This is a genomic window from Ancylobacter sp. IITR112 (genome assembly GCF_041415945.1).
Classification (GTDB): domain Bacteria; phylum Pseudomonadota; class Alphaproteobacteria; order Rhizobiales; family Xanthobacteraceae; genus Ancylobacter.
In genome coordinates this window covers 1518321-1627978 of sequence record NZ_JBGCUS010000001.1, presented here as the reverse complement: position 1 = coordinate 1627978, position 109658 = coordinate 1518321, and the positions used below count along the sequence as shown (strand labels likewise).

The 109658-nt window shown below is 67.8% G+C and carries 114 protein-coding genes, 3 tRNA genes and 1 pseudogene (2 of these 118 cut by a window edge); 64 read left to right on the top strand and 54 right to left on the bottom strand.

What is annotated here, in order from left to right:
• The 36 genes from AAC979_RS07785 to AAC979_RS07610 form a co-directional block, all read left to right on the top strand.
• On the top strand, positions 1-20 hold the end of the coding sequence (locus tag AAC979_RS07785) for a hypothetical protein (protein WP_371346242.1). It extends 208 nt beyond the left edge of the window; 20 of the gene's 228 nt are visible here — the last part of the coding sequence; the start codon falls outside the window, past its left edge; the stop codon is at positions 18-20.
• Positions 17-619, top strand: a complete 603-nt coding sequence (locus AAC979_RS07780) for an MT-A70 family methyltransferase (protein ID WP_371346241.1) — start codon at positions 17-19, stop codon at positions 617-619. Before AAC979_RS07785 ends, AAC979_RS07780 begins: the two co-directional genes overlap by 4 nt.
• The gene (locus AAC979_RS07775) at positions 616-1389 is read left to right on the top strand and encodes a hypothetical protein (protein WP_371346240.1); all 774 of its coding nucleotides are present in this window, start codon (positions 616-618) and stop codon (positions 1387-1389) included. Before AAC979_RS07780 ends, AAC979_RS07775 begins: the two co-directional genes overlap by 4 nt.
• Entirely contained in the window at positions 1386-2075 is a 690-nt protein-coding gene (locus AAC979_RS07770) for a hypothetical protein (protein WP_371346239.1), read from the top strand. Before AAC979_RS07775 ends, AAC979_RS07770 begins: the two co-directional genes overlap by 4 nt.
• Positions 2072-3238, top strand: coding sequence for a CHC2 zinc finger domain-containing protein (locus AAC979_RS07765; RefSeq protein WP_371346238.1), 1167 nt, complete (start codon positions 2072-2074; stop codon positions 3236-3238). Before AAC979_RS07770 ends, AAC979_RS07765 begins: the two co-directional genes overlap by 4 nt.
• Complete coding sequence (locus AAC979_RS07760) at positions 3238-4902, top strand: phage/plasmid primase, P4 family (protein ID WP_371346237.1); 1665 nt, start codon at positions 3238-3240, stop codon at positions 4900-4902. Before AAC979_RS07765 ends, AAC979_RS07760 begins: the two co-directional genes overlap by 1 nt.
• A gap of 240 nt (positions 4903-5142) precedes the next feature.
• The gene (locus AAC979_RS07755) at positions 5143-6000 is read left to right on the top strand and encodes a hypothetical protein (RefSeq protein WP_371346236.1); all 858 of its coding nucleotides are present in this window, start codon (positions 5143-5145) and stop codon (positions 5998-6000) included.
• Between the two features lie 87 nt (positions 6001-6087).
• The gene (locus AAC979_RS07750; protein WP_244376583.1) at positions 6088-6378 is read left to right on the top strand and encodes an HNH endonuclease; all 291 of its coding nucleotides are present in this window, start codon (positions 6088-6090) and stop codon (positions 6376-6378) included.
• A gap of 236 nt (positions 6379-6614) precedes the next feature.
• Positions 6615-6989, top strand: coding sequence for a hypothetical protein (locus AAC979_RS07745; protein ID WP_371346235.1), 375 nt, complete (start codon positions 6615-6617; stop codon positions 6987-6989).
• A gap of 4 nt (positions 6990-6993) precedes the next feature.
• Positions 6994-8691 carry a terminase TerL endonuclease subunit gene (locus AAC979_RS07740; RefSeq protein ID WP_371346234.1) on the top strand — a complete coding sequence of 566 codons (1698 nt, stop codon included), beginning with the start codon at positions 6994-6996 and terminating at the stop codon, positions 8689-8691.
• Entirely contained in the window at positions 8688-9974 is a 1287-nt protein-coding gene (locus tag AAC979_RS07735) for a phage portal protein (protein WP_371346233.1), read from the top strand. The genes AAC979_RS07740 and AAC979_RS07735 overlap by 4 nt, the downstream gene beginning before the upstream one ends.
• Positions 9971-10663 carry an HK97 family phage prohead protease gene (locus AAC979_RS07730; RefSeq protein WP_371346232.1) on the top strand — a complete coding sequence of 231 codons (693 nt, stop codon included), beginning with the start codon at positions 9971-9973 and terminating at the stop codon, positions 10661-10663. The genes AAC979_RS07735 and AAC979_RS07730 overlap by 4 nt, the downstream gene beginning before the upstream one ends.
• Before the next feature lie 29 nt (positions 10664-10692).
• Positions 10693-11988, top strand: a complete 1296-nt coding sequence (locus AAC979_RS07725; protein WP_371346231.1) for a phage major capsid protein — start codon at positions 10693-10695, stop codon at positions 11986-11988.
• A gap of 57 nt (positions 11989-12045) precedes the next feature.
• The gene (locus AAC979_RS07720; protein WP_371346230.1) at positions 12046-12264 is read left to right on the top strand and encodes a hypothetical protein; all 219 of its coding nucleotides are present in this window, start codon (positions 12046-12048) and stop codon (positions 12262-12264) included.
• Positions 12261-12809 (top strand): head-tail connector protein, encoded by a 549-nt coding sequence (locus AAC979_RS07715; RefSeq protein WP_371346229.1) that lies wholly within the window; start codon positions 12261-12263, stop codon positions 12807-12809. The genes AAC979_RS07720 and AAC979_RS07715 overlap by 4 nt, the downstream gene beginning before the upstream one ends.
• Complete coding sequence (locus AAC979_RS07710) at positions 12806-13162, top strand: phage head closure protein (protein WP_371346228.1); 357 nt, start codon at positions 12806-12808, stop codon at positions 13160-13162. Before AAC979_RS07715 ends, AAC979_RS07710 begins: the two co-directional genes overlap by 4 nt.
• Entirely contained in the window at positions 13162-13638 is a 477-nt protein-coding gene (locus AAC979_RS07705; protein ID WP_371346227.1) for an HK97-gp10 family putative phage morphogenesis protein, read from the top strand. Before AAC979_RS07710 ends, AAC979_RS07705 begins: the two co-directional genes overlap by 1 nt.
• Positions 13635-14036, top strand: a complete 402-nt coding sequence (locus AAC979_RS07700; RefSeq protein ID WP_371346226.1) for a DUF3168 domain-containing protein — start codon at positions 13635-13637, stop codon at positions 14034-14036. Before AAC979_RS07705 ends, AAC979_RS07700 begins: the two co-directional genes overlap by 4 nt.
• An 11-nt stretch (positions 14037-14047) precedes the next feature.
• Positions 14048-14482, top strand: a complete 435-nt coding sequence (locus AAC979_RS07695) for a phage tail tube protein (RefSeq protein ID WP_371346225.1) — start codon at positions 14048-14050, stop codon at positions 14480-14482.
• Positions 14482-14883 (top strand): gene transfer agent family protein, encoded by a 402-nt coding sequence (locus AAC979_RS07690; protein ID WP_371346224.1) that lies wholly within the window; start codon positions 14482-14484, stop codon positions 14881-14883. Before AAC979_RS07695 ends, AAC979_RS07690 begins: the two co-directional genes overlap by 1 nt.
• On the top strand, positions 14883-15047 hold the full coding sequence (locus AAC979_RS07685; RefSeq protein WP_371346223.1) for a hypothetical protein: 165 nt from the start codon (positions 14883-14885) through the stop codon (positions 15045-15047). Before AAC979_RS07690 ends, AAC979_RS07685 begins: the two co-directional genes overlap by 1 nt.
• Positions 15048-15376: 329 nt before the next feature.
• Positions 15377-18079 carry a tape measure protein gene (locus tag AAC979_RS07680; RefSeq protein ID WP_371346222.1) on the top strand — a complete coding sequence of 901 codons (2703 nt, stop codon included), beginning with the start codon at positions 15377-15379 and terminating at the stop codon, positions 18077-18079.
• A gap of 1 nt (position 18080) precedes the next feature.
• On the top strand, positions 18081-18737 hold the full coding sequence (locus AAC979_RS07675; protein ID WP_371346221.1) for a hypothetical protein: 657 nt from the start codon (positions 18081-18083) through the stop codon (positions 18735-18737).
• Between the two features lie 3 nt (positions 18738-18740).
• Positions 18741-19376, top strand: a complete 636-nt coding sequence (locus tag AAC979_RS07670) for a DUF2163 domain-containing protein (RefSeq protein ID WP_371346220.1) — start codon at positions 18741-18743, stop codon at positions 19374-19376.
• A gap of 25 nt (positions 19377-19401) precedes the next feature.
• On the top strand, positions 19402-19806 hold the full coding sequence (locus AAC979_RS07665; protein WP_371346219.1) for a hypothetical protein: 405 nt from the start codon (positions 19402-19404) through the stop codon (positions 19804-19806).
• Positions 19806-22310: a phage tail protein gene (locus AAC979_RS07660; RefSeq protein WP_371346218.1), complete on the top strand. Its 2505-nt coding sequence runs from the start codon at positions 19806-19808 to the stop codon at positions 22308-22310. The genes AAC979_RS07665 and AAC979_RS07660 overlap by 1 nt, the downstream gene beginning before the upstream one ends.
• 2 nt (positions 22311-22312) lie before the next feature.
• A complete protein-coding gene (locus AAC979_RS07655; RefSeq protein WP_371346217.1) occupies positions 22313-23635 on the top strand; it encodes a hypothetical protein in 1323 nt (440 codons plus the stop codon).
• 17 nt (positions 23636-23652) lie between these two features.
• Positions 23653-24126 carry a hypothetical protein gene (locus AAC979_RS07650; RefSeq protein ID WP_371346216.1) on the top strand — a complete coding sequence of 158 codons (474 nt, stop codon included), beginning with the start codon at positions 23653-23655 and terminating at the stop codon, positions 24124-24126.
• A gap of 21 nt (positions 24127-24147) precedes the next feature.
• Entirely contained in the window at positions 24148-24900 is a 753-nt protein-coding gene (locus tag AAC979_RS07645) for a hypothetical protein (RefSeq protein WP_371346215.1), read from the top strand.
• Positions 24900-25772 (top strand): arabinofuranosidase catalytic domain-containing protein, encoded by an 873-nt coding sequence (locus AAC979_RS07640; RefSeq protein WP_371346214.1) that lies wholly within the window; start codon positions 24900-24902, stop codon positions 25770-25772. Before AAC979_RS07645 ends, AAC979_RS07640 begins: the two co-directional genes overlap by 1 nt.
• Positions 25769-26041, top strand: a complete 273-nt coding sequence (locus tag AAC979_RS07635) for a hypothetical protein (RefSeq protein ID WP_371346213.1) — start codon at positions 25769-25771, stop codon at positions 26039-26041. Before AAC979_RS07640 ends, AAC979_RS07635 begins: the two co-directional genes overlap by 4 nt.
• A gap of 77 nt (positions 26042-26118) precedes the next feature.
• A complete protein-coding gene (locus tag AAC979_RS07630; RefSeq protein WP_371346212.1) occupies positions 26119-26304 on the top strand; it encodes a hypothetical protein in 186 nt (61 codons plus the stop codon).
• A gap of 59 nt (positions 26305-26363) precedes the next feature.
• Positions 26364-27515: a glycoside hydrolase family protein gene (locus tag AAC979_RS07625; protein ID WP_371346211.1), complete on the top strand. Its 1152-nt coding sequence runs from the start codon at positions 26364-26366 to the stop codon at positions 27513-27515.
• Positions 27516-27518: 3 nt separating this feature from the next.
• Positions 27519-27941, top strand: coding sequence for a hypothetical protein (locus AAC979_RS07620; RefSeq protein WP_371346210.1), 423 nt, complete (start codon positions 27519-27521; stop codon positions 27939-27941).
• A complete protein-coding gene (locus tag AAC979_RS07615) occupies positions 27941-28294 on the top strand; it encodes a hypothetical protein (RefSeq protein ID WP_371346209.1) in 354 nt (117 codons plus the stop codon). The genes AAC979_RS07620 and AAC979_RS07615 overlap by 1 nt, the downstream gene beginning before the upstream one ends.
• Positions 28282-28500 carry a hypothetical protein gene (locus AAC979_RS07610; RefSeq protein ID WP_371346208.1) on the top strand — a complete coding sequence of 73 codons (219 nt, stop codon included), beginning with the start codon at positions 28282-28284 and terminating at the stop codon, positions 28498-28500. The genes AAC979_RS07615 and AAC979_RS07610 overlap by 13 nt, the downstream gene beginning before the upstream one ends.
• A gap of 123 nt (positions 28501-28623) precedes the next feature.
• Here AAC979_RS07610 and AAC979_RS07605 read toward each other — a convergent pair whose 3' ends face one another.
• The 4 genes from AAC979_RS07605 to AAC979_RS07590 form a co-directional block, all read right to left on the bottom strand.
• Positions 28624-28890, bottom strand: a complete 267-nt coding sequence (locus tag AAC979_RS07605; protein ID WP_371346207.1) for a hypothetical protein — start codon at positions 28888-28890, stop codon at positions 28624-28626.
• 655 nt (positions 28891-29545) lie between these two features.
• Positions 29546-29635, bottom strand: a tRNA-Ser gene (locus AAC979_RS07600).
• Between the two features lie 279 nt (positions 29636-29914).
• Positions 29915-30346, bottom strand: coding sequence for an Atu4866 domain-containing protein (locus AAC979_RS07595; protein ID WP_371346206.1), 432 nt, complete (start codon positions 30344-30346; stop codon positions 29915-29917).
• Positions 30347-30355: 9 nt separating this feature from the next.
• Positions 30356-31072 carry an SDR family oxidoreductase gene (locus tag AAC979_RS07590; RefSeq protein ID WP_371346205.1) on the bottom strand — a complete coding sequence of 239 codons (717 nt, stop codon included), beginning with the start codon at positions 31070-31072 and terminating at the stop codon, positions 30356-30358.
• A gap of 106 nt (positions 31073-31178) precedes the next feature.
• On the opposite strand from AAC979_RS07590, the gene AAC979_RS07585 reads away from it, so the two are divergent.
• A complete protein-coding gene (locus AAC979_RS07585; protein WP_371346204.1) occupies positions 31179-32072 on the top strand; it encodes a LysR family transcriptional regulator in 894 nt (297 codons plus the stop codon).
• A gap of 17 nt (positions 32073-32089) precedes the next feature.
• Here the strand turns inward: AAC979_RS07585 and AAC979_RS07580 are convergent, their stop codons facing one another.
• Both AAC979_RS07580 and AAC979_RS07575 read right to left on the bottom strand, forming a co-directional pair.
• Positions 32090-32878, bottom strand: a complete 789-nt coding sequence (locus tag AAC979_RS07580; protein WP_371346203.1) for a hypothetical protein — start codon at positions 32876-32878, stop codon at positions 32090-32092.
• 144 nt (positions 32879-33022) lie between these two features.
• Positions 33023-33298 carry a hypothetical protein gene (locus AAC979_RS07575; protein ID WP_371346202.1) on the bottom strand — a complete coding sequence of 92 codons (276 nt, stop codon included), beginning with the start codon at positions 33296-33298 and terminating at the stop codon, positions 33023-33025.
• Between the two features lie 562 nt (positions 33299-33860).
• On the opposite strand from AAC979_RS07575, the gene AAC979_RS07570 reads away from it, so the two are divergent.
• The 3 genes from AAC979_RS07570 to rimO all read left to right on the top strand — a co-directional run bounded on the left by AAC979_RS07570 (position 33861) and on the right by rimO (position 36413).
• Positions 33861-34430, top strand: coding sequence for a hypothetical protein (locus AAC979_RS07570; RefSeq protein WP_371346201.1), 570 nt, complete (start codon positions 33861-33863; stop codon positions 34428-34430).
• Positions 34431-34580: 150 nt separating this feature from the next.
• Positions 34581-34910 carry an antibiotic biosynthesis monooxygenase gene (locus AAC979_RS07565; protein ID WP_371346200.1) on the top strand — a complete coding sequence of 110 codons (330 nt, stop codon included), beginning with the start codon at positions 34581-34583 and terminating at the stop codon, positions 34908-34910.
• Positions 34911-35051: 141 nt separating this feature from the next.
• Positions 35052-36413: a 30S ribosomal protein S12 methylthiotransferase RimO gene (rimO, locus tag AAC979_RS07560; RefSeq protein ID WP_371349019.1), complete on the top strand. Its 1362-nt coding sequence runs from the start codon at positions 35052-35054 to the stop codon at positions 36411-36413.
• A 27-nt stretch (positions 36414-36440) separates the two neighbouring features.
• On the opposite strand, the gene AAC979_RS07555 is transcribed toward rimO, so the two are convergent.
• From AAC979_RS07555 to AAC979_RS07520, 8 genes are all read right to left on the bottom strand, one after another.
• The gene (locus AAC979_RS07555) at positions 36441-37205 is read right to left on the bottom strand and encodes a hypothetical protein (protein WP_371346199.1); all 765 of its coding nucleotides are present in this window, start codon (positions 37203-37205) and stop codon (positions 36441-36443) included.
• A gap of 13 nt (positions 37206-37218) precedes the next feature.
• Complete coding sequence (locus AAC979_RS07550; RefSeq protein WP_371346198.1) at positions 37219-38436, bottom strand: ArgE/DapE family deacylase; 1218 nt, start codon at positions 38434-38436, stop codon at positions 37219-37221.
• Between the two features lie 325 nt (positions 38437-38761).
• On the bottom strand, positions 38762-39847 hold the full coding sequence (locus AAC979_RS07545) for a BMP family ABC transporter substrate-binding protein (protein ID WP_371346197.1): 1086 nt from the start codon (positions 39845-39847) through the stop codon (positions 38762-38764).
• Positions 39848-39949: 102 nt separating this feature from the next.
• The gene (locus AAC979_RS07540) at positions 39950-40873 is read right to left on the bottom strand and encodes an ABC transporter permease (RefSeq protein WP_371346196.1); all 924 of its coding nucleotides are present in this window, start codon (positions 40871-40873) and stop codon (positions 39950-39952) included.
• On the bottom strand, positions 40866-41942 hold the full coding sequence (locus AAC979_RS07535) for an ABC transporter permease (protein WP_371346195.1): 1077 nt from the start codon (positions 41940-41942) through the stop codon (positions 40866-40868). Before AAC979_RS07535 ends, AAC979_RS07540 begins: the two co-directional genes overlap by 8 nt.
• Positions 41932-43497, bottom strand: coding sequence for an ABC transporter ATP-binding protein (locus tag AAC979_RS07530; protein ID WP_371346194.1), 1566 nt, complete (start codon positions 43495-43497; stop codon positions 41932-41934). The genes AAC979_RS07535 and AAC979_RS07530 overlap by 11 nt, the downstream gene beginning before the upstream one ends.
• A gap of 216 nt (positions 43498-43713) precedes the next feature.
• On the bottom strand, positions 43714-44691 hold the full coding sequence (locus tag AAC979_RS07525) for a quinone oxidoreductase (RefSeq protein WP_371346193.1): 978 nt from the start codon (positions 44689-44691) through the stop codon (positions 43714-43716).
• Between the two features lie 40 nt (positions 44692-44731).
• A complete protein-coding gene (locus AAC979_RS07520; RefSeq protein ID WP_371349018.1) occupies positions 44732-45463 on the bottom strand; it encodes a phosphatidylcholine/phosphatidylserine synthase in 732 nt (243 codons plus the stop codon).
• A gap of 171 nt (positions 45464-45634) precedes the next feature.
• Here AAC979_RS07520 and AAC979_RS07515 point away from each other — a divergent pair, with 171 nt between their 5' ends.
• Positions 45635-46846: a UbiH/UbiF family hydroxylase gene (locus tag AAC979_RS07515; RefSeq protein ID WP_371346192.1), complete on the top strand. Its 1212-nt coding sequence runs from the start codon at positions 45635-45637 to the stop codon at positions 46844-46846.
• 1 nt (position 46847) lies between these two features.
• Here the strand turns inward: AAC979_RS07515 and AAC979_RS07510 are convergent, their stop codons facing one another.
• Positions 46848-47810: an AEC family transporter gene (locus AAC979_RS07510; protein ID WP_371346191.1), complete on the bottom strand. Its 963-nt coding sequence runs from the start codon at positions 47808-47810 to the stop codon at positions 46848-46850.
• A 171-nt stretch (positions 47811-47981) separates the two neighbouring features.
• On the opposite strand from AAC979_RS07510, the gene hspQ reads away from it, so the two are divergent.
• Positions 47982-48329 (top strand): heat shock protein HspQ, encoded by a 348-nt coding sequence (hspQ, locus tag AAC979_RS07505; protein ID WP_371346190.1) that lies wholly within the window; start codon positions 47982-47984, stop codon positions 48327-48329.
• Between the two features lie 81 nt (positions 48330-48410).
• Here the strand turns inward: hspQ and AAC979_RS07500 are convergent, their stop codons facing one another.
• Positions 48411-49160 carry an invasion associated locus B family protein gene (locus tag AAC979_RS07500; protein ID WP_371346189.1) on the bottom strand — a complete coding sequence of 250 codons (750 nt, stop codon included), beginning with the start codon at positions 49158-49160 and terminating at the stop codon, positions 48411-48413.
• Between the two features lie 319 nt (positions 49161-49479).
• Here AAC979_RS07500 and AAC979_RS07495 point away from each other — a divergent pair, with 319 nt between their 5' ends.
• Together AAC979_RS07495 and AAC979_RS07490 are read left to right on the top strand one after the other, a co-directional pair.
• The gene (locus AAC979_RS07495) at positions 49480-51180 is read left to right on the top strand and encodes an extracellular solute-binding protein (RefSeq protein ID WP_371349017.1); all 1701 of its coding nucleotides are present in this window, start codon (positions 49480-49482) and stop codon (positions 51178-51180) included.
• A 186-nt stretch (positions 51181-51366) separates the two neighbouring features.
• Positions 51367-51672 carry a hypothetical protein gene (locus AAC979_RS07490; RefSeq protein WP_371346188.1) on the top strand — a complete coding sequence of 102 codons (306 nt, stop codon included), beginning with the start codon at positions 51367-51369 and terminating at the stop codon, positions 51670-51672.
• Between the two features lie 251 nt (positions 51673-51923).
• Here the strand turns inward: AAC979_RS07490 and mfd are convergent, their stop codons facing one another.
• Positions 51924-55436: a transcription-repair coupling factor gene (gene mfd, locus AAC979_RS07485; RefSeq protein WP_371346187.1), complete on the bottom strand. Its 3513-nt coding sequence runs from the start codon at positions 55434-55436 to the stop codon at positions 51924-51926.
• Complete coding sequence (locus tag AAC979_RS07480) at positions 55433-55729, bottom strand: succinate dehydrogenase assembly factor 2 (protein ID WP_371346186.1); 297 nt, start codon at positions 55727-55729, stop codon at positions 55433-55435. Before AAC979_RS07480 ends, mfd begins: the two co-directional genes overlap by 4 nt.
• A gap of 150 nt (positions 55730-55879) precedes the next feature.
• On the opposite strand from AAC979_RS07480, the gene recG reads away from it, so the two are divergent.
• From recG to mobA, 3 genes are read left to right on the top strand one after another with little or no spacing between them, the layout of a single operon-like run.
• Positions 55880-57961 carry an ATP-dependent DNA helicase RecG gene (gene recG, locus AAC979_RS07475; RefSeq protein WP_371349016.1) on the top strand — a complete coding sequence of 694 codons (2082 nt, stop codon included), beginning with the start codon at positions 55880-55882 and terminating at the stop codon, positions 57959-57961.
• 32 nt (positions 57962-57993) lie between these two features.
• Positions 57994-58401 carry a YbaN family protein gene (locus AAC979_RS07470; RefSeq protein WP_371346185.1) on the top strand — a complete coding sequence of 136 codons (408 nt, stop codon included), beginning with the start codon at positions 57994-57996 and terminating at the stop codon, positions 58399-58401.
• On the top strand, positions 58398-59018 hold the full coding sequence (gene mobA / locus AAC979_RS07465) for a molybdenum cofactor guanylyltransferase MobA (RefSeq protein WP_371346184.1): 621 nt from the start codon (positions 58398-58400) through the stop codon (positions 59016-59018). The genes AAC979_RS07470 and mobA overlap by 4 nt, the downstream gene beginning before the upstream one ends.
• Here mobA and mobB read toward each other — a convergent pair.
• Entirely contained in the window at positions 59003-59539 is a 537-nt protein-coding gene (gene mobB, locus AAC979_RS07460) for a molybdopterin-guanine dinucleotide biosynthesis protein B (protein WP_371346183.1), read from the bottom strand. The genes mobA and mobB overlap by 16 nt on opposite strands.
• 144 nt (positions 59540-59683) lie before the next feature.
• On the opposite strand from mobB, the gene AAC979_RS07455 reads away from it, so the two are divergent.
• Positions 59684-59968 carry a sulfurtransferase TusA family protein gene (locus AAC979_RS07455; RefSeq protein WP_371346182.1) on the top strand — a complete coding sequence of 95 codons (285 nt, stop codon included), beginning with the start codon at positions 59684-59686 and terminating at the stop codon, positions 59966-59968.
• 31 nt (positions 59969-59999) lie between these two features.
• On the top strand, positions 60000-60638 hold the full coding sequence (locus tag AAC979_RS07450) for an alpha/beta hydrolase (protein ID WP_371346181.1): 639 nt from the start codon (positions 60000-60002) through the stop codon (positions 60636-60638).
• Positions 60639-60674: 36 nt separating this feature from the next.
• On the opposite strand, the gene AAC979_RS07445 is transcribed toward AAC979_RS07450, so the two are convergent.
• Both AAC979_RS07445 and AAC979_RS07440 read right to left on the bottom strand, forming a co-directional pair.
• The gene (locus AAC979_RS07445) at positions 60675-61160 is read right to left on the bottom strand and encodes a hypothetical protein (RefSeq protein WP_371346180.1); all 486 of its coding nucleotides are present in this window, start codon (positions 61158-61160) and stop codon (positions 60675-60677) included.
• A 47-nt stretch (positions 61161-61207) separates the two neighbouring features.
• Positions 61208-61283: transfer RNA gene (locus tag AAC979_RS07440), tRNA-Lys, on the bottom strand.
• A 226-nt stretch (positions 61284-61509) separates the two neighbouring features.
• Between AAC979_RS07440 and wrbA the strand changes: the two genes are divergently transcribed.
• Positions 61510-62109: an NAD(P)H:quinone oxidoreductase gene (gene wrbA, locus AAC979_RS07435; RefSeq protein WP_371346179.1), complete on the top strand. Its 600-nt coding sequence runs from the start codon at positions 61510-61512 to the stop codon at positions 62107-62109.
• 135 nt (positions 62110-62244) lie between these two features.
• Here the strand turns inward: wrbA and tgt are convergent, their stop codons facing one another.
• From tgt to gyrA, 7 genes are all read right to left on the bottom strand, one after another.
• The gene (tgt, locus tag AAC979_RS07430) at positions 62245-63399 is read right to left on the bottom strand and encodes a tRNA guanosine(34) transglycosylase Tgt (RefSeq protein ID WP_371346178.1); all 1155 of its coding nucleotides are present in this window, start codon (positions 63397-63399) and stop codon (positions 62245-62247) included.
• Positions 63396-64481 (bottom strand): tRNA preQ1(34) S-adenosylmethionine ribosyltransferase-isomerase QueA, encoded by a 1086-nt coding sequence (gene queA, locus AAC979_RS07425; RefSeq protein WP_371346177.1) that lies wholly within the window; start codon positions 64479-64481, stop codon positions 63396-63398. Before queA ends, tgt begins: the two co-directional genes overlap by 4 nt.
• Positions 64482-64599: 118 nt before the next feature.
• On the bottom strand, positions 64600-65058 hold the full coding sequence (locus tag AAC979_RS07420; RefSeq protein ID WP_244376647.1) for a peptidylprolyl isomerase: 459 nt from the start codon (positions 65056-65058) through the stop codon (positions 64600-64602).
• 32 nt (positions 65059-65090) lie between these two features.
• Positions 65091-65657 (bottom strand): peptidylprolyl isomerase, encoded by a 567-nt coding sequence (locus AAC979_RS07415; protein ID WP_371346176.1) that lies wholly within the window; start codon positions 65655-65657, stop codon positions 65091-65093.
• A 42-nt stretch (positions 65658-65699) separates the two neighbouring features.
• Entirely contained in the window at positions 65700-66200 is a 501-nt protein-coding gene (coaD, locus tag AAC979_RS07410; protein WP_371349015.1) for a pantetheine-phosphate adenylyltransferase, read from the bottom strand.
• Positions 66201-66309: 109 nt separating this feature from the next.
• A complete protein-coding gene (locus tag AAC979_RS07405; RefSeq protein ID WP_371346175.1) occupies positions 66310-67347 on the bottom strand; it encodes an alpha/beta hydrolase family protein in 1038 nt (345 codons plus the stop codon).
• Positions 67348-67439: 92 nt separating this feature from the next.
• Positions 67440-70223, bottom strand: coding sequence for a DNA gyrase subunit A (gene gyrA / locus AAC979_RS07400; RefSeq protein WP_371346174.1), 2784 nt, complete (start codon positions 70221-70223; stop codon positions 67440-67442).
• 340 nt (positions 70224-70563) lie between these two features.
• On the opposite strand from gyrA, the gene AAC979_RS07395 reads away from it, so the two are divergent.
• Complete coding sequence (locus AAC979_RS07395; protein WP_371346173.1) at positions 70564-71190, top strand: MarC family protein; 627 nt, start codon at positions 70564-70566, stop codon at positions 71188-71190.
• Between the two features lie 444 nt (positions 71191-71634).
• Here AAC979_RS07395 and ssb read toward each other — a convergent pair whose 3' ends face one another.
• Complete coding sequence (gene ssb, locus AAC979_RS07390) at positions 71635-72198, bottom strand: single-stranded DNA-binding protein (RefSeq protein ID WP_371346172.1); 564 nt, start codon at positions 72196-72198, stop codon at positions 71635-71637.
• 270 nt (positions 72199-72468) lie between these two features.
• Here ssb and AAC979_RS07385 point away from each other — a divergent pair, with 270 nt between their 5' ends.
• Both AAC979_RS07385 and uvrA read left to right on the top strand, forming a co-directional pair.
• The gene (locus AAC979_RS07385; protein ID WP_371346171.1) at positions 72469-72621 is read left to right on the top strand and encodes a hypothetical protein; all 153 of its coding nucleotides are present in this window, start codon (positions 72469-72471) and stop codon (positions 72619-72621) included.
• A gap of 96 nt (positions 72622-72717) precedes the next feature.
• Entirely contained in the window at positions 72718-75621 is a 2904-nt protein-coding gene (gene uvrA / locus AAC979_RS07380) for an excinuclease ABC subunit UvrA (protein ID WP_371346170.1), read from the top strand.
• A gap of 78 nt (positions 75622-75699) precedes the next feature.
• Here uvrA and AAC979_RS07375 read toward each other — a convergent pair whose 3' ends face one another.
• A complete protein-coding gene (locus AAC979_RS07375) occupies positions 75700-76788 on the bottom strand; it encodes a COX15/CtaA family protein (RefSeq protein WP_371346169.1) in 1089 nt (362 codons plus the stop codon).
• A gap of 150 nt (positions 76789-76938) precedes the next feature.
• Between AAC979_RS07375 and AAC979_RS07370 the strand changes: the two genes are divergently transcribed.
• Positions 76939-77181: a DUF2842 domain-containing protein gene (locus tag AAC979_RS07370; protein ID WP_371346168.1), complete on the top strand. Its 243-nt coding sequence runs from the start codon at positions 76939-76941 to the stop codon at positions 77179-77181.
• A gap of 8 nt (positions 77182-77189) precedes the next feature.
• Here AAC979_RS07370 and AAC979_RS07365 read toward each other — a convergent pair whose 3' ends face one another.
• Both AAC979_RS07365 and AAC979_RS07360 read right to left on the bottom strand, forming a co-directional pair.
• The gene (locus AAC979_RS07365) at positions 77190-78560 is read right to left on the bottom strand and encodes a lipopolysaccharide biosynthesis protein (RefSeq protein WP_371346167.1); all 1371 of its coding nucleotides are present in this window, start codon (positions 78558-78560) and stop codon (positions 77190-77192) included.
• Between the two features lie 220 nt (positions 78561-78780).
• Positions 78781-78858: transfer RNA gene (locus AAC979_RS07360), tRNA-Pro, on the bottom strand.
• A 126-nt stretch (positions 78859-78984) separates the two neighbouring features.
• Between AAC979_RS07360 and AAC979_RS07355 the strand changes: the two genes are divergently transcribed.
• Entirely contained in the window at positions 78985-79656 is a 672-nt protein-coding gene (locus AAC979_RS07355) for a nitroreductase (RefSeq protein WP_371346166.1), read from the top strand.
• Here the strand turns inward: AAC979_RS07355 and AAC979_RS07350 are convergent.
• The gene (locus AAC979_RS07350; RefSeq protein ID WP_371346165.1) at positions 79629-81170 is read right to left on the bottom strand and encodes an aldehyde dehydrogenase family protein; all 1542 of its coding nucleotides are present in this window, start codon (positions 81168-81170) and stop codon (positions 79629-79631) included. The genes AAC979_RS07355 and AAC979_RS07350 overlap by 28 nt on opposite strands.
• A 394-nt stretch (positions 81171-81564) precedes the next feature.
• Between AAC979_RS07350 and AAC979_RS07345 the strand changes: the two genes are divergently transcribed.
• Positions 81565-81939: a septal ring lytic transglycosylase RlpA family protein gene (locus AAC979_RS07345; protein ID WP_371349014.1), complete on the top strand. Its 375-nt coding sequence runs from the start codon at positions 81565-81567 to the stop codon at positions 81937-81939.
• An 809-nt stretch (positions 81940-82748) separates the two neighbouring features.
• Here AAC979_RS07345 and AAC979_RS07340 read toward each other — a convergent pair.
• From AAC979_RS07340 to AAC979_RS07315, 6 genes and pseudogenes are all read right to left on the bottom strand, one after another.
• A pseudogene (locus AAC979_RS07340) lies at positions 82749-83028 on the bottom strand (MerR family transcriptional regulator); the annotation flags it as partial.
• Entirely contained in the window at positions 83025-83330 is a 306-nt protein-coding gene (locus AAC979_RS07335; RefSeq protein WP_244376685.1) for an integration host factor subunit alpha, read from the bottom strand. The pseudogene AAC979_RS07340 and the gene AAC979_RS07335, both read right to left, overlap by 4 nt.
• Positions 83331-83428: 98 nt before the next feature.
• A complete protein-coding gene (locus AAC979_RS07330) occupies positions 83429-84400 on the bottom strand; it encodes a beta-ketoacyl-ACP synthase III (protein ID WP_371346164.1) in 972 nt (323 codons plus the stop codon).
• The gene (gene plsX, locus AAC979_RS07325) at positions 84397-85476 is read right to left on the bottom strand and encodes a phosphate acyltransferase PlsX (RefSeq protein ID WP_371346163.1); all 1080 of its coding nucleotides are present in this window, start codon (positions 85474-85476) and stop codon (positions 84397-84399) included. Before plsX ends, AAC979_RS07330 begins: the two co-directional genes overlap by 4 nt.
• Positions 85477-85597: 121 nt before the next feature.
• A complete protein-coding gene (locus tag AAC979_RS07320) occupies positions 85598-86137 on the bottom strand; it encodes a DUF177 domain-containing protein (protein ID WP_371346162.1) in 540 nt (179 codons plus the stop codon).
• Positions 86134-86697, bottom strand: coding sequence for a ubiquinol-cytochrome C chaperone family protein (locus tag AAC979_RS07315; RefSeq protein ID WP_371346161.1), 564 nt, complete (start codon positions 86695-86697; stop codon positions 86134-86136). Before AAC979_RS07315 ends, AAC979_RS07320 begins: the two co-directional genes overlap by 4 nt.
• A 206-nt stretch (positions 86698-86903) precedes the next feature.
• Here AAC979_RS07315 and AAC979_RS07310 point away from each other — a divergent pair, with 206 nt between their 5' ends.
• On the top strand, positions 86904-87440 hold the full coding sequence (locus tag AAC979_RS07310; protein WP_371346160.1) for an outer membrane protein assembly factor BamE: 537 nt from the start codon (positions 86904-86906) through the stop codon (positions 87438-87440).
• Between the two features lie 22 nt (positions 87441-87462).
• Here AAC979_RS07310 and AAC979_RS07305 read toward each other — a convergent pair whose 3' ends face one another.
• The 9 genes from AAC979_RS07305 to glyA form a co-directional block, all read right to left on the bottom strand.
• Entirely contained in the window at positions 87463-88704 is a 1242-nt protein-coding gene (locus AAC979_RS07305) for an NAD(P)/FAD-dependent oxidoreductase (RefSeq protein WP_371346159.1), read from the bottom strand.
• Between the two features lie 74 nt (positions 88705-88778).
• On the bottom strand, positions 88779-89543 hold the full coding sequence (locus AAC979_RS07300) for an ABC transporter substrate-binding protein (RefSeq protein ID WP_371346158.1): 765 nt from the start codon (positions 89541-89543) through the stop codon (positions 88779-88781).
• A gap of 109 nt (positions 89544-89652) precedes the next feature.
• Positions 89653-90663 carry a thiamine-phosphate kinase gene (gene thiL, locus AAC979_RS07295; RefSeq protein ID WP_371346157.1) on the bottom strand — a complete coding sequence of 337 codons (1011 nt, stop codon included), beginning with the start codon at positions 90661-90663 and terminating at the stop codon, positions 89653-89655.
• A gap of 11 nt (positions 90664-90674) precedes the next feature.
• Entirely contained in the window at positions 90675-91169 is a 495-nt protein-coding gene (gene nusB, locus AAC979_RS07290) for a transcription antitermination factor NusB (protein WP_371346156.1), read from the bottom strand.
• Between the two features lie 5 nt (positions 91170-91174).
• On the bottom strand, positions 91175-91669 hold the full coding sequence (gene ribH / locus AAC979_RS07285) for a 6,7-dimethyl-8-ribityllumazine synthase (protein WP_371346155.1): 495 nt from the start codon (positions 91667-91669) through the stop codon (positions 91175-91177).
• Between the two features lie 42 nt (positions 91670-91711).
• Entirely contained in the window at positions 91712-92302 is a 591-nt protein-coding gene (locus AAC979_RS07280) for a riboflavin synthase (RefSeq protein WP_371346154.1), read from the bottom strand.
• 1 nt (position 92303) lies between these two features.
• Positions 92304-93416, bottom strand: coding sequence for a bifunctional diaminohydroxyphosphoribosylaminopyrimidine deaminase/5-amino-6-(5-phosphoribosylamino)uracil reductase RibD (gene ribD / locus AAC979_RS07275; protein ID WP_371346153.1), 1113 nt, complete (start codon positions 93414-93416; stop codon positions 92304-92306).
• Positions 93417-93447: 31 nt separating this feature from the next.
• On the bottom strand, positions 93448-93966 hold the full coding sequence (gene nrdR / locus AAC979_RS07270; RefSeq protein ID WP_371346152.1) for a transcriptional regulator NrdR: 519 nt from the start codon (positions 93964-93966) through the stop codon (positions 93448-93450).
• Positions 93967-93975: 9 nt separating this feature from the next.
• Positions 93976-95283, bottom strand: a complete 1308-nt coding sequence (gene glyA, locus AAC979_RS07265; RefSeq protein ID WP_371346151.1) for a serine hydroxymethyltransferase — start codon at positions 95281-95283, stop codon at positions 93976-93978.
• Positions 95284-95536: 253 nt separating this feature from the next.
• On the opposite strand from glyA, the gene AAC979_RS07260 reads away from it, so the two are divergent.
• Positions 95537-96568 carry a histone deacetylase family protein gene (locus AAC979_RS07260; RefSeq protein ID WP_371346150.1) on the top strand — a complete coding sequence of 344 codons (1032 nt, stop codon included), beginning with the start codon at positions 95537-95539 and terminating at the stop codon, positions 96566-96568.
• A 15-nt stretch (positions 96569-96583) separates the two neighbouring features.
• Here the strand turns inward: AAC979_RS07260 and ldtR are convergent, their stop codons facing one another.
• The 3 genes from ldtR to AAC979_RS07245 all read right to left on the bottom strand — a co-directional run bounded on the left by ldtR (position 96584) and on the right by AAC979_RS07245 (position 98759).
• On the bottom strand, positions 96584-97105 hold the full coding sequence (ldtR, locus tag AAC979_RS07255; RefSeq protein ID WP_371346149.1) for a transcriptional regulator LdtR: 522 nt from the start codon (positions 97103-97105) through the stop codon (positions 96584-96586).
• Between the two features lie 135 nt (positions 97106-97240).
• Entirely contained in the window at positions 97241-97672 is a 432-nt protein-coding gene (locus tag AAC979_RS07250) for a DUF6163 family protein (protein ID WP_371346148.1), read from the bottom strand.
• A gap of 25 nt (positions 97673-97697) precedes the next feature.
• Positions 97698-98759 carry an enoyl-CoA hydratase/isomerase family protein gene (locus AAC979_RS07245; RefSeq protein ID WP_371346147.1) on the bottom strand — a complete coding sequence of 354 codons (1062 nt, stop codon included), beginning with the start codon at positions 98757-98759 and terminating at the stop codon, positions 97698-97700.
• A gap of 283 nt (positions 98760-99042) precedes the next feature.
• Here AAC979_RS07245 and hemB point away from each other — a divergent pair, with 283 nt between their 5' ends.
• The 6 genes from hemB (at position 99043) to AAC979_RS07215 (ending at position 106265) form a co-directional block, all read left to right on the top strand.
• A complete protein-coding gene (hemB, locus tag AAC979_RS07240) occupies positions 99043-100104 on the top strand; it encodes a porphobilinogen synthase (protein ID WP_371346146.1) in 1062 nt (353 codons plus the stop codon).
• A gap of 20 nt (positions 100105-100124) precedes the next feature.
• Entirely contained in the window at positions 100125-101468 is a 1344-nt protein-coding gene (locus AAC979_RS07235; RefSeq protein WP_371346145.1) for a branched-chain amino acid ABC transporter permease, read from the top strand.
• An 8-nt stretch (positions 101469-101476) separates the two neighbouring features.
• Positions 101477-102703, top strand: a complete 1227-nt coding sequence (locus AAC979_RS07230; protein ID WP_371346144.1) for a threonine ammonia-lyase — start codon at positions 101477-101479, stop codon at positions 102701-102703.
• Positions 102704-102773: 70 nt separating this feature from the next.
• The gene (locus tag AAC979_RS07225; RefSeq protein WP_371346143.1) at positions 102774-103289 is read left to right on the top strand and encodes an RDD family protein; all 516 of its coding nucleotides are present in this window, start codon (positions 102774-102776) and stop codon (positions 103287-103289) included.
• 82 nt (positions 103290-103371) lie between these two features.
• Positions 103372-104121, top strand: a complete 750-nt coding sequence (locus tag AAC979_RS07220; RefSeq protein WP_371346142.1) for an arginyltransferase — start codon at positions 103372-103374, stop codon at positions 104119-104121.
• 125 nt (positions 104122-104246) lie between these two features.
• Entirely contained in the window at positions 104247-106265 is a 2019-nt protein-coding gene (locus tag AAC979_RS07215) for a PhoX family phosphatase (RefSeq protein WP_371346141.1), read from the top strand.
• A gap of 46 nt (positions 106266-106311) precedes the next feature.
• Here the strand turns inward: AAC979_RS07215 and parC are convergent, their stop codons facing one another.
• The 3 genes in view from parC to era are tightly spaced (at most 57 nt apart) and all read right to left on the bottom strand, a layout consistent with a single transcriptional unit that may run on beyond the window.
• On the bottom strand, positions 106312-108546 hold the full coding sequence (parC, locus tag AAC979_RS07210) for a DNA topoisomerase IV subunit A (RefSeq protein ID WP_371346140.1): 2235 nt from the start codon (positions 108544-108546) through the stop codon (positions 106312-106314).
• 57 nt (positions 108547-108603) lie between these two features.
• Positions 108604-109332: a DNA repair protein RecO gene (recO, locus tag AAC979_RS07205; RefSeq protein ID WP_371346139.1), complete on the bottom strand. Its 729-nt coding sequence runs from the start codon at positions 109330-109332 to the stop codon at positions 108604-108606.
• Between the two features lie 9 nt (positions 109333-109341).
• On the bottom strand, positions 109342-109658 hold the final stretch of the coding sequence (gene era / locus AAC979_RS07200) for a GTPase Era (protein ID WP_371346138.1). Its footprint extends 619 nt past the window's final position; 317 of the gene's 936 nt are visible here — the last part of the coding sequence; the start codon falls outside the window, past its right edge; it ends in the stop codon at positions 109342-109344.

The window sequence follows — 109658 nt, the reverse complement described above, 5'->3', positions numbered from 1 at the left end:
TGCGGGAGATGGGGCAGTGACCTGGCCTTTCGCACCCTTGCGCATGTTCGCCTATGACGTCGTCGAGCTCGATCCGCCGTGGAACTTCGACCTGTATTCGGCGAAGGGCGAGGCGAAGTCGCCGCAGGCGCAGTACGCCACCATGTCGCTGGCCGACATCGCCGCGCTGCCGGTGGGCAATTTGCTGGCGCCGGGCGGTGTGTGCGTGATGTGGACGACATGGCCGCTGGTCGCCATCGGCGCGCATGTCGATGTCATCCGCGGGTGGGGGCTGAAGCCGGTGACCGGCGGCGGCTGGGCCAAGCGCACGGTGAACGGCAAGCTGCAATGGGGGCCGGGCTATGTCGCCCGCTCGCTGCACGAGCCTTACATCATCGCCCGCCTGCCCGGCGGCGACTGGAGCGGGGCGAGCTTTCCCAACCTCGTCGAGACGCTGGAAGCGGATTCGCTCGACGGGCTCGCGCGCGAGCATTCCCGTAAGCCCGATGAATTCTATGCCCGCTGCGAAGCGGCGTGGCCGCAGGCAAGGCGCGCCAGCCTGTTCTCCCGCCAGAGCCGGCCCGGCTGGGATGTGTGGGGGAATGAGGCGGGCAAGTTCGATCAGGTGGGGGGCTCATGATGGAGCGCTTTCACGCTATCGGCAATTTCGCGACTGATCAGTGCCTCAACGTGAGCGTACGTTGCGATGCGCTCGCTGCTCAATCCAGAAAAATACTTGTGTTCAGACGCGACCTCTCTGAGAAGTTCTCTCCGCCGATCTTCACGCTCGCGTTCGGCCTCTTCTGGCAACACAAACAGATCAGCGAGACTTCGACGATTGGATGCATTCGCAAACACTCGATCAACGATGTGTATTATTCTTTCTCTATACATCGGCTGCGTTCTTCGAAGAAACTCTTCGACCAATTTGCGAGCGTCAGCGTTAGCGAAATCGTCGTCGCCCAGCGCGCTCCGGCCAACAAGAGTATAATACGCGTACTTCGACACCGTATCAAAATCCTCCACTGTCACTGGCGCGATTATTTTCATGAACTTTATAGCATCAAGTATGCCGGGGAGTTCATCGCGCAGAATATCCCGCTCTCGGGAAAGGATAGTGATGTATACGGCTCTCTGCTGCGCCTTCAGTTGCCGTTGCGCCGCATGCCAAGCCATGTAACCGGCGGCGACTGTCAAAATCCCCCCTACCAGTCCGCCGGCTATCGCCCCGCCGAAAGCGATCCAGTCTCCAGCGACCTCAAGAAGAAGAAAGGGCACCAGCGACATGCCCACCGGCACGCCGAGAAGCGTGCCTGCAAGCAAAAGACCGAACGGCCCATTGAGAACTCGCAATTCCATTGCGTGACGCTGCCTGCGCGCCTCCCGGTTGTCGAGAGGGCGGCGGCATGACTGCACCATTTTCCCCGACCGACCATCCTGCCCCGATGCGCATCCTGATCGGCTGCGAAACCTCTGGTGTCGTGCGCCGGGCTTTTGCCGCCTACGGACACGATGTGTGGTCCGTTGACGTGCTGCCGGCTGAAGACGGCAGCAACCGGCACATTATCGGCGATGTGCGGGACCACCTCGGCGGGGGATGGGACCTCCTCGCCGTGATGCACCCGCCCTGCACCCGCCTGTGCAATAGCGGGGTGCGCTGGCTGCGCAAGGCGCCGCCCGGCCGGACGCTGGAGGAGATGTGGGCCGAACTCGACGCAGGCGCGGCGCTGTTCTCCGACTGCTGGAATGCCCCAGTGGAGCGGGTGTGCGTCGAGAACCCGGTGATGCACCGCTATGCGCGCGAGCGGATTCGCAACTGGTCGAAGCCGCAGACCGTGCAGCCTTGGTGGTTTGGCGACCCAGCCTTCAAGGCGACAGGGCTCTATCTGCGCGGATTGCCGCCGCTGGTGCCGACCAAGAAGCTGACGCCGCCTGCGCGCGGCACGGAAGAGCACAAAGCGTGGTCGAAGGTGCATCGGGCTTCGCCCGGCCCTGACCGCTGGAAGGACCGCAGCCGGACCTATGAGGGCCTTGCTGCCGCCATGGCGGCGCAGTGGAGCACCGTTGCCGCACGGCAGATGGAGGCGGCGGAATGATCTCCGAAAGCTCCCTCGCGGATCTGCGCGCCCGGAACTCCTGCTGCGACGTGGCCGGCAAGTGGGTGAGCCTGCGCCGTGGCGGCCGGAAGGGGCGTATGGTCGGCCCCTGCCCTATCCACTCGCTCGACCGGGCGGCCAAGGATTCCACCTCTTTCGAGTGCTGGGACGATGGCTGGGTGTGCGCGCGCTGCCAGGACGGCGGCGACGTGATCCGCCTTGTGCAGCAGGCGGAAAAGCTGGGCTTCCGCGAGGCTATCGACTGGCTGGGCGGGGCGCAGGAAACCGACCCGGCGGAGGATGAGCGGCGGGCGCGCGCGGCGGCGGAAAAGAAGGCGGCCGATGAGGCCAAGAATGCCGCCTATCGCGAGGCGGAGCGCAAGCGGTGCTGGGAGTTCTGGCAGGCGGCGGGGCCGCTGCCGGGCACGCCGGTAGAAACCTATCTGCGCGACATTCGCCATGTGGACTGGCCCGCCGGCGCCGCGCTGCGGGCGCACCCGGCCATGCCCTATCTCGAGCACGGGCAGGATGGGGCCGGGCGGAAGAACTGGCGCCGGCTGCATGAAGGGCCGGCGATGCTGGCGGCCATTACCGGCGCCGATGGGCGGCTGGCCGGGCTGCATATCACGTGGATCGACCTCGACGCGCCCAAGGGAAAGCTGGCGTTGGTGCACCCCGACACGGGGGAGAAGCTGCCGGCCAAGAAGGTGCGCGGCAGCAAGGCGGGCGGGCGGATCGAACTGCTGCGCCATGCGGCGCCGGGGCGCCTGATCATCGGCGAGGGGATCGAGACGGTGCTGACCGTCTTCACCGCGCTGGCGCGCACAGGGCGGGCGCTGGACGGGCTCGCCATGTGGACCTCGGTCGACCTCGGCAATCTTGCCGGGCGGGCGGCGGCGCATTCCCGCGTGCCTCACCCTGCGGAGACGACGCCTGCCGGCCGGGTGAAGCAGGTGCCCGGGCCGGAACCGGACATGGATTCGGCCGCGGTGCCGGTGCCCGGCAGCGTGATGGATCTGCGCCTTCTCGGCGACGGGGACAGCGACCCGTTCACCACCCGCCTGACGATGGCGCGGGCGGAGCGCCGGCACCTGGTGCCGGGGCGCCACGTGGCGACCCTGTGGCCCCCGGCGGGCCATGACTTCAACAGCATGGTGATGTGATGGGCGAACAGCCGAAGCACGAGGCTTTCGAGGCCATCGCCCGCATGGTGGACCCGGTGGCGGAGGCTCCCTTCCCCGCACCCCATTCCTCCCCCGCCCGGCCTGCCCCGTCATCTTCCCATTCGGGCGGTTCGGCGGCGGCGGAAACGGGGGGTGCGGGGGGCGGCGGCGATGCCGGGGAGGATGCCCTGCATGCGGAACTGGCGCGCCTGCCCTGCACCGACCTCGGCAATGCGGAGCGCTTTCTGCGCCGGTTCGGCGACGAATTCCTTTTCGTGCGTGATTGGGGCTGGCTTGCCTGGGACGGGCGGCGCTGGTCGCGCCGCGAGGCGGAGCGCGCGCTGGAAGGGCGGATAAAGGAAGCCATCCGGCTGATCGAGGATGAAGCGGACTGGCTGGCGGCGAGCGGGGAAGACCCCGAAATCCAGAAGCCGGGCAAGCGCCGGCCGGTGAACCTTTCCGACGAGTTGCGGGACTGGGCGATGACCAGCCAGGCGGCCGGGCATGTGAACTGCCTGCGCGGGCTGGTGCAGAGCGACCGGGAACGCTCCCCCGACGTGTTCGACGCCGACCCGATGGTGATCAACGTGCGCAACGGCACGCTCGAGGTGCGCAAGCGCCCCGGCGATGAGCCCTATGTGCAGCTGCGCCCGCACCGGCGGGAAGACTGCATCACCAAGATGGCGGAGGTGGATTATGACCCCGAAGCCGCCTGCCCGATGTTCGATGCGTTCTTCGCCGAGGTGCAGCCGACGACGGCGGTGCGGCGCTTCCTCGACCAGTGGGGCGGGCTCTCGCTTACCGGCGATATCGGCGAGCAGAAGCTCGTGTTCTTCTACGGCAAGGGCCGCAACGGCAAGGGCGTGTATGTCGAGACGCTGAAATACATCGCCGGCAGCTATACCGAGACCGTGCCTGTCGAGACCTTCCTCGACAGCGGGCGGGCGCGGCGGGGCGGCGAGGCGAACCCCGACATCGCCATTCTGCCGGGCGTTCGCTACCTCACCACCTCGGAGCCCGAGAAGGGCGCCAAGCTGGCCGAAGGGCTGATCAAGCTCGCCACCGGCGGCGACACGATGAAGGCGCGGCATCTCAACCGTGACTTCTTCAGCTTCGTGCCGCAGTTCAAGCTGACGATGCAGGGCAACTACCGCCCCAAGATCACCGGCACGGATGACGGCATATGGGGGCGGTTGCTGCTGATCCCCTGGCCGGTGTTCATTCCGCCCGAACGGCGCGATCCGCGCCTGACGCTGAAGCTGCGCGCCGAGGCGAGCGGCATTCTCAACCGGCTGCTGGGCGGGCTGTGCGACTGGCTCGACCATGGGCTGGTGCTGCCCGAAGTGGTGATCGAGGCCACGCAACAATACCGCGAGGATTCCGACCCGCTGGGCCGCTTCCTCGCCGAATGCACGGTGTCCGCCCTCGGCCAGCGCGTGCAGTCAACGGCGCTGCACCGGGTGTTCTGCGCCTGGGCGGGGCAGGCGGATGAGAAGGCGTGGTCGGCGAAGGGGCTGGCGAGCGCGATGAAGGACCGGGGCATGAGCCAGACCAAGTCCAGCAACAGCTATTGGCTCGATATCGCGCTGATCAAGTCCGAGCACGACTTCGAGCCGGTGTCATCGCCGCCGGAGAAGGATGACGACAACCCCTATGAGCGGTGATCCTCCCATCCTCCCAAAAATGGGAGGATGGGCGCTCCGCTAACTCATTGAAACTGCGTGCATTGGGAGGATTTGGGAGGATAGGGAAGGTTTTGTAGCGCCGCCATGTAAGGCGCGCATGCATGCAGGCATGAGGGTTAAGGCACAATAATCCTCCCTATCCTCCCAAATCCTCCCAAGCCCAATGACATCAACACCTTAGCGCCGGGAAGATGCCGGGAATTCCGGGAGGATGGGAGGATGGCCGTGATTGTGAGCATGGATATCGAGGATCTGCTCATCTGGGCCTATCGGGCGGAGCTTCCGAAGGTGCCAGCGGAGCCGGTGGGTCCGGAGCGGCACGGGGCTGGCTGGGCTTCAATGTCCCTGTGGGCAACGCTCGGGACGGTGATCGACGGCCGGGACGTGCGGAACGTCTATGGCGTGACGCCGGACATGACCGCGCTGGACGGCCCGCACCCCGACGCGCTGGTGGTGGACCGCGTCGTCGCCGAACTCGACGGGCTGCACCTCGATGTGCCGGCGGGCTGGTGGCCCTTCGCCGACATGGCGCCGGCGGATGGCTGGGGCGAGGCTGGGGCGAAGGCGGTGAGCGACGCGCTGGACCGGCTGGCCGTGCGGGGCGAGGATGGCGGACTTCGGTTCAAGTTTTCGCCGGCGTGGCTGGTGCGCAAGCACGCGATGATGGGCACGGTGCCGGACTGGGAGGCGGAGCCGATCGAGTATCGGCAGGTGCGAGGCGGCGACCGTGGCCACGCCAAATGGTTCATGAAGCGGAAGGTGGCGCAGACGGTGAACGGGGAGATCATCGGCTATGTCGAGCACGAGGTGGATGGCTGGTGCCCTCGCCGGCGGCGGCCCTTCGCTGGCGCCTATCACAAGATGGAACTGGTGCCCTCGCCCGTATACGCCGCCTGCGACCGTGCCGAATATGAGGTGTGGCATGCCGCGCTGGTGGCGCTGGTGGGTCTGCTGACCGAATCGCTCGTCGCTCACCGCGTCACCGGGCCGAAGCGCGCGGCCCGCCCATGGGAGCCGGATGCCCCGCAAAGGCGCATTCTCCCGTCATTGCGCGGGATGGCGGTGACGAGGGCTTGACTTGCGCCTTACATTTGGTGCTCACTGTGCACGGATAAAAGGCCCGGGCGGAAACGCTTCGGGCCTTTCGCATGTCTGGGGGTGCTGATGGGGCGAGCAAGGGCGGCGCCCTGGCGCGCCTGGTACAACACCGCCCGGTGGCGGGCGCTGCGGCTCAAGGTGCTGCTGCGCGACCTCTACACCTGCCAGCGTCGGGAATGCGGGCGGATCGAGGCGGACACGTCTCGGCTCGTGTGCGACCACGTCAAGGCGCATCGCGGCGACGCGGCGTTGTTCTGGGATGAGAGCAACCTGCAGACACTGTGCAAGCCCTGCCACGACAAGCTCAAGCAGCGCGAGGAACAGGCCTCGCTGCAACAGCGCGGCGTCTGGCACTAGGCGCGCCTAAGCCCACAAGGCGGGCACAACCCTACTAATTCTAAGCGCGGCGACGGGAGGGGGGGGCCAGAAAGTCTGGAGCCCCCCTCGCCCGCGTACCCGCGTCCCACTCATTCGCAGGTTTTTTTTCGATGGCTGGGAATTTCGACCTCTTCGGCGACCCGGTGCCGGAAGGCCGGGGTGGTCGGGGCCGGCCGCAGCATGTCCCGACCAACGAAAACCGTAGGCGCGTCAGTATGTTACTGGCGCTTGGTTGGAGTAATGAGCGGATCGCGGGCGCTCTGCGCATCACCCTGCCGACCTTTCGCCGGCATTATTTTTCCGAGCTCAAGTATCGGGAGGTGGCGCGTGACCGGCTGGACATGCGGCGCGTCGAACTGCTCTGGGCCGAAGTCGAGAAGGGCAACGTCGCGGCGATGAAGCATCTCGATCGCTTCCTCGAACGGAACGACATGATGCTCTACGGGCGCTCCAGCGGCGCCCCGCCCAAGGCGGCCCCGAAGCCTCCTAAGCTCGGCAAGAAGGAGGCCGCCGCCGCCGCTGCCCAACGCCCCGACACCGGGTCCACCCTCGGCCAGCTGATCGCCCAGCGTCAGGGCAAGGTCAACTAGCGCCATGTGGGACCTGTCCTGCCCCGATTGGGAAGACCGTATCCGCAGCGGGCGCTCGCTCATCCCTGATCTACCGCTGATGAGCGAAGAGGCCGAACTGGCGCTTGCCATGTTCGACGAATTGGAATTGCCGGACGTGCCGGGCACGCCGCCGATGCGTGACGCCTGTGGACTGTGGTTCCGCGAGATCGTCCGCGCGGCCTTCGGTTCATGGGACCCTGTTGCCCGCGTTCGGTACATCCGCGACATCTTCGCGATGCTCCCGAAGGGGCAGTCGAAAACGACGTATAGCGCCGGGCTGTTGCTCATCATCATGCTGATGAACATCCGGCCCCGGGCGGAGGCCCTCTTCGTCGCGCCGACGCAGGCGATCTCGGAAAACGCCTATGACAAAGCGGTCGGCATGATCGACCGCAAGCCCGAGCTCAAGCGGCGCTTTCTGCCGCGCGACCACATCAAGACGATTGTGGATCAGGCCAACGGCACAGAGCTTCGGGTCAAGACGTTCGACGTGAACATCCTGACGGGCAGCATCCTTATCGCTGCCCTGGTCGACGAGTTGCATCTGCTGGGACGGAACGCCCACACGACGAAGGTCATGCGCCAGATCCGGGGCGGTCTTGAGAAGACGCCGGAAGGGCTGCTGATCATCACCACCACGCAGAGCGACGCTGCTCCCGTCGGTGCTTTCAAGGACGAGCTGAAGTTCGCCCGGAAGATGCGCGACGGCGAGTACCGCGGGCGCGATGTCCGGCAGATGCTGCCGATCCTTTACGAGTTCCCGCGCGACATCGCTGCGGACCCGGCGAAGTGGAAGGACCCTGACAATTGGGGTCTTGTCATGCCGAACCTCGGCCGCTCGGTGCAGCTGCCGAGCCTGATAGCCGACTGGAACTCGGAGCAAGAGAAGGGCGACCACGCCATCAAGGTGTGGGCCTCGCAACATCTCAATATCGAGATCGGCGTCGGCATCGCCGACGATGGCTGGCGCGGAGCGGACTATTGGGAGCTTCGGGCCGATACCGGGTTGACGCTTGAATCCCTCATCGCCCGGAGCGAAGTGGCCGTCGTCGGGCTCGATGGCGGCGGCCTTGATGACCTCTTCGGGCTGTGCGTCATCGGTCGCGAGAAGGTCACCAGGCGCTGGCTTGTCTGGAGCCATGCCTATGCGCACCCGAATGTTCGCGAGGTGCGCAAGGATATCGCGGCGACGCTGGACGATTTCGAGGCCGAGGGTTCGCTGACCTTTGCCGAAGTCAGCGAGTATCTCGCCGAGATCGCAGCGATCGTTGCGCTGCTGAAGAGCGAGGGCCTGCTGCCGGCGAAGGACGCGGTTGGGTTCGACCCGAACAATATCGCCGCGCTGATCGATGCGCTGGCCGCCTGCGGGATCGAAGGCCCGATGCTGAGGCGGCTGCTGCAAGGCCCCGCTCTTTCGCCTGCCCTCTGGGGGCTTGAGCACAAACTGAGCGACGACACGGTGAGCCATGCCGGCCTGGCGCTCATGAACTGGTGCGTGGGGAACGTGAAGGTTGAGGTGAAGGCGAACGGCAACATGGCCACCAAGCAGGCGGCCGGCCGCGCTAAGATTGACCCGTTCATCGCCATGCTCTGCGCCGCCATCCTCATGAGTTGGAATCCGACGGCGGCGGGGGCCGGGATGGCCGGGTTCTTCAAGTCACTCAAGGGTGCGGCGGCATGAGCATGATGACGAAGATGCTCGGCGCCGTGGGGCTCGCTCGCAAGTCCGAGGTGACGCGGCTGATGACGACGCTGCGGCCGGACGGGTGGTATCCGTCCGGGCACACGGGCTTTTCCGACGAGGTGGTGACCTGGCGCGGTACGCTGGCCCTGTCGACGGCGTGGGCCTGCGTCAACCTGCTGGCCGGCACCGTAGCCTCGCTGCAGTTCCTGGTCTATCGCGGCAGCGCCTCCGGGGTGGCGGATGAGGCGCCCGATCACCCACTGTACCGCCTGCTGCATGACAGCCCCAATGCCGACCAGACCGCCGTCGACTTCTGGGAGTTCGTGTGCGTCAGCCTCGAGCTTTGGGGTAACGCCTATGTGCGAATCGTTCGCTCGGGAGCGCGCATCGTCGCCCTGATCCCGGTCATGCCCGACCTCGTCGCGGTGCGTCGCGAACGTAACGGGGGCCTCTGGTATCGTTGGACGGATGAATTCGGCAGCTTCGATCTGCCGGCGGCGGAGGTGCTGCATATTCGCGGCTTCGGTGGCTCACCGCTCGGGGGCATGTCCACGCTGAGCTTCGGCCGGAACGTGTTTGGCCTGGCGCAGGCTATCGACCGATCGGCCGGCGGCTTCTTCAAGAACGGCATGCGCCCGACGGTGCAACTCGTCTTCCCCGAGTGGCTCACGGAAGAGCAGCGCACGCTCGCCAACGACATTCTCGTCGAGAAATACATGGGCGCGGCCAATGCCGGCCGGCCCTATGTGGCCGAGGGCGGGGTCAAGGCCGAAGCCATCCAGATGAAGCCGGACGATGCGCAGATGCTGCAATCCGGCGCGCGCTCGGTCGAGGAAGTGTGTCGGCTCTTCGGCGTGCCGCCCTTCATGGTCGGGCACACCGAGAAGTCGACAAGCTGGGGCACGGGAATCGAGCAGCAGACGCTCGGCTTCCAGCGCTTCGCGCTGCGGCGCCGCGCCAAGCGGATCGAGGCGGCGATCGAGAAGCAGCTGCTGACACCGGCTGACCGCGCTGCCGGGATCACGGTCGGGTTCAATTTCGAGAGCCTGTTGCGCGGGGATTCGAAGGCGCGGGCCGCCTATTACGTCGCGATGCTGAACGCCGGCGTGTTCACCATCAACTATGTGCGTCGGCTGGAAGGCCTGCCGCCGGTGGAAGGTGGCGACGTGCCGCGCATGCAGGCCCAGAACATACCCATCACCGAGGCGCGCGGCATCGGCGACAACGGTGGGCCACCGATGGACGACGAGGACCGGCCGCCGCGGGAGGACCCGGAATGAAGATCAAGGACTCAGGCCAGCATAGGACCAAGAGCTTCGCGCTGCAGGTCAAGGCGCTCGGCGATGACGGCACCTTCGAGGGCTATGGCTCGGTGTTCGGCAATGTCGACAGCTATGGCGAAAAGGTCATGCCGGGCGCCTTTGTCGAGAGCCTGGCCCGCCACAAGCGCGAGGGCTCCAACGTCCTGATGCTGTGGCAGCATGACCCGTACCAGCCCATCGGCGTGTGGGAAGACCTCGCCGAGGACGCCAAGGGGCTGTGGGGCAAGGGCCGGCTTGTGCTCGATGTCGAGAAGGCGCGCGAGGCGCACGCGCTGCTGAAGGCATCGGCCATTGGCGGCCTGTCCATCGGTTATCGCGAGGAAGATACCGATCAGGACGGCGCCGTGCGCCTGCTGAAGAAGCTGTATCTGCACGAGATCAGTCTCGTGTCGTTCCCGGCCAACCGCCGCGCGCGGGTGGAGTCGGTGAAGTCCGCCGACCGCATGGAGGATTTCGCCCGGCGACTGCGCGATGGCGACCCCATGCCGATCAAGGAATTCGAGGACATCCTGCGTGATGCAGGGGTCCCGAAGGCCATGGCCGTACAGATCGCCTCTGTCGGCTATGCGAAGGCCATTCGGAGCGAGTCCGAGGGCGAGAAGGCGAATGAACCGGCCGCCTTCCTGAAGGCGCTTCTGGGCGGCTGACCCCGACCACCTCCCCTGAGGATATCATCATGACGACTACCCTTCGCGGTGCGGGCTCCGTGGCCCGCCTCGGCGCAGCCCTGTGGCGTGGCGCCCCCATCATCTGCTTCGACCCGCCGAACGATCAGGGCAACAAGACGGCAGCCCAGCTGGCGGATGAGGTGAAGGCGGCCTTCAAGACCTCGGTCGACGCCGTCAAGGCGATCGCAGAGGAAGCCCTCGGTAAGGCCAAGGCCGGCGAGACGGCCAGCGCTTCGCTGAAGGAGAAGGCCGACGAGGCCCTGATCAAGATGAACACGCTGGGCGAGCAGGTGGCCCAGATCGAGCAGAAGCTCGCGCAGGGCGACACGCGCCCCGCCGCCGAGAAGTCGATCGGTGAGCAGTTCATCGAACAGGAGGGCGTGAAGAGCCTTGCCTCCGCGCCCTCCGGCGGCCGGCGCGCCGACATGCGGATCAAGGCCACGATCACCTCTGCCACTTCGAACGCCGCGGGTTCGGCGGGGGCCGGCGTGCAGACGACCCGACTGCCCGGCATTCTCGAACTTCCCCAGCGCCGCCTCACCGTTCGCGACCTGATCACCCCCGGCCGGATGGACGGCTCCTCGCTGGAGTACGTCAAGGAGACGGGCTTCACGAACAATGCGGCGCCGGTTGCGGAGGGCGCGGCTAAGCCGTCGTCCGACCTGAAGTTCGGCCTCGTCACCACCAGCGCAAAGGTCATCGCGCACTGGATGAAGGCGTCGCGCCAGATCCTCGACGACTTCTCGCAGTTGCGCTCGATCATCGATCAGCGCCTGCTCTACGGTCTCGCCTACAAGGAAGAGGCGCAGCTTCTGAACGGCGACGGAACGGGCCAGAACCTGCACGGCATCGTTCCGCAGGCCTCGGCATATTCGGCGCCCTTCGCGCCGGATGGTGAGACGGCGATCGACACGCTTCGCCTTGCCATGCTGCAGGCGGCGCTGGCCGAATATCCCGCCACGGGCCATGTGCTCCACCCTATCGACTGGGCCGCGATCGAGCTCACCAAAGACACGCTCGGCCGCTACATCGTCGGCAATCCGCAGGGCACGCTGGCGCCCACTCTCTGGAACCTGCCTGTCGTCGCCACCCAGGCCATGGCGCAGGGCGACTTCCTGACCGGCGCCTTCCGGCTCGGTGCCCAGGTCTTCGACCGCTGGGACGCGCGCGTTGAAGTCGGTTTCGAGAATGACGACTTCACCAAGAATCTGGTGACCGTGCTCGGCGAGGAGCGGCTGGCGCTGGCGGTGTATCGCCCGGAAGCCTTCATTTACGGCGATCTGCCGACCCCCACTGCGCCCTGATCTCAATAGCAACGGAGGCGGCGCAGGCCGCCCCCGTTCATCCTTCAGGAGAGGCCCATGGCGAAGCTCACTTACACGGTTGCCCGCCGGCACATGGCCGAGCGGCTCTATGAGCGCGGCGAGACGCGGACGGCCGAGGCGAATGAAGTGGCCCATCTGGTCCGCGCCGGCGTGCTGACGCCGCCGGAAGATGGTGAGCGCGAGGCCAAGGCCGAGGCCCCCTTGCAAAACAAGGCCGAAGGTGCGGCGCCGCGCAACAAGCGGGTGCGGGCGTGATCATCACCCGCATCGGGGACCTTTCGCCGCTGGTGTCGTTGGCGGAGGCGCGCGAGTGGCTGCATGTCGATCACGGGGACGAAGACGACACTATCAGGGCGCTGATTGCCGCAGCACAGGCCCATATTGACGGCCCCCCGAACATTTACGGCCGGTCGATTTCCCGGCAGACATTGCGGCTCGACCTGCCGGGGTTCCCACGGCAGGTCCGCCTGCCCTATGGGCCGGTGCGTGCCGTCACCGCCGTGAAGTATCGCGATCCGGCCGGGGAGCAGACGACGCTTCCCGAGGCCGGCTATGTCGTCGCTGGCACGATCCTCGTGCCGACCGGATCATGTCCCGCGACGGCCTGCCGGCCGGACGCCGTCAGCGTCACCTATTCCGCCGGCTATGAAGACGCCGAGGTGCCTGAGGTTTTCCGCCTCGCCATCCGCATGATGGTCGCCGAGTGGTTCAACAACCGAGAGGAAGGCACCGACGCACAGCGCTTTGAGGTTCCCTTCAGCGTGCGGCGTCTGCTCGGCCCCTATCGGGTGCTCGGATGAGCCGGCAGACGGGTGCCGGGCGCCTGCGGGAGCGGGTGCATTTCCAGTCGCGCACCGTGGTCGATGATGGCTATGGCAACACGCGCGGGGCCTGGGTCACCCGCTTCACCGTCGCCGCCGGCTTGAGGCCGCTGCGGGGCGGCGAGCAGGTGATGGCTTCGCGCCTGCAGGGTGTGCAGCCCTATGTGCTGACGGTGCGCCAGAGCAGCCAGACGCGGGAGGTGGCGAGCGACTGGCGCGTGGTGGACGCGCGGGACGCCTCGCGGGTGTTTGCCATCACCGCGCCGCCGACCGACCCGGACGCGCTGGGGCTGTGGCTGGACATCCTTGTCACGCAGGGTGAGCCGGGCTGATGGCGCGCCGCACGACGATCCTCGGGCTGGCGAAGCTGGAGCGGAAGCTCAAGCGCCTGCCCAAGGTGGCGGAGGCCGAGATCCGCGCGGCGATGGAAGCCGTGGCGGATGAGATCGTGCGCCTCGCGCGCTCCCTGGCGCCGGAAGATGACGGCGCGCTGCGCGCCAGCATCGGGTGGACGTGGGGGGCGCCGCCTCGCGGCTCCATCACTCTCGGCAAGGTGGCCCGCTCCTCGCTCGGCAAGGGACTGACGATCACGGTCTATGCCGGCAACAGCGAAGCCTTCTATGCCCGGTGGGTGGAGTTCGGCACCGCACCGCATGTGATTGGCGGGTTGTTCGCCGGCTCACAGCATCCCGGGACGCGGGCGCAGCCATTCTTCTACCCGGCCTTCCGGGTCAACCGCCGGGCAGCGAAAGCGGCCATTCGCAAGGCGAATCGTTCGGCCGCCCGGAAAGTCGCGAGGGGAGGATGAACGTGACCGATCCGACCCTTGCCGTGCAGGGCGCGCTCGTCGCCCGCCTGAAAGCGCTCGACACCGAGGCCGGCGTGCGGGTCTACGACCAGCCGCCGGGCAACCCGGTGCTGCCTTACATCACCATCGGGCCGGGCCAGACGGTGCCGATCGATGAAACCTGCTGGGACGCCTCAGAGGTGTTCGCGCAGATCGATGTCTGGTCGGTGGAAGACGGCTATCCGCAGGTCAAGCGCATCGCGGGCGCCCTGCGCGAAGCCTTGCACGACCAGCCTTTCGCCCTCCTCGGCCATGTCTGCGACCGGGTCGAGGTGCGCAGCGTGACCTATTCCCGCGAACGCGACGGGATCACGAGCCGTGCCCGCATCGAGCTTCTTTTCACCACACAGCCGGACTGAGGAGCCTTCCAATGGCCAAGACGCAGAAACTGCTTATCGAATTCGGTGACGGCGAGGCCCCTGAAGAATTCGCCTTCAACTGCTCGATCAACACCACCCGCGAGTTCACGCTCGAGGCTTCCACCGTCGAGGCCACCGAACCGAACTGCGTTGACCCCGACGCCCCCGCCTGGGTCGCCCGCGTGGTCGATACGCTGTCCGCCGGCATCACCGGCGAAGGTACGATGGACCCGATCTCGTGGGGTGCGCTGCGTGATCGCATGCTGGCGGCCGTGGCCTTCAACTGTCGCATCACGCTCGATCTGCCGGGCGCGCAGGGTGGTGGTCACTTCCAGGGCGCTTTCATCATGACCAATCTCGGCGTTGCGAAGGAAGGGCGCGGCTTCGTGTCGTGCTCGGTCTCGCTGGCCAGCGATGGCGCCATCGTGTGGACGGATGCCGCGTGATGGACGGCTCGGCAAAGGTGAGTTTCGACTGGGGCGACGGCGAGCACGCTTTCCGCCTCCCCATCGGTGGGCTGCGTAGCCTTCAGACCAAGTGCGAGGCGGGGCCGGCGCAAATCCATGCGCGGCTGGTGGATGGCTCGTGGCGGGTGGATGATATCCGCGAGACGATCCTTCTCGGCCTCATCGGTGGCGGCAAGACGCCGACCGATGCCCTCGTGCTCGTGCGGCGCTTTGTCGACGAGCGCCCGCTGGTGGAAAACGTGCTGCCGGCGACCGTGATCCTCGGCGCCGCCCTCACCGGCGCGGCGCGCGACGCGGTGGGGGAACGGGCGGCCGGGAAGACCTCGACGAAGGCGAAACGCGCCTCGTCTTCTCGGCGCTCTACGGCACTGGCGCGGTGATGGGATTCACGCCGCGTGAGGTGGACGACATGAGTCTGTGGGAACTCGCCGCTTGCGCGGCCGGCTATGCCAAAGCCCACGGCGCCGAGGACAAGCCGCCGGCGCCGACGGCGGAAGAGCATCTGGCGCTGGTGGAGAAGGTCAGGTCGCGGCGGCTGAACTGAGTGGCGCGTTCTCTCTATCGGCGCCGCGCCAAGGCGGATGGGTCATCAAGCGGGATCTGCGGACGCACCGGCGCATCCGACATGTGCACACTCCGGCTCTCACCTTTCGTCCGCGCCGCCTCTCTTGCGATATCCCTGATGTCGGCAACGTACTTCATCAACATGGCGAGCGGAACGCATAGTATTCCAAAGCCAAACGATATGGAGCCAAGTATTTCGTGCACTGCCGACTTGGCGATGGCCCAAACCAGTATCCCGCCAAGGATCTGAATTATTCCAACCAGCAATAACAAACTGCTCACTTTGCGCCTCCCGACGGGACCAATATAATGGCGACCGACCTCGAAAAACTCGTTGTGCAGATGAGCGCGGACATGAAGTCCTACGAGCGCGAACTGCAGCGCATGAATGGTGTCACAAACCGTCAAGCCCGTGCCATCGAAAACCGCTTTTTCCAGATGAACCGTCGGCTCGACGGCATTGGCCGCAATGTGGCCAAGGGGCTGATCGCGCCGCTGTCAGGGATCGGGGCGGCACTGTCCGTTCGCGAGGTTCTGGCCTATGCGGATGCGTGGACCAGCGCGAAGAACAGCCTTGCCGTGGCGGGCGTGACCGGGCGGGCTCAAGCCGAGACGCTCGACCGGCTTTTCGAGAGTGCCCAGCGCAACGCGACGCCGATCGGCGCTCTGTCCGACCTTTACGGCAAGGCGGCACAGGCCTCAGACAACCTTGCCGCCAGCCAGGACGACCTCCTGCAATTCAGCGACGGCGTGGCGGTGGCGCTGCGCGTGGCGGGCACCTCTGCTAGCGCGGCCTCCGGGGCTCTCACGCAGCTGGGGCAGATTCTGGGGTCGGCCCGCGTGCAGGCGGAAGAGTTCAACAGCGTGAATGAGGGCGCGCGGCCGATCCTGATTGCGGTGGCGAACGGCCTCGATGCGGCCGGAGGCTCGGTCAACAAGCTGAAGCAGCTGGTGAATGACGGCGAGGTGTCGGGGCAGGCGTTCTTCCGCGCCTTCCTGCGCGGTCTTCCGGCGATTCAGTCGATGGCGGCGAACGCCACGCAGACGATCGACCAGGGTATGACGAAGGTGAATAACGCCTTCACGCGGTACATAGGCGAGACTGACGCGAGCCTCGGCGCCTCGCAGCGCTTGGTGCAGGGGCTCAACCTGCTGGCGGATAACTTCAACAACACCGCCGATGTCGCCCTTAAGCTCGCGGGCGTCATAGCTGCCGCGCTCGTGGGGCGATCCATCGGTGGGATGATCGCCAGCCTTGGGCTCGCTGTGACGGCGGTCGGAAAGTTGACCCTCGCGCTTCGTACCGCTGCTACGGCAGGCGGTGTGGCCGCCGCCATCGGCGGGTTCACCTCTGTGGCGGGGCCTATCGGCCTCGTGCTCGCCAGCCTGACGGCGGCCCTTTATCTTTTCGCCGATGGGCAGAGCGCGGGCGAAGAGCAGACCAGCAAAGTCAATGCGGTGCTGCGCGAGTTGGGGCTTATCGCGCCCGACGCAGCCAGCGGAATCGACGCGCTGGGCGCGTCGATGGATCAGCAGGCCAAGAAAGCCGACGATCTGCGCACCAAGCTGGAGCTGTTGCGTCGGGAGCGGATGCGGCAGGAAGCGCCGAGCGATCCGAGCGTCTATGTCGCCACCAGCGGCGAGGATATCGAGGATTATCTGACGTGGCTCGGTGATGTCTCCCGCTACATGGACGCGATCGCGGAGAGGGCGCCCAAGGAGGTGGTCGACACCTTCATCGCTCTCGGCCGCCAAGCGCAGGTGGCCGGCAGCGATACTGAGGCGATCCTGAAGCAGATGAATGCCATCAGCGACTTCAAGGGCCTCGACGCGCCGACCCTCAAGCTGGTCGAGGCTCTGAAGGACGCAGTGGCGCAGTTGGCATTGGTGCGCGAAGGCGAGCGCCAGCTGGCGGCGCAGGTGGGCGCCATGGACTATGCCGCGCAGAACCCCGGCGAGGCCGACCGCGAGACCCGCAGGGGCTATGCCCGTTCGCCCCTCGCAGAGTTCGCCCGCAACGCGCCGCGCCCGCCGGACATGCCCGACGATATCGCCTATGCCCGTAACACCGGGAAGGCGCTGAAAGGCACTGGCGGGCGGACCAAGGTCGACCGCAACGCGGACGACTACAAGCAGATGACGGCGGCCATTGCCGACCGTACCGCCGCCATCGAGGCGGAGACGGCGGCGCAGGCCGGGCTCAACCCGCTGATCAATGACTATGGTTTCGCGGTTGAGAAGGCGCGGGCGGAGTATGACCTGCTTTCCTCCGCCCAGCGCGCCGGCCTGACGATCACCCCCGAGCTTCGGGAGCAGATCGACCAACTGGCGACGGCCTATGCCTCGGCCTCGGTGTCGGCGGCGCAGCTGGCGGAACAGCAGGGAAAGACCCAGCAGGCGGCGGAGAATTTCTCCTACGCAAGCCGCGACGTGCTCGGCGGGTTCGTCTCGGATCTGAAAGCCGGCGTCGACGGGGCGGTGGCCCTCGCCAACGCCCTCGACAATGTCGCCGACAAGCTGCTCGACATGGCGTTGAACGCGCTGTTCGACCCGACCGGCGGCGGGTTCCTGGCCAAGCTGTTCGGTGGCATGGCGCAGGGCGGGCCGGTGAGCGGCGGCATCGGCCGCGCCGCCACGGGCGGGCGTATCCGTGGGCCGGGCACCGGCACCAGCGACAGCATCCCGATGATGCTGTCGGATGGCGAGTATGTGGTGCGGGCGGCGCAGGCGAAGAAATTCGCCCCGCTGCTGGAAGCCATCAATTCCGGCCGGATTGGCAAGATGGCCGCCGGCGGCCTGGTGGGCGGGGCGCCGCGCATTCCTACGCTGGCGGGCATGGGGCGGGGCGGTGACCGGTTGAGCCTCTCCATGCCGATTTCGATCGATGCGCGCGGCGCCACCCCTGACGCCGTGGAACTGCTGACCAAGAGGTTCGACAAGTTCGAGAAGACCCTACCACGGCAGGTGGTTCAAACGATCCAGCAGGCTCGCCTGCGCAATACGAAGATCTGATATGGCGCTCACCTTCCCCCGTCCGCTGCCGGAATGCGGCCTGCGCAGCGGCACGCTCACGCTGGCCGAGAATGTCGCCATGTCGCCCTCCGGCAAGGGCGCCTTCGCCAACCTGACGCAGGTGAACGATCCGGTGTGGCTGTTCGCCGGCGAAACCTACACCCTGCGCCCGGCGCTGCGAGCGGAATGGGGAGCGTGGAAGCTGAGCCTGCAGGGCGGGCTGCGCAGCTTCCTCGCCTCCGACAGCCGGCGCCGTACGCCGCTGGCCTATGCCGGTGCGCGGGCGCCATCGGACATCAAGGCCGGCTGGGCGGGCACGGCGGTGGTGGTGACGCTCGGCACGGCGGGGGTGCTCACCCTCTCCGGCCTGCCGCCGCGCTACCGGCTCACGCCCGGTGACCGGATCGGCATCGAGCAGGGCGCGCCGCTGCGCCGGGGCTACTATGAGGTGATCGAGGGGGCGGATGCCGACGCGGCGGGAGCGGCCACCGTGACTGTGGCGCCGTTCCTTCACACGGCGCTGTTCACTGCCGGCGCCGTGGCGCGGCTGTGGCGCCCTGTGTGCGAGCTTGTGCTCGATTGGACCAGCGGCGGTGACGAGAACGGCGCGCTGCCGAGCCTCGGCACTTTCACCTTCAGCGCCTGGCAGAGGATCTAGGCCATGATCGTGCTGCCCGAAGACGTGCTCGCCCTGCTCGATGCCGGGCGGATTTCCATCCGCGGCATGATCCGCTTCGCCTTCGGCACCGGCCAGTATGGTTTCATCCGCGCCCAGCAGCCGCTCACCTGGGCGGGGCTGACCTATCAGCCCGGCGGGCTGATCGCGGTATCGGACCTCGCCGGCGACGTGGACCGTTCGGCCGGCGGCTTCACCGTCACGCTGGCCGCAGCGCCCGGCGGGCTAACGCCGGCGGTGCTCCAGAGCATCGAGGCGGAGGAATACCGGGACCGTCCCGTGACCGTGTACGACGCCTATTTCCACCCCGACACCGGGGCGCTGCTGCATGTGCAGCCGATGCGGCGCGGCTATGTCGACGTGATCGCGCATGAAGACGATCCGTCCACGGGCTATACCATCTCGGCCGCCTGTGAGAGCCGGGCGCTCGACTATACCCGGCGCAATGAGCGCCGTCGCACCGTGGCCGATCAGGCGCGGCGCGCGCCGGGCGACCTGTTCTTCGAACACTGCGCGATGCGGGGCCGGGAAGAAATCTTCTGGGGCCGCGCCCGCACCGTTTCCGGCAGCGCGCCCGTCGTCGCCGGGCGCGGCTTCATCGCTGGCGTCACCAACGTCTGATCTTTCGCACATCAGGGAATCGACCATGCGCGTGAAGGGCTGGGAGCGTGCGCTCCGGCTCGTCGTGGAGAAGCATCTTGCGCTCCCGACGCAGTACGGGGTGAGCGACTGCTATGTGATCGCCGACGACGCCGTGGAAGCGGTGACCGGCGCGCGGATGTTCCGGGACGCTCGGCGCTACCGCACCGCCAAGGGCGCCGCCCGGGTGCTGCGCCGCCATGGCTTCCTGACCGTGGAAGACGCCTTCGCCGATCGCTTCCCCGCCATTCCGGTGGCGCAGGCGCAGCGCGGCGATATCGGCGTGATCCACCAAGGCAATGGCGAGGTGTCCGGCGGCGTGTTCACCGGCTCCGGCTTCTTCACCCGCGGGCCGGCGAGCGCGCTGGTGCTGCCGATCTCCGCTGTCACTCGCGCCTTCCGGGTGGCCTGATGCCCTTCATCGCTCCTGTCGTCGCCGCCATCGGTGCCGGTGCCGCTGCGGTCGGCTCTTTCGTGGCGGGCATCGGCGTCGTCGGCCAAGCGGTGCTCGGCATCGGCCTCAGCGTGGCGGCGAGTTACGCCTCCAAGGCGCTCGCCGGCAAGACGCCGAAGACGCCCGGCGGCGTGCAGTTCGAGCGGCAATATGGCGGCGCGGTGCCGCGGCAGGTGGCCTGCGGGCTGGTGGGCATCGCCGGGCACGACACCTATTGCAGCACCTATGGCCCCGCCAACTATGAGATGCACCAGCTTTACACCCTGTCGGATTACCCGAGCGACGGGCTGTCGCGCGTCGCCATCAATGGCAAGTGGGTGACGCTGGAGCCGACGGAAAGCAGCCCGGCGCGCGGGCGGGTGGTGATGACCGGACCCTTTGCCGGGCTGGTGTGGATCAAGTTCCTGGACGGTCGGCAGACGGCCGCGCTTTCGCCGCTGGTCAACTTTGCCAACCCGGTGGGGCGCTGGACGGCGAACCATATCGGCATCGGCCAGACCGCGGTGCTGGTGAGCATGACGTTCAATGATGAGCGCAATTCGTCATTCCCCGACTTCTTTTTCGAGTTCCGGGGCGCGCGCCTCTATGACTGGCGGAAGGATTCGACCGCTGGCGGTTCCGGCCCGCATCGCTGGGATGACCCGTCGACGCATGAGTTCAGCGAAAACCCACAGGTGATCGAGTACAATTACCGCCGAGGGTTCGCGATCAATGGCGATATGTTCTGCGGCATGGGGATGGCGCCGGCGGACCTGCCGCTCGACAAGTGGACGCCAGCCGCGAACATCAGCGATGAGGCGACCGATTACGGGCCGCGCTACCGCTGCTCGATCATGCTCGACTGCACGGCCGAGCATGGCGAGAACATCGCCTCGATCCAGATGGCGTGCGGCGCGGCGACGGTCGACGGCATAGCCGGCTCCTGGCCCGTGGTGGGCCACGATCAGCCGGTGGCGATCACCTTTACCGATGACGATCTGATCTCGACCGCGCCGGTGCGCTGGCAGGCGCGGCGCTCCATGAGCGAGCTCGTCAACTCGGTTGCCGGCAAGGTCGCCAGCCCGGAAGAAGTCTGGTCGATGGTGGACTATGAGACGCAGACCAGCCCGGTGCTGCTGGCGCTCGACCGGCGCAATCGTGACCTGACGATCGACTTTCCGCAGGTGCGCGTGAGTGGGCAGGCTGCGGCGCTGGCGGCGATCTATTTCAAGGAGAACCGGTATGAGGCGAGCGCCGAGGTGACGCTGCGCCCGCGCTTTCTGGTGCTCGAGCCGGGCGACTGGGCGCGCTGGAACAGCGCGCGGTATGGCAACCGGGTGTATCTGGTGAAAGCGGTGACGCTGGTTTCACTCGACGGCGAGGGGCCGCGCAATGTGCAGCTGACGCTCGAGGAGCGTGACGGCTCGATCTATGACGGCGTCTCCGCGCCGGTGGTGACCCTGCCGCTGCCGCCCGGCGCGCCTGCCTACCTTGCCGAGGTGCAGTCCTTCACGGCGCTCCCGATCCTGCTCACGGGGACGGATGGGCGCATGCAGGCCGGAATCCGCGCGGCCTGGGAGGCGGTGGACGATGTGACCGTGACCGGCGTCGACCTGATGTATTTCCCGACGGCCCAGCCGGATGCGGTGATCCTGCGCAGCGTGCCGGTGAGCCAGACGGTGGCGCTGCTCGACGGCGTGCTCTCGGCGACGCAGTACCGGGTGCGCACGCGGCTGGTGACCGATCCGCCCCGCACCGTTGGCTGGAGCGTGGGCGAACTCGTCACGACCAGCGACCTGCCGGACCCGGATTTCGGGGTGTATCTCGACCAGATCAAGGGTGATGCCTACCGGGCGCTGCTGTCGCTCCGGGCCGATATCAACGCGGCCGGCCAGCGGCTTGACGATCTGGTGCGGCAGACCGCCGCCGGCATGGGAGCGCAGGCGCGTGACACGGCGGTTGCCGTTCGGGCCGGGAATGCCAACGCCGCCGCGCTGGTGGGCCTCTCGGCATCGGTGACCGATCTCAACGGCGTCGTGACCGCCAATGCGGAGGTCGTCAGCAGCCTCAGCGCGCAGGTGGGCGACATCCGCGGCGAAGGCCTCTGGAAGATGGAGGTGGTGGCTGGCAGCGGGGACGTGGTGGCTCGTCTCGTCATCTTCATGCGGGCGACGCTCGCCGATGAATGGGTGGAGGTTGGCACGGCATGGGAGACGGGATTTAGCGGGGGCGAGCCTTTCGCCCGCGTCACCAACTTCGCCACCCAGTACATGGTTGTGAACCCGCTCGACAACAGCGCGGCGCCGCTCTTCGTCGTCGATGCCGCGACGGATCAGGTGGTGATCAATGTCGGGCTGCTGAGGGTTCCCACCCTCTCTGCCCTATCGGTGGACGCAGGCGAACTCACCGCCGGCATCATCCGGTCGACCGACAGCAAGACCGTCTTCAATGTGGCTGCCGGCACGCTTCGGATTTCGAGCTGAGCATGCCTGATCAGATTTTTATCGGCGCCATGAATGGCGTCGCCCGCCTTCGAACGGTGGTTCCGGGGTTCGACGCTGCCGACCCGTCCCTGCCGGAGCGCTATGTGACCTTCGACAGCACCAACATCGGCAGACTACGTCTAGTAGCTAACGGCGTCGTGGCGTCGAACTCCCTACCAAATCTGACGCTGAACTACGGCAACGGCTGGCAGCGAGCGTGCAAATGGATGGTCAATCCCGCCGCGAATCTGGCGACGCCTGTGCTTGCCTGGGCTCGTCGCGGCTCCGGAACTCTCACGCTGTCTTCGGGTGCTTTCCAGTCTTTTCAGCGGGGCTATCTCACGCTGAGTGTGTCCCTGACAGCGGCGAACATGTATTTCTCACCCCAACTGTCGGGGGTCGATTATCTTTACTACCTGTTCGGGAACGCCGGCTCTTCCGCAGAAGCGGGTGGACCGAACGGCGTCATCTTCGGAAAGCATGATGCCTACGGGCACGGTCTGTTTATTTCGAAGCCCGGTTTCGACGTCGACACCTGCTCGCTCGATGATATGCCGCTGACGACCCGGCGAAACCACTTCCAGATCTACGAAACCGGGCTGGCTAGCGCGACAATCGGCGTGACTGCCGGCCCGTTCATCGACTATCTCTACAATGGTGCCAGCATCATAGACCTTGAGGGGTCATACCCTCACTACCCGCCTGTGATCGTCTACCGCATGGGCGAGCCATCGACGGGGGCGCACACCGGCGTTTTCTGGATCAACCCGAGCCGCATTCTGGTCACCGGGGCGAGTTCGGGGATCCCATCTCAGGGCATCCCCGCTGTGCAGGTCAGATATGCCGTCATTGCTACGGATGCCGCGTACACGCCTGGCGTCGATAGCGTCGAGGGGATCACTAGGTGTTTCATCTCACCAGAGCATGGCTTGGCGGTGACCAAGCACAATGTTGACTTCGACAGCGCCGGCGAGAACGATTTCATCTTCAAGTCGCGACGCTTAAGCCCTTATCTCAAAGGGTACGCGCAAATCGCCGGTGGTCTTTCAACAGGGGTATACTCACTTCCTTCGCCGCCTCCGACAGGATCTGGGCCGCCGTTCAACTTTTTCATTTTGCAGGATGGCCTGAACCATTGGTGGTGTGGTTGCGGCAATCACAACATGACCGAGGTTCTTCAATGGAACTCGGGCATTGGGGCCTATGTCGCGGCGCCGACGACGAAAGCGTGGGTCTCGTCGAGAACGACCTATAGCTGGCTGAGGCCGGCGAACTCCGGCGTTTCTGTCGGCTTTCACGCGACCATGAACGTCTCGGATTTCTAGACACAAAGGACATCGCCATGCCCGTCTCACCCTCCCTCTATGAGGAAGGCACGATCACGCTCGCCAACGGGTCGGTCGATCTCAATGGCGCGGGCACCGGCTGGCTGGTCAATGGCGTGGCCGGCGGCACGCTGTGGGTGGTGTCGGGCGGCGCGAGCTACAACGCCCCGATCCGCGAGATCAGCGCCGACGGCGCGGGCAAGCTCGCCTTCGCCTGGCAGGGGCCAAGCGTGACGGGTTCGGCCTATGTGATCACCCGCGAGAGCGCCCTCGCCGCCGACGCGCTCTTTGCCAGCAATGCGCTGGCGAAGGTGATCCGCGACCTGTCGCTGTGCGCCATCGCCCCCTATGGCAGCGGCACGATCGCCGAGCGCGACGCGCTGGCGCCGCAGCCGCCCGCCGGATCGTTCTGGTTGCGGGTGGAGACGGGCTATCCGCTCACGCTGACGCGCAAGGAATCGGCCGGCTGGTCCGGCCCCTATTCGTTCTGACGACCACTCTCGGAGCTTGTCATGACCTCCTCGACGATCCGCCTTTACCGCGGAGCGAACGCCCCGCCCGTGCCGATCACCTTCCTCGGCGATATCGATCTGACGGGATCGGTTGTCGAAGTGGAGATCGTGCCGGTGCCTGGCGCTGCCGCGACCGTGTTTTCCTCCGCTGGCGGTGCTGCAGCTCTGTCGATCGACCCGCCTGCGCGTGTCCTCCTTACGTACACAGACGCCTTCGTTTCTTCGTTGCCTGCGGGCAGGGTGGCGCTCTGGCAGGCCTACCGCGTGCTTGCCGGCGCCCGTGAGCGGATCGGCGCCGGCAAGGTGTGGGTTGGCGGCGATGGCGACTGGATGGAGGACGCAGGGGTCTCGGTGGAGGTGCCTGGCGTAATGGGGCCGCCCGGCGGGCCGGGGCCTCAAGGTGAGCCCGGCGCGGCCGGCGCGCCCGGAGAGCCACTGCTGCTGGTGGTGAGCGATGCGACGGATATTGGCCCGGGCGGATGGTGGATCGCCCGCGACTATCACGCCGCCGCGACTGTCACGCATCTGCGCGCCGAGATGCTGCTGGGCACTGCGGACGGGGTGTCCATCACCGTCGAGCGCAACGGCGTGACCGTCGCCGGCCCCTACGCAGTGCACGGGTCGGCGCCCACCCTGGTGACGGGCCTCGCTTTGGTGCTGGCGGCGGGAGACGCGGTCTCGGTGCATCGCGCGCCGGGGGGCACGATCACCGGGCCATGGATGATGCTGGTCCAACTGGATGGGAGGACCTGATGCCGACACTTTCCTATCTGGGGCTTGGCGCACCCGTGATCCCGCCGCGGCCCTTCGATATTTTCACAGGCCAGACTTACGCCGCTTTCGCCCTTGCGCGCTGTTATTCAAGCTATACGGGGCCTTGCGTGCGCGTCCGCCGCTCCACCGGCGGAGAGGCGGATTTCGGCTTCACCGCGCGGGGGGCGCTCGATGAAGCCGATTTGCTGGCGTTCATTGGGTCTGCCAGCGCCTATGTCGTGACCTGGTACGACCAGAGCGGCAACGGGCGCCACGCGACGCAGGCCGTAACGGCCGCCCAGCCACGCCTGGTGAATGCCGGCGCGCTCGACACCGGCCCCAATGGGCACCCGGTCCTCGTCTTTTCCGGCAGCCAGAATTTCGACATTACTGGCGCGGCGGGCTTTGCGCGCAATGCCAGCAATCTCACGGTCGGCGTGGTGGGAATGTCGTCGGCCACCGGCGGCTCCGCAGCCTTCTTCAGCGCCTCAAGGGGGGCAAACCTGTCCTGGTATCGTGCGGGGATCCTGCATACGCCGACACTGGCGGCGGCCCGCTTCGCCGCGTCCGCCAATGACGTGGATAACCCGCCGATTGCCTCGCGGGGCTATGTGACGGCTTCATGGGCCCGGCTCATCGGCCGGGCGCGCTTCCTTGAAGATGGTCTCGACCTCGCCGTTAACGGCGCCACGACAACGGCGGCACCCGGCACTTCGACAGCCTCGGTTGACAGCGACAGCACCGTGGTGCGGATCGGAGCCGGTCCCAATGGCAGCGCTCCGCTCTACGGGCAGATGTCCGCTCTGGTGCTGTCCCGCAGCGCGCTCGATATCGCGGCCCTCGACACGGCCCTGCAGGGGATCATGCCATGAGCTATCTACTCTTCGCCTCAGCCATCGACGCTGCCGCCCGCAGTGCGGTGGGGTGGCAGGCTCTCGACGCTCCCGCCGGGGCGACGCGATTCCTCTGGGCCTGGCATGTGCACCCCACCGACGGGCGAGCGGCGCTCATCATTCCGCCCACGCCGCAGGGCGCGCAGATCGACATGCCGCAGGGCGACTATGATGCGCTGCTCGACGAGGGTGAGCGGGCGCGGCTGACCTATCCGCTGCCGGACGACTGGGCCATGCCGGAACTCTGACCGGCGGCTATCCAGCGTAACCCGGTACGGCATCCGCGTGTGATCGTGTTCCGTTGCAACCCAAGGGGACACGGGACATGCCAAACATCGACGCACTGCTGACCCTGCGCCAGACAGCGCAGAGGCTCCACGACATCTTGCAAAGCGATCCCGACCTGCGGCTCGCCGCCTATCTCGCCTCCATGCTGGTGCTGGCTCTCGCCGAGCACATAGCCGACGCCGCCGGCGACGAGGCGCCACGACGAACGGCGCGACGACACTGACCGCCTTCATGGCCGCCCCTCCGGGCGGCCTTTTTCATTTCGCACCCTGGAGAGAGACCATGAACCGCGTCGATGTCGATGTGGCGCTGGAAGTTGCGTCGCATGAGGGGCTGGTGCGCCAGACCTATAAGGACAGCAAGGGCATTCTGACGTGGTCCATCGGCGTCACCAGCGCCAGCGGGCACGATGTTGACCGCTACATCGGCAAGCCGCAGTCGCTTGAGCACTGCCTCGCCGTGTTCGCCTGGCTGCTGGAAAACAAGTACGCGCCGGCAGTGCGCAAAGCCTTCGGCGGGCGGGATCTGACGCAGGCGCAGTTCGCCGCCGCGCTGTCGTTCCACTACAACACCGGCGCGATCGGCCGCGCCAGCTGGGTGAAGAAATGGTTGGCGGGCGATGTCGAGGGCGCTCGCAAAGCCTTCATGGATTGGCGTAAGCCGGCCGACATCATCCCGCGTCGGGAAAAGGAGCGCGATCTCTTCTTCGATGGCAAATGGTCCAACGACGGCAAGATCACGGAATACACCCGCCTCACGGCCAAGATGACGCCGGACTGGAAGAGCGGCCGGCGCGTCGATGCGCGGGCGGCCCTCACGGCCGCGCTTTCTTCTGGTGCACCTGTGCCCGCCGCGCCGCGCCCGGCCAAGGCGCCGCCCGCGCCCGTGCCTGCACCCACGATGACCGAATACGAGGTCCGCGCGCTGCAGCGGCAGCTGCACGACGCCCTCTATGCCGAGGTCGGATTCGTCGACGGAAAGATCGGCACCCGCACCCGTGCGGCGCTGTTCGCCTTTCAGACCGACAACGCCCTGCCGGCGACCGGCGAGATGAACTCAGAGACGCGAGCCTTCATCCTCGCCCACGGCGTGCCGACGCGGCAGCTGGCGCCGGAGCGCGAGAGCGCGACGGCTGCGAGCCTCGCCGAGGCCGGCCGTCTTCCGCCGGCGGCGCAGGCGGCCCTCAAGGGCGGCTTCTGGGCCAAAGTGCAGGCGGTGCTCGGCGCCATTGCCATGGCGCTCTACGGCGCATGGGAGAGGTCCGGCGACGCGCTGTCGTCGCTTTCGCCCTTCAAGGAGGATCTGCTCGCCGCCGGGCCTTGGCTGTTCTTCGCCGCGGTGATCGGCATTTCGCTCGTGCTGTGGCTGCGCTCGCGCAATGCCGTCGACCAGACGGTGCGGGCGGTGCGCCTCGGCCGCGACACGGGGGCCTAGGTCATGTGGGGCACTGTCTGGAAGCTGGCCACCTGGGCGTTGTCCTTTGCCTCCAGCGGCACGGTCGCTCGGGTGCTCGACACGCTCGACAAGCGGGCTGACGCGCAGACCGAGCGCGAGCGCGTGGCGGCGGAGGTCACTCGGGAGGCCATCCGCGCCGAAGTGGAAGCCCAGAGGGCCGGGCGCGATGTGCTGATCGCCGAACAGGGGCGCTGGTACACGGCGATCATCCGCCCGCTTCTGGCGCTGCCCGTCATCATCTTCTTCTGGAAGGTGATTGTTTGGGACAAGGTGTTCGGCTGGGGCACGACTGACCCTCTCACCGGCGCGGCGGCCGAATGGGCGGGCGCCATCGTCACCACCTATGTCGGTGGGCGCACCGTTGAAAAGGTCGCCAGCACCCTTTCTGCACGGTGGGGGCGGTGATGGCCGATATCCCGCCTGACCCAGCCCTGTGGGGCATCAAGATCGCGCACCTTGCCGCCGGCTTCATCGGCGGGCTGGCCCGCTCGCTCACCAATCCCGGTGGTTCGCTTCCCCGGCATATCAGCGCCGCCGTCGTCGGCACGGTCGTCGCCGGCTATGGCACGCCCATCGGCGCGCATTTCGCGGCGCGCTGGCTGGCGGCGCCGGAGATATCCCCGGCCTCGGTCGAGGGCATGGTGGGCTTCGTGCTGGGGCTCATCGGCATGTCGCTGTGCGAGGCGGCGATCCGCTGGGTGCGCCGGTGGCGCGACGGCCCGCCGCGGGGATGGAGGCCGCCGCCGTGGCCGCGGTGATCGTCGATAGCGCGACCGGCCTGCGGGCGGATTTCCACGAAGCCACGGGCCGGCTGCTCATTGCCGGGCCGGCCTTTTTCGGCATCGGCACGCTGGAACAGATGGAGCGGATTGAACGCTTCATCCGGCAGGCCCGGCACCAGGTGCGGGCCGATGCCTATGAGGGCAAATGGCCGGCCCCGCCGGCGCTGCCGCCTGAGTTCTGAGATTCGCGCGAGCCGCGCGGATAGCTGCCGGGACTTCTCCCGGCTCATTGCCTTCTGGCGATCCTACCCTGTCAACTCGCCCCGCTGCCCTCCGGGGCGGCGGGGCATTTTCGTCGTCTTCGACTAGCCCGACCCTTTCAGCGCGCGGACGATCTTCTCCAGATCACTGATGCCTGCCCATACCCACGCTCCGCCTTCGGCCGGCAGGACATCAGCAGCGAAGCTGATCTTGACCGCGTCGACGCTCTTGCGAACCTCCGCCACGGTGCCAGGCACGAAGGCGAGGTTGCCGGTCCATGTGCGCGCGTCTGCCGGAGGCGGCTCCGGCGCTATCCGCCACTCGCCATCGGACTTGATGAGCTTCTTCCGCGTGATTTCGTAGGGCTGCATGGCGGCTGCTATCGGCGATTCGCACCTGGGACGGCAACCGACGACCGGCGCTAGCGCGGTCATTGACTCTCGGTGGGCGCGTTCTCAGTATGTTCTCATGAGCCACCCCAGCCCCTTGGTCGGCTTTCAATGCCGCTGCGGCCACCGAGGCGTCTATGTCCGCGCCTCGGTGATGGATTTATGGGCGCGCCCGGGCGAGACGATCCACGACGTGCGGCTAAGGATGCGATGCACGGTCTGTGGCGAGAAGACGCCCGCCGGGCCGTATCCCTTCCCTGACACCGCCCATAGCCACCTTTGGATTTGCACTGACAGGGTGGTCAGCGCGCAGTTTGAGCGGGAGGAGCCAACCTAAAGTCAAAAGTGGGAAAGAACCGGCTGCAAAGCCTTGCTTTCCGATGCGCTCAATTCGTTTCCCACTTTGGGATATCCCATTGACCGGGCACGGGTCGGCGGCTTCCTTCCGGAAGGCCATGCCAGGGCGCCGGGACGCTCCAGACCGAGAACACGCCGTGAACGCTGTTCGGGACTATTTCGGGACTTCTTGCACCGTAACGTGCATTCCAATGCGATCTGTCGCCGTTTGTTCCCGGCAATCGCAGCCCCTATTGTGCGCCGGGAGATTGCCGCAAGCTATTGATCGAAAAAATGAAATTGGCGGAAGGGGTGGGATTCGAACCCACGGTGGGCGTGAACCCACGGCGGTTTTCAAGACCGCTGCCTTAAACCACTCGGCCACCCTTCCTTCTGGCGATACCAGCAACATTGTCGCTGGTGCCGGCGACCGGGGTGCCGGGACGTGGCGCCGGATTGGCGCCGCATTGGCACCGGGCGCTCTCATGGTGGACCGATGAGCGTGGCCTCCATGGTGGAGACTGCGTGTCATCCGTCTCGAAGAGAGGGCCACAGGCCCCGGGCACGATCGCCGGCGAGCCATGCCCCAGGCGGCGCCCGCTCGTCAAGCCGTCGCGTCGCCCCTTCGCCGGGATGACGCGCCGCAGTTCATCCGCCGCGGCGCGGTTGCTCACTTCACCCGGCGCAGCACCATGCCGCCATGGTGCAGCGTGTCGGCATCAACGAACACGCCGTCGGCGGTGAAGCCGGTATCGTCCCAATAGTCGATCTGGGTGCCACGCACCTCGTAGCGGCCGCGATACGCGCTCTGCCGCGCCCCGCGCGCCTCGTCATAGCGGCCATTGGGGAGGAGTTCGTGGCGGACATAGCGGTCGGCCGTCACCCACAGTCCGACATAGGGGTGGTCGGTGTCGGGGCCTGTGCGGGCTGCGTCGCCGGCCGCCCCGGGAGCGTGCGCGGTTTGAGCGGGCATGCCTGGGGTGCTGATGCTCTGGGTGGTCGTGCTTTGGGTGCTCATGGCGGGGTTGGCTCCGGTAGGAGGGGCGAGAAGGCTGCCGGCCGCGCAGGCGGCGAGCAGCGGCGGGAGGATGGGGCGCGTCATCTCTCACCCTCACGTGCTGGCGGTGGGGCGGACGACGATCTCGCTGACATCGACCTCATCGGGCTGTTCGATCGCGAAGCGCACCGCGCGGCCGATCGCGTCCGGCGTCAGTGCGATGGCGCGGTAGCTCTTCATCGCCGCCGCCGCCACGGGATCGGTGATGGTGTCGGCGAGTTCGCTCTCCACCACGCCGGGATGGATGCAGGTGACGCGCAGCTTGTTGTTTTCCTGCCGCAGCCCATCGGAAAGGGCGCGCACGGCGAATTTGGTGGCGCAGTAGACCGCGGCCGTTGGCACAACCGACAGGGCGCCGATCGAGGCGATGTTGACGATGTGGCCGGCGCCGCGCGCCGTCATGTCAGGCAGCACGGCGGCGATGCCATGGAGCACGCCCTTGATATTCACGTCGATCATGCGGTCCCATTCCTCCACCTTGAGCGAGACCATGGGTGAGAGCGGCATGATGCCGGCATTGTTGATGAGCACATCAACCCGGCCGTAGTGCGCGCGGGCCGCCTCCACGAAGGCGGCGACATCGGCGCGGTCGGTCACGTCGAGACGGCGGGTCAGCACCTCGCCGCCGATCTCGCCGGCCAGCGCGTCGAGCCGCTCGGTGCGGCGGGCGCCGAGCGCTAGCCGCGCCCCGGCCCGGCCGAGTTCGCGGGCAATGCCGGCGCCGATGCCGCTGGAAGCGCCGGTGATCAGAACCACCTTGTCGAGAGCCATGTCACGTCTCCTTTTCTGCTCCGGTGTGGTTGGCAGGAAGGTAGCGAGCCGCCATTGTTGCGATAAGCCGTTCCAGAGGCGACATGTTGGGAAGGAGAACTAACCAATGGCGACGGATCTCAACGCACTTTCGGTGTTCGCCCTCGTCGCGCAGGAACGCAGCTTCCGCGCGGCGGCCGACCGTCTGGGCGTCACACGTTCGGCGGTGAGCCAGACCATCGGGCGGCTGGAAGCGACGCTCGGCCTGGCGCTGGTGCGCCGCACCACGCGCAGCGTCAGCCTCACCGAGGCGGGCGAGCGGCTCAACGCCGCGCTGGCCCCGGCGCTGGCCGACATCACGGCGGCGGTGGAGAACGCGGGCGCACATGCGGGGCAGCCGCGCGGCCAGCTTCGGCTCGCCGTCTCCTCCATCGCCGAGCGCTTTCTCGCCGGGCCGCTTCTGGCAGGCTTCGCCGCCGCCCATCCCGGAATCCAGCTCGATGTGACGGTGACGGATGCCGAGTTCGACATTGTCGCCGAGGGGTTCGATGCCGGGGTGCGGCTTGGCGAGGTGATCGAGCAGGACATGATCGCGGTGCCGGTCTCCGGTGAGCAGCGCCAGATCGTGGTCGGGGCGCCCGCCTTTCTCGCCCGCGCCGGAGCGCCGGCGCATCCGCGCGACCTCGCCGGCTTTCGCTGCATCGGCTGGCGGCCCGCGCCGAAGGTCGCGCCCTATCGCTGGGAGTTCACCGAGGATGGCCGCGATTTCGCGGTGGCGGTGGCGCCGGAGATCACCACCAACGACATGGCGCTGATGGTCAAGCTGGCGGTTGCCGGGGCCGGACTCACCTGCGGGATGGAAGAGACGTTCCGCCCCTTCCTCGCGCGCGGCGAACTGGTCGAGGTGCTCGGCGCTTACTGCCCACCCTTCGCGGGCTTCTATCTCTACTACCCCAGCCGCCGCAATCTCGCCCCCAAGCTGCGGGCGCTGATCGACCATGTCCGGCAGCCCCGGGGCTGATGCCGCCCCTGCCCGGCTCAGCCCCCCTGGCGCAGGCCCGGCCAGCCCGGCGCAGACCCGTCGGGAAGGGTCCAACCCGGCATGGTCCACATTTTCGGCCCGGCGGGTGACGGGGCGGGCGCGGGAGCGGCGTCGGGCCTTGGCGCCGGTTCGGGCCGGGCCTGGCGCGAGGCCGGCTTGGGGGTGGCGCTGCGGGCGATTTGCGGCTGGCTCGCCCGCCACGTTGCCATCCAGGCGGCCGTCTCGTCGAGGATCAGTTGCTGAACGGCCGGGTGGGTCGGCAACTGGGCATGGTTGACGAAACGCGCGCCCTGGTCCCAGGCGCTGATGTTGCGCGCGCCGCGCACGCGGGCGAAGCCCGGTCCGGCGATGTTGATACAGCGCGGCACCGTGCAGGCCGGCGGCGCCGGCGCCGCGTCGATGGTGATCACGAGCGGCGGCGTGTAGCCGGCGCGGGCCAGTTCGGCGGCGTAGCGCAGCGCGCTTTCGCCGCCCATGGAATGGCCGATGATAACATCGGGCACGAGGCCCTTCGACTTCAGCATCAGATGCGAATCGGTGCGGGTGCGGAAGCCCTGCCGGGCGAGAGGGCGCGCCAGCGACGAGACGCCGATATAGTCGTTCTCGACATAGACGCCGAGCCCGTCAAGCAGCAGCACGAGCGGCGGGGGCGCTGCCTGGGGGGCGGTCTGCGGCTCCGCCGCCGGGTCGGCGGGACGGCTGGTGGTCTGGGCCCGCGCAAAGGGGGAAGCCAGAAGGGCGGCGCCGACGGCGAGCGCGGCGAAAGCGGCAGTACGAAGCTTCAAGGCGGTTGCTCGACGTTACGAAACGCTAGTCCCCCGCGTCACGCTTAACCCAACGTCGCGGGAACCGCCATCGACTTAGCCGGGATAACGACGTGCGGGAAGCGCATAGGTCTTCCCGCCGCGTCGTGAACGGGGCGCCGGCGCTCAGGCCGCGCGGCTCCAGTGATGCGCGTCATTGCGCAGGTGGCAGGCTTCGGTCCAGGTGGCGAAGGCCACCCAGGCGTCGTTTTTCTGCTGCGGCAGATGCGCCGCTTCCAACTGGGTGAGCAGCATTTCCGCGAAACGGCCGAGGCGGTCGTGGCGCAGCGAGCGAATGAAGCCGATGGCGCCGTCGAGCGAGTCGATGGTCAGGTCTTCCTGGCCGATCAGCACGTGCAGCGGTTCGGGGCGAAAGGCGGGGCCTTCAAGCAAGTTGGTCATGAGAACCTCCCGTTCCGGCCTTTGTGAAACCCGTCGGGGCGGGGCCGTGTCCCTCGGCGGGCAGGCGCATCCTAGGCTGATGATCTTGGCACCCAAATGACGCAGTCAAGAAGTATCTGGGCACGCTTGGGCGCGATCATGGCGAAACTGGCGACGGCCCGGCCGCACTTTTGCGTGAAGCCTTGAGGTGCCTCATGAAGAATACGGAACATCGTACATGTAATGCGGCATCCCAGGCCCGCCCTCATGCTTAGTGTGGCGGTATCGGAGCGGGGCGAACGATGATGCTGGCTCTCGGAGCGTGCTTCTTCCGCTTGGTCAGCTATCACCATTTTGGCGGGGGTATGATCGACGGATTTCTTTCGTTGCACATAGTCATTCTGTCTTCAGGAGTGGCGGATGAGTATAAACTATACTTCGTCAGCCTCTAGTATTTCGCGAGTGCGAATTAATGCCATTATTTGTGCTGCCCTGCAGCGTTGAATACCTCTTGCGTCCCCATCGTTACATCATGCTACGCTGCGGACGGACGGCAGAAGACCGTCCTGAGGAGGAAACGCCAATGAAGATCCGCAGCACGTTCGTCGCCCTCGCCGCGGCGACGAGCCTTTTCGCCGTCGCCCCCGCCTTCGCGCAGGAACAGGCGGCGCATGTGAAGCCGGCGACGGCCTATGTGCAGGAGAAGATCACCCCGTGGCTCAACGATCCGGTGGTGATCACCGCCATCATCGAGTCGAACAAGGCGCATAAGCGCCTCATGCAGGAAGACATCATCGCCCTCGACAAGGCGTGGGTCGCCAAGGACCCGGCAGTGGTCGATCCGGTCCGCAAGAACAAGCTGTCCGAATTCCTCATCCAGAAGAAGGATGCTTCCGGCGGTGTCATCACCGAGGCCTTCGTGATGGATAATCGCGGCCTCAATGTCGGCCAGACCGACGGCACCTCGGACCTCTGGCAGGCCGATGAGGCGAAGTGGCAGAAGACCTATGCGGTCGGTCCCGGCACCATCTTCGTCGACAAGGTCGAGGAAGAGGACGGCAAGAAGATCGCCCAGGTCAGCGTCACCATTTCCGACAAGGACGTGGCGATCGGCGCCGTCACTTTCGGCATCGACGTTGACAAGCTGAAGTAAGCCCAGTTCCGGATGTGTCTCTCCCGGATATTGGCGGGCGGCGCGAGCCGCCCTTCTTTTTTGCCGGCGCCACGGCGCCACGCGCCGCATCGACCCGGCCCTCCCGATGGGTTAAGTCTGCCCCCGCCGGGTCACATCAAGGAGAGCGCCATGTTCCTCGCAATGAACCGTTTCAAGGTAAAGCTCGGCTCGGAAGCCGATTTCGAAACCGTCTGGCGCGAGCGCGACAGCCATCTGCGCACCGTGCCGGGCTTCAAGTCATTCCATCTGCTGCGCGGCCCGACCAAGGACGACCACACGCTCTACGCCTCGCATTCCGAATGGGCGTCGCGGGCGGATTTCGAGGCGTGGACGCGCTCGGAAGCCTTCCGCAAGGCGCATGGCAGCGCCGGCGCCAACAAGCCGCTCTATCTCGGTCATCCCGAGGTGGAACTGTTCGAGAGCGTGCTCGCCCAGTCGGTCGAGGACGCGGCGGCCTGAGCGCGGCGTCGGGGGACCTCCGCAGGCCGGGCGGCCATCTTCGGCGGTGCCGCATGGCGGGGTGGCGCCCGGCGCAGTTGACGGATCGGGCGGCGTGCCGTAACGCCTCGCGATCCTGAAATGCCGGGTATCCCCACGATCATGGCCGACATCGCGTCCTCCGACGCCTTCTCCCCCGCGCGCGGTGAGGCGCCGCGCATCTCCTTCGTTTCGCTCGGCTGCCCGAAGGCACTGGTCGACAGCGAACGGATCATCACCAGCCTGCGCTCGGAAGGCTATGAGCTGTCGCGCCATCACGAGGGCGCCGATCTGGTCATCGTCAACACCTGCGGCTTTCTCGACAGCGCCAAGGCCGAAAGCCTCGCCGCCATCGGCGACGCGCTGAAGGAGAATGGCAAGGTCATCGTCACCGGCTGCATGGGCGCCGAGCCCGAGCAGATTCGCGATGTGCATCCGGGCGTGCTCGCCGTCACCGGGCCGCAGCAATATGAGAGCGTGCTCGCCGCCGTGCATCAGGCGGTGCCGCCGCAGCACGATCCCTTCGTCGATCTGGTGCCGCCGCAGGGCATCAAGCTCACCCCGCGCCATTACGCCTATCTCAAGATTTCCGAGGGCTGCAGCAACCGCTGCACATTCTGCATCATCCCCAAGCTGCGCGGCGATCTCGTCAGCCGGCCGGCGGCGGATGTGCTGCGCGAGGCGGAACGGCTGGTGAATGCCGGGGTGAAGGAACTCCTCGTCATCTCGCAGGACACCTCGGCCTATGGCGTGGATCTGCGCTACGCGCCGAGCCAGTGGAAGGACCGGGAGGTCCGCGCTCGCTTCTTCGATCTGGCGCGCGAACTTGGCAGCCTCGGCGCCTGGGTGCGCATGCACTATGTCTACCCCTACCCCCATGTCGACGAGGTGATCGGGCTGATGGCGGAAGGCGTCATCCTCCCCTATCTCGACATCCCCTTCCAGCACGCCTCCCCCACCGTGCTCAAGCGCATGAAGCGCCCGGCCTCGAACGAGAAGACGCTCGCCCGCGTGCAGGCGTGGCGCGCCGCCTGCCCGGACCTCACCCTGCGCTCCACCTTCATCGTCGGCTTCCCCGGCGAGACCGAGGCGGAGTTCGAGGAACTCATTGCCTTCCTCGAAGAGGCGGAACTCGACCGTGTCGGCTGCTTCAAATATGAGCCGGTGGACGGCGCCCCCGCCAATGCGCTCGGCGCCGAGATGGTGCCGGACGAGGTGAAGGAGGAGCGCTGGAAGCGCTTCATGGAGGTGCAGCAGCGCGTCAGCGCCCGCCGCCTCAAGCGCAAGGTCGGCACCCGCCAGCAGGTGATCATCGACAGCGTCGGCCCCACCGTCGCCCTCGGCCGCTCCAAGGCGGATGCGCCGGAAATCGACGGCGTGGTGCATGTCGCCGCCCGCCGTCCGCTGCGTGTCGGCGAGATCGTCACCGTCAAGATCGAGCGCGCCGACGCCTATGACCTGCACGGCACGGCGGTCGGGTACTGACGGTCGCCTGCGTGGCGCCGGGCGGCGCTATTCCAGCACCCGGCGCAACTGCTCGGAGGGAATGATGCTCTCGTCGACGGTCGGCCACGCCAGCACCACGGTGTAGGCCAGCGTCATCGAGAAGGCGATGGCGAAGGTCGATAGGCCGAGGATGAGCTGATAGGGCTTGCCGACATGCAGCGCCGCGAGGCCGATCAGTGACAGAAGGCCCAGTACCATCACCACGATCCAGCGGTGCGGCGCCAGATCCGCATGCAGAATGAAGTAGCGATCGGTGCGCAGCCGGCGCAGCTCGATCTGTCCATTGAGCAGTATCGTGCGGATATAGGTCGGAATGGCGGCGTCCGCCTCGGCCCGGCCGATGGCATCGACCAGTGCCTCGAAGGTGGCTGACACCTCGGCATTGGGCCGCACCCAACCCTCGTCCCATTCATAGCGCGACAGCGCGCGGGCATAGACGCCGACCGCGTCGTCGATCGGTGCGCAGACCGGACCGCACACGCGGGCGACATCGAGCATGGCGTCGAGCTTCTGTACTTCCTGCAGCACGGTCTTGGCGTAGAGCGTCTCGCGGTTCCAGATGTCGCTCACCATGAAGGCGAGGAACAGCGCGAAGGGCAGCGTCAGCGCGCCGAGATAGGAGGTCTGCAGGTCGCGCGGCACGAACACCGCGACGAGACGCGGGTGCATCGCTACCCGGTAGCAGGCCCAGCCCGCCAGCAGCGGCACGGTGGCGATGAAAGCGACGAACAGCGGGAAATACTCGCTGACGAACACGCGGGTCCACGTCACGTCGCGTCTCCGCTCAGGGTTTCAGCAGGTCGCGCAGCGCGGCTTCGATCACCTGCGTCGCGGCCTTGAGATCGCGGATGCGCACATGCTCATCGGCGGCGTGAGCGTGGGCGTCGAGTATGGAGCGCGGACCGGCGCCGTAGAGCACGGTCGGCACGCCCGCGGCCGTGTAGTGGCGCGCATCGGTATAGAGCGGCACCGCCGTGGCCGGCGGGGTTTCGCCCAGCACCTCGGCGGCGTGTTTCTGAATCGTCTCCACCAGCCGCTCCGTGCCCGGCAGGGTCCGCAGCGGCTCGGCGAGGATGAGGCGGCGGCATTCGATGTCGATGCCCGCCTGGCCCGCCACCGCGCCCTCCACCAGCGCATGCAGTTCCGCCTCGACGCTCTCGCCATCTTCCTCCGGGGTCAGCCGGCGGTCGACGCGCAGCACGATGCGGTCGGGAACCACATTGGTGTTGATGCCGCCGGAGATGAGGCCGACGGTGATCTTCGGCGAGCCGATCCCCGGCGTCGCGCTGGTGAGGCCACTCAGGCGCCGGCGCTCGGCATAAAGCGCGGAGAGAATGCCGGTGGCGGCCTCCAGCGCGTCCGCCCCCGTCTCCGGCATCGCCGCATGCGCCTGCCGGCCGCGCACCACGATTTCCATGTGCAGGCAGCCATTATGCGCGACCACCACGGCATAGGAGAAGCCGGCGGAGATGGCGAGGTCCGGCGCGCTGATGCCGTGCTGCAGCAGCCATTGCGGGCCGACGAAGCCGCCAGCCTCCTCGTCATAGGTGAAATGCAGTTCCACCGTGCCGTCGAGGCCCTCCGGACGCTGCTTCAGCGCCAGCAGGGCGAAGGCATAGGTGGCGAAGTCGGACTTCGACACCGCCGCGCCGCGCCCATAGATCGCCCCGCCCTTCTCAACGGCGCCATAGGGGTCGTAGGTCCAGCCCTCGCCCGGCGGCACCACGTCGCCATGGGCATTGAGCGCGATCACCGGGCCGCTGCCGCTGCCGAAGCGCTCGCGGACGATGAGATTGACCACCGATTTCATGCCGTGCGCACGGACGAAGGGCTCCGGCACGGCGTGGCGTTCGACGGTGAAGCCGAATTCCTCCAGCAGCCGGGCGGTGACTTCGGCGTGCGGGGCGCAATCACCCGGCGGGTTGTCGCTGGGTGTGCGCACCAGAGCCTTGAGGAAGGCGACCTCACGGTCCAGCCAGTCGTCGTCGCCGGAAGTGCTCACATCTGTGCTCCGCCTGGGCTGCCATCGGTTCGGGCGCGCCGTGCCCCGATGACGAATGGAACGAGCGCGCCGATCCACGGCGAGAGGCCGAATGTCAGAAAGGAAGGGGAGCGCGGGGCCGGCGCGGGGCGGAGGCGGCCGATCGGCACGCGGCTGGCCGTGGCGGCGATTTCGGGCCTGGCGAAATACGCGGGGATCGTCATCGCGTCGACACTGCGCCTCCGGTCGGGACAGGGCGTCCCGCCTGCGCATCGCATATGGCGCCGGCTTTGGCAATCGCGACGGCGCGGCCGGGGCCGTGCCGCCGCCTCTCGCAACGGACGGATTACTTGCCCGGCACGGTGTCGTCGATGCCCTTCACGTACCAGTTCATCGACAGGATGTCCTTGTCGGCCAGCACCTCGCCCTCCTTCACCACGACCTCGCCCTTCTGGTTGAGGATCGGGCCCTTGAACGGGTGCAGCGCGCCGGAGGTGATCGCCGCCTGGGTGGCCTCGGCCATCTTCTTCACCTCGTCGGGCATGTTGGTGTAGGGGGCCATCACCACCTCGCCATCCTTCATGCCGCCCCAGGTGTCGGTGGAGGTCCAGGTGCCGTCGAGCGCCGCCTGCACGCGCTCGATGTAATAAGGCGCCCAGTCGTCGACGATGGCGGTGAGCTGCGCCTCGGGGCCGAACTTGATCATGTCCGAGGCCTGGCCGAACGCCTTCACGCCGCGCTGCTCGGCGGCCTGCATGGCGGCGGGGCTGTCGGTGTGCTGGGAGATCACGTCGGCGCCCTGGTCGATCAGCGCCTTGGCGGCGTCGGCTTCCTTGGCCGGGTCGAACCAGGAGTTCACCCAGACGATCTTGATCTTCATGTCGGGATTGACCGACTGCGCGCCGAGCATCAGCGCGTTGATGCCGGAGATCACTTCCGGGATCGGGAACGAGGCGATGTAGCCGACCGTGCCGGTCTTCGACATCTTCGCCGCGATCTGGCCGAGGACGTAACGGCCCTCATGGAACTTGGCGTTGTAGGTCGCGACGTTCTTGGCCCGCTTGAAGCCGGTGGCGTGCTCGAAATAGACGTCGGGATGACGCTTGGCCACCTTCAGCGTCGGCTCCATGAAGCCGAAGGAGGTGGTGAAGATGATCTTGTTGCCGGCGCGCGCCAGTTGCTCGATCACGCGCTCGGCGTCCGGCCCTTCGGAGACGTTCTCGACGAAAGTGGTCTCCACCTGGTCGCCGAACTTCTTCTGAACCGCCTGGCGGCCCTGGTCGTGCTGGTAGGACCAGCCGAAATCGCCGACCGGCCCGACATAGACCCAGGCCGCTTTCAGCTTCTCCGCCGCCTGGGCCGCCGGCACCGCCGCCCCGGCGAGGGCGAAGCCCGTGGCGATGGTCATCGCCATGGAGAGAATCTTGCGCATGAACGTCTCCGCTCCGTCAGTCGCGGCCGGAGGGATCACCGGCACGCGCGACCGCCTCGCGCACCGGGGGGCCGCACCGTGCGGCCGGGTCTGTGGTCGTCGTCAGCGGTCCGGCACGAAGGGCACGCCCAGCGAGGCCGGCGCCCCCTGCCCGTGCTTCAGCGCCGAGATCACCACCAGCGCGGCGATCGTCGCGAGATAGGGCAGCGAGGAGAGCAGTTGCGAGGGAATGCCCAGCCCGAACCCCTGCGCGTGCAGTTGCAAGATCGAGACCGCGCCGAAGAGATAGGCGCCCCCGAGCAGCCAGAGCGGCCGCCAGGCGGAGAATACCACCAGCGCCAGCGCGATCCAGCCGCGCCCGGCGGTCATGTCGCTGGCCCAGAACGGCGTATAGGCCAGGGAAAGATGCGCCCCGGCCAGCCCGGCGCAGGCGCCGCCGAACATCACCGCCAGCGTGCGGATGGGGCGGACGGGATGGCCGAGAGCGTGCGCCGCCGCGTGGTTCTCGCCCACCGCCCGCAGCACGAGGCCGATACGGGTGCGCGCCAGCGTGTAGGTGACGGCGGCGAGCAGCAGCAGCGAGGCGTAGACATAGGCATTCTGCCCGAACACTGCTTCGCCGATGATCGGAAGGTCGGTGAGGCCGGGGATCGCCAGTTCGGGCGCGCCGTCGAGCCGTGTGCCGACGAAATTGGAACCGATCAACCCGGCGACGCCAAGGCCGAGAATGGTGGTGGCAAGGCCCGAGGCGACCTGGTTGGTCGCCAGCCAGATGGCGAGGCCGGCAAAGACGAGGGAGAGCATCACTCCGGCCAGCACCGCCGCCAGCGTGCCGAGCAGCAGGCTGCCCGATCCATAGGCGGTGGCATAGCCCACAGCCGCGCCGACGATCATCATGCCCTCGACGCCGAGATTGAGCGTGCCGGCGCGCTCGGCCACCAGTTCGCCCAGCGCGGCGATGAGCAGCGTCGTCGCCGCCGCCACGATGCTGGCGAGCACCGCTCCGAGGATCGCCGCATCAAGCATGGCTGGTTCCCTCCACCCGGCGGATGCGGTAGCGCACCAGAACATCGGCCGCGAGAATGGCGATCAGCAGCGTGCCCTGAAACACCCGCGTCACGTCGAAGGGCAGCCGCATGCTGATCTGCGCCGCCTCGCCGCCGATATAGGTGAGGGCGAGCACGAGGCTGGCGATGAGGATGCCCACCGGGTGCAGCCGGCCGAGCATCGCCGCAATGATGGCGGTGAAGCCGTAGCCGGGCGAGATGGTCGGCTGCAACTGACCGATCGGGCCGGCCACCTCGATGATGCCGGCCAGCCCCGCCAGCGCGCCGGAAACGGCGAACACGCCATAGGTGACGCGCTTCTCGTCGAAGCCGGCAAAGGCGGCGGCGCGCGGCGCCGAGCCGGCGAGTTCGATCGAGAAGCCGATCAGCGTCCGCCCGAGCACGAAGGTGGCGGCGATCACCACGATCAGCGCGATAACGATGCCGGCATGCAGCCGCCCCTCGCCCATCAGCAGCGGCATCAACGCCACATCGTCGAAGGTCACGCTCTGCGGGAAATTGAAGCCCTGCGGGTCGCGCCACGGACCGCGCACGAGATAATCCAGCCCGAGCTGCGCGACATAGACCAGCATCAGGCTGGTGAGGATTTCGCTGGAGCCAAAGCGCACGCGCAGAAAGGCCGGGATCAGCCCCCACAGCGCCCCGCCAATGGCGCCCAGCACCAGCATCGCCGGCAGCACCCAGGGGCCGGCCTCGCTGGCATGCGTCGCCAGCGCCAGCCAGGAGCCGAGCACGGCGCCGGCGACATACTGGCCCTCCGCGCCGATGTTCCAGCGATTGGCGCGGTAGCAGAAGGCGAGGCCGACACCGATCAGGAGCAGCGGCGTCGCCTTCACCACCAGTTCCTGCAGCGTGTAGGCGTCGCCCAGCGGCTCGATGAAATAGATGGCGAAGGCGCGGAGGGGATCGTGGCCCAGCAGCACGAACATCACCGCCCCGACCACCAGCGTGACGAGGAGCGCCACCAGCGGCGCCAGCGCGTGGCGCAGGGCGGAGATGTTCTCCTGCCGTTCGAGCCTAAGCGGCATGGTGGCCCTCCCCCTCCGCGTCGCTGTCATGCGCGCCATGGGCGCCGCCCATGGCGAGGCCGATCGCCTCGCGCGAGGTCTCTTCCACCGGCACCGGCGCGGTGAGGCGCCCCTCGCTCATCACGGCGATGCGGTCGGTGAATTCCAGCAGCTCGTCGAGGTCCTGGCTCACCACCAGCACCGCGCAGCCCTGCGCCGCGCGCTCGCGCAGCGTGGTGCGGATGAAGCCGGCGGCCGCGGCATCCACGCCCCAGGTCGGCTGGTCGACGACGATGAGGACCGGGTTGCGCAGCACTTCGCGCCCGATGACGAATTTCTGCAGATTGCCACCGGAAAGCCGCCGCGCCTTCGGGTCCTTGCCGCCGAAGCGCACGTCGAAGCCCTTCACGATCTTCTGGAAGCGGCCGAACAGCGTGGTGCGGCGAATGACATCCGCCGTGACGATCTCGCCGTCGCCATGGGTGGTCAACAGCACATTGTCGGACAGGCGCATATCGGGGGCGGCGGCATGGCCCAGCCGCTCCTCCGGCACGAAGCCGGCGCCCAGCGCACGGCGCTCCGTGGGGCCGAGCCCGCCGGCGGCCACCTTGTCGATGACGATGCTTTCTTGGTCCTCGACCAGGGTTTCGCCGGACAGCACGTTGAACAGCGCCGTCTGGCCATTGCCCGCCACACCGGCGATGCCGACGATCTCGCCGGCGCGCACCTCGATATTGATGTCGTGCAGCGCCGAACCGCGCGACCCGTCGCCGGGAAGGTTGAGGTGGCGCAGCAGCAGGCGCGGCTCGCCCAGCGCGTGGGTGGTGGCGCGCGGCGTGCGCGGCACCTCGGCGCCGACCATCAGCCGGGCGAGGCTGGCGGAGGACTCGCGCTTGGGATCGACCTCGGCAATGAACTTGCCGCCGCGCAGCACGGTGGCGCGGTGGCAGAGCCGGCGCACCTCGTCCAGCTTGTGGCTGATGAACAGCACCGCCCGGCCCTCGCCGGTGAGCACATCGACGGTGCGGAACAGGTTTTCCGATTCGTCGGGGGTGAGCACGGAGGTCGGCTCGTCGAGGATCAGCACGCGCGGGTCGCCGAGCAGGCAGCGGACGATCTCCACCCGCTGGCGCTCGCCGACGGAGAGTTCGCCGACGCGGCGATAGGGCTCGACGGCAAGGCCATAGCGGCGCACGCAATCGTCGATGCGGGCCGCCAGCACCGAGAGCGGCTGGTGGCCGGGCAGGCCGAGCGCGACGTTTTCCACCACGGTCATCGCGTCGAACAGCGCGAAATGCTGGAACACGACGCCGACGCCCTTGGCGCGGGAACTCGCGGGATCGGGGAAGACGATCGGTGCGCCCTCATAGAGCAGCTCGCCCGAATCGGGCTGCAGCAGGCCGCACATCATCTTCACCAGCGTGGACTTGCCGGCGCCGTTCTCGCCGAGAAGGGCATGCGTCTCGCCGGCGCGGATGGCGAGGCTCACATGGTCATTGGCCACAAGCGCGCCGAAGCGCTTGGTGAGCTCCACCGCTTCAAGCAGCGAGTCCGGCTTGTGCGGCGCCTCCCCCATGCCCGCGCTCCACGTCAGCGGCAAAGCCGGCGGTGACGGGCACCGCGCGGGCAAAAGATCTGGGAGAGCGGGGAGCGATCGAGGGTCATGCGCAGCACGCTGTGGAGGCGGTCAGCGGCAGCATGGCATGGGAGGCACGCGGGGCAAGCCTAAAGTCTGGCCCGAAAACTTCGAAAACTGGCGCATTTTTCGCCAGCTTGCGGCAACAAGATACCATCACGGCAGCAGCACGGTGGAACCGGTGGTGCGCCGCGCTTCGAGGTCGCGATGCGCCTGGGCCGCGTCGGCGAGCGCGTAGCGCTGGTTCACCGGGATCTTCACCACACCGGACGACACCACCTCGAACAGATCGGCGGCATTGGCGAGCAGGTCCGCACGGTTCGAGACATGGGTGAACAGGGTCGGGCGGGTGGCGTAGAGCGAGCCCTTGCTCGACAGGGCGAGCAGGCTGAAATCCTTGATCGCGCCGGAGGCATTGCCGAAGCTGGCGAACAGGCCGCGCGGCTTGATGCAGTCGAGCGAGGCCGGGTAGGTCGCCTGCCCCACCCCGTCATAGACGACATCGCACAGCGCGCCCTCCGTGATTTCGCGCACTCGTGCGACAAAATCCTCCTCGCTGTAATTGATGACATAGGCGGCGCCGCACTCCTTGGCGATCTCCGCCTTCGCCGCCGAGCCCACCGTGGCGATGACGGTGGCGCCAAGATGCGTCGCCCACTGGCACAGGATCTGCCCGACACCGCCGGCCGCCGCATGGACGAGCAGCGTGTCGCCGGCCTTCACCTTGTGCGTCTGGCGCAGCAGATAGCGCGCGGTCATGCCCTTCAGCATCATCGCGGCGGCGGTCTCGTCGGCGATCGAATCGGGCAGCTTCACCAGCGGCGCGGCGGACATGACGCGCTCGCTGCAATAGGCGCCGAGCGAGGAGCCATAGGCGACGCGGTCGCCGGGCTTGAGCCCGTCCACGCCCTCGCCCACTTCGACGACGACACCCGCCGCCTCATTGCCCGGGATGAAGGGCAGGCCGTTGGGCGCCGGGTAGAGCCCGCTGCGGAAATAGGTGTCGATGAAGTTGAGCCCGACCGCGGTGTGGCGCAGCCGCACCTCGCCCGGTCCGGGCGCTCCGAGCGTCACCTCGTCCAGGCGCAGGACCTCCGGCCCCCCGACTTCATGGACGCGAATCGCCACCGCCATCGTGCTCTCCTGCGCTAGAAGGGAAAGGTGAGGATGCCGCTCAGCCCTGGGGACCGGCGCGGCGCAGGCGCGCCGGGATCACCCCGAACAGCGCGAAATAGAGCGCGCAGGCGCACAGCCCGACCGTCACCCATACATCCGGCCGCATGTTCTCGACCACGGCGACGATCGCCAGCACCGCCCACAGCGCCAGCAGCGCGAGGGTGAGCAGGCGCAGCCGCACGACGCGGAACGGGTGCACGAACTTGATCGGCAGGAAGGTCAGCACCGCCAGCAGCGCGATGATGCCGGCGATCACGAACGGGTTGAGCGGCACGAGGAAGAAATAGAACACGACGACGTTCCACACCGCCGGAAAGCCCTGGAAATACAGGTCGTCGGTCTTCATCGAGGTGTCGGCGAAATAGAGCGCGCTGGTCAGCAGGATGGTGGCGCTCGCCGCCACCGCCAGCCAGAACGGCATCAGCCCGCCCGAGGCGACAGCGAAAGCCGGCACCAGGCAATAGGTGAGGTAGTCGACCACGAGGTCCAGCGTGTCGCCCGACCAGCGCGGCAGCACCTCGCCCACCTTGGCGCGCCGCGCCATGGTGCCGTCAATGCCGTCGACGAACAGCGCGATGCCGAGCCAGGTGAACATGATCGCCCAATGGCCTTCAACTGCCGCCATCAGCGCCATCAGGCCGCATACCGCGCCGGAGGCGGTGAAGATGTGCACGGCGAAAGCGAGGGTGCGACGGCCGGCCGGCCCCGCATTGAGCGACTTGGTTGTCATCGCCACCGGCTCTCCTCCCCCGCCCGGTCGACCGCTGGGGCCGCCGCCTGCCTCTTCTATTTCTGACATATACATGCGCCCGCCGCGATCCGCATTGCCAGACCACGCCGGGCTGCTTATCCCACACTCCAGGTCCGGCTTATAGTCCCGGTGATGCACAAGGAGGTTCACATGTCATCCGAACTGCACACGGAACAGGCGGCGGCGGTGGTTGGCGGCGGCGCCAGCGGTCTCATCGCGGCCCTGGCGCTGGCGGCGGGCGGGCTTCCCGTCACGCTGGTCGCCCCGCCCCGCGCGCCGGACGCGCGCACCACGGCATTGATGGACGGCTCGGTGAAGGCGCTCGACGCGCTCGGCGTCTGGCCGCTGCTGCGCCGCGATTCCTCGCCGCTGCGGGTTATGCGGCTCATCGACGATACGGGCCGGCTGATCCGCGCGCCGGAAGTGGAGTTCCGCGCCGGCGAACTGGGGCTGGAGGGCTTCGCCTGGAATGTCGAGAACGAGGCGCTGCTGGCCGCGCTCGACGCGGCGGTAGCGGCGACGCCCGCCATCACCCGCCGCGCCGCCAGCGTCACCGGCATCGCCGAGACCGGAACCCACGCAACGCTGGAACTGGACGATGGCAGCCGCGTCATCGCCGCGCTGATCGCTGCGGCGGACGGGCGCAACTCGCCCTGCCGCCGCGCCGCCAGCATCGAGGTGACGAGCCGCGACTATCCGCAGGTCGCCGTCACCGCCACCCTCGCCCATAGCCGCCCGCATCGCGATGTCTCGACCGAGTTTCACACCCGCACCGGCCCGTTCACCCTCGTGCCCCTCCCCGGGAATCGCGCCAGCGTGGTCTGCGTCGTTTCGGCGGCGGAGGCGGAAGCGCTGGCGGCGCTGGATGATGCCGCCTTCGCGCGGGAGATGGAGCGCAAGGCGCATTCGCTGCTCGGGACGATGCGGCTCGATTCGCCGCGCGGCAGCTTTCCGCTCAGCCAGCGCACCGCCACGCGCTTCGCCCGCGGCCGAATCGCGCTGATTGGCGAAGCCGCCCACATCATTCCGCCCATCGGCGCGCAGGGGCTCAATCTCGGCGTGCGCGACGCCGCCACTCTGGCGGAGATCGCCAGCGACGCGCGGCGCGCCAGCCGCGACATTGGCGGGGCGGAGGCGATGGACGCCTATGAGCGGCGGCGCCGCCGCGATGTCGGGGCGCGCGGCGTCGCCATCGACCTGTTCAACCGTTCGCTGCTGACGGATTTTCTGCCCGTCGCCGGCCTGCGTGGGCTCGGCCTGTGGATGCTCGGCCAGTCCCCCGCCCTGCGGCGGCTGGTGATGCGCGAGGGCGTCGGTCCGACAAGCGACGTGCCGCGCCTGCTGGCGGGGGCGCGGCTTTAAGTTACTGCAGCAGGCCGTGCGGCAGCATGTCGTGCTGCAGGGCGTAGAGCATGGCGGTGACGGTGGCGACGGACACCACCGTGCCGACCAGCACGCCGCCGGAGGCGCCGGCGACATAGGTGTCGTACTGCTTGGCCATGATGAAGGCGTTCAGCGCCGGCGGCAGGCTCGCCATGAGCACGGCGGTGGCGATCCACACCGGATCGAAGCCGCCGACCAGGCTCAGCACCAGCCAGACCAGGGCGGGATGAATGACGAGCTTGATGGCCAGCAGCCACGGCACTTCGCTCTGCATCTTCCCCATCGGCCGCAGCGCGACGGAAACGCCGAGCGTGAACAGCGCGCAGGGCGCGGCGGCGTTGCGCAGGAACTCCATGGTCTTTTCCATCGCGGCCGGCGGATGGAACTCGGCATAGGCCGAAAGCACGCCGAGGAAGGTCGCGACATTGAACGGGTGCGTCACCACGCGGCGCACCACGAGGAGCAGCGTGTGGCCGAGCCCGCGCCGGTCGCGCCCGCCGATCGCCATCAGCACCGGGACGATGGTGAAGAAGAACAGGCTGTCGAAGACGAAGATCAGCGCGGTCGGCACCGAGGCGCCCGCGCCGAGCGCGCCCAGAGTCAGCCCCGGCCCCATATAGCCGACATTGGCATAGGAACCGACGATCGCGGCGATGGCGGCTTCCGGCAGATTGCCGCGCCGCAGCCAAAGCCCCACCAGCAGCGAGAGGGTGAAGCACACCGCCGTCGTCGCCGTGGTGGCGAGGATGAAGCGGCCATTGGTGAGCTCGTGAAACGGCGTCCGCGCCACCAGCGAGTAAAACAGGGCCGGCAGGGCGACATAGATGATGAAGAAGCTCAGCCAGGCGAGGCCGCTTTCCGGGATGCGCGCCAGCCGGCCGCATCCCAGCCCCAGGAAGATGACGCCGAAGAAGGGAAGCGCGAGCGCGAGGACCTCGTCCATAGCCGCTCGCTACCGGCTCGCTCGGTTGCGGTCAATCGCCATCTTCGAAATCGGCGCCCGGCGAGGCGGCGGGGCACGCCGGTTGCATTCGTCCGGCTGTTGGGGCGCGGTTGACAGGTTCAGGCGCCGCCCGCTACGGGGTCGCCTCTCCTTTGTCGCAGAAAGTTCAGGATGGCGGGCGGGTTCAGGATGAGAGAGCGGAACGCCAAATACCGGATCGGCGAAGTGGTCCGGCATCGGCACTATCCGTTCCGCGGCGTGGTGTTCGACGTGGACCCGGAATTTTCCAACACCGACGAATGGTGGGAATCGATCCCCGAACACATCCGCCCCACCAAAGACCAGCCATTTTACCACCTGCTGGCCGAGAACGCGGAGACGGAATACGTCGCCTATGTCTCCGAGCAGAATCTGGAACTCGACACCACGGGCGAGCCTCTGCGTCATCCCCAGCTCGCCGAAATGCTGGCAGCGGATGGCGATGGCGGCTGGCGGGTGCGCCGCGACCGGCTGCAATAGCTCTCGCCTCTTCCGCATCTGCCCCAAACGAAAACGCCCGGCTCACCGCCGGGCGTTTCTGTATCGGGAGGTATGCGGGCCTTACTGGGCCGGGGCGTTCTTCAGCTTCTCGGCGCCGAGCTTTTCGAGACCAGCCTTGGTCTGCTGTTCGCGCTGCTCGGCCTCGGCCTTGAGCTGGTCCTGGCGGGCCTTCACCTGTTCCTGGATCTTGGCGATCTGCGCCTCGAACGCCTTCTGGTCGGTTTGCGGGCCGTCATAGACCTTGGCGAAATCGCCGAGACCGATCGGGTAGGAGATCAGCCGGCCGACCGCATTGGCGACCTGCAGGGTCAGGCCGGGCGCCTTCTTCATGCGGTCGACGAAGCCCTGGTCGACCTGGATGTCGCCACGGCAGAACTGCTGGTCGCACATCACGAAGGTGCCGAGAATCGGCTGCTCGCCGGCGAGGGCGACGCGGAAGCCGTTGCGCAGCAGAAGCCCGGTCGGGAAGGCGACGGTGAAGGCCTTCTTCGGGTCATCCTGCACTTCGAAGATGCCGAAGCGGACGAGGAACTGCCCGGTATCGGTGATGATGGTCTGCTCCATTTCGCAGACATTCTTGTTGATCGACGGCTCCATCCGGCAGCGCTTCAGCCACGGAATCGGGATGGCGGGAATCTGCTGCGGGGCGGCGGCCTGCTGGCCATTGGCCGGCGCCGGTTGCGCGGCGGGAGCGGCCGGCTTGGCACCGGGCTTGGCCGGCGCGGTCTGGGCGAGCGCGGCGCCGCTGGCAAGGGCCAGCGTCAGGGCGGCGCCAGCCAGGCTGCGCGCGAGAGTGGAGCGGTGGATCATGTCGAGTTCCTGTCGAGCGAACCGGGTAGAGACAACAGCGGACGCCTCGCCGCCATAACGCGATCGTGGGGCTGTCTCAAGCGCAATTGAGGCGACAGAGTGACCCCGGGACATATCGGTCTCCGGTTCATGCTAGAAGTCGAAGTCAAATTCGAGCCGAATCTCGAACAGGAGCCGATGCGTGAGCGGTATCACCCGGCGGGCTTTTGCGCGCAATGTCTTAATCGCCGGCGGCGCGGCGGCGAGCTACCCGCTGATCGGCGCGGCGCGGGCGCAGGAGAGCGCGGCACAAGCCCTCGTCTCCGGGCACGGCATCGCCATGCATGGCGAACCGCTCTACCCCGCCGATTTCCCCCATTACCGCAGCGTCAATCCGCAGGCGCCGAAAGGCGGGCGGCTCGTTCAGGGCGCGGTCGGCACGTTTGACAGCCTGAACCCCTTCATCGTGCGCGGCACCGCCCCGCCCTTCATCCGCTGGAACATCGTCGAAAGCCTGATGGCGCGCAGCCCGGACGAGGCGTTCACCTGCTACGCCCTGCTGGCGCGCCGGGTGGAGACGGACGCGGCGCGCTCCTATGTCGCCTTCGAGATCGACCCGCGCGCCCGCTTTTCCGACGGCACGCCGGTGACGGCCGACGACGTGCTGTTCTCCTACGAGCTGCTGCGGGCCAAGGGCCGGCCGAACCACCGCACCTATTACGGCAAGGTGGCGAAGGCGGAGGTGACCGGCCCGCTCGCCATCCGCTTCACCTTCGCCGTGATTGACCGCGAATTGCCGCTGATCCTCGCGCTGATGCCGGTGCTCGCCCGCCGCGCCACCGATACGGAAACCTTCGAGCAGACGACGTTCAAGGCCCCGCTCGGCAGCGGGCCCTATGTCGCCTCCGAGGTGAAGCCGGGCGAGAGCGTGCTGCTCACCCGCTCGCCCGCCTATTGGGGCGCGGAACTGCCGGTCAATCGCGGCAATTTCAATTTCGACAGCCTGCGCTACGACTTCTACCGGGACGTGAATGCGCAGTTCGAAGCCTTCAAGCGCGGCCTCTACGACATACGCTTCGAGACCGACCCCGGCCGCTGGAAGACCGGCTACGACATCCCCGCCGTGCGCGACGGGCGCATCGTCACCGAGGAGATCGCCACCGGCACGCCGAAACCCTATTCCGCGCTCATCTTCAACATGCGCCGCCCGCTCTTCGCCGATCTGCGGGTGCGCCAGGCGATGGTGGCGCTGTTCGACTTCGAATGGGCGAACCAGAACCTCTATTTCAGCCTCTACCGCCGCAATGGCAGCTTCTACGACGATTCAGAACTCTCCTCGCTCGGCCGCCCGGCCGGGGCGCGCGAGCGCGAATTGCTGGCGCCCTATCCCGATGCGGTGCTGCCTGACGTGATGGCCGGCACCTGGCACGCCCCGCGCTCGGACGGCTCGGGCCGCGACCGCGCCCGGCTGCGCGAGGCGCTCGACCTGTTCGCCGCCGCCGGCTGGGAACTGAAGGGCGGCGCGCTCACCAGCCGCGCCACCGGCCAGCCCTTCGCCGCCGAACTCCTCGTCGGCTCGAAGGATCAGGAGCGGCTGGCGCTGGCCTATCAGAACATGCTGCGCCGCGCCGGAGTGCGGCTCGACATCCGCCTCGTCGACAATGTTCAGTTCGAGGCCCGCAAGCAGACCTATGACTACGACATGGTGCCCTATATCTGGGACCAGTCGCTCTCCCCCGGCAATGAGCAGGCGTTCTATTTCGGCTCCGCCGCCGCCGACACGCCCGGCACGCGCAATTTCATGGGGCTGAAGAGCCAGGCGGCCGACGCGATGATCGAGGCGCTGCTGGCAGCGCAGGGCAAGGAGGATTTCGTCTCCGCCGTGCGCGCGCTCGACCGGGTGCTGATCTCCGCGCAATTCTCCGTGCCGCTGTTCTACACGCCCGGCCAGTGGGTGGCCCGCTGGCGCAAGGTCGAGCGCCCGCAGACGCTGGCGCTTCAGGGCACGCTGGCCGAAAGCTGGTGGCAGGGCCCGGGGTGAGTGGCGTGGCCCGCGCCGGCGTGGCCGGGGCGCCCCCGGGGGCGCTGCGTCAGGTCGAATCCGCCGGGCCGGTGCATGAAGCGCTGGACAGCCGGGCCTTCACCTGTTCCTTAAGGGCGAAAGGCGCGCGGTCGGCCGGCAGGGGCCGGAACGGCGGCGCGCGAGTGCACTGCTGGAGCCATGTCCATGCGTTACGCCGTCCTCTCTGCCGCTCTCCTCGTGGCCGGCACCCTGTCCGCCGCTGCGCAGCAGCCGATCGAGGTGCACCCCAACCAGCCGGCGACCGGGGGGCTCGAAATCACCATTCCGCCGATCAACGACCCGAATTACCTCGATTACGGCCCGCTGCCGGACACGCCCGGCTCGGGCAAGAGCGAGGACTATATGGATCAGGCCGGCGGCAATTATGAGAATCTGAGCGGGCCGGGCTCGGATGTCGACGCCGACGTGATGCCCGACACCGACGGCGCCTATGAGAGCCCGCTGGAGTGAGCGTCGGCTGAGAGCGGCGGTCGTGCGGAAGGTCCACTGCCCCTGAGAACACCGTCATCCCGGCCGCAGCCGCAGGCGGAGAGCCGGGATCGTCGTCCGACATGCCGTACCGATCCCGGATAGGACCTGCGGTCCTTCCGGGATGACGCCCGTGGCGTGAACGAGACGCGGCACTTGCGCCCCGACGCGGCCCTTAGGCCGCTTTCTCCACGAGGCGGCGTGTTACGCCGCCTTCTCCGCGAGGCGGCGTGTTACGCCGCCTTCGCCCCCTGCTCGGCGATCTTCGCCAGCTCCTTCAGAATGCCGGCGCTGCCCTTCAGCCGCGCATTGGCGCTCGGCCAGTCCTCCGAGAACACCACCTTGCCGTCCGGGCGCATCTTCGCCACCACGTGCGGCTTGCCGACATAGGTGATGAAGCCCGCCGGGTTGGGGAAGCGCCCGTCGCGGAAGGTCAGCACCATGCCGCGCGGGCCGGCATCCACCTTCTCCACATTGGCGCGGCGGCACAGCGCCTTGATCGCCACCAGCTTCAGAAGCTGTTCCACCTCTTCGGGCAGCGTGCCGAAGCGGTCGACCATCTCCGCGCCCATGGATTCGATCTCCGCGTCGGTCTCCATGTCGGCCAGCCGGCGATAGAGGCTGAGGCGGACATGCAGGTCCGTCACATAGTCCTCGGGGATCAGCACCGGCGTGCCGATGGAGATGGTCGGCGACCATTTGTCCGCCGCCGGCGCGGTGATGCCGGCCTTGAGGTTGGCGATCGCCTCCTCCAGCATCTCCTGATAGAGCTCGTAGCCGACCTCCTTGATATGGCCGGACTGCTCGTCGCCCAGCAGATTGCCGGCGCCGCGAATGTCGAGATCGTGGCTGGCGAGCTGGAAGCCCGCCCCCAGCGTGTCGAGCGACTGCAGCACCTTGAGCCGCCGGTCGGCCTGCGCCGTCACCTGCTTTTCCGCCGGCAGGGTGAAGATCGCATAGGCGCGCGTCTTGGAACGGCCGACACGCCCGCGTAGCTGGTAAAGCTGGGCAAGGCCGAACATGTCGGCGCGGTGGATGATCAGCGTGTTGGCGGTCGGAATATCGAGGCCGGATTCGACGATGGTGGTGGAGAGCAGCACGTCGAACTGCCCGTCATAGAAGGCGGACATGATCTCTTCGAGCTGCGTCGCCGCCATCTGGCCATGCGCCACCGCGACCTTCACCTCCGGCACACTCTTGTCGAGGAAATCCTTCACCTCGGCGAGGTCCTCGATGCGCGGGCAGACATAGAAGCTCTGCCCGCCGCGATAGCGCTCGCGCAGCAGTGCCTCGCGCACGATCAAGGGATCGAACGGGGTTACGAAGCTGCGCACCGCCAGCCGGTCCACCGGCGGCGAGGCGATGATGGAGAGTTCGCGCACCCCGGTCATGGCCAATTGCAGCGTGCGCGGAATCGGCGTGGCGGTGAGGGTGAGCACATGCACCTCGGCGCGCATCTGCTTCAGCCGTTCCTTGTGGCCGACGCCGAAATGCTGCTCCTCATCGACGATGACGAGGCCGAGATCGCGGAACGAGATCGCCTTGCCCAGCAGCGCATGGGTGCCGACCACAATGTCCACCGCGCCGTCGGCAAGGCCCTTCTTGGTGTCGGAAAGCTCCTTGCCGGTGACGAGGCGGGACGCCTGCCGCACCACGACGGGCAGCCCCTTGAAGCGCTCCGAAAACGTCTTGAAATGCTGGCGCGCCAGCAGCGTGGTCGGCACCACCACCGCCACCTGCTTGCCGTTCAGCGCCACGGCGAAGGCGGCGCGCAGCGCCACTTCCGTCTTGCCGAAGCCGACATCGCCGCACACCAGCCGGTCCATCGGATGGCCGGAGCCGAGATCGTCGAACACCGCCTCGATGGCGGCCTCCTGGTCCTCGGTTTCCTCATAGGGGAAGCGGGCGCGGAACTCGTCATACAGCCCGGCCGCCGGCACGAGGCGCGGCGCCTCCTGCGTCTGGCGCTGCGCCGCGACCTTGATCAGTTCGGCCGCCATTTCGCGGATGCGGCTCTTCATCCGCGCCTTGCGCGCCTGCCAGCCGCCGCCGCCCAGCCGGTCGAGCTGGGCCTCGGTGTCCTCCGAGCCGTATCGCGAGAGAAGTTCGAGGTTTTCCACCGGCAGGAACAGCTTGGAGCCTTCCGCATAGTGGATTTCGAGGCAGTCATGCGGCGCGCCCATCGCCTCGATGGTCTTCAGCCCGATGAAGCGGCCAATGCCGTGGTCGACATGGACGACGAGATCGCCGGCGGTGAGCGCGCCGAGTTCCGCGATCACGTCCTGCGGCCGGCGCGCCTTGCGCTTGGGGCGCACCAGCCTGTCGCCGAGAATGTCCTGCTCGCCGATGACGGCGAGGCTGTCGGTTTCGAAGCCGCTTTCAATGCCGAGCACGGCGAGCGCGATGGTGCCCCTGGGCAGCGCCTCGGCCGCATCGCGCGAGCCCACCGTCTGCGTGCCCTTGAGGCCGTGATCGGCGAGCACGGTGGACAACCGGTCACGCGACCCATCCGACCAGGCGGCGAGGATGGTGCGCTTCTTCTTGGCGAGGTCGCGCAGATAGACGGCGGCGACCTCGAACAGCGAGGCCTCCGGGTCCGCGCGCTCCGGCGCGAAGGAGCGCGCGGGGCGGCCGTCGAGGTCGATCACGTCCTTCGATTCGGGGAGCGCATAGGCGGAGAGCGCGACATTCTTCGCCGCCTCGCGCCGGGCCTTCCACTCTTCGGCGGTGAGATAGAGCGCGTCGGGCGGCAGCGGCTTGTAAGGGGTGCCGCCGCCATGCTCCATGCCGTGGCGGCGGGCGTCGTAATAGTCGGCGATCTGATCGAGCCGCGAAGCGGCGGCCTCGTCGTCCTGCGCCTCCATCACGATCGGCGCGTCCGGGGCGTAGTCGAACAGCGTGTCGAGCCCCTCATGGAACAGCGGCAGCCAGTGTTCCATGCCGGGATAGCGCCGGCCTTCGCTCACCGCCTCATACAGCATGTCGCCGCGCTGCGCCGCGCCGAAGGCGGCGACATAGGCCATGCGGAAGCGTTTCATCGTCTCGCTGGTGAGCTGCACCTCGCTCATCGGCACGAGATCGAGCGCGCGCATCTGCATGGCGGTGCGCTGGGTCTCGGGATCGAAGGAGCGGATCGATTCCAGCGTGTCGCCGAAGAAATCCAGCCGCACCGGCGCCGGCAGGCCGGGCGGAAACAGATCGACAATGCCACCGCGCACCGCATATTCGCCGGTGTCGCGCACGGTGGAGGTGCGCTGGAAGCCGTTGATCTCCGCCCAGCCGACCACCTCGTCGAGCGAGAGCGCGTTGCCCGGCGCGGCGGAGAAGGACTGGGTGGCGATGAGCGCCCGGCTCGGTACGCGCTGCAGCGCGGCGTTCACCGTGGTGAGCACGATGGTGCCGGCCTCGCGGCCCTTCACCCGGGCGAGCCGGGCCAGCGTGGTCATGCGGCGGGCGATGATCGCGCTGTTGGGCGAGGCGCGGTCATAGGGCAGGCAGTCCCAGGCCGGGAAGGGCAGCACCTCTACGCCCGGCGCGAAGAAGCCAAGCGCGCGCTCCAGCTCCGCCATGCGCTCGCTGTCGCGGCAGATCACCATCAGCGTCGGCCAGGGGGCCTTGTCCTGCGCCGCCAGCGCGCGGGCGAGGTCGGCGACGACGAGGCCCTCCATCCCGCCCGGCACATTGGCGAGCGTGACCGTGCGGCCGGGGGCGAGCTTCGAGGTCAGGGTGGCGAACGCGGTCTTCATATCGGCGGCAGGCCCTCGCCCGACAGATGGAACTGGCGGAAGCGGTGAAAGACGGGGGTGTCGAAATCCGGCGATGGCACGCCGCTGCCGAGCCAGCCGAACAGATCGGGATCCTCGACCTCGATCAGTCTCTCGAAATCGGCCACCTCCTCCTCGCTCAATTCGCCGATGCAGGCATCGGCGAAACGGCCCATCAGCAGGTCCATCTCGCGGGTGCCGCGGTGCCAGGAGCGGTAGAGGATGCGGCGGCGGCGGGCATCGAGGCCCGCGCTGGAGCGCGTGGTTCCGGTCATGTGAGTCCTGTGCCCTGTCTCTCAAGGCCGTGGAAGGCGCCGGTTCTAGCGCGGGCGGCGCCCGCTGTCAGGTGGCTTGTCGGCATGGCTGACAGAACGCGCGCGAGGGTGATTGCGCCCCGCGCGCCCATCGTCCACCTTCCCGGCATCGTGCGGCCCGACATTCTCAATCCCTATTTCGCCGAAATCACCGGCCTTCCCGGCATCGGCCCGAAGCTCGCCCGGCCCTTCAACCGCCTGCTCGGGCGGGAGGAGGGCGCGCGGGTGCTCGACCTGCTGCTGCACCTGCCCTCTTCCACCATCGACCGCCGCGCCCGCCCGACCCTGGCGGAAATCGTGCCCGACACGGTGGTGACGGTGGAAATCCATGTCGACCGCCATGTCCCCACCCCGCGCGGCTCCCGCGCCCCCTACCGGGTCTATGGCCACGACGCCACCGGCGACCTGACGCTCGCCTTCTTCAAGGCGGACCGAAGCTGGATGGAGCGGCTGCTCCCGGTCGGCGAGACGCGCTGGGTGTCGGGCACCGTCACGCTCTACGACGGCATGGCGCAGATGGTTCACCCCGACCGGGTGGTGGACGCCGCCGGCCTCGCCAGGCTGCCACCGATCGAGCCGCTGTATCCCCTCGTCGAGGGGCTGGGACAGGGCCATTTGCGCCGCGCCATCGACGCCGCGTTCACCCAGGTGCCGGAGCTGCCGGAATGGCGCGCCGACCCGCCCGGCATCGGCTTCCTCGCGGCGCTGCGCAGCGTGCACCAGCCGCAGGACACGTCGGACGCCAGCCCGCAGGGGCCGGCGTGGCAGCGCCTCGCCTATGACGAACTGCTCGCCGGCCAGCTCGCCCTCGCTCTTCTGCGCGCCAGCACGGTGAAGCAGGCCGGGCGGCCGAGCGTGGGCGACGGGCGGCTCTCGGCGCGCATCCTTGCCGCCCTGCCCTTCTCGCTCACGGGATCGCAGACCGAGGCGCTCAAAGCCATTCGCGCCGATCTCGGCTCGCAGGACCGCATGCTGCGCCTGCTGCAGGGCGATGTCGGCTCCGGCAAAACCGTGGTGGCGCTGCTGGCGGCCGCGAGCGTGATCGAGGCCGGCCGGCAGGCGGCATTGATGGCGCCGACGGAAATCCTCGCCCGCCAGCACATGAAGACCATCGCCCCGCTGGCGGAGGCGGCGGGCCTTCGCGTCGCCCTGCTCACCGGGCGGGAGAAAGGGCGCGGGCGGGCGGAGCTTCTGGCCCGCCTCGCGGCCGGTGAGATCGACCTCGTCATCGGCACCCATGCGCTGTTTCAGGAAGGGGTGGATTTCCACGACCTCGCGCTCGCCATCGTCGATGAGCAGCACCGCTTCGGCGTGCATCAGCGCCTCGCCTTGGCCGCCAAGGGCGAGGCGGTGGATGTGCTGGTCATGACCGCGACGCCGATCCCGCGGACGCTGGTGCTGACCTATTTCGGCGACATGGACTCCAGCGAATTGCGAGAGAAGCCAGCCGGGCGCCAGCCCATCGACACCCGCGCCATTCCCTCCGACCGCATCGACGAGATCGTCGCCCGGCTCGGCCGCGCGCTGGAAGAGGGGCGGCGCGCCTACTGGATCTGCCCGCTGGTGGAGGAATCGGAAACCTCCGACCTCGCCGCCGCCGAGGCGCGTTTCGCCGATCTCGCGGCGCATTTCGGCGCCCGTGTCGGCCTCGTCCACGGCAAGATGAAGGGGGCGGAGAAAGACGCCGCCATGGCCGCCTTTGCGGCGGGGGAGACGCAGCTTCTCGTCGCCACCACCGTGGTCGAGGTTGGCGTCGATGTGCCCGAGGCGAGCATCATCGTGATCGAGCATGCGGAACGTTTCGGCCTCGCGCAGCTTCATCAGCTGCGCGGCCGCGTCGGGCGCGGCTCGGAGGCCTCCACCTGCGTGCTGCTCTACCGCCGCCCGCTGGGGGAGATCGCGCGGCAGCGGCTGGAGGCGCTGCGCTCCTCCGAGGACGGGTTCTTCCTGGCCGAGCAGGATCTGAAGCTGCGCGGCGAGGGCGACGTACTCGGCACGCGGCAGAGCGGCTTTCCCGGCTTCAAGCTGGCGCGGCTGGAGGTGCATGGCGATCTTCTCGTCGCGGCGCGGGCCGAGGCGCTGGAGATCGTCAAGAACGATTCTGATCTTCGGGGCCCGCGTGGCGCGGCCCTGCGGCTGTTGCTACATGTGTTCGAGCGCGACGTGGCGGTGAAGCTGCTGAGCGCGGGCTAAACTGGGGGCGCGGCGAACAAGGCGATGCGGTGATGCACGGCGCGATGACCGGCCCGGAACGAAAGAGTTCTTCTCTCACGGCGCCCCTGCGCTGGGCGATGTTTGCCCTCGCCTGGGTCTGCGTCGGGCTGGGCATCATCGGGCTCGTCACCCCTGTCATGCCCGGCACAGTTTTCCTCATTCTCGCGGCGTGGCTGTTCACCCGCTCCTCGCCGCGCTTCGAGCGCTGGCTGCTCACCCATCCCCGCCTCGGCCCCTCGGTGGTGGCGTGGCGGGCGAACGGCGTGGTCCCACGCTGGGCTCAGCTTGTCGCCACCGGCAGCATGGCCGGCAGTTTCGTGCTGCTGGTCGTCATCGGCCTTTCCGTGCCGGTTCTGGCGATCATTGGCGCGATCTTCGTCGGCACCAGCGCCTATCTGCTGACCCGGCCGACCGCATGAGCGACGCGGCGCGGCCCGCCGGGCTGATCCTCGCCGGCGGCCTGTCGCGGCGTATGGGCGGCGGCGACAAGGGGCTGAAGCGGCTCGGCGGCGAGACGGTGCTCGCGCGCATCGCCGCACGGCTCGCGCCGCAGGTCTCTCCGCTTCTGCTCAATGCCAATGGGCCGGCGGCGCGCTTCGGGCTCAATCTGCCTGTGGTGGCGGACACCCTGCCCGGCCATCCTGGCCCCCTCGCCGGCCTGCTCGCCGGGCTCGACCATCTCGCGCGCGAGGCGCCGGGGACGCGCCACCTGCTCACCGTGCCGAGCGACTGCCCCTTCCTGCCGCGCGATCTGGCCGCACGTCTGGCGGCGGCTGCCGGGGAGACGGGCGCCGCCTATGCGACCTCCGGCGGGCGTGAGCATCCCGTCATCGGGCTGTGGCCGGTGGCGGCGCGCGCCCTGCTGCTCCGCCTGCTGGTGGAGGAAGACGAGCGGCGGATGATGCACTGGACGCGCGAGGTCGGCGCCGTACCGGTGGAATGGCCGGCGACGCCGCTCGACCCTTTCCTCAACCTCAACACGCCCGACGACCTCGCCGCCGCCGAGCGCCTGCTCGCGGCCTATCCCGCGCTGTGATCGGCGGGGCGCCAGGCGATGGCGTTGATGGCGATCGCGTGCTGGTCGGCGAAATCGGCGATGGCCTCGATGTCGTTAAGGTCGATCACCGGGCGCGGGCAGTCCGGCACCGGGCGGTCGGAGGCGAGGCCGAGGATGAAGGGGTCGTCGGGATAGAGGAACGGCTTGCCGAGTTCGGCCCGATTGATCTCGATCTTGGGGTGATGGTCCTGCTTGAAGCCTTCCACCAGAACGAGATCGACCGGCGAGAGCCGGGCGACCAGTTCCGGCAGTTCCGGTTCCGCCGCGCCGCGCAGCTCATGCATCAGCGCCCAGCGATTGGCCGAGGAAATCAGCACCTCGCTCGCGCCCACAGTGCGGTGGGTGTGCGAATCCTTGCCCGGCTTGTCGACATCGAAATTATGGTGCGCGTGCTTCACCGTCGAGACGCGGTGCCCGCGCCCGACCAGAACGGGAATGAGCCGCGCCAGCAGCGTCGTCTTGCCCGCGCCGCTCCACCCCGCGAATCCGATCAGCCGCATGCTCGCCTCCCCGCGCCTCTTCACAGCACTTCGGCCCTCGCGGCCCCGGCGTCAAGTCGCCCCGGCGGCTGCGCCGATCACGCTTGCGCCGGGTTGGACGGGAAGCGCTTGCCTCATGTTCCGTCACGGCGTAACCCGCGCGCCATGGCTGACCCCATTTCCGAGACCCCGCTCCGGCTCGACCTCAAAGGGCTGAAATGCCCGCTGCCGGCGCTGCACGCCCGCCGGGCGCTGGCGCGCGCCGCGCCGGGCGCGCTGATTCGCGTCGACTGCACCGATCCGATGGCCGCCATCGACATTCCCCATCTCGTGCGCCAGGACGGGCATGAGCTGGTGGCGCAGGAGCGGCGGGGTGAGGTGCTCTCCTTCCTCATCCGCAAGGGGCAGGAGCGAGAGGTCGACACAGCGTCGCAGAAACCGGCTATGTAGCGTGGCGATTATCGAGCCCCGGGGTCCGCGAATGAGACTGACGCGCCGTCTGTTCACCCTCACCGGCCTCGTCGGCCTCACTGTCCACCTCACCGCACTCACTGGTCACGCCAATTCGGCGCAGGTGCCGCATCACGGCCAGAGCGCTGCGGCGCCGCTGCCGTCGCGCGCGGACACCCATGTCTATCTGTTGCGCGGTCTTTTTGGCGTTTTTTCTCAAGGGCTTGACGCCCTCGCCCAGGAATTGGTCGCGCAGGGCTACCACGCCGAAATCTATGGCTGGGACGAGGCGGCGCAGGTTACTGCGCTGATTGAGCGGCGGGAGATCGAGGGCCATGAGGGACCAACGATTCTGATCGGCCATTCGCTCGGCGCGAATGCGGTGATCTCCATCGCTAACAGCCTGCAAACGCAACAGATTCTGGTCGATCTCGCGGTGACCTTCGACGCCACCGATCCCGATCCGGTGCCGGAAAATGTCGCGGTTCTCATCAATTTCTGGGCCGCCGACGGCTTCGGCAAGCCGGTCGAGGCGTCGCCGGGCTATACGGGCGACCTTGAGAACATTGATCTTTCCGGCCAACCGGGTATCGACCATACGAGCATCGACTCGATGGACCAGTTCCACCAGACTGTCATCGCCCGGCTGGAAAGCCTGACCGGAAACTGAGGCGCCGGCTCCCAAAAAGAGAGCCGGCGCAAAGGCTTACTTGAGGGCGGCGTCGACCGCCTGGCGCACGAAGGCTTCCGGCGACACCTTCGCGGCTGCCGCCTTGGCGTTGATGGCGTTGAGGATTTCCGGCGGGAACGGCACGTCGAGGATCACCGCGTCGGCGCTGTCGAGGGAGTAGACGGTGCGGGTGACGCGCGAAGCAAAGGTCGCAACCTGTTGCCGCTTCTGCGCATCCGTCAGGCCGGCCTTCGCGGCCACGCTCGGGCAGTAGGCGGCGATCACGCCGTCAATGATCAGGCCGGAACCGAAACCGGCGGCGCGCAGCCCATCGACCGCCGCGTCCAGCGCATCCGCCTGGTCGAGACCGTCACCCGAGGGCAGCACCTTCTTGATCGTCGCCGCCTGCGCGGCTTCCAGCGTGCTCTTCGGGCACTCGAACGCATCGGCCGCAAACGCCGGCTGCGCCGCCACGAGGGCAAGAGCGAACGCCGAGGCCGGGAGAAACTGTGCGTAGGACATCTCAACTCCTGCTGCGGAAAACGGCTTCAAGGACACGGCTTTGCGCGTGGTGAGCCCGCTGGGACTCGAACCCAGGACCCCATGATTAAAAGTCACGTGCTCTACCGGCTGAGCTACGGGCTCCCACGGGGTGGGGCTTAAGGGTTTCGTTCGGGGAAGGCAAGCGGACGGCGCGTCGCGGCAGCATCTGTCCAAAGGCTCGCCCCCGAGCCTCCCTTTATTTCATATTGCACGGGCGCAAGAATGCTCGGTCGATCATGCCGCTTCCGAGCCGGCCTTACCGCCATTAGCTTGCAGCCGCGACATTTCAGGCCGGCCGCCGGCCAGCCTAGGGACAAGGAGCAGAGACATGGCGAAGGTTCTGGTGCTGTATTATTCGACCTATGGCCACATCGAGACGATGGCCGAGGCGGTTGCCGAAGGTGCCCGCGAGGCCGGTGCCGAGGTGGTGGTGAAGCGCGTGCCGGAGACGGTGCCGGAGGAGATCGCCCGGCAGAACCATTTCAAGCTCGACCAGAAGGCGCCCGTCGCCACGGTGGACGAGCTGAAGGAGTACGACGCCATCATCTTCGGCGCCCCCACCCGTTTCGGCACGGTGGCCTCGCAGATGCGCAGCTTCATCGACCAGACCGGCGGCCTGTGGTTCACCGGTGCGCTGGTCGGCAAGGTCGGGTCGGTCTTCACCTCCTCGGCCACCCAGCATGGCGGCCAGGAATCCACCATCCTGGGCTTCGTCCCCACCCTGCTACATCACGGCATGGTCGTGGTCGGCCTCCCCTATGCCTTCCAGGGGCAGATGGGCGTTGACGAGATCAAGGGCGGCTCGCCCTATGGCGCCTCCACCATTGCCGATGGCGACGGCTCGCGCCAGCCCTCCGATGTCGAGCTGGCCGGCGCCCGCTTCCAGGGCAAGCATGTCGCCACCATTGCGGGCAAGCTGGCGGTGTAAGGCGCCGAGGCATAGCGATGCCCGGCCAGTGCCGGGCATCCACGGCATTGCTTCGCCAATCGAAAAGACATGGATCCCCGGGTCGAGCCCGGGGATGACGGCGCGACGGCCGAACCTCGCGTTTGATCGCGGCGCTCACCGCGCCGGGATGTCCCCGCGCGCCCAGCCTTCCTTCACCTCGGCCTTGAACGCCTCGAAGCGGCCTTCGGCGATGGCGGCGCGGATGCCGGCCATCAGGCTCTGATAATAGGCGAGGTTGACCCAGGTCAGCAGCATTGAGCCCAGCATCTCGTCGCAGCGCACGAGGTGGTGGAGATAGGCGCGGGAATAGTCGCGCGCGGCCGGGCAGTCGCTTTCCGCGTCGAGCGGGCGCGGGTCTTCGGCATGGCGCGCATTCTTCAGGTTGATCTTGCCGAAGCGGGTGAAGGCGGTGGCGTGGCGACCGGCGCGCGTCGGCATCACGCAGTCGAACATGTCGACCCCTCGGGCCACACTTTCGATGATGTCGTCCGGCGTGCCGACGCCCATGAGATAACGCGGCTTTTCCGCTGGCAGGATGGGCGTCACCACCTCCAGCATCGCCAGCATGACCTCCTGCGGTTCGCCGACCGCGAGGCCACCGATGGAGTAGCCGGGGAAGTCGATGTCGATCAGCCCGCGTGCCGATTCGATGCGCAGTTCCGAATCGTCGCCACCCTGCACGATACCGAACAGCGCACGCCCCGGCGGCTGCGCCTCGAACGCCTTCTTCGAACGTTCCGCCCAGCGCAGGGAAAGGCGCAACGCGCGAGCGATCTCGTCGCGGCTCGCCGGCAGGCGCACGCACTCGTCCAGTTGCATCTGGATATCCGCGCCCAGCAGCCCCTGAATCTCGACCGAGCGCTCCGGGGTCAATTCGTGATAGGCGCCATCAATATGCGAGCGGAAGGTAACGCCCTTCTCGCTCATCTTCCGCAGCCCCGCCAACGACATGACCTGGAAGCCGCCGGAATCGGTGAGGATCGGGTGTGGCCAGCGCATCATCTCATGCAGTCCGCCCAGCCGGGCGACGCGCTCGGCGCCGGGGCGCAGCATCAAGTGATAAGTGTTGCCGAGCAGGATGTCGGCGCCGAGCTCGCGCACCTGCCCAGGATACATACCTTTCACGGTACCGGCGGTCCCCACCGGCATGAAGGCGGGCGTGCGCACCACACCGCGTGGCGTCACCACCTCGCCGAGCCGGGCGGCGCCATCGGTGGCGTGCAGGCGATAATGAAACGGGGGGGGTTCGTGCGTGTGGTAAAGGGTCATGGCCGGGCTTGTGGCAGCAAAAGGCAGGCATCGCCATAGGAATAGAAGCGATACCCGCTCGCGATGGCGTGGGCATAGGCGCGCTTCTGCGTCTCATGACCAATGAACGCCGCGACCAGCATCACCAGCGTCGAACGCGGCAGGTGGAAATTGGTCAGCATGCCGCCAATGAAGCGGAAGCGGGTGCCGGGGGTGATGAAGATATCGGTTTCGCCGCGCCAGGCGCTGAGCACTCCCTCTTGCGAGGCGGCGCTCTCGATCAGCCGGGTGGCCGTGGTCCCGACGGTGACGACCTTCCCGCCGCGCGCCTTCACCGCGTTCAGCGCGGCGGCGGCCTCATGGGAGACTTCGCCCCATTCGGCATGCATCCGGTGGTCGGCCGTGTCGTCGGCCTTGACAGGGAGAAAAGTGCCGGCGCCGACATGCAGGGTGACGCGATGGGTCTCGATGCCGCGCGCCTCCAGTCTTGTGATCAGTTCCGGGGTGAAATGAAGCCCCGCCGTGGGCGCCGCGACAGAGCCCTCATGCGCGGCGAACATCGTCTGGTAATCGGCCCGGTCCTGCGCGTCGTCGGCGCGTTTCGCGGCGATATAGGGCGGCAGCGGGATATGGCCGATGACGGCGATGGCGGCATCGAGCGCGGCGCCTGCCGCCTCAAAGCGTAGCGTCACCTCGCCGCCCTCGCCTTTCGCCTCGACGCGCGCGGCGAGCGTGGCGACACCGTCGGCGGAGGTGAATTCAATCACGTCGTCCGGCGCCAGCCGCTTGCCGGGCCGGGCCAGCGCGAGCCAGCGGTCGGGGCCGAGCCGCTTATGCAGCATGGCTTCGACCTGCACCCCTTCGCCCTGCGAGGTGGCACGGCGGCGGATGCCGTCGAGACGTGCCGGCAGCACGCGCGTATCGTTGACGACCAGCGCGTCGCCGGGTGCGAGTAGTTCGGGCAGGTCGCGTATCTGCGCGTCCCGCAGTTCCGGCTCACCACCGGCACATACGACGAGCATCCGCGCCGCATCGCGCGGCGTGACGGGACGGAGCGCGATGCGCTCGGGCGGCAGGTCGAAATCGAACAGGTCGACACGCATGCTTGTTTCCGTCGTCCCGCGCGCCGCAGGGTCGCACCTCGGGACGGGCCTCCACATAAGACGATCCCGGAGCGGTCGCGCGGCCGCTCCGGGATGATGTCGCTCTCGACTAGGAGGATCAGGCGGAGACGGTCGCCTTGACGATCTTGTCCGGGTTCTGCACCGGCTCGCCGCGCTTGATCTTGTCGACGTTCTCCATGCCCTCGATCACCTCGCCCCACACCGTGTACTGGCCGTCGAGGAAGCCGGCATCGGCGAAGCAGATGAAGAACTGGCTATCCGCCGAGTCCGGGTGCTGGGCGCGAGCCATGGAGGCGGTGCCGCGCACATGCCGGCCCTTGTTGAACTCGGCCTTCAGGTTCTTGCCCGAGCCGCCGCGGCCGGTGCCGGTGGGATCGCCGGTCTGCGCCATGAAGCCGTCAATGACGCGATGGAACACCACGCCGTCATAAAAGCCCTGCTTGGCGAGCTCGCTGATGCGGGCGACATGGCCGGGGGCGAGGTCAGGGCGGAAGCGGATCTTGACCGGCCCCTGCGTCGTTTCGAGCAGCAGCGTGGTTTCGGCGGTGTCGGTCATGGTGTCTCTCCTTTATTGGAAGGTCGACGGCGTCACTTGACGTCCGCAGCCACCTTCATCGAAATGATCTTGTCCGGGTTCTGCACCGGCTCGCCGCGCTTGATCTTGTCCACATTCTCCATGCCGGAGACGACCTGGCCGATCACCGTGTACTGGCCATTGAGGAAAGAAGCGTCGCCGAAGGTGATGAAGAACTGGGAATTGGCGCTGTTCGGGCTGGAGGCACGCGCCATGCCCACCGTGCCGCGCTTGAACGGCACGCTGGAAAACTCCGCCGGCAGGTTGGGGTAGCGCGAGCCGCCGGTGCCGTTGCCATACTGGCCGTCGCCGGTCTGCGCCATGAAGCCTTCGATGACGCGGTGGAACGGGACATTGTCGTAATAGCCCTCGCGCGCCAGCGTCTTGATGCGCTCGGCGTGCTGCGGGGCGATGTCGGGGCGCAGCACGAAGATCACCGGACCCTTGGTGGTCTGCATGATGATGGCGTTCTGCGGATCGACATTGGGCGGCAGCTTGGGCGCCTGCGCCGCGGCCGGGGCGGCGGCGATCAGGGCCAGGCCGCAGGCGACGGTGAAGGCCGCAAAGAGGCGTCGGATCATGGGCACGAACTCCGTTGATCAAAGGCGGGGCACGGCCCGCCGCTAAGCCTCGCGCCGGAACCGGCCGCTGAGGCGGACCAGCACGGCGTCGGGCACGAAGGCGGACACATCGCCACCCATCGCCGCGATCTGCCGCACGAGAGTGGCGGTGATGGGGCGGGCGATGGGGGAAGCCGGCAGGAACACCGTCTGCACGCCGGGCTTCAGCGTCGCGTTCATTCCCGCCATCTGCATTTCATAGTCGAGATCGGTGCCGTCACGCAGGCCGCGGATCAGCAGGCTGGCGCCATGCGCCTCAGCCGCGTCGACCACCAGATTGTCGAAGGTCACGCAGTCGAGATGCGCGCCCTCCTCGCGGGCGATCGGCTCGAAAATCTCGCGCAGCATTTCCAGCCTCTCCGCCGGAGCGAAGAGGGGCGTCTTGCCGGGATGAATGCCGACGCCCACCACCAGACGGTCCACCAGCCGCGCGGCGGCGCGCGCGACCTCGACATGCCCATTGGTCGGCGGGTCGAAGGAGCCGGGGTAGAAGGCGGTGCGCATGGCGCTCATCACGGGCCTCTCGGTGCGCGGCAAGGGTTAGCGGTCTCGGGCCCCGGACGCAAGCCGCGGCGGTTTCCACCCTGCGCGCCGGTCGCTGTGCCGCGTCCGCTCAGGGTGTACCGAGCTCGGCATTGAGGAAGTTCAGCACCGCTTCGGCCACCTGCGCGTGGAGGTCAGCGCGCCCCTCCGCAGCGGTGCCGTTATGGCAGACCGGGCCATCGCCGTGCTGCTCCGCCTCCAGCAACGCGACCGCCCCTGGCTTGCACAAGGGCAGGAAGGTGAAATGCGTCGCGCCGGCCAAGGCGATATAGCGTCCCGACCCGAAAGGGAGATGCGCGGCCAGATAACGCGACTCCAGCGCGGCGGGCACCTGTGCGTCGCCCTCGCCCGCCGACATCACCAGCACGGGCACCTTCAGGGCAGCGAGGCTTTCTGGCGTGAAGCCGCGTGCCAGGCCGAGATCAAGCGCGACCGCCGCGCCGACCCGTCGGTCGCCGAGATCACCGGCCAGCAGCGCGCGCGCCTCGACCGTGCTTCCCGCCTCAAGCCGACCAAATATCTCGCAGGCCGCGAGTTGGGCATGAACCTCGCAGTCGGCCGCGAAACGGGTCGGATCGAAACGCCCGCCGGCCAGCGCCACGGCCGTCCAGCCGCCGAGAGAATGGCCGATGACACCGACCTTGTCGGCATCCGCACCGAAGGCGGGATCGCGGGTGATCCGGTCGATCAAACGGGACAGATCCCGCGGCCGTTCCCATAGCCGTGCGCCGGTATCGGGCTTGAGGTTGCGGCTGGTGGTGCCGGGATGATTCACCGCCGCGACGACAAAGCCATGCCGCGCGAGCGTGACCGCCAGCCAGGCCTGATTGCCGAGATTGCCGCCAAAACCGTGGGAGAGCACGACGAGACGGTGGCGACCGACTGCCGGGGCGGCGTCGACGATGACGGATTCGCCCACCAATGCCGCGTTGTCACCGATCAAGGTCTGCGGGTCCGACGCCGGCGTCGGATACCAGACCGCCGCTTCCAGTGGGCGCTCCGGCATCTCGGCGAGGCTCAGTCGGCGAAAGCCGACGCCGTCGGCGCGCGCAGCTCCACCGCTGGTCGCCATGACCGCAAGCGCGAGAAGGAGGAAGAGGATTCGCATTGGCGATGACACTCGGGAGGGGCACGAGGCGAGCAGTGGAAACAAGAACGGCGCCTTCTGGCGCCGTTCCGTGTTCTCATGATGACCTTGGCTCAGCTTGCTGCGTCTTCGCCCGCAGCCTCGCCGCCCAGCGCCTCGTCGCCTTCTTCCTCAGTGACGCGCTCCACCGAGACGACCTTCTCGTCCTCGGCGGTGTCGAACACGATCACGCCCTGGCTGCCGCGCCCGACGGTGCGGATGCCGTTGACTGGGCAGCGGATGAGCTGGCCGCCATCGGTGACGAGCATGATCTGGTCGGCATCCTCCACCGGGAAGGACGCCACCAGCGGGCCATTGCGATCATTGACCGCCATGGCGACGATGCCTTTGCCGCCGCGCCGCGTGGTGCGGTACTCATAGGAAGACGTGCGCTTGCCGTAACCGTTCTCCGACAAAGTGAGGATGAACTGCTCGGCGGCGCCCATGGCGACGTAGCGGGCCTGGTCGATCTCCGCCGGCGCGGCGACGCCTTCCTCGGCCTCGCCCTCGACGATCTCGGCTTCCGTGACCTCGCCCTCCTCGCCCGCACCTTCCGCCCCGTTCTGGCTGCGGCGGATGGAATTGGCCAGTTTGATATAGGCCGCGCGCTCCTCCGCCGTCGCCTCGACATGGCGGATGATGGCCATGGAAATGAGCCGGTCGCCCTCCTCAAGCTGGATGCCGCGCACGCCCATGGAATCGCGGCCCTTGAAGACGCGCACCTCGGTGACGGGGAAGCGGATGCACTGGCCATTGGCGCTGGTCAGCAGCACGTCATCGGCCTCGGTGCAGAGCTGGACGCCGGCGATGGACTCGCCCACTTCCAGCTTCATCGCGATCTTGCCGTTGCGGTTCACATTGGTGAAGTCGGACAGCTCATTGCGCCGCACCGTGCCGGAATTGGTGGCGAACATGATCTGCAGCCGGCTCCAGGTCTCCTCGTCCGGCAGCGCCATGATGCTGGTGATGCGCTCGCCCTCGGTCAGCGGAAGAATGTTCACCAGCGCCTTGCCGCGCGATTGCGGGGCGGAGATCGGCAGGCGCCACACTTTGAGCTTGTAGACCTGCCCCTTGGAGGAGAAGAACAGCACCGGCGCATGGGTCGAGGCGACGAACAGCCGGGTGACGAAATCCTCGTCCTTGGTCTGCATCGCCGAGCGGCCCTTGCCGCCGCGCCGCTGCGCGCGATAGGTCGACAGCGGCACGCGCTTCACATAGCCGGCATGGGAAACCGTGACGACCATGTCCTCGCGGGCGATCAGATCTTCGTCTTCGAAATCGCCTTCGGCTTCGGTGATCTCGGTCTTGCGCGGAGTGCCGAACTCCGCCTTCACCGCCAGCAACTCGTCCTTGACGATGCCGCGAATGCGCTCGCGGCTGGCGAGGATGTCGAGATATTCCCGAATCTCCACCGCGATCTTGTCGAGTTCGTCCGCCACCTCGTCGCGGCCCAGCGCGGTGAGGCGCTGCAGGCGCAGATCGAGAATGGCGCGGGCCTGCTCGGCCGAGAGCCGGTAGGTGCCGTCTTCAGCGAGGCGATGGCGCGGATCGTCGATCAGCGCGATCAGCGGGGCGACATCCATCGCCGGCCAGTGGCGGGTCATCAGCGCCTCGCGCGCCGACGCCGGATCGGGCGAGCTGCGGATGGTGTGGATGATCTCGTCAATATTGGCGACGGCGATGGCGAGGCCGACCAGCACATGGGCGCGGTCGCGCGCCTTGCGCAGCAGGAATTTGGTGCGCCGGCTCACCACATCCTCGCGGAAGGCGACGAAGGCGGTCAGCAGGTCCAGAAGGTTCATCAGCGCCGGCTTGCCGCCGTTCAGCGCCACCATATTGGCGCCGAACGAGGTCTGCAGCGCGGTCATGCGATAGAGATTGTTCAGCACGACATCGGCCTGGGCGTCGCGCTTGATCTCGAACACCACCCGCATGCCTTCGCGGGAGGATTCGTCGCGAATCTCGGCGATGCCCTCCAGCCGCTTCTCACGCACCAGTTCGGCGATGCGCTCAATCATCGTCGCCTTGTTCACCTGATAGGGAATTTCGGTGACGATGATGGCGTCGCGGTCCTTGCGGATTTCCTCGATCGTCGCGCGCGAACGCATGACGATGGAGCCACGGCCGGTGAGATAGGCTTGCCTTATGCCGCTGCGTCCGAGAATGAGCGCGCCAGTCGGGAAGTCCGGGCCCTGAATATAGTCGAGCAACCGCTCCACATCGAGCGAGGGATCGTCGATCAGCGCGACGCAGGCATCCACCACCTCGCCGAGATTGTGCGGGGGGATGTTGGTCGCCATGCCAACCGCGATGCCACCGGCACCGTTGACCAGGAGATTGGGGAAACGGGCCGGCAGGACCGTCGGCTCCTGCTCGCGGCCGTCATAATTGTCCTGGAAGTCGACCGTGTCCTTGTCGAGATCGTCCAGCAAGGTCATCGCCGGCTTGGCGAGCCGGACTTCGGTGTAACGCTCGGCCGCCGGCGGATCGCCATCGACGGACCCGAAATTGCCCTGACCGTCGATCAGCGGCAGGCGCATGGAGAAGTCCTGCGCCAGACGCACCAGCGCGTCGTAAATCGCCTGGTTGCCGTGCGGATGGTATTTACCCATCGTGTCGCCGGTGACGCGGGCGGACTTATTGTAGGGCCGCTCCGGCGTGTAATTGTTCTCGCGCATCGAGAACAGGATGCGGCGATGCACCGGCTTGAGGCCGTCGCGCACGTCGGGAAGCGCGCGCGAGACGATCACGCTCATCGCATAATCGAGATAGCTGCGCGACAGCTCCTCGGTGATCGAGACGGGCCGGATGTCCGAAGGGCCGCCGCCCTCCGGGTTCAACGTATCGGATTCGGACAAGGAATCGTCTTTCCGTGGTTGCGGAACATATGTGCTTGTGTAGACGATTCCGCCCTGAAAGGCCAGCAAGCCGGCTTTTTCAGTGGCGGCAAAAGCCTTTTTAAGTCAATAGTTTACAGGCGCATGTCCACAGCGCTGCGGGAAGGTGGCGAAAGCGTGGCGCCCGGAGCCACGGCAGGGCCGGGCCACGGCGCGTGAGCCGGCGCGGATGCCGAGCCATTGGCAGCCCGCTGGCGTCGGGTGAAAGGTATAGTGCTGTGGCGGCGCCGGTTCCAAGGGGCGCGTCTCGCGGGCTCGCGGTTCTCAGCGCGGCGGGCAATGCAGAACGGATGGGGGCGGAATGCTCGATTATATGTTCTCGGCCATCGTCACCATGGCGGTGGTGATCGACCCGATCGGGCTGGCTCCGCTGTTCCTGGCGGTGACTTCGGATCTTACCGCAGCGGAGCGACGGCTGGTGGCGCTGCGCTCGGCCGCCATCGCGCTCGCGATTCTCGTCACCTTCGGCCTGGTAGGGGCGCCGCTGCTGGCGGCGCTGGGCATCAGCCTGCCCGCCTTCCGCATCGCCGGCGGGCTGCTGCTGTTCGCGATCTCATTCGAAATGGTGTTCGGCCGCCGCACCGAACGCAAATTCGACGCCTCCGAGGTGGCGCAGCGCGAAAAGCTGCTGCGCACGCTGGCCGTCTTCCCGCTCGCCATCCCGCTCATGGCCGGGCCCGGCGCCATCACCGCCATGCTGCTGCTGGCCGGCGAGGCGCATGGCGATCCGGCGCGGCTGGCCGCGCTGTTCGCCATCACCGCGCTCGTCATCGCCAGTTGCATTGCGGTGTTTCTCGCCGCGCGGCGGATGGACAAACTGCTCGGCGTCACCGGCAATGCCATTCTCTCGCGCCTGCTGGGCGTGGTGCTTACGGCATTGGCGGTGCAGTTCGTGATCGACGGCATCCGGGCGTCGTTTCTGAGCTGACGCCGGCCCCGTCCGGTTCAAGGGCCGAACCGGGCCTGATCATCATTCGCCCCGGCCAGAAGGTGAAGAGGCCGGCGGCGACGAGCCCCCGATAGAACAGGCCGGTCATTCCCGCCGCGTGGCGGCGAATGTCGCCCCGCCGCGCCCTCAGCAGAGCGAGGGGCAGCGTCCCGAGCACCAATAGCGAGAGAAGGTGGATGGGGCCGAACGGCCCGATCCAGCGCATCCCCTGAATCCAGAAGGACGAGATGGCCACCATCACCATGAGGCCGGCCCACAGCCAGCTCAAGGCCGATGCGACAGCGTGCCCCTCGGTGCGGCGAGCTGGACCGTGTCCAGCGCCAGGGCCGCGATCGCGCTGAAGGCGTGCAGCCTTATAGCTGCGGAAGCGTCGAGGAGCGGGGCGAGGTCCATCTGGATCGGCCCCGCACCCGTTCTCAAGCGTCAGAACGGGATTTCGTCGTCGAGATCGCCGCCGCCGGAGCCGCCGCCGAACTTGCCGCCGCCGGCACCGCCGGCGCCGCTCGCCGGTGCCGGGCGGCGCTCGCCGCCAAAGGAGCGCCCGCCGCCCGAACCGCCGCCATAGCCGCCGCCGGAACCGAAATCGCTGCCGCCGGCGCTGTAATCGTCACCGCTGCCCTCCCCACCGCCGCCGCCGCGGCTGTCAAGAATGGTGAGTTCGCCACGGAACGGACGCAGCACCACTTCGGTGAAATAGCGCTCGCCGCCATTCTGGTCGGTCGCCTTGCGGGTCTCGATCTGGCCTTCGATATAGACCTTGGAGCCCTTGCGCAGATACTGCTCGGCGACGCGCAGCAGGTTCTCGTTGAAGATCACCACGCTGTGCCATTCGGTGCGCTCCTTGCGCTCGCCCGAGGCCTTGTCGCGCCAGGTTTCCGAAGTGGCGATGCGCAGATTGCACACCCGCCCGCCATTCTGGAACGTGCGCACTTCAGGATCGCGGCCGAGATTGCCGATCAGGATCACCTTGTTGACGCTGCCCGCCATCTTGTCCTCCGAAACTGCCGGACGCCCGCCTTGGCGCGCGCTTGAGAAAGGAAACCTATACTAGACCCGCCGCCGATTGGCCGCGCCCCGGGGCCGTCTGTCCACCGCTTTGCGCCCCCGAGCGTCGGCCGGCCGCCGCAAGGGGCACATTGTTCTTGTTATGTTCCTAGCATTGTGGCTAAGCTGCTGCAAGAGTGCTGAGTCGACATTGCGAAGCGCGCGCGCCGGACTATGTTTACCCTGTGTTCTAAAAGGGAGCCTGTCCCCATCATGACCCAGATGCGCCGCCCCCCGCGCGCCCGTGCCATCGCCGTCCGTGCCGAAGAGGCGCGCCAGGCGTTGATCCGCCGGGCCTTTCTGGCCGTAGCCGGCGCACTTGCTGTCGCGGCGGGTCTGGCAACGCTGCACGGCGTCGGGGGCTGATCCCTTCGCCGGGCGGGCCCCGTCTCCGGACTGCGCCGCCCCGAAAGTCCGTTGTTCGGCGTAGATGCCCGTAGAAACCGGCGAGAAGAGTTCGGAATGAAGGACCGCGTGGACCTCCCGCGCCGCGACGCCCGCACGATAGCGATCCGCGGCGCGCGCGAGCATAATCTCAAGAATGTCGATCTCGAAATCCCGCGCGACAGTCTGGTGGTGTTCACTGGCCTGTCGGGTTCGGGCAAGTCGTCGCTCGCCTTCGACACCATCTATGCCGAAGGCCAGCGGCGCTATGTCGAGAGCCTCTCGGCCTATGCCCGCCAGTTTCTGGAGATGATGCAGAAGCCGGATGTGGACCAGATCGACGGTCTGTCCCCGGCCATCTCCATCGAGCAGAAGACCACTTCGAAGAATCCGCGCTCGACGGTGGGCACCGTCACCGAGATTTACGACTATATGCGCCTGCTCTGGGCGCGGGTTGGCATACCCTATTCGCCCGCCACCGGCCTGCCGATCGAGAGCCAGACCGTCAGCCAGATGGTCGATCGTGTGCTCGCCCTGCCGGAGAAGACCCGGCTCTACCTGCTTGCCCCGGTGGTGCGCGGCCGGAAGGGTGAATACCGCAAGGAACTGGCGGAGTTCCAGAAGAAGGGCTTCCAGCGCGTCAAGATCGACGGCGAATTCCATGAGATCGCCGACGCGCCGTCGCTCGACAAGAAATTCAAGCACGATATCGACGTGGTGGTGGACCGGCTCGTGGTCCGCCCCGACATTGCCAGCCGGCTGGCGGATTCGTTCGAGACTGCGCTGGGTCTGGCCGACGGTATCGCGGTGATCGAGTTCGCCGACGAGAAGGAAGAGAGCGGCGACGCCCGCCGCATCGTCTTCTCGGAAAAATTTGCCTGCCCGGTTTCCGGCTTCACCATCGCCGAGATCGAGCCACGGCTGTTCTCCTTCAACAATCCGTTCGGCGCCTGCCCGACCTGCGACGGGCTGGGGCATGAGAGCAAGATCGACCCGAATCTGATCGTCCCCGACGCCGCGCGCTCGCTGAAACAGGGCGCCATCGCGCCCTGGGCGAAGTCGACCTCGCCTTATTACGGCCAGACGCTGGAGGCCATTGCCCGCCATTACGGCGTCAAGCTCACCACCGCCTGGTCTGAGCTGCCGGAGAAGGTGCGCGAGGTGATCCTGCACGGCTCGAAGGCCGAGACCATCCGCTTCGTCTACAATGACGGCATGCGCGCCTATGAGACGGTGAAGACTTTCGAGGGCATCGTCACCAATCTGGAACGGCGCTGGCGCGAGACGGAAAGCGACTGGGCGCGCGAGGAAATCGGCAAGTATTTCTCCGCCGTGCCCTGCGCGTCCTGCCATGGCTACCGGTTGAAGCCCGAGGCTCTGGCGGTGAAGATCGCCGGCCGGCACATTGGCGAGGCAGCGGAGCTTTCGGTGCGCCACGCGCTGGAGTGGTTCGCCGCCCTGCCCGCCCAGCTCAGCGACAAGCAGAACGAGATCGCCGCGCGCATCCTCAAGGAGATCCGCGAACGCCTCGCCTTCCTGCTCGATGTCGGCCTCGACTATCTCACCCTCGCTCGCGCCTCTGGTACGCTGTCGGGGGGCGAGAGCCAGCGCATCCGCCTCGCCTCGCAGATCGGCTCCGGCCTTACCGGCGTGCTCTATGTGCTGGACGAGCCCTCCATCGGCCTGCACCAGCGCGACAATGAGCGCCTGCTCGGCACGCTGCGGCGGCTGCGCGACCTCGGCAACACGGTGATCGTGGTCGAGCACGATGAGGACGCCATCCTCGCCGCCGACTATGTCGTCGATGTCGGCCCCGGCGCCGGCGTCCATGGCGGGCGCATCGTCGCCCAGGGCACGCCGAAGGAAATCCTCGCCAATCCGCATTCGCTCACCGGCAAATACCTTACCGGCGAACTGACCGTGCCGGTGCCCAAGCGCCGCAAGCCGAACCCCAAGCGCATGCTGCGGGTGGTGAACGCGCGCGGCAACAATCTGAAGAATGTCACCGCCGCCATCCCGCTCGGCCTTTTCACCGCCGTCACCGGCGTATCCGGCGGCGGCAAGTCGACCCTCCTGATCGACACGCTGTACAAGGCGGTGGCGCGGCGGCTGAACGGCGCCTCCGAGCCGCCCGCCCCGCATGACGGGCTGGAAGGGCTGGAACATCTCGACAAGGTGATCGACATCGACCAGTCGCCGATCGGCCGCACGCCGCGCTCGAATCCCGCGACCTATACCGGCGCCTTCACCCCGATCCGCGAATGGTTCTCCGGCCTGCCGGAGGCGAAGGCGCGCGGCTATGGGCCCGGGCGGTTTTCCTTCAACGTCAAGGGCGGGCGCTGCGAGGCGTGCCAGGGCGACGGCGTCATCAAGATCGAGATGCACTTCCTGCCCGATGTCTACGTCACCTGCGACGTCTGCAAGGGCAAGCGCTACAACCGCGAGACGCTGGAAGTCGCCTTCAAGAACAAATCCATCGCCGACGTGCTCGACATGACCGTCGATGAGGGCGCGGAGTTCTTCAAGGCGGTGCCGGCGGTGCGCGACAAGTTGGAAACCCTCTCGCGGGTCGGGCTGGGCTATATCCATGTCGGCCAGCAGGCCAACACCCTGTCGGGCGGCGAGGCCCAGCGCGTCAAGCTGTCCAAGGAACTGTCAAAGCGCGCCACCGGCCGCACGCTCTACATTCTCGACGAGCCGACCACGGGCCTGCATTTCCACGATGTGGCGAAGCTGCTCGAAGTGCTGCACGAGCTGGTGGAACAGGGCAATACGGTGGTGGTGATCGAGCACAATCTCGAAGTCATCAAGACCGCCGACTGGGTCATCGACCTCGGGCCCGAAGGCGGCGACGGCGGCGGCGAGATCGTTGCGTCGGGACCGCCGGAACTCATCGCGAAGTCCGAGCGCAGCCACACCGGCCGTTTCCTCGCCGAGGTGCTGGCCCGCCGGCCTCTGAAGCCCCGCAGCGCCGCCGAATAGGCGTCGCGCCCTTCGACGGCGCCAGTGGCCGCGACAATGCCCCGGACCCGCCGCATGCGGCCGGTCCGAGCGGCGCGCTCAGGCGCCTTCGTGCAACCGCACCAGGTTCACCGTCACCGCGATCAGCACCAGCGTGGCGCCGAACTGATGCGCCAGCGCGATGTCGATCGGCACCTGATGGATCAGCGTAAGAATGCCGAGCATTGCCTGCGCCGCCACCAGCAGCAGGATGAGCGTCGCCCGCTGGCGCACCGCGCCGCCGACCCGCCGCGCGCTCAGCCAGTGCCCCAGTGCCAGCGCGAGGAGCAGATAGGCGACCAGCCGGTGGTTGAACTGGACGGTCAGCACATTCTCGAACAGGTTCCGCCAGGCCGGCTGCTGCACGAACAGATTGTCCAGCGGCGGCACCAGGTGCCCGTCCATCAGCGGCCAGGTCGTATAGGTCAGCCCGGCGTCGAGCCCGGCGACGAGACCTCCGAGGAATATCTGCAGGAGGACGACCGCGAACAGGATGCGCGCATAGTTGCGCAGCCAGTCGGGCGAGGCCCGGCTTTCGCGCGGCGGTTTCAGCGACACCGCCACAGCGACGATGGCAGCGAGAATGATGCAGGCAAGGGTGAGATGCGTGGCCAGCCGGTATTGGCTCACATCCACCCGGTTCACCAGCCCGGATGCCACCATCCACCAGCCGACAGCCCCCTGCATGCCGCCGAGCACGAACAGTCCGGCGAGCTTCCAGCGCAGCGGCCGGTCGATGACGCCGCGCCAGAGGAAGAACAGGAACGGCAGCAGGAAGGCGAAGCCGATGATACGGCCGAGCAGGCGATGGCCCCATTCCCACCAGAAGATGTATTTGAACTCCGTCAGGCTCATGCCGCGGTTAATCTGCTGGTATTGCGGGATCTGCCGGTACTTGTCGAACTCGGCCTGCCAGGCCGCGTCACTCAGCGGCGGCAGTGTGCCGGTCACCGGCTTCCATTCCGTGATGGAAAGGCCCGACTCGGTCAGTCGTGTGGCGCCGCCGACCACGACCATCAGCACCACCAGCGCCGCCATGACATAAAGCCAGAGCCGCACCGGGCGCAGCCGGTCTCCGGCGGCGTGTCCGGCGGCGGGCGAAACGGCGAGAGGAGGAGGAACGTCGGTGGCGACGTGAGGCTGAACCATGGTGGGCGCTCCCTGCATTGGCGGCCGCCTGCCCCGCCGGCCACCCCGCGCCGGGCGGCTTCCACCCGGGCGCGGCGAGCGATATAGAGGCCGGCGCCCATGCGCAACGGGACTCATTGTCTCGCGCGACCGTTCAGCCCGGAGCCGCCCATGTCCGCCCCCCGTCCCGGTCTTTCCGCCCGCTCGCGCAAATTCGTCGGCACGGTGCTGATGGTGCTGCTGGTGCTGGGCTGGGCGCTGGCGGCGATGGCGCTGGCGCAGGGGCGCGTCACCACCCTGCCCGCCCTCTGGCAGTTCGTCGCCTATGTCGTGCTCGGCATTGGCTGGATCGTCCCGGCCGCCGTGCTTATCCGCTGGATGCAGCGGCACGACCGACGCTCCGAGACGCTGTAGAAGGGCCCTCACGCCGCGCGCGAGAGCGCCCGCTCGGCCGTCTCCGGCGTGAAGGTGATCATGGCGATTTCGCCGAAGCCGAGCGATGCCAGCGCGTCGAAGGCCTGCACCGCGTCGGTCGCCATCCCTCCCGGCTGGGTGACCAGAATGGTGGTCGGGCTGAGTCCCGCCAGACGCTCCGCGCCCGCCATGCCGCCCAAGGGCGGCGCGGCCACAATCACGTGATCATAGGTCTGCTTCAGCGCGGTCAGAATCAGAGGAAGCCGGTCGGCCGTGACAAGCCCATCCGCCTCGCGCGCCCCACGCCCTGGCGGGATGACGTGGCAGCGGGAGGCGCTTTCACGGTGAATGGCGTCCGAAAAGCCGCAGACCCCCGACAGCAGGTCGGTCAGTCCCGGTGCACGGGGATCGGCCGTCAGCCCATCGAGCGCGGGCGAGGCGACATCGAGGCAGACGACGACCACCCGCCGCTCGGCCGAGCCGGCGAGCGAGCGCCCAAGGGCCAGCGCGCAACGGGCGATGGACTCGTCCGGCCGGCTGCCGGTGACGGTGACGAGGCGTGCGGCGCTGCCGCGCAGCTCCACCAGCCGGGCGAGATCGGCCTGCTCGCGTTCGCGCGTCAATAGCCGCAGCGGGCTCGGCAGGTCGTCGCACGTAGCCGCCTCGCCGGTGTCGGCGCCGATCCAGGGCAGATGCTGGCGCGGGCGCGGCGAGGTTTCCGGCAGCGGCACGGCACCGAGTTCATGCCCGGGCGCGCCCTGCCGCCGGCGCAGCCAGCCCTGCAGGCCGAACACCAGCAGGAAGGTGCCGATTCCCGCCACGAGGCTGGAGAGCAGCGGCGTCGGCCAGCGCGACGACTGCGCGGGCGCGGCATTGGCGATGACGCGGGCGGGGATCGGCCCCGGCCCGGCCGGCTCGGCCGCGTGCACGCCGCGCGTCTGGCGCAGGTCGACATAGGTGGCGGCGAAAGCGTTGGCGACATCGGCCGACAGCGCAGGGTCCGGCGACACGAAGTCGATCGCCACCTGCCCGCCGCCGATCTGGCGCACCTCCAACCCGCGCTCCACCGTGCGCAGGGCAAGCGTTTCGCGCGAGGTCGGAGCCGTCTCCGGCGGCCGGGCGAAGCCGGCCAGGGTGAGAGCGCTGCCGGAGAGCACGCCGGCGCCGCCCCCCGCCGGGTTGGCGAGGCGCCCGGCCAGCCCGTGATTTTCGATTGCCTGCCGGGCGAAGTCGCGCGAGGACAACACCTTGACGCTGTCGCGCCCCGCGGCGGCATCGCGCCCGTCAATCCACAGCCGCGCCCGGGATTCGTAGCGTGGTGCGGTGATCTCGCCCGCGACGCCCGCCACGGCGAGAGCAGCAAGCGCTGGAATGATCATCCGGCGCGCAAGCGGCAAGCCCGCCGCCGGCCGAATCGCTGATTCCGCGTCCGCCGCCCGACGGGCGGTAGCGGCGGCTGTCGGCGGTGAGCTTTCGCGCGGGTCGATCATGGGGCCTATTAGGCACTGCCATGGTTTCCACCGTGTTAAAGCGTCTCGATCTGTGGGTAAGTGTACCGGCTGAAGGGGATGCCCGTGAAAGGGCGGACGGCCGATGAAATGGTCGGAGCGAGAGGATTTGAACCTCCGACCCCTAGTCCCCCAGACTAGTGCGCTAACCAGGCTGCGCTACGCTCCGACGCCGTGAGGCGCCGTCTGTCTAGCCATTTGCCGGCCCTTATGCAAGCCGCCGCGTGCCCTGTGGACGGCGCGGCGGCTTTCCATTCGGCTTTGGGCTATCCTCGCCCTCTGTGATGGAGGCCGAATGATGCACCACTCCCTGCACCCGCACGCCCCCGCCACCGACGGCGAGAACGCTCCCGCGCTCGACATTCCCGCCTGCGCACCGATGCTGGAACGGCTGGAGACGCGCCGTTCCTCCCCGCTGCGCGGCCTAGCCGAGCCGGGGCCGACGGAGGAGGAACTGCGGCGCCTGCTCACCCTGGCGGCGCGGGTGCCCGATCATGGCCGGCTGGTTCCCTGGCGCTTCATTGTGCTCGCCGGCACGGCGCGGGGCGGGCTCGGCACCCGGCTCGACGCGCTTTATGCCCGGCAGAATCCGGATCTGCCGCCGGCGAAAGCGCAGATGTGGACGGAGTATCTGATGCGCGCCCCGGTCACGGTGGTGCTGGTGAGTTGCCCCGATCCGGCGGCGAAGGTGCCGGAGTGGAATCAGCTGCTGTCCGCCGGTGCCGCAGGCATGGCGCTCACAGCGGGCGCGGTCGCGATGGGCTTTGCCACGCAGTGGCTATTGAAATGGCCCGGGCGCGACCCTGAAGCCGCCGCTCTGCTCGGCGTGGGGTCGGGCGAACGGATCGCCGGCTTCATTCATATCGGCCGGCCGACGCGCATCACCGAGGACCGGCCGCGGCCGGCCCTCGACGCGGTGGTACGTTTCTGGTCGCCCGATCAGTCGATGTCGAACGACACACCCTGAGCCAGCGGCAGGGCGCGGGAATAGTTGATGGTGTTGGTGGCGCGCCGCATATAGGCCTTCCAGGCGTCGGAACCGGATTCACGCCCGCCGCCCGTCTCCTTCTCGCCGCCGAACGCCCCGCCGATTTCCGCGCCCGAAGGGCCGATATTGACATTGGCGATGCCGCAATCCGAGCCTTCCGCCGACAGGAAGGTCTCCGCCTCGCGCAGATCATTGGTGAAGATCGACGAGGACAGGCCCTGCGGCACGCCGTTGTGCAGCTTGATCGCCTCCGGCAGGCCGGTGCAGCGCAGCACATAGAGGATCGGCGCGAAGGTCTCGTGCCTGACGATGTCGATCTGCGCGTCGAGTTCGACCAGCGCCGGGCGGACATAATAGGCATCCCCATGCCCGCCGACATCGACGCGCTCGCCGCCATGCACCCGCCCGCCCGCCGCGCGGGCCGCATCGAGCGCGGCCTGCATCGCGTCGAAGGCGGCCTTGTCGATCAGCGGGCCGATCAGCGTCCCCGCCTCGCGCGGATCGCCGATGCCGACCGAGCCATAGGCCTTGGCGAGGCGCGGCACCAGCGTATCATAGACGCTCTCATGCACGATGAGGCGGCGCAGCGTGGTGCAGCGCTGCCCGGCCGTGCCCATGGCGGCGAAGGCTATGCCGCGCAGAGCGAGGTCGAGATCCGCCGAGGGACAGACAATGGCGGCATTATTGCCGCCGAGTTCGAGAATCGAACGCCCGAAGCGGCGGACCACCCGTTCGCCGACAATGCGGCCCATCCGCGTCGAGCCGGTGGCGGAAACGACGGGAATGCGCGGCTCGTCGGTGAGCGCGGCGCCGATCTCGGCGCCGCCGATCAGCACTTGCGACAATCCCTCCGGCGCCCCGCCGAAGCGGAAGGCGGCGCGCTCGAACAGCGCCTGCACCGCCAGCGCCGTCAACGGTGTCTTTTCCGACGGCTTCCACATGACGCTGTTGCCGCACACCAGCGCCAGCGCCGCGTTCCACGACCAGACGGCGACGGGGAAATTGAACGCGGTGATGATCGCCACCGGCCCCACGGGATGCCAGGTTTCCATCATGCGATGGCCGGGGCGTTCCGAGGCGATGGTGAGGCCGTAGAGCTGGCGCGACAGGCCGACGGCGAAGTCGCAAATGTCGATCATCTCCTGCACCTCGCCGAGACCCTCGGAGATGATCTTGCCCGCCTCCAGCGTCACAAGCCGGCCGAGATCGGCCTTGTTGGCGCGCAGTTCCTCGCCCAGCAGGCGCACCAGCTCGCCCCGGCGCGGCGCCGGCACGGTGCGCCACGCCTCGAAGGCCGCGACAGCGCGTTCCACCGCCTCTCCGACCTCCGCGACCTGCGCCTCGGCCACCTGGGCGACTACCGCGCCGGTGATGGGCGAGCGCACCGGCCGCGTGCCGCCGCGCCAGTTGGTCTCGGCGACGCCGAGGCTGCGGAGCAGGCCGGCGACCTCTTCCGTCACCGGCTTCGACTGGCAGGTTTCGTTCGTCGCCATTCCAACGCTCCCTCGACAAATGGCCGCAGCCCGTGGCGCTGGAATAGCACCCGGACGGGCCGGAAATCCATCGGCGCTTTAGGATGAGCGCGGCGCTCTCTAACTCTCGCAGACTAGCCCGTGGGCCGCTGCGCATATCTGTAATGCCATCTATATTCAACGCCTTGCGTCGCTGGCTACAGTCCGCGCACCCCGGATGTGAGTGAGGGATTTCGACTGGGGACGGACCAAGTCGAGCCTTGATCTACTGGCGGATATTATTATCATGCCAACAACGACATGCTTCGACGCTGCGCGTTATAGCCACAATGTCGTGATGCCCCTGCCACATTTCCTTTTCATGCATCGCCCCTTCACCAACAGGAGAAGGACGAAGGTATTGACGGCTTGGGGAATGGGACGGGTCGCCGGCGCGGCATTCGCGACGGGGATCATCTTTATCGCCGGCGGCAATGCTGCCCTTGCAAGTTCAAAGAAGACCAGCCTCACCGCGACGTCCGGCATGGCGTCCTATTACGGCTATGGCGGACGCACCGCCAATGGGGAACGGCACAGCGCCAAGGCCATGACGGCGGCGCATCGCAGCCTGCCCTTCAACACCCGGGTTCGCGTCACCAACAAGGCCAATGGCCGCTCGGTGGTGGTGCGGATCAATGATCGCGGTCCCTTCGTCAGGGGACGCATCATCGACGTGTCGACCGCCGTGGCCGATGAACTCGGCTTCCGCAAGCGCGGTGTCGCGAAGGTCGATATAGCGGTCGTCGACTGACGCCTCGGCCCACTCGCGGACCGGGGCGCGCGTTCAGTTGCTCCGGTCCCGCGCGGCGTCGAGCAGCCGCTGGCACTCCTGCAATTCGTGCAGCGCCGCCTGCAGCCGCTGCACCTCGTCGCGGCTGAGCCCGGCGCGCGCCGAGAGCCCAGCGGAAGGCGCGGCGGTCGCCGGGTGCGATGGCGGCGCGTCCACCGGCAGTGGCGCGCGCGCCCGTTCCGGCACATAGTTCAGCATATCGTCGATCGCCGGCGTCGCCGGCCCCGGCCCCACCGGACGGAAGGGGAAGGAGGGGCGCGGCTCGGCCGGGCGCGCTTCCGGCGCCAACCCTTCCCCCGACCCGGCGGCCGGGTGGAGTTCGGGAAAATGCGGCTCGGCAAGGAAAGGGTCCGCTGCGGCGCGGCCGGGCACCGGCGGCACGGCGCGCATCGCCGGCTCGCTTTGCGCGGGCCGGGGCGGCGGAGCGAGATCGGCGAGCAGCGGCAGGTCGAGATGATCGGGCGCGCTCTCCGGCCGCCGCCGGCCGCGTCGGGCAGCCATATCGTCCCGCGCAGCCATGCCTTCCCGCGCTCCCGTGTCCTCCGACAGCGGCCGCGCGTGGCCCGGCATCAGGTCGAAACTACCGCCAAAGGAGCCGCCATCCGGTTCGTCGGGTGCGAAGCTCCGTTCGGGCGCCGGGTGCGACTCCGGCACGGGAACCTGCTGCGGCCTGGCTGCCGGCTGGCGCGGCGGCGCCTCATCGTCCATCGCGTCCCGGCGCCCCTCCACGAAAGCCGGCGCCTCGGCGTCCAAGTCGCGGGCGAGGGCCTGCACATAGCGCGGCCCCTCCTCCTTCAGGATGCGCTGGACACCGCGGATCGTATAGCCTTCTCCGTAAAGCAGATGGCGGATGCCGCGCAGCAATTCGACATCGTCCGGGCGGTAATAGCGTCGCCCGCCGCCGCGCTTGAGCGGCCGGATCTGCGGGAAGCGGGTCTCCCAGAAGCGCAGGACGTGCTGGGGGAGGTCGAGGTCTTCGGCGACCTCGCTGATCGTGCGGAAGGCGTCAGGCCCCTTCTCCGCCCCCGACTGGTCCTGCCGCGCGCTCACGACTCCGGCGAGGCCCGATTGATCTGCTGCTTGAGGATGTTGGAGGGCTTGAACACCATCACCCGGCGCGGGGCGATCGGCACTTCCTCGCCGGTCTTCGGGTTGCGGCCGATGCGCTCGCCCTTCTGCCGCACCACGAAGGAGCCGAAGGACGAGAGCTTCACCGTCTCGCCGCGTGCGACGCAGTCGGCGATCTCCGATAGAACCGTCTCGACCAGCGCCGCCGATTCCGTGCGCGAAAGCCCAACCCGCTGATAAACCGCCTCGCACAGATCGGCGCGCGTGATGGTGCGACCTGCCATTGCCGTGTTCCCTGTCCCGTCGGAGCCGCTGTTAATGAACGTCAAACTAGGCGCCGTCGCCCTTGCCGGTCAACGGCGCTTCGCGCCTGCGGCGCGTATTACCAGCGCACGAGCGCGGATGCCCAGGTGAAGCCGCCGCCCATGGCTTCCAGCAGCACCAGATCGCCGCGCTTGATGCGGCCATCGGCATAGGCCGCAGCCAGCGCCAGCGGGATCGAGGCCGCGGAGGTGTTGCCATGCTTGTCGACGGTGATGACCACCTTCTCCGGTGCGATGCCGAGCTTGACCGCGCTGGCGTCGATGATGCGGCGATTGGCCTGGTGCGGCACGAACCAGTCGATGGTCTCCGCCGACTCGCCGGTGGCCTGGAAAGCGTCGACGATCACATCGGTGATCATCCCCACGGCGTGGCGGAACACCTCGCGGCCTTCCATGCGCAGGAAGCCGACGCTGCGGGTGGAGGACACGCCGCCATCGACATAGAGCTTGTGCTTGTGCCGCCCGTCCGAGCGCAGATGCGAGGTGAGGATGCCGCGCCCCTCATCGCCGTCGCGCACCGCTTCCAGTACCAGCGCGCCGGCACCGTCGCCGAACAGCACGCAGGTGGTGCGGTCCGACCAGTCCAGGATGCGGGAGAAGGTTTCCGCGCCGATGACCAGACAGCGGCGATAGGCGCCGGATTTCAGGAAATTATCGGCCGTGGCGAGGGCGAAGACGAAGCCCGAGCACACCGCCTGCAGGTCGAATGCCGCGCCATGGGTCATGCCGAGCCCGGCCTGCACGCTCACCGCCGTGGCGGGAAAGGTGTTGTCCGGGGTCGAGGTGGCCAGCACGATGAGGTCGATATCATTGGGCGTCAGCCCGGCATCGGCCAGCGCCGCCTTCGCGGCGTGGATGGCGAGGTCGGAGGTCACTTCGCCTTCCGCCGCTATGTGCCGCGTGCGGATGCCCGTGCGCTGGACGATCCATTCATCGGAGGTGTCGACCATCTGCGCGAGGTCGGCATTGGTCAGACAGCGGGCCGGCAGATAGGAGCCGACACCACGCACGACGGAACGGATTGCACTCACGATGGAACCTGTAACTCGTCAGAGACGGTGGCATCCGCAGCGCCGGCATGGCTGACCTGCGGACGATCATTCATTCCCGCTTCGATGCGGGAGAGAAGCTGGTAGCGGACCATGTCGTAGCCGATATCGACCGCCGAGGCGAAACCCTCGGCATCGGTACCGCCATGGCTCTTGATCACGACGCCATTGAGGCCGAGAAACACGCCGCCATTGGACTTGCGCGGGTCGAGCTTTTCCCGCAGCGCCCGGAACGCGCCTTTCGCCAGCAGATAGCCGATCCTGGCCATGAAGCTGCGGCTGATGGCGCCGCGCAGGAATTCCGAGACCTGCTTGGCCGTGCCCTCGGCGGTCTTGAGCGCGATATTGCCGGAAAAGCCCTCGGTGACGACCACGTCGACGCTGCCGCGGCCGATATCGTCGCCCTCGATGAAGCCGTGATAGGCAAGGCCGGGATGCTCGGACGCGCGCAGGGCGGCGGCGGCATCCTTCACCTCCTCGACGCCCTTGATCTCCTCGACGCCGACATTGAGCAGCCCGACCGAAGGCCGCTCTATGTCGAAGACGATTCGCGCCATCGCCGCGCCCATCACCGCCATGTCGACGAGATGCTGCGCCGTCGCGCCGATCGAAGCGCCGACATCGAGCACCACGCTCTCTCCGCGCATGGTTGGCCACAGGCAGGCAATCGCCGGACGGCTGATGCCGGCCATCATCTTGAGGTTGACCTTGGCCATCGCCATCAGCGCGCCGGTATTGCCGGCGGAGACGGCGCAGTCGGCCTCGCCCACCCGCACCGCGTCGATGGCGCGCCACATGGAAGAGACGCGCCGGCCCTGGCGCAGCGCCTGGCTCGGCTTGTCGTCCATCCGCACGACCACATCGGTGTGCACGACGGTGCTCGCCGCCGCCAGCCGCGGGCGGTCCTTGAGCAGAGTCCCGATCCGCGCGGAATCGCCATAGAGCAGAAAGACGATGTCGGGATGGCGGGTGAGCGCGATCTCGGCGCCGGGAAGGACCACGTCGGGTCCATGGTCGCCGCCCATGACGTCGAGCGCTATTCGAACGGGCGAGGACATCTAGCGGCGGGGTCTCATTGATCGCGGGGACGGCGGGGCGACGCCAGCGTCGCGCTGACGGCATGCCCGAGTTGAGCGGTCCTGACAATAGCTGCGTTGCATTTCCCCGCCCTGCCCCGGCCTAATCGGCATTGCCCTCGCCGCTCCCGCGCAGCTTGGCCAGCGCCGCGAAAGGCGATGTTTCCACCGGCCCCGGCTCGGCCGGTCCTTCGAAATGCGCGTCGGGCTTACGCGGATAGGGATCGAGGCCGAGGGCGAGGAATTCCGCCACCACGGCGCCTGCGTCGATGCTGCCATCGACCAGCGGGTCGGGCAGATCGAGTTCGGACACGTCGATTTCCGCGCCGGGGCGGATCTCCGGCAGCTTCTCAGGCGGGGCGAAGCGCAGGTCAATCGCCTCGGAAACCCGGGCGTCGAAATCCTCCAGCGTCACCACGCAGGTCTGGGTGACGACCGCATCGACCCGGCCGGTGACATGAACCGTGCCACCACGGCCCGGGGTCAGCGTCACCTCTGCGTTCAGCGAGGCAATGCCGGGGATGCCGAGATCGGCCGCCAGCGTGGCGCGGGTGGCGGCGTCCGGCGCGATCTTCAGCGTCAGCCCCTCATCCGGCAGGCTGGCGACGAGGACAGGATGGGACAGCGGCGATGTATCGGTCATGACGGGTCGATCTCCGTGGTGCCGAGAGCGGGCGGTGGCGCCAGCGGCAAGTCGCCGGCGGCGAAGCGGGCGAAAGGAACCGCCCGCAGCGCGGCCACGGCAGCTATCATATAGTGCGCGAAGGCGCGCGCCTCACCCTCATGCGCCGGCTTCGACCCATGGACGTTGCGCAGCACCGCCTGGGTGAGAGCGTCGAGGTCGCCCGCCTCGATCGGCGCCTCATAGGCGGCGATGCGGCCATAGAAGGCTTCCGCCACCTTCTTCATCTTCTTCGGCACGGTAAGGTCGCCGACGCCCATTTCGCGCAGATTGGCGTCCATGTCGGTGCAGAAGGCGTCGAACACCCCCTGACCCAGCGCGCGCCGCGCCTCGTCCTCGCCCTTGAGGCGATGGAACAGCAGGAAGGCATGGGCGAGGATCATCTCGAAGCGCCCCTCAATGGTGTCGGGCACGGCGTAATCGGTGTAAAATACCGGCTGGCGCGAATGCGCCACGATCGCGCCATAGAGCCGCTGAATGGTCTCGCCTCCGTCGTTCCGGCGGAAGAAACGCAGAATCATGGACGGCTCCTGCCTCATTGCCTTGGCCGACATGGCTCGGGTGGCGAGGTAGCGCGGGCGGCCGGCGCTGGCAACCCCGCGTCCGGCCCGCGCTGCGGCGGGCCGGCCTGTGGCCGCAATGGTTGCATCAGGCACCCGCCCTGTGCTTTCTGCCCCTGGCCGCAACGCCTTCCGGCGCCTGCGGCACGAGCTTCGGAGTTGAGTGGATGGCATCGACGCGCGCGACGCGGAACAAGGCTCCCGGCACCCGGATGGTCGCCCTGTCCTCGCTGGCAGTGGCCGGCGTGGCGGTGGTCGGCCTCACCGGCTGTTCCGGCGATATGCCGATGGCGACCGCCAGCATGGGGCTACCCCGCTCGCCCACGGGCTTCGTGCAGGAGCAGCAGCGCGGCTATGTCATCGCCCCCGAAGCGCTGGAGCAGATACCCATCGGCTCCAGCCAGGAGCAGGTGCTGCTGGTGCTCGGCACGCCGTCCACCGTCGCCACCGTGGATGGCGAGGTGTTCTACTACATCTCGCAAAAGGCCAAGAAGGTGATGTTCCTGCGGCCGGAAATCACCGATCAGCGCGTGATCGCGGTGTATTTCGACCCCAAGGACAAGCGCGTCACCCGCATCGCCGATTACGGCCTCAAGGACGGCAAGGTGTTCGACTTCATCAGCCGCAGCACGCCGACCGGCGGCTCGGAAGTCTCGCTGATCGGCCAGATCTTCAACGCCACCAGCTTCCGCCCGGGCCTCTGACCCGGGCGTAGGGTTCGCCGGCTCACCGGAAGCGTTCGGCCGAATAGGGGGCGGGGTCGGTGCACGGCACCTCGCCATTCATCATTTCCGCCAGCAGGCGGCCGGTGATCGGCCCCAGCGTGAAGCCGAGATGCTGGTGGCCGATAGCGAGCCACATGCCGTTCTGGCCCGGCGCCGGCCCGATCACCGGCAGCATGTCCGGGAAGGCCGGGCGGCTGCCCATCCACGGCTCCGGCTCGGCCCGGGCGCCGAGGGGGAACAGGCCGCGCGCCAGCACCTCGGTCTTTTCAAGCTGAACCGGGCTTTTCGGCGCGTCGCGGCGGGCGAATTCGACGCCCGTCGTCAGCCGGATGCCGCCGACCATCGGCGTGATGACATAGCCACCCTCCTCGTCCAGCACCGGACGCGAAAGGCTGGCATTGCCCTCGGCATGGTAATGCATGTGGTAGCCGCGCTTGACCTCCAGCGGAAGGCGGACACCGAAGGGGCGCAGCAGGTCCATCGCCCAGGGGCCGAGAGCGACCACCACCTCGGGCGCTTCGACGGCACCCTCCTCGGTGGTGACCGACCAGCCCGAACCGAGCCGGGCCAGGGTGCGGGCATCGCCGCGGAGCACGCGCCCGCCAAGCTCGGCGAAATGCGCGGCATAGGCCTGCGTCACGCCGCCGGGGCTCGACACCGAATGCGGGTCCGACCAGATCACCGCGCCCCGGAACACCGGGCGCAGCGAGGGTTCCATCTCCAGCGCCTCGTCGACGCTGATCTCGCGGGCGCTCAACCCGTAGGAATGCGCCAGGGGAAACTCGCTGCGCTCGACATCGAGGCCCGCCTCGGTGCGGTAGAGCTTCAGCCAGCCGCCCTCGCGGAAGAAATGGCTGGCGCCGGCGGCGCGGGCGAGCCGGTCATGCTCGTCGACGGTAAAGGCCAGCAGCTTTCCCATGTCCCGGGCATAGTCGAGCAGCCGGGCGGGCGATGAGGCGCGCCAATAGGCGTACATCCACGGCATCAGCCGGGGCAGCGCATCCCAGTGGTAGTTCGCCGCCGGGTTGCGCCCCAGCGCCACATCCACAAGCGCCGAGATCTTGCGCGGAAAGGCGACCGGGTAGATCGAGGCGCGCTCTACCAGCCCGGCATTGCCATAGGAGGTCTCGTCGCCCGGGCCGCGCCGGTCCACCAGCACGACAGAACGCCCCCGCTGCGCGAGGTGATGGGCGACGCTGGTGCCGACAATGCCGGCGCCGAGCACGATGGTGTCGGTCTTCATGATGAACCTGCGGGGAGAGGGGCGGTCGGCACGATGCAGGGGCGGACGACGCCGGAGCGCCGCCCGCGAGCCGATCAGTTGATCGGGAACGGGAAGTATTTGGCGTTGATCTTGGCGAAAGTGCCGTCGGCGTTGATCTCCTCGATCGCCTTGTTCAGCGCCTCACGCAGCTCGTTGTCCTCCTTGCGCACGGCGATGCCGGTGCCCTGGGGATTCACGTCCTTGAGGTCGGGGCCGACAAAGCTGCAGCACTTGCCGTCGGCGGACTTCTCCAGCCATTCATAGAGCACGAACTTGTCGGCCAGAACGGCGTCGAGGCGGCCGGCGGCAAGGTCGGCATTGGCCTCGTCCTGCGTCGGGTAGAGCTTGATCTCCGAGTCCTTGTACTTGTCTTCGAGATAGGTCGCGCCCGTGGTGGAGGATTGCGCGCCGATGGTCTTGCCCTTCAGCGCCGCCGGGGTGATCTCGGTGATCTTGGTGTCCTTCGGCGCGATGAAGCTGCCGGGAGTCAGGTAATAGGGAATGGTGAAGGCGACCTTCTCCTTGCGCTCGTCGGTGATCGACATCGAGGCGAGGATCACGTCGTATTTCTTGGCGAGCAGCGCGGGGATGATGCCGTCCCAGTCCTGCGCGACGAAGGTGCATTCGACCTTCATCTTGGCGCACAGCGCCTCGCCGATCTCGATGTCGAAGCCGACGAGCTTGCCCGAGGAGTCGACCGAGTTGAACGGAGGATAGGCCCCCTCGGTGCCGATGCGGACCTTCTTCATCTCGGCCTGCGCGGCGCCGGTGCCGATGGCGAGCGCGGCGGCCGCGAGCAGAATCTTGGCGATTTTCATTGTGGCTGTTCCCGTAACCGGCGCCGGTTGCTCCGGCGACCCGCCCTGAGGCTAGGTCGCGGCCGGCCCGCAGGCAATCGTGGAAACACCCAACCTTTGGCGGGGCTTGTCAGAAGTGGCTGAAACTGCCTCGGCGGAACGCCACCGGCGCGCCGGCGGAATCTCGGACTGAAAGTTCCGGTGCCTCCCGCGTGAGGCCGATCACCGACACGCCAATTCCCGCTGTGGTGGCGACGGTCTGGAAGCGGCTCAGCGCCTCCTGCGGCACCACTGCGAGGATTTCGTAATCGTCGCCGCCGGTGAGCGCGGTCTCCCGCAGGGCCGGCTCCGCCGCCAGCACCCGCCGGGCGGCGGGGCTCAGCGGCACACGGTCAATGTCGATCTCGCCGCCAATGCCCGAGGCGGCCAACATCTTGGCGAGGTCGCCGATCAGCCCGTCGGACACATCCATTGCCGCGCTCGCATGCTCGCGCAGCGCGCGGATCAGTGGCAGGCGCGGGCGCGGCAGCAAATAACGCTCGCGCAGGAAGCCGGCCTCCTCCTCGCTCAGCCCGGCAAAGCCCGGGCGAGCGGGGTCCAGCCGCAGGGCGAGGCCGAGCGCGCCGTCGCCGATGCTGCCGCTGACCACGATCGCCTGCCCGGCCTTCGCGCCGGCCCGGCGCACCATGGTGCCCGCCGGCACGGCGCCGATGGCGGTGATGGAGACGGTGAACGGCCCCGGCGTGCGCACCGTGTCGCCGCCGAGCAGCGGGGCATCATACAGCGCGGCATCGGCCGCGATGCCGCCGGCAAAGGCGTCGAGCGCGGCGGCGTCCATCTCGGGCGGGATGGCGAAGGCCAGCATCACCCCGAGTGGGCGAGCGCCCTTGGCGGCGAGGTCGGACAGGTTCACCCGCATCGCCTTGCGGGCGATGGCGTCGGGCGGATCGTCGGCGAAGAAATGCACGCCGGCGACCAGCGCGTCCTTGGTCAGCACCAGCTCATGGCCGGGTGGCACGGCGAGCAGCGCGGCATCGTCCTTCAGGTTCAGCGCGCCGGGATGGGTGGCGATGGGCGCGAACAGCCGGTCGATCAGCGCCTCTTCGCCGGACGGCACCGCCGCGCTGCAACCTTCCGCCATCGCCTCCCCCTCTAGCCGGCGAAATCGGCCGGCCGCTTCTCCCGCGCAATGCCGTCGAGCACCGCATTGACCATGCCGGTCTCCTCCCGGTCGAGGAAGGCGCCGGCGACGTTCACATATTCGGCGATGACCACACGGGCAGGAACGTCCGGGCGCTCGGAAAGTTCATAGGTGCCGGCGCGCAGCGTCGCGCGCAGCACCGCCTCGATGCGCTTGAGCGGCCAGCCATGCACCAGCGCGGCGTCCAGCAGCGTGTCGACGCGCCGCTGCTCGCGCACCACGCCGCTGACGATGTCGCGGAACAGGTTGACGTCCGCGACAGCGATCTCGTCGCCCTCGATCTCCTGGCCGATCCAGTGGCTCTCGAACTGGGCGAGGATTTCCGACAGCGGCGTCGCCGCCAGATCCATCTGGTAGAGCGCCTGCACGGCGTTGAGGCGGGCGGCGCTCTTGCGCAGCGGCTTGTGTCCGGCGGGTTTGGCGCCCGGCTTGTCCTCGGTCGTCATCGCGCTCACCCGACCCGGCGCTTGAGGCGAAGCAGCGCCAGCGCCGCCTCGGCCGCGCCGCCACCCTTATTGCCGTCCGAAACCCGCGCCCGCACCCAGGCCTGCTCGTCGGTCTCGACGGTGAGGATGCCATTGCCCACCGGCACCTTGCGAGCGACGCCGAGGTCCATCAGAGCGCGGGACGATTCGCCGGCGACGATCTCGAAATGATAGGTCTCCCCGCGCACCACGCAGCCGAGCGCGACCAGTGCGTCATAGGGGCGGCCGGCGGCGGCGGCGGCATCGAGCGCGATCGCGGCGGCGACCGGAATCTCCAGCGCGCCGGGCATTGAGATGACGTCGGCATGCGCGCCCGCCGCCTTGATGGCGCCCAGCGCGCCGGCCAGAAGCTCGTCGGCGATGTCGTCGTAGAAGCGCGCTTCGACGATGAGAATGCGTTCACCGAACAGCGGAACGGTTTCGGCGGCATCGGATGCGCGCGGCGGGCGGGGGCTCGCCATGGTGTTACCTCATGAACTGACAGAGCCGACGACGTACAGGCGTCAACGGAACTCCGCAAGCCGCGCGGCGTAACGGGCCATCATGTCGACTTCGATATTGACACGGCCTCCCGCCTCGACCGCGCCCCAGGTGGTGTGCGTCAGCGTGTGCGGGATCAGCAGGCAGGAGAAGCGGTTGCCCTCCACCGTGTTGACGGTGAGCGAGGTGCCGTCGAGCGTCACCGAGCCCTTGGTGGCGATGAAGGGTGCCAGCGCCGCCGGGGCCTCGAAGGTGAAGCGCGTCGTCTCGCCGAGGTCTTCGCGCGCCACGACATGCGCCACGCCGTCGACATGACCCTGCACGATATGGCCGCCCAATTCGTCGCCGATCTTCAGCGCGCGTTCCAGATTGAGCCGCCCGCCGATGGCCCAGTCGCCGGCCGTCGTCACCGCCAGCGTTTCCGGCGCAGCCTCCACCTCGAAAGCGTCGGGCTGCAGCGCCACCACGGTGAGGCAGACGCCCGAACAGGCGATGGAGGCGCCGAGCTCGATGCCGGAGGTGTCATAGCGCGTCGCGATGGTCAGCCGCCGCACGTCGTTGCGCGGCTCGACCGCGCGCAGGGTTCCGATGTCGGTGACGATGCCGGTGAACATTCTAGCGACGCCTCATGATGCGCAGGCGGTCCACGCCCTGCTTTTCCTCATCCACCACGCTCAGATAGTCATCAAGGGCACCGAGTGGCAGCCCCTCCAGCGCGTCGAGCGCGTCCGGGCCGAGCGGCCGCGGCGCGGTGAACAGGTTCACCTCGTCCACCAGCCCGCCCGCGAGAAAGGACGCCGCGACGCGCGGGCCGGCTTCGACCATGATCCGGGTCAGGCCGCGCAGCGCCAGCAGCTTCAGGGTCTCGTCGAGATCGAGCCCGCCTTCCGGCCGGCGCCGCACCCGCATCACCTCGACGCCCATGGCGCCCAGCATCGCTTCCGGCGCGGCCGGCGCGTCCTCGGCGGCCACGATCCACAAAGGGGCGACATCGAGGCTGCGGGCGAGCGCGCTGGTGGCGGGAAGCCGCAGCTCGGCGTCGAGCACGAGGCGCAGCGGCGAGCGCTGCGCCATGCCCGGCAGGCGGCAGGTGAGCAGCGGATCGTCGGCCAGCACGGTGCCGATGCCGGTCAGCACCGCGTCATGGGTGGCGCGCAGCATGTGCACCCGATCCCGGGCCATCGCGCCGGTGATCGCCGCCGGCCGGCGTCCGGCCAGACCCACCTTGCCGTCGGCCGACACCGCCATTTTCAGCATGATGTGCGGGCGCCCCTCGGTGACGCGACGGATGTGCCCGGCATGGTCGATCAGTGCCTGCGCCGCCCCGGTGCCGACATCGACGGTGATTCCCGCCTCGCGCAGAATGGAGAAGCCCCGGCCGGCGACGCGGAAATCGGGGTCCTGAACCGCCGCGACCACGCGGGCAATGCCGGCGGTGCGCACGGCGTCGACGCAGGGCGGCGTACCGCCATGGTGCGAGCAGGGTTCCAGCGTGACATAGAGCGTGGCGCCGCGCGCCGCCTCCCCGGCCTGCGCCAGGGCTTGCGGCTCGGCATGCGGGCGCCCGCCCTGCGCGGTCCAGCCGCGTCCGACGATGAGCGGCCCGCGTGGACCGTCACGCACCACCAGCGCGCCGACGGCGGGGTTCGGCCAGGTATGGCCGCGTTCGCGCCTGCCGATGCTGAGCGCGGCCGCCATCAGCGCGGCGTCGAGAGCCGATCCGGTCATGGGATAGCGAGCGTTGCGCGCCGGCCGGGCATTAGTCGTCGAGTTCCCCATCATTCGGGCGGCGCGCGGTCAGCTCCTCCACCGATGCGCCCTCGGCGAGCCGGGGGCCGAGTTCGCCCAGCAGGGTCTCGAAATCCTTGGCCTCGCGGAAATTGCGGTAGACCGAGGCGAAGCGGACATAGGCGACATCGTCGAGCTGCTTGAGGCTTTCCATCACCCGCTCGCCGATCATTTCAGAGGTGATCTCGCTCTCGCCCATGCTTTCCAGCCGGCGGACGAGGCCGGAGACCAGCCGTTCCACCCGCTCGGGCTCGACCGGGCGTTTCCTTAGCGCCACCTCGATGGAGCGGGCCAGCTTGTCGCGGTCGAACGGCACGCGGCGACCGGAGCGCTTCAGCACGGTGAGTTCGCGCAACTGCACCCGCTCGAAGGTGGTGAAGCGGCCGCCGCAATCCGGGCAGATGCGGCGGCGGCGGATGGCGGCGCTGTCCTCGGTGGGACGGGAATCCTTGACCTGGGTGTCGAGGCTTCCGCAGTAAGGACAGCGCATCGTTCGGCCTCAGCTATAGAGCGGGAAACGGGCGACCAGCTCGGCCACCTTGCCGCGCACCGACGCTTCCACGAGGCTATCCTCGTCGACGCCCTTCTGCGAGAGCACATCGAGCACTTCCGCGATCATGTCGCCGACCTGCTGGAACTCGGCGACGCCGAAGCCGCGCGTGGTGCCTGCCGGGGTGCCGAGGCGGATGCCGGAGGTGACGAAGGGCTTCTCCGGATCAAACGGGATGCCGTTCTTGTTGGTGGTGATGTGGGCGCGCCCGAGGGCGATCTCCGACACCTTGCCGGTCAGCTTCTTCGGGCGAAGATCGACCAGCATGAGGTGGGTGTCGGTGCCGCCGGAGACGATCTCGAAGCCGTGGCCCTTGAGGTTTTCCGCCAGCGCCTTCGCGTTCTCGACCACGTTCTTCGCGTAGACCTTGAACTCCGGCTGCAGCGCCTCGCCGAAGGCCACGGCCTTCGCCGCGATCACGTGCATCAGCGGGCCGCCCTGAATGCCGGGGAAGATGGCGGAGTTGAACTTCTTCGCCAGATCCTCGTCATTGGTCAGGATCATGCCGCCGCGCGGGCCGCGCAGGGTCTTGTGGGTGGTGGTCGTCACCACATGGGCGTGCGGCACCGGATTGGGGTGCACGCCGCCCGCCACCAGACCGGCGAAATGGGCCATGTCGACCATGAGATAGGCGCCGACCGAATCGGCGATCTCGCGCATCTTGGCGAAGTCGATATGGCGCGGATAGGCCGAGCCACCGGCGATGAGCACCTTCGGCTTGTGCTCGTCGGCGAGCTTGGCCACCTCTTCATAGTCGATCCGCTGGTCGTCGCGGCGCACATTATAGGGGATCGGCTTGAACCACTTGCCCGACAGGCTCACCGGCGCCCCATGGGTCAGGTGACCGCCAGCGGCGAGGTTGAGGCCGAGAAAGGCGTCGCCCGGCTGCATCAGGGCGAAGAACACGGCGGTGTTGGCCTGCGCGCCCGAATGCGGCTGCACATTGGCGAAGCCGGCGCCGAACAGCTTCCTGGCGCGGTCGATGGCAAGCTGCTCGGCCACGTCGACATATTGGCAGCCGCCATAATAACGGCGCCCGGGATAGCCTTCGGCATATTTGTTGGTCAGCACCGAACCCTGCGCCTCGAGCACGGCGCGCGAGACGATGTTCTCCGACGCGATCAGCTCGATCTCGTCGCGCTGGCGGCCGAGCTCGGCGGTGATGGCGCCGGCGAGCTCCGGATCGGTCTCGGACAGCGGCGCCGAGAAGAAGCGGTTGGTGAATTCAGCGGAAGAAGCATGAGCTTCGGACGACATAGACCGGCCTCCCTGGGCGGTGGCGATGCCTCCCGGCCGGCGGCGTGCCGACCGCGAAATCGAGGCGGGTCGCTTAGCACAGCACCCCGGGCTTTCAAAGCATGCGCGCCGCAGGGGTGCCTTGCATCGAGGCGGCAGACGCTGCGGAAGGGCGCGACACCGCACAAGGCGGAACGGCACGGGGGGAGATGACAGCGCGCGCCGCCCGCGCCTATCGTGGCGCCCCCACCGTTTCGCGAATCCGGGCCCTGCCATGAAAATCATCCACTCGCCGCGCCATCTCGGCCATTCCGGCCATGTCGAACTGATGAACGGCCGGGTCGTCCCCGCTTTCGAGAAGCCCGAGCGGGTGGCGATGATTCTCAACGCCATTGGCGAGCGGCCCTTCGGCACGCTGATCGAGCCGGCGGCGCACGGTCTCGACCCGCTGCTCAAGGTGCACGACGCGGATTATGTCCGCTTCCTCGCCGATGCCTGGAAGCTGTGGACGGCGGATGGCCGCGACTTCCCGGCGCTGCCGAGCTTCTGGCGCGCTCCGGGCATGCGTACAGACATCGTGCCGGAGACCATTGACGGCAAGCTCGGCCATTACTCTTTCGATGCCGGCTGCTGCATGGTGGCGGGCACCTGGGACGCCGTGCAGGCGGCGGCCGACATCGCGCTGACCGGCGTCGATCTCGTCGCCGGCGGCGAGAAATCCGCCTTCGCCCTTTGCCGTCCGCCCGGCCACCACGCCCATGCCGGCACGATGGGCGGCTATTGCTTCATCAACAATGCCGCCGTCGCGGCACAGAGCTTCCGCGACCGGGGCGCCGCCCGCGTCGCCATTCTCGATGTCGACTACCATCACGGCAACGGCACGCAGGCGATCTTCTACGACCGGCCGGACGTGCTGGTGTGCAACATCCACGCAGACCCGCTGCAGGAATTTCCCTATTTCCTCGGCTTTGCCGACGAGATCGGGGCCGGTGTCGGTGAAGGTTTCAACGCCAATTTCCCGCTGCGCTGGGGCACCGACTATGCCGGCTGGGGCGCGGCGCTGGAGGCCGCCTGCGCGCGGATCGAGGCGTTCGGGGCGGATGTGGTCGTCGTCTCGCTCGGCGTCGATACCTACAAGGAAGACCCGATCTCGCAATTCCTGCTCGACAGCCCGGACTATCTGAAAATCGGCGCCCGCATCGCCGCGCTCGCCCGCCCCACCCTGTTCGTGATGGAGGGCGGCTATGCCGTCGAGGCGATCGGCATCAATGTGGCCAACACGTTGGAAGGGTTCCTGCAGCGCTGAGCTGCGGACGGCCGATCAGAGCCGGTAGAGAATCTGGTCGGTCCAGAACCGTTCCAGCCGGTTCAGCGCCTTGTTGAGCTGCTGGAAATCCTGCGGGCCGATGCCGCCGATCTGCTCGATGGTGACGAGATGCTTGGCGTGGAGGCCGTCGACGATGTCGCGCACCTCCTCGCCCTTCTCGGTCAGGCGGATGCGCACCGCGCGGCGGTCGACGCGCGAACGGCGATGGTCGAGAAAGCCGGTCTCAACCAGCTTCTTGAGATTATAGGAGACGTTGGCGCCGAGATAATAGCCGCGCGTACGCAGTTCCGCCGCCGTCAGCTCGGCGTCGCCGATATTGAACAGCAGCAGCGCCTGCACCGCGTTGATATCCTCGCGGCCGCGCCGGTCCAGTTCGTCCTTGACCACGTCGAGCAGCCGCCGGTGCAGCCGTTCCACCAGCGTGACGGCTTCCCGGTAGAGCGGACGGATCGCGTCCCGACGCTCCTCCCCGGCCTCGTTGATGCTGACGACATTGGCCGCCTGAGCTGCGCGCATGGCCCGTACCCCTGTCTCGCTCTGGGGATTGATCCCTCTCGTGAGAGGCCAAGTCTTCGGCGGGCGGAGCTAAGATCGGTTTAAGCGACAGGCTGAATCCTTCGTCACCACCGGGGGTTAACAGATGGTGAAGCGTCAGCGTTCGCTCTCGCGCGCGGCCTTGTAGGTCAGGAAGGCGTAGCCGGCGACCAGCACCGTCTCCAGCGCGGCGACGAACATCAGCCGGCCGACGCCCTCCGGTGCCGAAGCGTTGATGAGAATCTGCACCATGGCCGTCACCAGCCACAGCACCACGCCCCAGGAGGCGCCGAGCCAGAGGCCGACGGCAGCGACGGGATTCATGATCGCGGCCCAGATCACCGCCGATTTCGCCGCGAGCGAAATCATCTCGAACCGGCTCATGTCGCCGTCCCACACGCCGCAGATCAGCGTCCAGCTATAGACGGTCTTCACCATGAGGAAACCGGCGAGGCAGCGCAGATAGATGATCACGCGCGACTGCCAGAGCGGCATGTGGGTGCCGGCCAGGCCGAGCGTGGCGTCGATGGGGTCGTAGGGCGAGCTCATGGCGCTTCCATACTCCAAATCGCGCTCAGGCAAGCAGCAATTCGTCGTCGAGCGGCGTCTCGAACAGCGCGGCGATGGCGGCGGGGTCGACCTCCTCCAGCCGGCCGGGACGCCAGATCGGCTTCTGGTCCTTGTCGACCAGCACGGCGCGCACCCCCTCGAAGAAGTCGCTCTGGTCCAGAAGCCGCGTCACCAGCCGGAATTCCAGCGACAGGCAGCCGGCAAGGTCGAGGCCGAGCCCGCGCTGCATCTGCTGGAAGGCGATGTGCACGCTGGTCGGCGAGGCGCGGCGCAGCGTCTCAAGCTGCAGGCGGGCGAAGTCCGCCGCCTCGCCCTCGCCTTCCCCCACCTTTTCCAGCGCCACCACGATCGCCGCCACCGAGCCGCCGGCAAAGATGCGGTCGATATGCGGGTAGAGGCTGGCGAGGGCCGGCGCCGGCGGGCGGGCGGCATGGCGGGTGAGCGCCGCCTCCATCGGCTCGCCCGCAGCTAGCACGGCGAGCAAATCGGGCCAGCGGGCAACGGGGATGTGATGGGTGTAGAGGCCGAGCGCCACCGCGTCCGACATGCCGATGCGCGCCCCGGTCATGGCGAGCCAGGTGCCGCTCCAGCCCGGCAGGCGCGGCAGCACGAAGGTGCCGCCGACATCGGGGAACAGGCCGATGGCCACTTCCGGCATGGCGAAGCCGAGAGTTTCCCCGGCCACGCGGTAGCGCCCATGCCCGCTCAGGCCGAAGCCGCCGCCGAAGCACAGGCCGTCGACCAGCGAGGCGAAGGGCTTGGGGTAGCTGGCGATGAGATAGTCGAGCGCGTATTCGTCGCGCCAGTATTGCCGCGCCTCCTCCTTACGCCCGGTGCGGCCGAGTTCGGCCATGGCGCGCACATCGCCGCCGACGCAGAAGGCGCGTTCATGCGCGGAGCGCAGCACGACATGGGCGATGGACGGGTCGTCGATCCAGCGGCGCAGCGTCGCGTCCATGGCGCGCACCATGGGATGGTCGAGCGCGTTCAGCGCCCGGGGACGGTCGAGCGTCACGAGGCCGAGCGTGCCCCGCTGCTCGAAGCTGATGCCGATATCGGTAGTCACGTGGCTCCTGCCTTGCCGCTGTCTCGCCTGCCACTTAGGGCTTTCCACGTTGCCGGCAAAGCCGCAAGGCCGATGAAGGCCCCCACGCCGCGGCGTCCGGTCGGCGCCCGGTGCCCCACCGCGTCAACATGCCCCGCAATGTGAAAACCGGCTTATACGCAATCACCCGGGTGAAGAGGTCGCGCGCGACGTCGTATGGAGCTATAACCATTCGAAAGTGCCGCGCCGGAGGCGACGCGGCGGGATCCCGGCCTCCCTGCCGAGTGTCTTCGCGAGCTTGTTCATGACCATTCCCTTCGCCCGTCCGCGCCCCGTTCATCCCGAGCCCTCCGGCCGGCCGGATTCCTCCTCGAAGCTCGATCTGCTGCAGCGCCCCCGGCGCAACCGCAAATCCGAATGGGCCCGCCAGTTGCTGCGGGAGAACACGCTCACCGTCGCCGATCTCATCTGGCCGATCTTCGTCAAGGACGGGCATGGCGAGCGCAGCGCGATCGGCTCCATGCCGGGCGTCGAGCGCCTCACCGTCGATGAGGCGGTGCGCGAGGCGGAGCGGGCGGCGCGGCTCGGCATTCCCGCGCTGGCGCTCTTCCCTTACACCGACCCGGCGCTGCGCACGGCGGACGGGCGTGAGGCGCTGAACTCCGGCAATCTCGTCTGCCGCACGCTGCGGGCGATCAAGGACGCCGTGCCGGAGATCGGCCTCATCACCGATGTCGCGCTCGATCCCTACACCAGCCATGGTCATGATGGCCTGCTCGACACGCAGGGCCGCATCCTCAATGACGAGACGGTGGCGGTGCTGGTGGAGCAGGCGCTGGTGCAGGCAGAAGCCGGCGCCGATGTCATCGCCCCCTCCGACATGATGGACGGCCGCGTCGGCGCCATCCGCCGCGCGCTCGACGGCGAGGGCCATCACGACGCGCAGATCCTCGCCTACAGCGCCAAATACGCCTCCGCCTTCTACGGCCCGTTCCGCGACGCGGTCGGCTCCACCGGTTGCCTCAAGGGCGACAAGCGCACCTATCAGATGGACCCCGCCAATGGCATGGAGGCGCTGCGCGAAGCGGCGCTCGACATTGAGGAGGGCGCGGACATGCTGATGGTCAAGCCCGGCCTGCCCTATCTCGACATCGTCTACCGGCTGAAGGAGACCTTCGGCCTGCCGACCTTCGCCTATCAAGTGTCGGGCGAGTACGCGATGATCGAGGCAGCGGCCCGCAATGGCTGGCTCGACGGCGAGAAGGCGATGATGGAGAGCCTGATGGCCTTCAAGCGCGCCGGCGCCGACGGCATCCTCACCTATTTCGCCCCTCGCGTGGCGGAAAAGTTCGCCCGCGACGCCTGACGGCGGCGGGGCGCGTTCCCATGACCGGCGCCGCGCGCCTCGGCCATCGCCTCGTTCTCACTGCACTGATCGGCCTGACACTCCTCCTCACTGGCTGCGGTTCGGTCGTCGATTCCGACCAGGCGCGGCTGTGCCGCGCCGCTGCTGAGGCGCTGCACGAGGACGGCACCGAGATCACCGAAACCCAGCTCGCGCCGCTCGCCCGCGACCCCGCCGCTCTCCGCTACAGCTACCGCACCCGCTCCGCGCTCGGCAGCGCCGCGCATCAACTGGTCTGCCAGTTCGCCGCCCGCACCGGCGCCGCCCGTTTCGATCTGGTGGGGCTGGTCGCCGATGGCCGGCCCCTCGGCGAGGTGAAGCTCTACATTCTCAAGCGCTGGGGGCTGGAGGACAGCCGGGCCGATACGGGAAGAAAACCGCTTCTGCGCCTGGGGCCGCAGGGCGCCTATTGGCTGCAGCAGGGGCTGGGCGGGCTGGTGTTGATGGGTGTCTACGGGCTCATCGCCGCCAGTTTCGCCTTGATTTACGGGCTTTTCGGCCGGATCAACCTCGCTTTCGGCGAAATCGCCGTCGCCGGCGGCGTCTATATGCTGGTCGCCTTCAGCCTTGCCGGCGCGCTCGGGCGGATAGACCCGGCGGGACTGACCACGGCGTTGATCGCCGGCATCGCGGGCGCGGCGCTGTTGAGCTGGGTGATCGGTCGCGGCGTGATGATGCCGATCCTCGCCCGCGCCCGCTCGCCGCAGCCGGTGCTGATCGCGACGCTGGCGCTCGCCATCGTGCTGACGGAACTGTTCCGCCTCACCGCCGCCTCGCGGGAGAACTGGCTGCCGGCGCTGTTCAACCGGCCGATCTTCGTCGCCGGCCAGACGGGCTTCATCGCCACCGTCACCCCGGCGCAATTGCTTGCCGCCGGCCTGACGCTGAGCGGCATCTCGCTCCTCATCGGCCTGATCCGCTTCACCGACTACGGCCGCAACTGGCGCGCCTATGCCGATGACCCGCTGATGGCGGCGCTGGTCGGCGTCCGCGTTCCCCGGTTGATCGGTGCGACTTTCGCGCTGGCCGGAGGCTGCGCCGGGCTTGCGGGAGTGGCCATGGTCGTGGCCTATGGAACGATTACACCCGGCGACGGGATGTCAATGACGCTCAAAGCCTTGATTTCGGCTATTATTGGCGGCATTGGCTCGGTGCCGGGCGCGCTTATTGGCGCGGTCATCGTCGCCGGCGTCGAAATCGTGTGGTCGTCCGCCTTCGATATCGCGTATCGCGACGTGGTGATCTACTCCCTTCTGGCGGCCGTTCTTCTTCTGCGGCCGGGAGGGCTCCTCCAGCGTGCGGCCGCGTCGCCGCGAGAATTCTGAGTGGTTCCATGACCTTGCCCGTAACCCCCGCCGATGTCGCCTCCGCACGCAAGCTGCTGGATGGCGCGGTGCTGCGCACGCCTACCCTGCCGGCGCCGCGCCTTTCGGCGATTACGGGCGCGCATGTCTATGTGAAATACGAGAATCTGCAGGTCACGGCGAGCTTCAAGGAGCGCGGCGCACTGACCAAGCTCTCCAGCCTGTCGCCGCAGGAACGCGCCGCCGGTGTCGTCGCCATGTCGGCCGGCAATCACGCGCAGGCGGTGGCCTATCACGCCGCCCGGCTCGGCATCCGCGCCACCATCGTGATGCCCAAGCACACGCCCATCGTGAAAGTGGCGGCCACCGAGGCGCATGGCGCGCGGGTGGTGCTGCACGGCGAATCGGTCGGCGATGCCTCCGAGGAGGCCGACCGCATCGCCCATAACGAGCATCTAGTCTGGGTCCACCCCTATGATGACCGACATGTGATCGCCGGCCAGGGCTCGATCGCCGCCGAGATGCTGGAGGACGCGCCTGATCTCGATTCGCTGCTCGTCCCGGTGGGCGGCGGCGGCATGATTTCCGGCATGGCGGTCGCCGCGCGCGACATGCGGCCGGACATCGAGATCGTCGGCGTCGAGACCCGGCTCTACCCCTCGATGTGGAACGCGCTGCACCAGCAGTCGCTGCCCTGCGAAGGCGCGACGCTCGCGGAAGGAATCGCGGTGAAGCAGGCAGGCACGCTGACGCGCGAGCTTGTCTCGGCGCTGGTGTCCGACGTCGTGCTGGTGGGCGAGCCGACCATTGAGCGTGCGGTGAACCTGTTCCTGACCCAGCAGAAGACGCTCGCCGAGGGTGCCGGCGCGGCCGGCCTCGCTGCGCTGTTGGCCGACCCCGACCGCTATCGCGGCCGCAAGGTCGGGCTGGTCGTCTCGGGCGGCAATATCGACCCGCGTATTGTGGCCTCGATCATGATGCGCGAGCTGGAGCGGGAGGAACGGATCGTCTCCTTCCGCTTCTCAATGCTCGACCGTCCGGGTGAACTCGGCATCATCGCCAGCCTGCTGGGTGGCCTCGGGGCGAACATTCTCGAAGTGGAACACAAGCGGCATTTCCTCGACGTTCATGCCAAGGGCGCGCGTCTCGACGTTACCGTCGAAACCCGCGACCGCACCCATGCCGACGAGGTCTACCGCGCGCTGATCGAGAATGGCATGGACGTGGTGCGGGTCGACTGGCAGTCCGCCAGCTGACCGCGAGCGGCGCGGTGCCCTTGCCGGCAGCGCAAACGGCCCCCACCTGACGCTCCGGGAGGAAACCGGCATGTTCGACACCAGCGATGACGGGGCGGTGCGGCCCTATGCCTTCGATCCGCTCGTCGAACCCGAGTATTTCCGCGGCGTGCTGTTCCGTCGCTTCATTGCCTTCATTATCGACACGGTGCTGATCTGCGTGCCGGTCGGCATGGCGGCGCTGCTGATCTTCATCTTTGGCTTCCTGACGTTCGGCATTGGCTGGTTCCTGTTCAGCCTGCTGGGGCCAGGCTACGTCGTGTGGGCCCTTGTCTATGTCGGCCTCACCCTTGGCGGGCCGCGCTCGGCCACCATCGGCATGAGGGCCATGGGCATCGAGATGCGGCTGTGGCACGGCGCTCCGATGACGCCGATGCTCGCGGTCGTCAGCCTCGTGCTGTTCTGGGTGTCGGTCAGCGTGTTCACGCCCTTCGTGACGATTGTCGGCCTGCTCAACCGGCGCAAGCGGCTGGTGCACGACTTCATCATCGGCACCGTCGTCACCAATAATGACGAGCGGGCCGGCGAGTTGCGCGGTTATCGCTGATCCCGACGATTTTGGCGGCGGCAGGCTTTGACGTCGCGCCCGCGCCGCGCGATCCTTGACGCCCACGCAATGTGAACCAGCCGTGACCGAACATTCGCGCGACACACCGCAGTTCTACCTGACCGCACCCTCGCCCTGCCCCTATCTGCCGGGCCGGTCGGAGCGGAAGGTCTTTACGCATCTGGTGGGTGAGCGCGCCACGCAGTTGAACGATGTGCTGACCCATGGCGGGTTCCGCCGCAGCCAGTCGATTGCCTATCGTCCGGCCTGCGAGCAATGCCGCGCCTGCGTTTCTGTGCGGGTCTGCGTGGACGATTTCCGCGAGACCCGCAGCTTCCGACGGGTGCGGCAGGCCAATGCCGATCTTGTTGGCGATATCCGCGCCGCCATACCGACCGCTGAGCAATATTCGCTGTTTCGCGGCTATCTCGACAGCCGTCACTCCGATGGCGGCATGGCCGATATGACCGTCCTGGACTATGCCATGATGGTCGAGGACAGCCATGTCCGCACCCGGCTGATCGAATATCGCCGCCACGGGCCCGGCACTGCGGTCAGCGGGCGCGGCCACGGCGCGCTCTATGGCGTGGCGCTGACCGATGTGCTCGCCGATGGCCTGTCCATGGTCTATTCCTTCTATGACCCGGACGAGGCCGCCCGCTCGCTCGGCACTTTCATGATCCTCGATCACATCGCCAAGGCGAAGGAAATGAGACTTCCTTTCGTCTATCTCGGCTACTGGGTCGAGGGGTCCGACAAGATGAGCTACAAGCGGCGCTTCCTGCCGCAGGAACGGCTTGCGCCGGCGGGCTGGCTGCGGGTGGAGGAGTAGGTCACCGGGCCGTCATATGACAGAATGATGCCGATGAGGCGCCGGCGTCATCGGGATGTGACGCAGCGGGACTAGCTGTCTGGAACGCTTCCAACCCGGAGCGGGACAGATTGCCGGAGCCCCCCATGACCGACAACTCCCTCGACCCCGTACACGGATCACCCTTCCGCACCAGCCTGCTCGAAGAGGCCGACGGCGCTGGCAACAACCCGACGCTCAACCCGACCATGGGCGAGTTGATCTCGCTCCGCTTCTCCCGTCGCGGGCTCTTGAAGGGCTCGCTCGCCGTCTCCGCCATCGCCGCCACCGTCGGCCCGGCGGCCCTGCTGACCGCCGAGAAGGCGCAGGCCGCCACGGATGGCGCCGCCGCCAATGGCTCGGCCTTCAGCTTCGTCGAGGTCGAGGCCGGCGTCGATCAAACCCATCATGTCGCCGAAGGCTATGACGCCGAGGTGCTGCTGCGCTGGGGCGACCCGCTCTTTCCCGACTCCCCCGCCTTCGACCCGAAGAACCAGACCGCCGAGGCCCAGCGCCGGCAATTCGGCTACAACAACGACTATGTCGGTTTCATCCCCCTGGGCGGCTCGTCGGAGCATGGCCTGCTGGTGGTGAATCACGAATATACCAATGAGCACCTGATGTTCCCCGGCATTGTCAGCGTCACTGATGGCAAGCTGAAGGTGGCGCCGGCGGACAAGGCCCGCGTCGACATCGAGATGGCCGCGCATGGCGGCACCATTGTCGAAATCCTGAAGGTGGACGGCAAATGGCAGGTGGTACGCGATGGCGCGCTCAACCGCCGCATCACCTCGACGACGCCCATGCAAATCACCGGCCCGGCCGCCGGCAGCGACCGGCTGAAGACGGCGGAAGACCCGACCGGCACCAAGGTGCTTGGCACGCTGAACAATTGCGCCGGCGGCGTCACGCCCTGGGGCACCTATGTGATGGCCGAGGAGAATTTCCACGGCTACTTCCTCGGCAAGCTGCCCGAGGGACACAAGGAGGCCGCCAATTACAAGCGTTATGGCGTGCCGGAGGGCGCCTATGAGTGGGGCAACATCTACCCCCGCTTCGACCTCGCCAAGGAGCCGAACGAGCCGAACCGCTTCGGCTGGATTGTCGAAGTCGATGTGAACGACCCCAATTCGGTGCCGAAGAAGCGCACCGCGCTCGGCCGCTTCAAGCATGAGGGCGCCGAGTCGATCGTCGCCAAGGACGGCCGCGTCGTGTTCTATCTCGGCGATGATGAGCGCTTCGACTATGTCTACAAATTCGTCACCGCCGGCACGTTCAACCCGAATGACCGCGCCGCCAATATGGAGCTGCTGGATTCCGGCACGCTCTATGTCGCCAAGTTCGACGCCGACGGCGCGCTGGAATGGATGCCGCTGGTGTTCGGCCAAGGCCCGCTGACTGCCGCCAACGGCTTCGCCAGCCAGGCGGACGTGCTGATCGAGATCCGCCGCGCCGCCGACCTGCTCGGCGCCACCAAGATGGACCGACCCGAAGACGTTCAGCCGGACGGCGTCAACGGCAAGGTCTATGTGATGCTGACCAACAACACCCGCCGCAAGGACGAGCAGGTCGACGCCGCGAACCCCCGCGCCAAGAACGCCTTCGGTCATATCATCGAAATCGCCGAGGCTGACGGCGATTTCGCCGCCACCAAGGGCCGCTGGGAAGTGCTGCTGAAATGCGGCGATCCGTCCGTCGCTTCGGTCGGCGCGTCCTTCTCCACCGACACCACCCGCAATGGATGGTTCGGCATGCCGGATAATTGCGCGGTCGATTCCGCCGGCCGGCTCTGGGTCGCGACCGATGGCAACAACCCGAAGGACACCGGCCGCACCGACGGCCTCTGGGCGGTGGACACGGAAGGTGGCGCGCGCGCGACCTCCAAGCTGTTCTTCCGCGTGCCAGTGGGCGCGGAGATGTGCGGCCCGCTGTTCACCCCGGACGACCGCACTGCCTTCGTCGCCGTGCAGCACCCCGGCGATGGCGGCACCGACTGGGCGCCGTTCGGCCGGCCTTCCTATTACGAGGATCTCTCCACCCGCTGGCCGGACTTCAAGGACGACATGCCGGTGCGACCGGCCGTGGTCGTCATCACCAAGAAGGATGGCGGCGTCATCGGCAGCTGAGGTAAACGCTCAGAACACGCCCCCGGCCCACGGCCGGGGGTGTGTCTCAGCCGAACCTGTTGTTGCGCGGAAAGCCCTTGGGCGGCAGGCGGCCGGCGCCGGCGCGCTCGCCGCGCCATTCCGTGAGGTCCGTCACCGTCCAGGTGCGGCCGGATGTGTCGGTCCAGGTCAGCCCCTCGGCGCCGGCGAACACCTTGACGTCGCTCATCGCGCCGTCCTTGTAGCGCTGCAGCCGCACACCGCGTCCACGGGTCATTTCCGGGATCTGGGTGAGCGGGAACACCAGCAGCTTGCGGTTCTCGCCGATGACCGCGACGCTGTCGCCCGTCGCCACCACGACCTTGGCCGCCTCCTGCGCGTCGACGCCCAACACCTGCTTGCCCTTGCGGGTATTGGCGAGGCAGTCATCCTCGGAAACGAGGAAGCCGCGCCCTTCCTTGGCCGCGACCAGCAGGCGCCGCCCGCCGACATAAGGCAGCACGTGGAGGATATCCGCCTCCTGCTCCAGCTCGATGGAGAGACGAAGCGGCTCGCCATGGCCGCGCCCGCCCGGCAGCTTCGAAGCGTCGAGCGTGTAGAAGCGGCCATTGGTGGCGAATACCAGCAGCTTCGCTGTCGTCTCGGTGAAGAAGCTGATCTTCAGCCGGTCGTCACCCTTGAAGACCAGCGCGGACAAGTCGGCCACATGGCCCTTCAGCGCGCGGATCCAGCCCTTCTCCGACACCACCACGGTAATCGGCTCGCGCTCCACCAGCGCCTCGATCACCGCGTCGGCCTTGTGCGCGGAGGCTTCGCCGAAGGTGGTGCGGCGGCGGCCGAGCGGGGTGTCAGGCGCGAAGCGCTTGCGGGTCTCCGCCAACTGGCCGGCAACCGCCTTCCACTGGCGCGCTTCCGAGGCGAGCAGCTTTTCCAGCCCGTCCTTCTCCTTGGACAGGGCGTCATGCTCCTTGCGGATCTCGAATTCCTCAAGCTTGCGCAGGCTGCGCAGGCGCATGTTGAGAATGGCTTCGGCCTGCACATCGGTGAGGGCGAAGCGCGCCATCAGCGCGGGCTTGGGCTCGTCCTCCTCGCGGATGATGCGGATCACCTCATCGAGATTGAGATAGGCGATGAGGTAGCCGCCCAGCACTTCCAGCCGGTGCTCGATTTCCGCGAGGCGGTGGCGGGAGCGGCGCAGCAGCACCTCGCGGCGATGGTCGACCCATTCGCGCAGCGCCTCCACGAGGCTCACCACCTTTGGCACCTGCCCGCCGACCAGCACGTTCATGTTGAGCGGAAAGCGCGTCTCCAGCTCGGTGACGCGGAACAGGCTTTCCATCAGCAGCTCGGCGTCGACATGTCGCGCGCGCGGCTCCAGCACGAGGCGCACATCCTCGGCGCTCTCGTCGCGCACATCGGCGAGAAGCGGCAGCTTCTTCTCGTTCAGCAGGTCGGCGATCTTCTCCACCAGGCGCGATTTCGGCACGCCATAGGGAATTTCGGTGACGACGACGACATAGGTGCCGCGCCCGGTCTCTTCCTTCTCCCAGCGCGCCCGCAGCCGGAAGCCGCCGCGCCCGGTGGCGTAGGCGTCGGCCATGGAGGACGGCGATTCGATGATGACGCCACCGGTGGGAAAATCCGGGCCCTGGACGAATTTCAGCAGGTCGTCGGTGGTGGCGTTCGGGTTGTCGATCAAGTGCAGGCTGGCGTCGATCAGCTCGGCCGCGTTGTGCGGCGGGATCGAGGTCGCCATGCCGACCGCGATCCCGGTGGAGCCATTGGCCAAAAGATTGGGGAAGGCACCCGGCATGACGACGGGCTCTTCCGTCGTGCCGTCATAGTTCGGGCGGAAATCGACCGCGTCCTCGTCGATGCCGTCGAGGATCAGCCGCGCCACTTCGGTGAGGCGGGCCTCGGTATAGCGCTCGGCGGCGGCGTTATCGCCGTCGATATTGCCGAAATTGCCCTGCCCGTCGACCAGCGGGTAACGCTGGGAGAAATCCTGGGCGAGCCGCACCATGGCGTCGTAGATCGCGGCGTTGCCGTGCGGGTGGAACGAGCCCATCACGTCGCCGACGATCTTCGCGCTCTTGCGGAAACCGCCGCCGGGGTCGAGCCGCAACAGGCGCATGCCGTAGAGAATGCGACGGTGCACGGGCTTGAGCCCGTCGCGCGCATCCGGCAGGGCGCGGTGCATGATGGTCGACAACGCATAGGCGAGGTAGCGCTCTTCAAGCGCCGCCTTCAGCCCGATCGGCTCGATCGTGCCATCATCGGTCGGAATCGGTGGCTCACCCATGCCCCTTGCTAGCGCGAAGCGCCGTGCGGAACAAGACGCGAACGCGCGGCCGCAAAGCTATCCACCGGGCCGTTTCAGCGCCGCGAGCAGCGAGGCGCGGGCATCGGGCAGCGGCAGGCCGCGCGGATCGAACACGCGCCGGGCGAGGAAATGCCCGGTGAGCGCGAACGCCGCCTCCACATCCTCCGGCAGCGGCGGCTCGGCGACCTCGGCGATGAGGAAATAGGGCAAGGTGAAAAGCTGCGCCTGCCAGGGCGCCCCCGCCTCCCGGCTCACCGCCCGGCCGGATTTCGGCGAAACATAAAGCAGGTCGTTGCGCCCACCCGTGGCGGCGCAGCGCTCCAGGTCGAGGCCGAAGCCGAGTTCGGCCAGCATCCGCAGTTCGAAACGCGCGATCATCATGCCGGTGAGCCGCTCATGGTCGAGATGCGCGACCATGGTAGCCAGCATCCCGTGCAGTTCGGGATGCGGATCACGTTCAGGCAGCAGGCGAACAAGACTGCCGATGTGGCTGAGCGCGAAGGCGGAATGGGCCCGGCCCATAAGCCTGCCGGCATGCGCGGCGGTCACTTCCAGCGCGAAGGTTCCGAGATGTTCGTCGAGCCGGGCGTGCCAGTTCGCGCGCACCTCATTGCCCGGCTGCAGCGCCGCCGCCTGCCGGCGCGAGCCGCCGCCGCGCACCAGGCCGAGATGCCGGCCATGCGCGGCGGTCATCAGTTCGACGATGGCATTGGCCTCGCCATGCCGCCGCACGCCGAGAATGATGCCCTCGTCGGACCACTCCATCGGGCGGCCTCACTCCTGTGGGAATTCCAGCCCCATCTCGCGGTAGCGGGCGGGATCATCGGCCCAGTTCTCGCGCACCTTGACGAACAGGAACAGGTGCACCGGCGCCTCGACGATCTCGGTCAGTTCCTTGCGCGCGGCCATGGAGATGGCCTTGATGGTCTCGCCGGACTTGCCGAGCACGATCTTCCGCTGGCTCTCGCGCTCGACGAAGATGGTCTGCTCGATGCGTACCGAGCCGTCCTTGCGCTCCTGCCAGGAGTCCGTCTCGACAGTGGAGCGGTAGGGCAGCTCTTCATGCAGCCGGTGGAACAGCTTCTCGCGGG

Excerpts from the sequence above, each read along its gene's own strand:
- AAC979_RS07775 (WP_371346240.1), top strand. The coding sequence starts at position 616 with ATGATGGAGCGCTTTCACGCTATCGGCAATTTCGCGACTGATCAGTGC.
- AAC979_RS07770 (WP_371346239.1), top strand. The coding sequence starts at position 1,386 with ATGACTGCACCATTTTCCCCGACCGACCATCCTGCCCCGATGCGCATC.
- AAC979_RS07765 (WP_371346238.1), top strand. The coding sequence starts at position 2,072 with ATGATCTCCGAAAGCTCCCTCGCGGATCTGCGCGCCCGGAACTCCTGC.
- AAC979_RS07760 (WP_371346237.1), top strand. The coding sequence starts at position 3,238 with ATGGGCGAACAGCCGAAGCACGAGGCTTTCGAGGCCATCGCCCGCATG.
- AAC979_RS07755 (WP_371346236.1), top strand. The coding sequence starts at position 5,143 with ATGGCCGTGATTGTGAGCATGGATATCGAGGATCTGCTCATCTGGGCC.
- AAC979_RS07750 (WP_244376583.1), top strand. The coding sequence starts at position 6,088 with ATGGGGCGAGCAAGGGCGGCGCCCTGGCGCGCCTGGTACAACACCGCC.
- AAC979_RS07745 (WP_371346235.1), top strand. The coding sequence starts at position 6,615 with ATGTTACTGGCGCTTGGTTGGAGTAATGAGCGGATCGCGGGCGCTCTG.
- AAC979_RS07740 (WP_371346234.1), top strand. The coding sequence starts at position 6,994 with ATGTGGGACCTGTCCTGCCCCGATTGGGAAGACCGTATCCGCAGCGGG.
- AAC979_RS07735 (WP_371346233.1), top strand. The coding sequence starts at position 8,688 with ATGAGCATGATGACGAAGATGCTCGGCGCCGTGGGGCTCGCTCGCAAG.
- AAC979_RS07730 (WP_371346232.1), top strand. The coding sequence starts at position 9,971 with ATGAAGATCAAGGACTCAGGCCAGCATAGGACCAAGAGCTTCGCGCTG.
- AAC979_RS07725 (WP_371346231.1), top strand. The coding sequence starts at position 10,693 with ATGACGACTACCCTTCGCGGTGCGGGCTCCGTGGCCCGCCTCGGCGCA.
- AAC979_RS07720 (WP_371346230.1), top strand. The coding sequence starts at position 12,046 with ATGGCGAAGCTCACTTACACGGTTGCCCGCCGGCACATGGCCGAGCGG.
- AAC979_RS07710 (WP_371346228.1), top strand. The coding sequence starts at position 12,806 with ATGAGCCGGCAGACGGGTGCCGGGCGCCTGCGGGAGCGGGTGCATTTC.
- AAC979_RS07705 (WP_371346227.1), top strand. The coding sequence starts at position 13,162 with ATGGCGCGCCGCACGACGATCCTCGGGCTGGCGAAGCTGGAGCGGAAG.
- AAC979_RS07700 (WP_371346226.1), top strand. The coding sequence starts at position 13,635 with ATGAACGTGACCGATCCGACCCTTGCCGTGCAGGGCGCGCTCGTCGCC.
- AAC979_RS07695 (WP_371346225.1), top strand. The coding sequence starts at position 14,048 with ATGGCCAAGACGCAGAAACTGCTTATCGAATTCGGTGACGGCGAGGCC.
- AAC979_RS07690 (WP_371346224.1), top strand. The coding sequence starts at position 14,482 with ATGGACGGCTCGGCAAAGGTGAGTTTCGACTGGGGCGACGGCGAGCAC.
- AAC979_RS07685 (WP_371346223.1), top strand. The coding sequence starts at position 14,883 with ATGGGATTCACGCCGCGTGAGGTGGACGACATGAGTCTGTGGGAACTC.
- AAC979_RS07680 (WP_371346222.1), top strand. The coding sequence starts at position 15,377 with ATGGCGACCGACCTCGAAAAACTCGTTGTGCAGATGAGCGCGGACATG.
- AAC979_RS07675 (WP_371346221.1), top strand. The coding sequence starts at position 18,081 with ATGGCGCTCACCTTCCCCCGTCCGCTGCCGGAATGCGGCCTGCGCAGC.
- AAC979_RS07670 (WP_371346220.1), top strand. The coding sequence starts at position 18,741 with ATGATCGTGCTGCCCGAAGACGTGCTCGCCCTGCTCGATGCCGGGCGG.
- AAC979_RS07665 (WP_371346219.1), top strand. The coding sequence starts at position 19,402 with ATGCGCGTGAAGGGCTGGGAGCGTGCGCTCCGGCTCGTCGTGGAGAAG.
- AAC979_RS07660 (WP_371346218.1), top strand. The coding sequence starts at position 19,806 with ATGCCCTTCATCGCTCCTGTCGTCGCCGCCATCGGTGCCGGTGCCGCT.
- AAC979_RS07655 (WP_371346217.1), top strand. The coding sequence starts at position 22,313 with ATGCCTGATCAGATTTTTATCGGCGCCATGAATGGCGTCGCCCGCCTT.
- AAC979_RS07650 (WP_371346216.1), top strand. The coding sequence starts at position 23,653 with ATGCCCGTCTCACCCTCCCTCTATGAGGAAGGCACGATCACGCTCGCC.
- AAC979_RS07645 (WP_371346215.1), top strand. The coding sequence starts at position 24,148 with ATGACCTCCTCGACGATCCGCCTTTACCGCGGAGCGAACGCCCCGCCC.
- AAC979_RS07640 (WP_371346214.1), top strand. The coding sequence starts at position 24,900 with ATGCCGACACTTTCCTATCTGGGGCTTGGCGCACCCGTGATCCCGCCG.
- AAC979_RS07635 (WP_371346213.1), top strand. The coding sequence starts at position 25,769 with ATGAGCTATCTACTCTTCGCCTCAGCCATCGACGCTGCCGCCCGCAGT.
- AAC979_RS07630 (WP_371346212.1), top strand. The coding sequence starts at position 26,119 with ATGCCAAACATCGACGCACTGCTGACCCTGCGCCAGACAGCGCAGAGG.
- AAC979_RS07625 (WP_371346211.1), top strand. The coding sequence starts at position 26,364 with ATGAACCGCGTCGATGTCGATGTGGCGCTGGAAGTTGCGTCGCATGAG.
- AAC979_RS07620 (WP_371346210.1), top strand. The coding sequence starts at position 27,519 with ATGTGGGGCACTGTCTGGAAGCTGGCCACCTGGGCGTTGTCCTTTGCC.
- AAC979_RS07615 (WP_371346209.1), top strand. The coding sequence starts at position 27,941 with ATGGCCGATATCCCGCCTGACCCAGCCCTGTGGGGCATCAAGATCGCG.
- AAC979_RS07605 (WP_371346207.1), bottom strand. The coding sequence starts at position 28,890 with ATGCAGCCCTACGAAATCACGCGGAAGAAGCTCATCAAGTCCGATGGC.
- AAC979_RS07595 (WP_371346206.1), bottom strand. The coding sequence starts at position 30,346 with ATGACGCGCCCCATCCTCCCGCCGCTGCTCGCCGCCTGCGCGGCCGGC.
- AAC979_RS07590 (WP_371346205.1), bottom strand. The coding sequence starts at position 31,072 with ATGGCTCTCGACAAGGTGGTTCTGATCACCGGCGCTTCCAGCGGCATC.
- AAC979_RS07585 (WP_371346204.1), top strand. The coding sequence starts at position 31,179 with ATGGCGACGGATCTCAACGCACTTTCGGTGTTCGCCCTCGTCGCGCAG.
- AAC979_RS07575 (WP_371346202.1), bottom strand. The coding sequence starts at position 33,298 with ATGACCAACTTGCTTGAAGGCCCCGCCTTTCGCCCCGAACCGCTGCAC.
- AAC979_RS07570 (WP_371346201.1), top strand. The coding sequence starts at position 33,861 with ATGAAGATCCGCAGCACGTTCGTCGCCCTCGCCGCGGCGACGAGCCTT.
- AAC979_RS07565 (WP_371346200.1), top strand. The coding sequence starts at position 34,581 with ATGTTCCTCGCAATGAACCGTTTCAAGGTAAAGCTCGGCTCGGAAGCC.
- rimO (WP_371349019.1), top strand. The coding sequence starts at position 35,052 with ATGGCCGACATCGCGTCCTCCGACGCCTTCTCCCCCGCGCGCGGTGAG.
- AAC979_RS07545 (WP_371346197.1), bottom strand. The coding sequence starts at position 39,847 with ATGCGCAAGATTCTCTCCATGGCGATGACCATCGCCACGGGCTTCGCC.
- AAC979_RS07540 (WP_371346196.1), bottom strand. The coding sequence starts at position 40,873 with ATGCTTGATGCGGCGATCCTCGGAGCGGTGCTCGCCAGCATCGTGGCG.
- AAC979_RS07535 (WP_371346195.1), bottom strand. The coding sequence starts at position 41,942 with ATGCCGCTTAGGCTCGAACGGCAGGAGAACATCTCCGCCCTGCGCCAC.
- AAC979_RS07530 (WP_371346194.1), bottom strand. The coding sequence starts at position 43,497 with ATGGGGGAGGCGCCGCACAAGCCGGACTCGCTGCTTGAAGCGGTGGAG.
- AAC979_RS07525 (WP_371346193.1), bottom strand. The coding sequence starts at position 44,691 with ATGGCGGTGGCGATTCGCGTCCATGAAGTCGGGGGGCCGGAGGTCCTG.
- AAC979_RS07520 (WP_371349018.1), bottom strand. The coding sequence starts at position 45,463 with ATGACAACCAAGTCGCTCAATGCGGGGCCGGCCGGCCGTCGCACCCTC.
- AAC979_RS07515 (WP_371346192.1), top strand. The coding sequence starts at position 45,635 with ATGTCATCCGAACTGCACACGGAACAGGCGGCGGCGGTGGTTGGCGGC.
- AAC979_RS07510 (WP_371346191.1), bottom strand. The coding sequence starts at position 47,810 with ATGGACGAGGTCCTCGCGCTCGCGCTTCCCTTCTTCGGCGTCATCTTC.
- hspQ (WP_371346190.1), top strand. The coding sequence starts at position 47,982 with ATGGCGGGCGGGTTCAGGATGAGAGAGCGGAACGCCAAATACCGGATC.
- AAC979_RS07500 (WP_371346189.1), bottom strand. The coding sequence starts at position 49,160 with ATGATCCACCGCTCCACTCTCGCGCGCAGCCTGGCTGGCGCCGCCCTG.
- AAC979_RS07495 (WP_371349017.1), top strand. The coding sequence starts at position 49,480 with ATGCATGGCGAACCGCTCTACCCCGCCGATTTCCCCCATTACCGCAGC.
- AAC979_RS07490 (WP_371346188.1), top strand. The coding sequence starts at position 51,367 with ATGCGTTACGCCGTCCTCTCTGCCGCTCTCCTCGTGGCCGGCACCCTG.
- mfd (WP_371346187.1), bottom strand. The coding sequence starts at position 55,436 with ATGAAGACCGCGTTCGCCACCCTGACCTCGAAGCTCGCCCCCGGCCGC.
- AAC979_RS07480 (WP_371346186.1), bottom strand. The coding sequence starts at position 55,729 with ATGACCGGAACCACGCGCTCCAGCGCGGGCCTCGATGCCCGCCGCCGC.
- AAC979_RS07470 (WP_371346185.1), top strand. The coding sequence starts at position 57,994 with ATGCACGGCGCGATGACCGGCCCGGAACGAAAGAGTTCTTCTCTCACG.
- mobA (WP_371346184.1), top strand. The coding sequence starts at position 58,398 with ATGAGCGACGCGGCGCGGCCCGCCGGGCTGATCCTCGCCGGCGGCCTG.
- mobB (WP_371346183.1), bottom strand. The coding sequence starts at position 59,539 with ATGCGGCTGATCGGATTCGCGGGGTGGAGCGGCGCGGGCAAGACGACG.
- AAC979_RS07455 (WP_371346182.1), top strand. The coding sequence starts at position 59,684 with ATGGCTGACCCCATTTCCGAGACCCCGCTCCGGCTCGACCTCAAAGGG.
- AAC979_RS07450 (WP_371346181.1), top strand. The coding sequence starts at position 60,000 with ATGAGACTGACGCGCCGTCTGTTCACCCTCACCGGCCTCGTCGGCCTC.
- AAC979_RS07445 (WP_371346180.1), bottom strand. The coding sequence starts at position 61,160 with ATGTCCTACGCACAGTTTCTCCCGGCCTCGGCGTTCGCTCTTGCCCTC.
- wrbA (WP_371346179.1), top strand. The coding sequence starts at position 61,510 with ATGGCGAAGGTTCTGGTGCTGTATTATTCGACCTATGGCCACATCGAG.
- tgt (WP_371346178.1), bottom strand. The coding sequence starts at position 63,399 with ATGACCCTTTACCACACGCACGAACCCCCCCCGTTTCATTATCGCCTG.
- queA (WP_371346177.1), bottom strand. The coding sequence starts at position 64,481 with ATGCGTGTCGACCTGTTCGATTTCGACCTGCCGCCCGAGCGCATCGCG.
- AAC979_RS07420 (WP_244376647.1), bottom strand. The coding sequence starts at position 65,058 with ATGACCGACACCGCCGAAACCACGCTGCTGCTCGAAACGACGCAGGGG.
- AAC979_RS07415 (WP_371346176.1), bottom strand. The coding sequence starts at position 65,657 with ATGATCCGACGCCTCTTTGCGGCCTTCACCGTCGCCTGCGGCCTGGCC.
- coaD (WP_371349015.1), bottom strand. The coding sequence starts at position 66,200 with ATGCGCACCGCCTTCTACCCCGGCTCCTTCGACCCGCCGACCAATGGG.
- AAC979_RS07405 (WP_371346175.1), bottom strand. The coding sequence starts at position 67,347 with ATGCGAATCCTCTTCCTCCTTCTCGCGCTTGCGGTCATGGCGACCAGC.
- AAC979_RS07395 (WP_371346173.1), top strand. The coding sequence starts at position 70,564 with ATGCTCGATTATATGTTCTCGGCCATCGTCACCATGGCGGTGGTGATC.
- ssb (WP_371346172.1), bottom strand. The coding sequence starts at position 72,198 with ATGGCGGGCAGCGTCAACAAGGTGATCCTGATCGGCAATCTCGGCCGC.
- AAC979_RS07385 (WP_371346171.1), top strand. The coding sequence starts at position 72,469 with ATGACCCAGATGCGCCGCCCCCCGCGCGCCCGTGCCATCGCCGTCCGT.
- uvrA (WP_371346170.1), top strand. The coding sequence starts at position 72,718 with ATGAAGGACCGCGTGGACCTCCCGCGCCGCGACGCCCGCACGATAGCG.
- AAC979_RS07375 (WP_371346169.1), bottom strand. The coding sequence starts at position 76,788 with ATGGTTCAGCCTCACGTCGCCACCGACGTTCCTCCTCCTCTCGCCGTT.
- AAC979_RS07370 (WP_371346168.1), top strand. The coding sequence starts at position 76,939 with ATGTCCGCCCCCCGTCCCGGTCTTTCCGCCCGCTCGCGCAAATTCGTC.
- AAC979_RS07365 (WP_371346167.1), bottom strand. The coding sequence starts at position 78,560 with ATGATCATTCCAGCGCTTGCTGCTCTCGCCGTGGCGGGCGTCGCGGGC.
- AAC979_RS07355 (WP_371346166.1), top strand. The coding sequence starts at position 78,985 with ATGATGCACCACTCCCTGCACCCGCACGCCCCCGCCACCGACGGCGAG.
- AAC979_RS07350 (WP_371346165.1), bottom strand. The coding sequence starts at position 81,170 with ATGGCGACGAACGAAACCTGCCAGTCGAAGCCGGTGACGGAAGAGGTC.
- AAC979_RS07345 (WP_371349014.1), top strand. The coding sequence starts at position 81,565 with ATGGGACGGGTCGCCGGCGCGGCATTCGCGACGGGGATCATCTTTATC.
- AAC979_RS07335 (WP_244376685.1), bottom strand. The coding sequence starts at position 83,330 with ATGGCAGGTCGCACCATCACGCGCGCCGATCTGTGCGAGGCGGTTTAT.
- plsX (WP_371346163.1), bottom strand. The coding sequence starts at position 85,476 with ATGTCCTCGCCCGTTCGAATAGCGCTCGACGTCATGGGCGGCGACCAT.
- AAC979_RS07320 (WP_371346162.1), bottom strand. The coding sequence starts at position 86,137 with ATGACCGATACATCGCCGCTGTCCCATCCTGTCCTCGTCGCCAGCCTG.
- AAC979_RS07315 (WP_371346161.1), bottom strand. The coding sequence starts at position 86,697 with ATGATTCTGCGTTTCTTCCGCCGGAACGACGGAGGCGAGACCATTCAG.
- AAC979_RS07310 (WP_371346160.1), top strand. The coding sequence starts at position 86,904 with ATGGCATCGACGCGCGCGACGCGGAACAAGGCTCCCGGCACCCGGATG.
- AAC979_RS07305 (WP_371346159.1), bottom strand. The coding sequence starts at position 88,704 with ATGAAGACCGACACCATCGTGCTCGGCGCCGGCATTGTCGGCACCAGC.
- AAC979_RS07300 (WP_371346158.1), bottom strand. The coding sequence starts at position 89,543 with ATGAAAATCGCCAAGATTCTGCTCGCGGCCGCCGCGCTCGCCATCGGC.
- thiL (WP_371346157.1), bottom strand. The coding sequence starts at position 90,663 with ATGGCGGAAGGTTGCAGCGCGGCGGTGCCGTCCGGCGAAGAGGCGCTG.
- nusB (WP_371346156.1), bottom strand. The coding sequence starts at position 91,169 with ATGACGACCGAGGACAAGCCGGGCGCCAAACCCGCCGGACACAAGCCG.
- ribH (WP_371346155.1), bottom strand. The coding sequence starts at position 91,669 with ATGGCGAGCCCCCGCCCGCCGCGCGCATCCGATGCCGCCGAAACCGTT.
- AAC979_RS07280 (WP_371346154.1), bottom strand. The coding sequence starts at position 92,302 with ATGTTCACCGGCATCGTCACCGACATCGGAACCCTGCGCGCGGTCGAG.
- ribD (WP_371346153.1), bottom strand. The coding sequence starts at position 93,416 with ATGACCGGATCGGCTCTCGACGCCGCGCTGATGGCGGCCGCGCTCAGC.
- nrdR (WP_371346152.1), bottom strand. The coding sequence starts at position 93,966 with ATGCGCTGTCCTTACTGCGGAAGCCTCGACACCCAGGTCAAGGATTCC.
- glyA (WP_371346151.1), bottom strand. The coding sequence starts at position 95,283 with ATGTCGTCCGAAGCTCATGCTTCTTCCGCTGAATTCACCAACCGCTTC.
- AAC979_RS07260 (WP_371346150.1), top strand. The coding sequence starts at position 95,537 with ATGAAAATCATCCACTCGCCGCGCCATCTCGGCCATTCCGGCCATGTC.
- ldtR (WP_371346149.1), bottom strand. The coding sequence starts at position 97,105 with ATGCGCGCAGCTCAGGCGGCCAATGTCGTCAGCATCAACGAGGCCGGG.
- AAC979_RS07250 (WP_371346148.1), bottom strand. The coding sequence starts at position 97,672 with ATGAGCTCGCCCTACGACCCCATCGACGCCACGCTCGGCCTGGCCGGC.
- hemB (WP_371346146.1), top strand. The coding sequence starts at position 99,043 with ATGACCATTCCCTTCGCCCGTCCGCGCCCCGTTCATCCCGAGCCCTCC.
- AAC979_RS07235 (WP_371346145.1), top strand. The coding sequence starts at position 100,125 with ATGACCGGCGCCGCGCGCCTCGGCCATCGCCTCGTTCTCACTGCACTG.
- AAC979_RS07230 (WP_371346144.1), top strand. The coding sequence starts at position 101,477 with ATGACCTTGCCCGTAACCCCCGCCGATGTCGCCTCCGCACGCAAGCTG.
- AAC979_RS07225 (WP_371346143.1), top strand. The coding sequence starts at position 102,774 with ATGTTCGACACCAGCGATGACGGGGCGGTGCGGCCCTATGCCTTCGAT.
- AAC979_RS07215 (WP_371346141.1), top strand. The coding sequence starts at position 104,247 with ATGACCGACAACTCCCTCGACCCCGTACACGGATCACCCTTCCGCACC.
- parC (WP_371346140.1), bottom strand. The coding sequence starts at position 108,546 with ATGGGTGAGCCACCGATTCCGACCGATGATGGCACGATCGAGCCGATC.
- recO (WP_371346139.1), bottom strand. The coding sequence starts at position 109,332 with ATGGAGTGGTCCGACGAGGGCATCATTCTCGGCGTGCGGCGGCATGGC.